Annotated in this window: 87 protein-coding genes, 4 tRNA genes, 3 rRNA genes and 1 pseudogene (2 of these 95 cut by a window edge); 67 read left to right on the top strand and 28 right to left on the bottom strand. The window is 60.7% G+C overall.

Features of this window, described 5'->3' with window-relative positions:
- From BANAN_RS06560 to BANAN_RS06525, 8 genes are all read left to right on the top strand, one after another.
- On the top strand, nucleotides 1–839 hold the 3' portion of the coding sequence (locus BANAN_RS06560; RefSeq protein WP_014698123.1) for an MFS transporter. It extends 580 nt beyond the left edge of the window; the window shows 839 of its 1,419 coding nt (coding positions 581–1,419); its start codon lies off the left edge, out of view; its stop codon occupies nucleotides 837–839.
- Between the two features lie 57 nt (nucleotides 840–896).
- The gene (gene dapB / locus BANAN_RS06555; RefSeq protein WP_014698122.1) at nucleotides 897–1,658 is read left to right on the top strand and encodes a 4-hydroxy-tetrahydrodipicolinate reductase; all 762 of its coding nucleotides are present in this window, start codon (nucleotides 897–899) and stop codon (nucleotides 1,656–1,658) included.
- 45 nt (nucleotides 1,659–1,703) lie between these two features.
- A complete protein-coding gene (gene dapA, locus BANAN_RS06550; RefSeq protein WP_041777045.1) occupies nucleotides 1,704–2,615 on the top strand; it encodes a 4-hydroxy-tetrahydrodipicolinate synthase in 912 nt (303 codons plus the stop codon).
- A gap of 114 nt (nucleotides 2,616–2,729) precedes the next feature.
- Nucleotides 2,730–4,637: a ribonuclease J gene (locus BANAN_RS06545; protein WP_041777044.1), complete on the top strand. Its 1,908-nt coding sequence runs from the start codon at nucleotides 2,730–2,732 to the stop codon at nucleotides 4,635–4,637.
- Nucleotides 4,638–4,792: 155 nt separating this feature from the next.
- Nucleotides 4,793–7,417 carry an aminopeptidase N gene (gene pepN / locus BANAN_RS06540; protein ID WP_014698119.1) on the top strand — a complete coding sequence of 875 codons (2,625 nt, stop codon included), beginning with the start codon at nucleotides 4,793–4,795 and terminating at the stop codon, nucleotides 7,415–7,417.
- A 464-nt stretch (nucleotides 7,418–7,881) separates the two neighbouring features.
- Nucleotides 7,882–9,246 carry a phosphoglucosamine mutase gene (gene glmM, locus BANAN_RS06535; RefSeq protein WP_014698118.1) on the top strand — a complete coding sequence of 455 codons (1,365 nt, stop codon included), beginning with the start codon at nucleotides 7,882–7,884 and terminating at the stop codon, nucleotides 9,244–9,246.
- A gap of 37 nt (nucleotides 9,247–9,283) precedes the next feature.
- On the top strand, nucleotides 9,284–9,937 hold the full coding sequence (locus BANAN_RS06530) for a peptide deformylase (RefSeq protein ID WP_014698117.1): 654 nt from the start codon (nucleotides 9,284–9,286) through the stop codon (nucleotides 9,935–9,937).
- Nucleotides 9,938–10,074: 137 nt separating this feature from the next.
- A complete protein-coding gene (locus BANAN_RS06525; protein WP_014698116.1) occupies nucleotides 10,075–11,460 on the top strand; it encodes a 3'-5' exonuclease in 1,386 nt (461 codons plus the stop codon).
- Between the two features lie 33 nt (nucleotides 11,461–11,493).
- On the opposite strand, the gene BANAN_RS06520 is transcribed toward BANAN_RS06525, so the two are convergent.
- Nucleotides 11,494–13,062, bottom strand: a complete 1,569-nt coding sequence (locus BANAN_RS06520; protein WP_014698115.1) for a hypothetical protein — start codon at nucleotides 13,060–13,062, stop codon at nucleotides 11,494–11,496.
- Between the two features lie 116 nt (nucleotides 13,063–13,178).
- Here BANAN_RS06520 and BANAN_RS06515 point away from each other — a divergent pair, with 116 nt between their 5' ends.
- Entirely contained in the window at nucleotides 13,179–13,712 is a 534-nt protein-coding gene (locus BANAN_RS06515; RefSeq protein WP_014698114.1) for a very short patch repair endonuclease, read from the top strand.
- Between the two features lie 25 nt (nucleotides 13,713–13,737).
- The gene (locus BANAN_RS06510) at nucleotides 13,738–14,967 is read left to right on the top strand and encodes a pyridoxal phosphate-dependent aminotransferase (RefSeq protein ID WP_014698113.1); all 1,230 of its coding nucleotides are present in this window, start codon (nucleotides 13,738–13,740) and stop codon (nucleotides 14,965–14,967) included.
- Nucleotides 14,968–14,982: 15 nt separating this feature from the next.
- Here the strand turns inward: BANAN_RS06510 and BANAN_RS06505 are convergent, their stop codons facing one another.
- Together BANAN_RS06505 and BANAN_RS06500 are read right to left on the bottom strand one after the other, a co-directional pair.
- On the bottom strand, nucleotides 14,983–15,711 hold the full coding sequence (locus BANAN_RS06505; RefSeq protein ID WP_014698112.1) for a DUF4391 domain-containing protein: 729 nt from the start codon (nucleotides 15,709–15,711) through the stop codon (nucleotides 14,983–14,985).
- A 104-nt stretch (nucleotides 15,712–15,815) separates the two neighbouring features.
- A tRNA-Arg gene (locus BANAN_RS06500) sits at nucleotides 15,816–15,888 on the bottom strand.
- Between the two features lie 176 nt (nucleotides 15,889–16,064).
- Here BANAN_RS06500 and BANAN_RS06495 point away from each other — a divergent pair.
- Nucleotides 16,065–17,090, top strand: a complete 1,026-nt coding sequence (locus tag BANAN_RS06495; protein ID WP_014698111.1) for an endonuclease/exonuclease/phosphatase family protein — start codon at nucleotides 16,065–16,067, stop codon at nucleotides 17,088–17,090.
- On the opposite strand, the gene BANAN_RS06490 is transcribed toward BANAN_RS06495, so the two are convergent.
- Together BANAN_RS06490 and xseA are read right to left on the bottom strand one after the other, a co-directional pair.
- Nucleotides 17,091–17,408 carry an exodeoxyribonuclease VII small subunit gene (locus BANAN_RS06490; RefSeq protein WP_014698110.1) on the bottom strand — a complete coding sequence of 106 codons (318 nt, stop codon included), beginning with the start codon at nucleotides 17,406–17,408 and terminating at the stop codon, nucleotides 17,091–17,093. It abuts the gene before it with no gap.
- A 43-nt stretch (nucleotides 17,409–17,451) separates the two neighbouring features.
- The gene (gene xseA / locus BANAN_RS06485; RefSeq protein WP_014698109.1) at nucleotides 17,452–18,750 is read right to left on the bottom strand and encodes an exodeoxyribonuclease VII large subunit; all 1,299 of its coding nucleotides are present in this window, start codon (nucleotides 18,748–18,750) and stop codon (nucleotides 17,452–17,454) included.
- 356 nt (nucleotides 18,751–19,106) lie between these two features.
- Between xseA and nrdD the strand changes: the two genes are divergently transcribed.
- Nucleotides 19,107–21,533: an anaerobic ribonucleoside-triphosphate reductase gene (nrdD, locus tag BANAN_RS06480; RefSeq protein WP_014698108.1), complete on the top strand. Its 2,427-nt coding sequence runs from the start codon at nucleotides 19,107–19,109 to the stop codon at nucleotides 21,531–21,533.
- A gap of 421 nt (nucleotides 21,534–21,954) precedes the next feature.
- Nucleotides 21,955–22,686 carry an anaerobic ribonucleoside-triphosphate reductase activating protein gene (gene nrdG, locus BANAN_RS06475; RefSeq protein WP_080571659.1) on the top strand — a complete coding sequence of 244 codons (732 nt, stop codon included), beginning with the start codon at nucleotides 21,955–21,957 and terminating at the stop codon, nucleotides 22,684–22,686.
- On the opposite strand, the gene BANAN_RS06470 is transcribed toward nrdG, so the two are convergent.
- Complete coding sequence (locus BANAN_RS06470) at nucleotides 22,683–23,372, bottom strand: hypothetical protein (protein ID WP_041777159.1); 690 nt, start codon at nucleotides 23,370–23,372, stop codon at nucleotides 22,683–22,685. The genes nrdG and BANAN_RS06470 overlap by 4 nt on opposite strands.
- A 276-nt stretch (nucleotides 23,373–23,648) precedes the next feature.
- On the opposite strand from BANAN_RS06470, the gene BANAN_RS06465 reads away from it, so the two are divergent.
- The 17 genes from BANAN_RS06465 (at nucleotide 23,649) to BANAN_RS06385 (ending at nucleotide 47,819) form a co-directional block, all read left to right on the top strand.
- The gene (locus BANAN_RS06465) at nucleotides 23,649–24,599 is read left to right on the top strand and encodes a hypothetical protein (protein ID WP_014698105.1); all 951 of its coding nucleotides are present in this window, start codon (nucleotides 23,649–23,651) and stop codon (nucleotides 24,597–24,599) included.
- A 409-nt stretch (nucleotides 24,600–25,008) separates the two neighbouring features.
- Nucleotides 25,009–29,628 (top strand): acyl-CoA dehydratase activase-related protein, encoded by a 4,620-nt coding sequence (locus BANAN_RS06460; protein ID WP_014698104.1) that lies wholly within the window; start codon nucleotides 25,009–25,011, stop codon nucleotides 29,626–29,628.
- Between the two features lie 172 nt (nucleotides 29,629–29,800).
- A complete protein-coding gene (locus BANAN_RS06455; RefSeq protein WP_041777043.1) occupies nucleotides 29,801–31,072 on the top strand; it encodes a glutamate-cysteine ligase family protein in 1,272 nt (423 codons plus the stop codon).
- A 218-nt stretch (nucleotides 31,073–31,290) separates the two neighbouring features.
- Nucleotides 31,291–31,821: a hypothetical protein gene (locus BANAN_RS06450; RefSeq protein ID WP_014698102.1), complete on the top strand. Its 531-nt coding sequence runs from the start codon at nucleotides 31,291–31,293 to the stop codon at nucleotides 31,819–31,821.
- The gene (locus tag BANAN_RS06445) at nucleotides 31,790–32,842 is read left to right on the top strand and encodes an alcohol dehydrogenase catalytic domain-containing protein (protein ID WP_202799034.1); all 1,053 of its coding nucleotides are present in this window, start codon (nucleotides 31,790–31,792) and stop codon (nucleotides 32,840–32,842) included. Before BANAN_RS06450 ends, BANAN_RS06445 begins: the two co-directional genes overlap by 32 nt.
- Nucleotides 32,843–33,007: 165 nt before the next feature.
- Entirely contained in the window at nucleotides 33,008–33,580 is a 573-nt protein-coding gene (locus BANAN_RS06440; RefSeq protein WP_014698100.1) for an NADPH-dependent FMN reductase, read from the top strand.
- 214 nt (nucleotides 33,581–33,794) lie between these two features.
- On the top strand, nucleotides 33,795–34,367 hold the full coding sequence (locus BANAN_RS06435) for a MarR family winged helix-turn-helix transcriptional regulator (protein WP_014698099.1): 573 nt from the start codon (nucleotides 33,795–33,797) through the stop codon (nucleotides 34,365–34,367).
- Nucleotides 34,364–36,304 carry an ABC transporter ATP-binding protein gene (locus BANAN_RS06430; protein ID WP_014698098.1) on the top strand — a complete coding sequence of 647 codons (1,941 nt, stop codon included), beginning with the start codon at nucleotides 34,364–34,366 and terminating at the stop codon, nucleotides 36,302–36,304. The genes BANAN_RS06435 and BANAN_RS06430 overlap by 4 nt, the downstream gene beginning before the upstream one ends.
- A complete protein-coding gene (locus BANAN_RS06425; protein WP_014698097.1) occupies nucleotides 36,301–38,394 on the top strand; it encodes an ABC transporter ATP-binding protein in 2,094 nt (697 codons plus the stop codon). Before BANAN_RS06430 ends, BANAN_RS06425 begins: the two co-directional genes overlap by 4 nt.
- A 128-nt stretch (nucleotides 38,395–38,522) precedes the next feature.
- The gene (locus BANAN_RS06420; protein ID WP_014698096.1) at nucleotides 38,523–38,735 is read left to right on the top strand and encodes a hypothetical protein; all 213 of its coding nucleotides are present in this window, start codon (nucleotides 38,523–38,525) and stop codon (nucleotides 38,733–38,735) included.
- Between the two features lie 366 nt (nucleotides 38,736–39,101).
- Nucleotides 39,102–40,223 carry a glycoside hydrolase family 5 protein gene (locus BANAN_RS06415; protein ID WP_014698095.1) on the top strand — a complete coding sequence of 374 codons (1,122 nt, stop codon included), beginning with the start codon at nucleotides 39,102–39,104 and terminating at the stop codon, nucleotides 40,221–40,223.
- Between the two features lie 81 nt (nucleotides 40,224–40,304).
- Complete coding sequence (locus BANAN_RS06410; RefSeq protein ID WP_014698094.1) at nucleotides 40,305–41,141, top strand: tyrosine-protein phosphatase; 837 nt, start codon at nucleotides 40,305–40,307, stop codon at nucleotides 41,139–41,141.
- A 96-nt stretch (nucleotides 41,142–41,237) separates the two neighbouring features.
- The gene (locus BANAN_RS06405; protein WP_014698093.1) at nucleotides 41,238–41,498 is read left to right on the top strand and encodes a hypothetical protein; all 261 of its coding nucleotides are present in this window, start codon (nucleotides 41,238–41,240) and stop codon (nucleotides 41,496–41,498) included.
- Between the two features lie 179 nt (nucleotides 41,499–41,677).
- Entirely contained in the window at nucleotides 41,678–41,968 is a 291-nt protein-coding gene (locus BANAN_RS06400; RefSeq protein ID WP_014698092.1) for a hypothetical protein, read from the top strand.
- 356 nt (nucleotides 41,969–42,324) lie between these two features.
- On the top strand, nucleotides 42,325–45,645 hold the full coding sequence (gene ileS / locus BANAN_RS06395; protein ID WP_014698091.1) for a mupirocin-resistant isoleucine--tRNA ligase: 3,321 nt from the start codon (nucleotides 42,325–42,327) through the stop codon (nucleotides 45,643–45,645).
- Nucleotides 45,646–46,062: 417 nt separating this feature from the next.
- Nucleotides 46,063–47,121, top strand: a complete 1,059-nt coding sequence (locus tag BANAN_RS06390; RefSeq protein WP_237705789.1) for a hypothetical protein — start codon at nucleotides 46,063–46,065, stop codon at nucleotides 47,119–47,121.
- 2 nt (nucleotides 47,122–47,123) lie between these two features.
- Nucleotides 47,124–47,819, top strand: coding sequence for a PspA/IM30 family protein (locus BANAN_RS06385; protein ID WP_014698089.1), 696 nt, complete (start codon nucleotides 47,124–47,126; stop codon nucleotides 47,817–47,819).
- A 113-nt stretch (nucleotides 47,820–47,932) separates the two neighbouring features.
- Here the strand turns inward: BANAN_RS06385 and BANAN_RS06380 are convergent, their stop codons facing one another.
- Nucleotides 47,933–49,393: an MFS transporter gene (locus BANAN_RS06380; protein ID WP_014698088.1), complete on the bottom strand. Its 1,461-nt coding sequence runs from the start codon at nucleotides 49,391–49,393 to the stop codon at nucleotides 47,933–47,935.
- A gap of 513 nt (nucleotides 49,394–49,906) precedes the next feature.
- Between BANAN_RS06380 and BANAN_RS06375 the strand changes: the two genes are divergently transcribed.
- From BANAN_RS06375 to BANAN_RS07970, 7 genes are all read left to right on the top strand, one after another.
- Nucleotides 49,907–51,742, top strand: coding sequence for an isopeptide-forming domain-containing fimbrial protein (locus tag BANAN_RS06375; protein WP_014698087.1), 1,836 nt, complete (start codon nucleotides 49,907–49,909; stop codon nucleotides 51,740–51,742).
- A 181-nt stretch (nucleotides 51,743–51,923) separates the two neighbouring features.
- Nucleotides 51,924–52,892 carry a class C sortase gene (locus tag BANAN_RS07980; protein WP_014698086.1) on the top strand — a complete coding sequence of 323 codons (969 nt, stop codon included), beginning with the start codon at nucleotides 51,924–51,926 and terminating at the stop codon, nucleotides 52,890–52,892.
- A gap of 278 nt (nucleotides 52,893–53,170) precedes the next feature.
- Nucleotides 53,171–55,042, top strand: coding sequence for an isopeptide-forming domain-containing protein (locus BANAN_RS06365; protein ID WP_014698085.1), 1,872 nt, complete (start codon nucleotides 53,171–53,173; stop codon nucleotides 55,040–55,042).
- 72 nt (nucleotides 55,043–55,114) lie between these two features.
- Complete coding sequence (locus BANAN_RS06360) at nucleotides 55,115–56,851, top strand: BspA family leucine-rich repeat surface protein (RefSeq protein ID WP_014698084.1); 1,737 nt, start codon at nucleotides 55,115–55,117, stop codon at nucleotides 56,849–56,851.
- On the top strand, nucleotides 56,832–57,713 hold the full coding sequence (locus BANAN_RS06355; RefSeq protein ID WP_014698083.1) for a Spy0128 family protein: 882 nt from the start codon (nucleotides 56,832–56,834) through the stop codon (nucleotides 57,711–57,713). The genes BANAN_RS06360 and BANAN_RS06355 overlap by 20 nt, the downstream gene beginning before the upstream one ends.
- 178 nt (nucleotides 57,714–57,891) lie before the next feature.
- Nucleotides 57,892–58,596: a sortase gene (locus BANAN_RS07975; protein ID WP_014698082.1), complete on the top strand. Its 705-nt coding sequence runs from the start codon at nucleotides 57,892–57,894 to the stop codon at nucleotides 58,594–58,596.
- Nucleotides 58,597–58,932 (top strand): sortase family protein, encoded by a 336-nt coding sequence (locus tag BANAN_RS07970; RefSeq protein WP_014698081.1) that lies wholly within the window; start codon nucleotides 58,597–58,599, stop codon nucleotides 58,930–58,932.
- Between the two features lie 87 nt (nucleotides 58,933–59,019).
- Here the strand turns inward: BANAN_RS07970 and BANAN_RS06345 are convergent, their stop codons facing one another.
- Complete coding sequence (locus BANAN_RS06345; RefSeq protein ID WP_014698080.1) at nucleotides 59,020–60,681, bottom strand: peptide ABC transporter substrate-binding protein; 1,662 nt, start codon at nucleotides 60,679–60,681, stop codon at nucleotides 59,020–59,022.
- 555 nt (nucleotides 60,682–61,236) lie between these two features.
- On the opposite strand from BANAN_RS06345, the gene BANAN_RS08445 reads away from it, so the two are divergent.
- The 3 genes from BANAN_RS08445 (at nucleotide 61,237) to BANAN_RS06330 (ending at nucleotide 63,824) form a co-directional block, all read left to right on the top strand.
- Nucleotides 61,237–61,410 carry a hypothetical protein gene (locus tag BANAN_RS08445; RefSeq protein WP_014698079.1) on the top strand — a complete coding sequence of 58 codons (174 nt, stop codon included), beginning with the start codon at nucleotides 61,237–61,239 and terminating at the stop codon, nucleotides 61,408–61,410.
- A 107-nt stretch (nucleotides 61,411–61,517) separates the two neighbouring features.
- Nucleotides 61,518–63,461: a GTP-binding protein gene (locus BANAN_RS06335; RefSeq protein WP_014698078.1), complete on the top strand. Its 1,944-nt coding sequence runs from the start codon at nucleotides 61,518–61,520 to the stop codon at nucleotides 63,459–63,461.
- A 144-nt stretch (nucleotides 63,462–63,605) separates the two neighbouring features.
- The gene (locus BANAN_RS06330; RefSeq protein WP_014698077.1) at nucleotides 63,606–63,824 is read left to right on the top strand and encodes a hypothetical protein; all 219 of its coding nucleotides are present in this window, start codon (nucleotides 63,606–63,608) and stop codon (nucleotides 63,822–63,824) included.
- An 83-nt stretch (nucleotides 63,825–63,907) separates the two neighbouring features.
- On the opposite strand, the gene BANAN_RS06325 is transcribed toward BANAN_RS06330, so the two are convergent.
- Together BANAN_RS06325 and BANAN_RS06320 are read right to left on the bottom strand one after the other, a co-directional pair.
- A tRNA-Gly gene (locus BANAN_RS06325) sits at nucleotides 63,908–63,983 on the bottom strand.
- Nucleotides 63,984–64,007: 24 nt separating this feature from the next.
- A tRNA-Val gene (locus BANAN_RS06320) sits at nucleotides 64,008–64,079 on the bottom strand.
- A gap of 745 nt (nucleotides 64,080–64,824) precedes the next feature.
- Here BANAN_RS06320 and BANAN_RS06310 point away from each other — a divergent pair.
- The 4 genes and pseudogenes from BANAN_RS06310 to rrf all read left to right on the top strand — a co-directional run.
- Nucleotides 64,825–66,091: pseudogene (locus BANAN_RS06310) on the top strand (IS3 family transposase); the annotation flags it as partial.
- A gap of 504 nt (nucleotides 66,092–66,595) precedes the next feature.
- Nucleotides 66,596–68,136: ribosomal RNA gene (locus BANAN_RS06305) — 16S ribosomal RNA — on the top strand.
- A gap of 465 nt (nucleotides 68,137–68,601) precedes the next feature.
- Nucleotides 68,602–71,690: ribosomal RNA gene (locus BANAN_RS06300) — 23S ribosomal RNA — on the top strand.
- A gap of 127 nt (nucleotides 71,691–71,817) precedes the next feature.
- Nucleotides 71,818–71,934: ribosomal RNA gene (gene rrf / locus BANAN_RS06295) — 5S ribosomal RNA — on the top strand.
- Together the 16S, 23S and 5S rRNA genes form the textbook arrangement of a ribosomal RNA operon.
- Before the next feature lie 395 nt (nucleotides 71,935–72,329).
- Here rrf and BANAN_RS06290 read toward each other — a convergent pair.
- The gene (locus BANAN_RS06290; protein ID WP_014698076.1) at nucleotides 72,330–72,896 is read right to left on the bottom strand and encodes a 3'-5' exonuclease; all 567 of its coding nucleotides are present in this window, start codon (nucleotides 72,894–72,896) and stop codon (nucleotides 72,330–72,332) included.
- A 253-nt stretch (nucleotides 72,897–73,149) separates the two neighbouring features.
- A complete protein-coding gene (locus tag BANAN_RS06285) occupies nucleotides 73,150–73,809 on the bottom strand; it encodes a GNAT family N-acetyltransferase (protein WP_014698075.1) in 660 nt (219 codons plus the stop codon).
- A 350-nt stretch (nucleotides 73,810–74,159) separates the two neighbouring features.
- Between BANAN_RS06285 and BANAN_RS06280 the strand changes: the two genes are divergently transcribed.
- From BANAN_RS06280 to BANAN_RS06230, 10 genes are all read left to right on the top strand, one after another.
- Nucleotides 74,160–75,170, top strand: a complete 1,011-nt coding sequence (locus BANAN_RS06280) for a ketopantoate reductase family protein (protein WP_014698074.1) — start codon at nucleotides 74,160–74,162, stop codon at nucleotides 75,168–75,170.
- A 121-nt stretch (nucleotides 75,171–75,291) separates the two neighbouring features.
- On the top strand, nucleotides 75,292–76,188 hold the full coding sequence (locus BANAN_RS06275) for a MetQ/NlpA family ABC transporter substrate-binding protein (RefSeq protein ID WP_014698073.1): 897 nt from the start codon (nucleotides 75,292–75,294) through the stop codon (nucleotides 76,186–76,188).
- A gap of 51 nt (nucleotides 76,189–76,239) precedes the next feature.
- Nucleotides 76,240–77,424, top strand: a complete 1,185-nt coding sequence (locus BANAN_RS06270; protein WP_014698072.1) for a methionine ABC transporter ATP-binding protein — start codon at nucleotides 76,240–76,242, stop codon at nucleotides 77,422–77,424.
- Entirely contained in the window at nucleotides 77,421–78,080 is a 660-nt protein-coding gene (locus BANAN_RS06265) for a methionine ABC transporter permease (RefSeq protein WP_014698071.1), read from the top strand. Before BANAN_RS06270 ends, BANAN_RS06265 begins: the two co-directional genes overlap by 4 nt.
- A 239-nt stretch (nucleotides 78,081–78,319) precedes the next feature.
- Entirely contained in the window at nucleotides 78,320–79,504 is a 1,185-nt protein-coding gene (locus tag BANAN_RS06255; RefSeq protein WP_014698070.1) for a pyridoxal phosphate-dependent aminotransferase, read from the top strand.
- 171 nt (nucleotides 79,505–79,675) lie between these two features.
- Nucleotides 79,676–80,332: an amino acid ABC transporter permease gene (locus BANAN_RS06250; RefSeq protein WP_014698069.1), complete on the top strand. Its 657-nt coding sequence runs from the start codon at nucleotides 79,676–79,678 to the stop codon at nucleotides 80,330–80,332.
- Nucleotides 80,319–80,993, top strand: coding sequence for an amino acid ABC transporter permease (locus tag BANAN_RS06245; protein ID WP_014698068.1), 675 nt, complete (start codon nucleotides 80,319–80,321; stop codon nucleotides 80,991–80,993). Before BANAN_RS06250 ends, BANAN_RS06245 begins: the two co-directional genes overlap by 14 nt.
- Nucleotides 80,986–81,879: an amino acid ABC transporter ATP-binding protein gene (locus tag BANAN_RS06240; RefSeq protein WP_014698067.1), complete on the top strand. Its 894-nt coding sequence runs from the start codon at nucleotides 80,986–80,988 to the stop codon at nucleotides 81,877–81,879. Before BANAN_RS06245 ends, BANAN_RS06240 begins: the two co-directional genes overlap by 8 nt.
- Nucleotides 81,880–81,927: 48 nt before the next feature.
- Nucleotides 81,928–82,836 (top strand): cysteine ABC transporter substrate-binding protein, encoded by a 909-nt coding sequence (locus BANAN_RS06235; protein WP_014698066.1) that lies wholly within the window; start codon nucleotides 81,928–81,930, stop codon nucleotides 82,834–82,836.
- Nucleotides 82,837–83,066: 230 nt separating this feature from the next.
- The gene (locus BANAN_RS06230) at nucleotides 83,067–83,975 is read left to right on the top strand and encodes an SPFH domain-containing protein (RefSeq protein ID WP_014698065.1); all 909 of its coding nucleotides are present in this window, start codon (nucleotides 83,067–83,069) and stop codon (nucleotides 83,973–83,975) included.
- Between the two features lie 84 nt (nucleotides 83,976–84,059).
- Here the strand turns inward: BANAN_RS06230 and BANAN_RS06225 are convergent, their stop codons facing one another.
- Nucleotides 84,060–84,917 (bottom strand): patatin-like phospholipase family protein, encoded by an 858-nt coding sequence (locus BANAN_RS06225; protein ID WP_014698064.1) that lies wholly within the window; start codon nucleotides 84,915–84,917, stop codon nucleotides 84,060–84,062.
- Nucleotides 84,918–84,966: 49 nt separating this feature from the next.
- Entirely contained in the window at nucleotides 84,967–85,743 is a 777-nt protein-coding gene (murI, locus tag BANAN_RS06220; RefSeq protein WP_014698063.1) for a glutamate racemase, read from the bottom strand.
- A gap of 122 nt (nucleotides 85,744–85,865) precedes the next feature.
- Between murI and dapF the strand changes: the two genes are divergently transcribed.
- Nucleotides 85,866–86,768, top strand: a complete 903-nt coding sequence (gene dapF / locus BANAN_RS06215; RefSeq protein WP_041777152.1) for a diaminopimelate epimerase — start codon at nucleotides 85,866–85,868, stop codon at nucleotides 86,766–86,768.
- Nucleotides 86,769–86,791: 23 nt separating this feature from the next.
- On the opposite strand, the gene BANAN_RS06210 is transcribed toward dapF, so the two are convergent.
- Entirely contained in the window at nucleotides 86,792–87,460 is a 669-nt protein-coding gene (locus BANAN_RS06210; RefSeq protein WP_014698061.1) for a vitamin K epoxide reductase family protein, read from the bottom strand.
- Between the two features lie 177 nt (nucleotides 87,461–87,637).
- On the opposite strand from BANAN_RS06210, the gene BANAN_RS06205 reads away from it, so the two are divergent.
- Nucleotides 87,638–88,522, top strand: a complete 885-nt coding sequence (locus BANAN_RS06205; protein ID WP_014698060.1) for a PHP domain-containing protein — start codon at nucleotides 87,638–87,640, stop codon at nucleotides 88,520–88,522.
- A gap of 128 nt (nucleotides 88,523–88,650) precedes the next feature.
- Here BANAN_RS06205 and BANAN_RS06200 read toward each other — a convergent pair whose 3' ends face one another.
- Together BANAN_RS06200 and BANAN_RS06195 are read right to left on the bottom strand one after the other, a co-directional pair.
- The gene (locus tag BANAN_RS06200; protein ID WP_014698059.1) at nucleotides 88,651–88,878 is read right to left on the bottom strand and encodes a DUF3107 domain-containing protein; all 228 of its coding nucleotides are present in this window, start codon (nucleotides 88,876–88,878) and stop codon (nucleotides 88,651–88,653) included.
- Nucleotides 88,879–88,995: 117 nt separating this feature from the next.
- Nucleotides 88,996–90,453: a phosphotransferase gene (locus BANAN_RS06195; protein WP_041777039.1), complete on the bottom strand. Its 1,458-nt coding sequence runs from the start codon at nucleotides 90,451–90,453 to the stop codon at nucleotides 88,996–88,998.
- 193 nt (nucleotides 90,454–90,646) lie between these two features.
- Here BANAN_RS06195 and BANAN_RS06190 point away from each other — a divergent pair, with 193 nt between their 5' ends.
- The gene (locus BANAN_RS06190) at nucleotides 90,647–92,236 is read left to right on the top strand and encodes an ATP-dependent helicase (RefSeq protein ID WP_014698057.1); all 1,590 of its coding nucleotides are present in this window, start codon (nucleotides 90,647–90,649) and stop codon (nucleotides 92,234–92,236) included.
- 79 nt (nucleotides 92,237–92,315) lie between these two features.
- Here BANAN_RS06190 and BANAN_RS06185 read toward each other — a convergent pair whose 3' ends face one another.
- The gene (locus BANAN_RS06185) at nucleotides 92,316–93,974 is read right to left on the bottom strand and encodes a zinc-dependent metalloprotease (RefSeq protein ID WP_014698056.1); all 1,659 of its coding nucleotides are present in this window, start codon (nucleotides 93,972–93,974) and stop codon (nucleotides 92,316–92,318) included.
- Between the two features lie 151 nt (nucleotides 93,975–94,125).
- Between BANAN_RS06185 and BANAN_RS06180 the strand changes: the two genes are divergently transcribed.
- Nucleotides 94,126–95,049 carry a YlbL family protein gene (locus BANAN_RS06180; RefSeq protein ID WP_014698055.1) on the top strand — a complete coding sequence of 308 codons (924 nt, stop codon included), beginning with the start codon at nucleotides 94,126–94,128 and terminating at the stop codon, nucleotides 95,047–95,049.
- A 105-nt stretch (nucleotides 95,050–95,154) separates the two neighbouring features.
- A complete protein-coding gene (locus BANAN_RS06175) occupies nucleotides 95,155–95,571 on the top strand; it encodes a DUF3052 domain-containing protein (RefSeq protein ID WP_014698054.1) in 417 nt (138 codons plus the stop codon).
- Nucleotides 95,572–95,695: 124 nt separating this feature from the next.
- On the opposite strand, the gene BANAN_RS06170 is transcribed toward BANAN_RS06175, so the two are convergent.
- Nucleotides 95,696–96,187, bottom strand: a complete 492-nt coding sequence (locus BANAN_RS06170; protein WP_014698053.1) for a hypothetical protein — start codon at nucleotides 96,185–96,187, stop codon at nucleotides 95,696–95,698.
- A gap of 61 nt (nucleotides 96,188–96,248) precedes the next feature.
- A tRNA-Val gene (locus BANAN_RS06165) sits at nucleotides 96,249–96,322 on the bottom strand.
- A 233-nt stretch (nucleotides 96,323–96,555) separates the two neighbouring features.
- On the opposite strand from BANAN_RS06165, the gene BANAN_RS06160 reads away from it, so the two are divergent.
- The 8 genes from BANAN_RS06160 to BANAN_RS06125 all read left to right on the top strand — a co-directional run bounded on the left by BANAN_RS06160 (nucleotide 96,556) and on the right by BANAN_RS06125 (nucleotide 105,510).
- Nucleotides 96,556–98,157: a DivIVA domain-containing protein gene (locus tag BANAN_RS06160; protein ID WP_014698052.1), complete on the top strand. Its 1,602-nt coding sequence runs from the start codon at nucleotides 96,556–96,558 to the stop codon at nucleotides 98,155–98,157.
- Nucleotides 98,158–98,209: 52 nt separating this feature from the next.
- Nucleotides 98,210–99,400, top strand: coding sequence for a 1-deoxy-D-xylulose-5-phosphate reductoisomerase (gene dxr / locus BANAN_RS06155; RefSeq protein ID WP_014698051.1), 1,191 nt, complete (start codon nucleotides 98,210–98,212; stop codon nucleotides 99,398–99,400).
- Nucleotides 99,401–99,521: 121 nt separating this feature from the next.
- Nucleotides 99,522–100,712 (top strand): flavodoxin-dependent (E)-4-hydroxy-3-methylbut-2-enyl-diphosphate synthase, encoded by a 1,191-nt coding sequence (ispG, locus tag BANAN_RS06150; protein WP_014698050.1) that lies wholly within the window; start codon nucleotides 99,522–99,524, stop codon nucleotides 100,710–100,712.
- A gap of 13 nt (nucleotides 100,713–100,725) precedes the next feature.
- Nucleotides 100,726–102,468, top strand: coding sequence for an alpha/beta hydrolase family protein (locus tag BANAN_RS06145; RefSeq protein WP_014698049.1), 1,743 nt, complete (start codon nucleotides 100,726–100,728; stop codon nucleotides 102,466–102,468).
- Between the two features lie 12 nt (nucleotides 102,469–102,480).
- Nucleotides 102,481–103,200, top strand: a complete 720-nt coding sequence (recO, locus tag BANAN_RS06140; protein WP_014698048.1) for a DNA repair protein RecO — start codon at nucleotides 102,481–102,483, stop codon at nucleotides 103,198–103,200.
- Nucleotides 103,201–103,204: 4 nt separating this feature from the next.
- A complete protein-coding gene (locus BANAN_RS06135) occupies nucleotides 103,205–103,996 on the top strand; it encodes an isoprenyl transferase (RefSeq protein WP_014698047.1) in 792 nt (263 codons plus the stop codon).
- A 565-nt stretch (nucleotides 103,997–104,561) separates the two neighbouring features.
- Nucleotides 104,562–105,224: a hypothetical protein gene (locus BANAN_RS06130; RefSeq protein WP_014698046.1), complete on the top strand. Its 663-nt coding sequence runs from the start codon at nucleotides 104,562–104,564 to the stop codon at nucleotides 105,222–105,224.
- 67 nt (nucleotides 105,225–105,291) lie between these two features.
- Complete coding sequence (locus tag BANAN_RS06125; RefSeq protein WP_014698045.1) at nucleotides 105,292–105,510, top strand: hypothetical protein; 219 nt, start codon at nucleotides 105,292–105,294, stop codon at nucleotides 105,508–105,510.
- A gap of 37 nt (nucleotides 105,511–105,547) precedes the next feature.
- Here BANAN_RS06125 and BANAN_RS06120 read toward each other — a convergent pair whose 3' ends face one another.
- The 8 genes from BANAN_RS06120 to thiD all read right to left on the bottom strand — a co-directional run.
- A complete protein-coding gene (locus tag BANAN_RS06120) occupies nucleotides 105,548–106,789 on the bottom strand; it encodes a nucleoside hydrolase (protein ID WP_014698044.1) in 1,242 nt (413 codons plus the stop codon).
- 51 nt (nucleotides 106,790–106,840) lie between these two features.
- Nucleotides 106,841–107,923 carry an ABC transporter substrate-binding protein gene (locus BANAN_RS06115; protein WP_014698043.1) on the bottom strand — a complete coding sequence of 361 codons (1,083 nt, stop codon included), beginning with the start codon at nucleotides 107,921–107,923 and terminating at the stop codon, nucleotides 106,841–106,843.
- A 44-nt stretch (nucleotides 107,924–107,967) separates the two neighbouring features.
- A complete protein-coding gene (locus tag BANAN_RS06110; RefSeq protein WP_041777038.1) occupies nucleotides 107,968–108,780 on the bottom strand; it encodes an ABC transporter permease in 813 nt (270 codons plus the stop codon).
- A gap of 218 nt (nucleotides 108,781–108,998) precedes the next feature.
- Nucleotides 108,999–110,597, bottom strand: coding sequence for a glycoside hydrolase family 32 protein (locus BANAN_RS06105; protein WP_014698040.1), 1,599 nt, complete (start codon nucleotides 110,595–110,597; stop codon nucleotides 108,999–109,001).
- 225 nt (nucleotides 110,598–110,822) lie between these two features.
- Nucleotides 110,823–112,148: an MFS transporter gene (locus tag BANAN_RS06100; RefSeq protein WP_014698039.1), complete on the bottom strand. Its 1,326-nt coding sequence runs from the start codon at nucleotides 112,146–112,148 to the stop codon at nucleotides 110,823–110,825.
- A 295-nt stretch (nucleotides 112,149–112,443) separates the two neighbouring features.
- A complete protein-coding gene (locus BANAN_RS06095; protein WP_014698038.1) occupies nucleotides 112,444–113,502 on the bottom strand; it encodes a LacI family DNA-binding transcriptional regulator in 1,059 nt (352 codons plus the stop codon).
- A 72-nt stretch (nucleotides 113,503–113,574) separates the two neighbouring features.
- On the bottom strand, nucleotides 113,575–113,943 hold the full coding sequence (locus BANAN_RS06090) for an MTH1187 family thiamine-binding protein (protein WP_014698037.1): 369 nt from the start codon (nucleotides 113,941–113,943) through the stop codon (nucleotides 113,575–113,577).
- An 81-nt stretch (nucleotides 113,944–114,024) separates the two neighbouring features.
- A protein-coding gene (gene thiD, locus BANAN_RS08790; protein ID WP_041777037.1) for a bifunctional hydroxymethylpyrimidine kinase/phosphomethylpyrimidine kinase crosses the window boundary here: on the bottom strand, nucleotides 114,025–115,343 show its 3' portion. It continues 232 nt past the right edge of the window; the window shows 1,319 of its 1,551 coding nt (coding positions 233–1,551); its start codon lies off the right edge, out of view — the gene reads right to left on this strand; it ends in the stop codon at nucleotides 114,025–114,027.

Genomic DNA, 115,343 nt, shown 5'->3' with positions numbered 1-115,343 from the left:
CCGTTTCGCAGCTGTTCGTGCCGACCGCCGCCTGCGCGATTGGCGGCGGCATCTTTTTCTCGCTCAGATCCACGCAACCGCCGGTGTTGCACGCCGTGGAGACAGTGCGGGTGAACGGTGACGACGACGATGTGCTCATGGCGCGTTCCGGTTTCGCCGCCGAGGCAGATGGCTCGCACGTCGCCGGGCAGCGTGCCGGTGTGGAGCGCAAGCACCGTGGCATGGTGAGCCAGTCGCGCAGGACCACGCGCAACGTGCTGCTGTACGCCGGGATTCTGCCGTTGATGCTCGCGTTCATCTGCTTCAACATGAGCTTCACCACTTTCGACGTGTCGATGACCGGCCAGATGGAGGCCGACCATCTCGACCGCTTCCTGGGGCTCCAGCTGGCAATGATCGCCGTCGGTTCGTGCATTGGCGCATTCTACTTCGGCTCCCGCCAGCATCGCGGTTCGCATTGGCGCCGGCTCATCGTGTGCCTGTGCATTCTCGCCGTGGGCTTCATGCTGATGCGCGTGACGATGGACACCTACTGGGTGCTTGGCATCGTCGAACTGCTTGCCGGCCTGGTCGTTTCGCCAATGTTTGCCACAGGCAATCTCATTGTGAAAGACACGGTGCCGGAGAGCCAGCTGACTGAGGGACTCTCATGGCTCACCACGGCTGGGCAGATCGGCGCCGCGATGGGTTCGCTGGTCGGCGGCATGGTGCTCGACCACATCGATGCACATGCCGGCGTGATGACGACGTGGATGTACACGCTCGCCGCGATCCCCTTCGCCGTGCTCGGCTGGTATGTCGCCTCCCGCAAGGCGCAGGCCGTCGACCCGAACGCGTGATGCACGCCACGAATTACTCTTAGGTGCAGATGCACACACAACCCCAAGGGAGGAAGTATGATTCGAGTTTCCGTGGTCGGAGCCAAGGGACGCATGGGTTCGCACGTGGTCGAGGCGGTGCGGGCCGCCGACGACACCGAGTTGGCGCTCGCTCTTGACGCCGGCGATGATCTGACGCAGATCACGCCGCAGAACACTGATGTGGTCGTCGAGTTCACGGTGCCCGCGGTGAGTCTGAACAATGTGCTCACGCTCGTGAGGCAGGGCGTCAACGTTGTCGTCGGCACCACCGGTTGGACCGACGAGAAGCTCGACCAGGTGCGCGCCGCACTCGCGGAGACCGAGACGATCGACGGTCGCAAGCAGAGCGTGTTCATTGCGCCGAATTTCGCGATCTCCGCCGTGCTTGCAGATGTGTTCGCGCGCATCGCCGCCCCCTATTTCGAATCCGCCGAGGTGATCGAACTGCATCACCCCGACAAGGTCGATGCACCGTCCGGCACCGCCATCCACACTGCCCACGCGATTGCCGACGCCCGCAAGGCGGCCGGTCTGGGTGAGATGCCCGACAACACGCAGACCGACGACGGTTCCCGCGGTGCGGTGATCGACGGTGTGCACGTGCATGCGGTGCGTCTGCGCGGACTGAACGCCCACGAGGAGGTGCTGCTCGGCAATGCCGGTGAACAGTTGGTGATTCGAGCGGATTCCTTCGACCGCATCTCGTTCATGCCCGGCGTGCTGCTCGCCGTGCGCAAGATCGATTCCGGCGAGTTTCTGGGACTCACCGTCGGACTCGATCACTTCCTCGACCTGTGAGTGAACGAGCGGCACGCGTCCGAACTAGCAAGTACCGTTGCAATTATGAGTGACGGTATTATGCATCTTCTCGATCCGGCCCCGTTCGGCCGCGTATTGCCCGCGATGATCACACCGATGAAGCCCAACGGCGATGTCGATTTCGACATGGCCCAGACGGTGGCCAAACAGCTGGTGGCCGACGGTGCCGACGGCCTCGTGGTCAACGGCACCACCGGTGAGTCGCCGACGACGCACATGGATGAGAAGGTCGAACTCGTCAAGGCCGTCAAGGAAGTCGTCGACGTGCCGGTCATCTCCGGCGCCGGTTCGAACGACACCGCGCATACCGTGCGCATGGTCGAACAGACGCAAGAAGCGGGCGCAGATGCCGTGCTCGTCGTCTGCCCGTACTATTCACGGCCGTCGCAGCAGGGAATCTTCTGCCATTACCAGGCGGTGAACGAGTCGGCCGACAAGCCGATCATCGTCTACGACGTGCCTGGGCGCACCGGTGTGAGAATCGCACTGGACACCTACGTGCATCTCGCGGAACTCGACCACGTCAAGGCCGTCAAGGACGCCACCGGAGACATTGCCGGAGCGGTACGCAAGCGCATGGAGACCGGTCTCACCTGGTATTCGGGGGACGACGCACTGTATTTGCCGTTCCTGTCGATCGGTGCGGTGGGCATCATCTCGGTGGTGGCCCATGCCGCTGCCAAACCGATGCGCGAGCTCGCCGAAGCGTTCGACCGCGGCGACATCGCCAAGGCACAGGGTCTGGCGAACCGCATCGCGCCCGCCATCGAAGCGATGAACGGCGCCGGGTTCCAGGCGGTCATGGCAAAGGCGGCGCTCAAGGTGCGCGGCATCATGGAATGCACAACAATGCGTCTGCCGAACATCGGGCCGAACGACGGACAGATCGAAGTCGTACGCGACGGCCTGCGGGCATCCGGTCTTATTCCGGAATGATCCGCACACAACGGTTGCCCAAGCGGTAGCCGTTGGTTTTTATACCTCGCCTTTTATACCTCGCCGATTGCAAAGGCAACGGCAATAATCAAGGAAATGCGAAGAGAAAGTAGCATGGCAACACAAGAAGCAAAGACAACGAGGAAACGCTCCACAGGAAAATCCGCAACCGGCATGAAGCGCCGCAGCACCAAGTCGGCGGCCAGCCAGGCGAAGAGCCCGCGCACGCGCAAGTCCACCCGCAACACGTCCACGCGGGTGAGGAAGCAGATCAACGTGAACAAGCCGCTCGCCACGAGCGACACGCAGGACGAGAACCGCGTCGCACCGCCGAAGTACCGCAAGGGCTCGATGCGCATTGTGCCGCTCGGCGGTCTGGGTGAGATCGGCCGCAACATGAATGTGATCGAATACAACGGCCACATTCTGCTCATCGACTGCGGCGTGCTGTTCCCGGAGGAGGAGCAGCCGGGCGTCGACCTCATTCTGCCCGACTTCAACTACATCAAGGACCGTCTCGACAAGGTGGATGCGCTGGTGCTCACGCACGGCCATGAAGACCACATCGGCGGCGTGCCGTATCTGCTCAAGATGCGTCCGGACATTCCGCTCATCGGTTCGAAGCTCACGCTCGGATTCGTGGAGGCGAAGTGCAAGGAACACCGCATCGAGCCGGTGATGACGCAGGTCGAAGGCCGTGACAAGCTCAAGGTGGGTCCGTTCAACCTCGAATTCGTCTCGGTGACGCATTCGATCCCGGACGCGCTCGCCGTGTGCGTGCGCACGCCGGCCGGCTCGCTCATCGACACCGGTGACATCAAGCTCGACCAGCTGCCGCTCGACCACCGCGTCACCGATCTCGTGGAGTTCGGCAAGCTCGGCGAGCAGGGCATCGACCTGCTGATGATGGATTCGACGAACGCCGAGGTTCCCGGGTTCGTGAAGCCGGAGACGTCGATCGGCCCGGCACTCGACCAGGTGTTTGCCACCGCGACGCGCAAGATCATCGTCGCCAGCTTCTCGAGCCACGTGCACCGCGTGCAGCAGGTGGTGGACGCCGCCCACAAGTATGGCCGCAAGGTCGTGTTCGTGGGCCGTTCGATGGTGCGCAACATGGCCATCGCCGCCGATCTGGGCTACCTGCACCTGCCTGAGGACACGGTGATCGACGTCAAGGAAGCCAAGGACTACCCCGACAACAAGCTCGTGTACATGTGCACGGGTTCGCAGGGCGAGCCGATGGCCGCCCTCGGCCGCATCGCCGACGGCAACCACCGCGACATCACGATCAACGAGTTCGACACGGTGATTCTCGCCAGCTCGCTCATTCCGGGCAACGAACATGGCGTGTACAAGGTGATCAACAAGCTCGTGCAGCTCGGTGCGCGCGTGGTCAACCGCGACAATGCCGCGGTGCATGTCTCCGGCCACTGCAACGAGGGCGAGCTGCTGTACATGTACAACATCGTCAAGCCGAAGAACGCCATGCCGATCCACGGCGAGAACCGCCATCTCGTGGCCAACGGCCTGATCGCCGTGAAGACCGGCATCGAGCCCGAGAACGTCGTGCTCGCCGAGGACGGCGACGTCGTCGACCTCTACCACGGCAAGGCCGCCATCGTCGGCTCCGTGCCATGTGGTTACATCTATGTGGACGGCGATTCGGTGGGCGAGCTCACTGATGAGGAGCTCGAGAAGCGCCGCATTCTCGGCACTGAGGGCTTCGTGTCATGCTTCGCCGTCGTCGACACGGATGCGGCCGAGGTGATCTCCGGACCGAAGGTGTACCTCAACGCCGTTGCCGAAGACGAAAGCGAGTTCGAGAAGGTGCGTCACCAGATTGTCGAGCAGTTGCGCGACGCGATGATGACGGGCACGAAAGACACGCACAAGCTCCAGCAGATCATGCGCCGCACGCTCGGCGGCTGGGTTTCGCGCGAGCTCAAGCGCAAGCCGATGATCGTGCCAGTCGTGGCGGATGTCGCCGCCGACATGAACAAGATGGAGTCGTACAACGACTGAGTGGCCGATGCGGCGCCCGATCCGCCCAAGGCGTGGACCGAAGTCTCACGTCCGGCGGACCGGGCGCCGTTTGCCGTGTGCGGCGAGCGGAATCCGACCAGATTCATATAGGGTAGTACTAAGCATAGGAAACACAGAGCAGTAAAGGAGAATCCATGCCGGGATCGAATCTCACCCGAGCGGAAGCACAGGAGCGCAAGGCGATTATCACCTATCCAATCGAATACACGGTGGATCTGGACTTGACGCAGGGCCCGAAGACCTTCGTCTCCACCTCCACGATCCGCTTCGGCGCCCATGCCGGGGAAAGCACGTTCCTCGATCTCATCGCCGACTCCGTGGAATCGGTGACGGTGAACGGCGAGGCACTCGACGTGAACGAGGTGTTCGACGACGACCGCATCGACCTGAACAACCTCAAGGAGCACAACGAGGTCGTGGTGAAGGCGGTCTGCCGTTACTCCACCACCGGCGAGGGCCTGCACCGCAGCGTCGACCCGTCCGACGGCAACGTGTACCTGTATTCGCAGTTCGAGGTGCCGGATGCGCGCCGCGTCTACGCCGTGTTCGACCAGCCCGACCTGAAGGCCACGTTCAAGTTCAGTGTGAAGGCCCCACAGTCGTGGACCGTGCTGTCGAACATGCCGGTGGAATCCACCGAGGACCTGGCAGACCTCACCGCCGACGGCACGCTGGCGGACAAGCCGGCCGAGAGCACGAAGCTGTGGCATTTCGCCACCACCCCCACGATGAGCTCGTATCTGACGGCCATCTGCGCCGGCCCCTACGCCGCCTGGCACACCACCTACGAGAACGAGGACGGCCGTACCGTGCCGATGAGCCAATACTGCCGCCAGGCGCTCAAAGACGCGTTCGCCAAGGACGTCGACTATCTGTTCGACATCACGAAGAAGGGCTTCGCCTTCTACGCCAAGACCTGGGGCGTGCCATACCCATATGCGAAGTACGACCAGATCTATGTGCCGGAATACAACGCCGGCGCAATGGAGAACATCGGCCTCGTCACGATCCGCGATTCGTACGTCTTCGAGTCGAAGGTGACCGACGCGCTCGCCGAGCGCCGTGTGGTCACCGTGCTGCACGAACTCGCCCACATGTGGTTCGGTGACTATGTGACGATGAAGTGGTGGAACGATCTGTGGCTCAACGAATCCTTCGCCGAGTTCACCTCCACGCTCGCCACCGCCGAGGCCACCGACTGGAAGGACGCCTGGGCCACGTTCTGCTCGGGTGAGAAGAGCTGGGCACTGGCACAGGACCAGCTGAGCACGACGCACCCGATCGTCGCGCCGATCAACGACCTCAACGACACGTACGTGAACTTCGACGGCATCACCTATGCGAAGGGCGCATCCGTGCTGAAGCAGCTCGTCGCATACGTGGGCCGCGAACGGTTCTTCGAGGGCATCAACCATTACCTCAACCGCCACGCATACTCGAACGCCACATTGAACGACCTGCTCGACGAACTCGAGGCCACCTCGGGTCGCGACCTGAAGACCTGGAGCGCCAAGTGGCTCGAACAGGCGGGCATCAACACGATCAGCACCGCTGTTCAGGCCGATGCCGACGGCAAGATCACGTCGCTCATGCTCACGCAGGCCGCGCCAACCCAGTTCCCGGTGCTGCGCCCGCATCGCCTGGCCATCGGCTTCTACAATGAAGACCCGCAGACCGGCAAGATCGTGCGCACCGACCGCATCGAACTCGATGTGGACGGCGAACACACCACGGTGGCACAGGCGGCCGGCAAGGCAAAGCCGTCACTGCTGCTCGCCAACGACGACGACCTCACCTACACGAAGCTTCGTTTCGACGACGACAGCCTCGCCTTCGCCATGGCGAACCTGTACCGTTTCGACGATGCGCTGGCCCGTGCCGTGATCTGGCTGTCGCTGTGGGACATGACGCGTGACGGTGAGCTGGCCGCCACCGACTTCATCGACACGACGCTCAAGATGCTCGGCACCGAAACCGAGTCGACGACGTTCCGGTATGCGCTCGCCATGCTTTCGACGACCGTCTGGCATTACACCGACGCCAAGCAGCGCGACCGAATCGCCAAGCATGTGGCCAGCGAGCTGTTCGCGCTCGCCAAGCAGGCCAAGGCAGGCTCCGACGAGCAGTTCCAGCTCGTGAGCGCCTACCTCACCTATGGCGTGGAAGGCGATAGCGAGTTCGCCGACACCGTGCGTGGCTTGCTCTCTGGTTCGCTCGTGTTCGAAGGACTCGAGCTCGACAACAACTTCCGTTGGTCGATCATGCACGCGCTCGCTTCGATCAATGCGATCAAGCAGGCAGACATCGACGCCGAGCTCAAGCGTCGCGACACCACGGAGAACCGCGAGTTCGCCGTGGGCACGCGCGCCTCGCTGCACAGCAAGGAATCGAAGGACTGGGCGTTCGACCAGGCGCTGCACAACGACGAGCTGACCAACAGCCAGCTCGAGGAGGTGGCTCGCGGCTTCTCCGGCACCCATGACGCCGATCTCGCCGACGGTTATGTGGATGCCTACTTCGAGGCAATCGACTGGATCTGGAAGAACAAGACCTTCCATATGAGCGAAGTGCTCATTGGCGACCTGTACCCGGCATACGCCGACCCGGCCAAGCTCGTCGAGGCCGGGGACCGCTGGCTCGCCGCGCACCAGGATGCCGACAACGCGCTGCTGCGCATGGTCAAGGCCAATGTCGAGGCATCGCATCGCACCCGTATGGTGAGCGATTTCAACGCATCGATTGGTGAATCCGCCCGGTGATGCGCTGGGCATGGGAGGGGATGGGCCGCGGGACTCATCCCCTCCGTATTGTTGATATTCGGTGGATACGGCAAGTCAGTGAATAGTCTCAGAATAGTCTCATGACTCATTTGGGCCTTCGAACGTGACAGACACATGCATCGACGCACGGATTAATCATAACTGGAAGCCCCCAATGCGACGAAGACGTGCGCGCATATACGGGAATGTAGCGCAAGGAGTCTGCAAATATGACAACTCTGTGTGCAAGCGCACGTGTTCGTCATATGGAGGGGCATGGAGATAAGACGAATAAGATCATATTCGCACGTATGTATCGCATCAGGGTGTGCCACAGACGGCAAACGCATACTTGCACACACGGGTACAGCGCATCCATGACGAATGATGCGCGGTGAAAGGGGCACTGGTGACGTAGACTGGAACGGAATATAGGAATGCGCGAAATGGAATAGAGGATGCATATGCCGCGTATGTTTGGAACCGACGGTGTTCGAGGGCTTGCCAATCGGGATCTCACCGCCCAGTTGGCCTTGGATTTGGGGGATGCGGCGGTCCGTGTGCTCGGCGACGACGGTGGTCGCGAGACGAACCGGCACCGTGCCCTGATCGGCCGTGACACACGTGTTTCCGGTGATTTTCTGTCGCATGCCCTGGCCGCCGGCATGAGCGCCGGCGGATTCGACGTGATCGACGCCGGGATCATTCCCACGCCGGGTGTCGCCTTCCTCACCAGCGTGCTCAATGTGGAGATGGGTGCCGTGATCTCCGCCTCGCACAATCCGATGCCCGACAACGGCATCAAGTTCTTCGCGCGCGGCGGGTTCAAACTGCCCGACACGAAGGAAGACGAGATCGAGTCGGTGCTCGGCCAGGACTGGGAGCGCCCCACGGGTGCCGGAGTGGGCCGTGTGAGCCACGATACGACGACCGCGACGAATCTGTATATAGACCATCTCGTGTCCGCCATCGCGCCGGAAGGCACCGAGCAGCCACTCAAGGGCCTCAAGGTGGTGGCCGACTGCGCCAACGGTGCCACCTCAGTGGTGGCCCCGGAGGCGTTGCGTCGCGCAGGCGCCGACGTCATTGTGATCAACGCCTCGCCGGACGGCTACAACATCAACAAGAACGCCGGCTCCACGCACCCGGAGTCGATGCAGGCGATGGTGAGGGCCTCGGGCGCCGACCTCGGCGTGGCCTTCGACGGTGACGCCGACCGCTGCCTTGCCGCCGATGCCGAAGGCAACATGGTCAACGGCGACCAGATCATGGGCATTCTCGCCCGTGCCAAGAAGCGCGAGGGCAAGCTCAACCACGATACGCTCGTCGTGACCGTCATGAGCAATCTGGGGCTCAAGCTCGCATTGAAGGAGATGGGCATCGACACCGTGCAGACGAACGTCGGCGATCGGTATGTGCTCGAGGAGATGCTGCGCGGCGACTACAGTCTGGGCGGCGAACAGTCCGGCCATGTGATTAACCGCGAGTTCGCGACCACGGGTGATGGTACGCTCACCGCGCTCACGCTGTGCAACGAGGTGGTGAAGTCGGGCAAGTCCCTCAAAGAGCTCGCCGCCGACTTCCCGCAGCTGCCGCAACAGCTCATCAACGTGCCGAATGTCGACAAGATGGCAGCCAAGACGAACAAGGCCGTGCTCGAAGCCGTCGCCCGCGAGGAGGAGCTGCTCGGCGACACGGGCCGTGTGCTGCTGCGGCCGTCCGGCACCGAACCGCTCGTGCGTGTGATGGCCGAGGCCGCCACGCAGGAACAGGCCGACGAGATCACTGCGCGTCTGGCGCAGATCGTCGCCGACGAGCTCGCATTGTGAGCGCACGTCAATCAGCGAATTCCAGGAAGGTCTGAACATGTTCGGAAAGAAGAACCATGTCGACATCGAGCTCAATGCGGATGTCGAACGTCTGCTCAAGTCCGCGAGGGACGGCGTGCTGCCCATAGTCGAAGCGGGCGAGCCCGTGCTGCGTGAGCAGTGCGTGCGCTACGACGGCCAGCTGAGCAAGCATACGCTGCACAAGCTCATCGAGACGATGCACAAGACCATGCTCGACGCACCGGGAGTGGGTCTGGCCGGTCCGCAGATCGGTCTCAATCTTGCCATTGCGGTGGTGGAGGACCACGCGAACGGCGATGATGACGGCGATCCGCGCGAGATAGCGGAGTTCCCGTTCCATGCGATCATCAATCCCGTGTATCGCCCCGCAGGTGAGAAGACGCGCTCCTTCTACGAAGGGTGCCTGAGCTTCGACGGCTACCAGGCGGTGCGCAAACGTTACCTCGACATCATCGCGCATTGGCATGATGAGGACGGCAAGGAGCACGAGGAACACCTGCATGGCTGGCCGGCGCGCATCTTCCAGCATGAGACCGACCATTTGAGCGGCGAGCTGTACATAGACCAGGCGGAGATCCGCTCGCTCACCACGGTCGAGAATCTCGAGGACTTCTGGGCGCAGGATCCGGTGCCCACGCAGGCTGCCAAGGAGCTTGGCTTCGAGCTGTGAGGAAGAGGTTATCCACGGGGCTGTCCACATACGGTGGGCGGCCCCGTTTCGTTATCCACAGGTGCACGAATGCGCCGAGATATCCACAACGCCTTCCCGTGCTACACAATCGGGCATGATTGGCCTACGATGAACACATGACCTACGAACAGAATACGCAGTGGCTCGAGGCGAGCAAACACGACGTGACGCAATGGGCGGCCGTGATGGAGCGCGACGCCGACGACCGCATCATCGATTGGGATTGGGTGCGCTCGCTCGACTTCGTTGCGGGCGTGGGCGCCGGAGCCCGACTCGACCTGGTGCATGACGAGTACGACGCGCATGCCCTGCTCATGCAGGACTATGCGATTCGCGAGCGGCTCGAGGCGATTCTCGAGAACGTGACGAGCGTGTTCATGGGCGACTTCGACCGCAATCTCGATTCGTTCCGGCTCGCCCGTGGGCTTGCGTACGCCAATCGCAGGCTCAACGACGAGATCACGCTGATCATAGAGCAGGGCAAGGCGCGCAGATTATGGAATGTGGAGCGCAGATTCGAGCATGGCACCGCCTTCGTTATGCTGCACGGCAATGAGGACGCCCATGCGAGCGAGATCGTGGACCGTTCCGCCCAACTTGCGCAGGAGCGTGCGCAACGGCGCAACCATGCGATGAACCAGCGCAAGGCGGGGTCGCAGATGGTGCAGCAGGCGAGTCTGTCGTCATTCACCGACGACAAGGTGCTGTCCGAGGAATCGGAGCAGACGAGCCGTCCGGCGGCTCCAAGACGTTCGGACAGCCAGTATGACTGGCGCATGGCATATCTGCCGGGACGCGATGTGGACGCGGTGCTCGGCATAGACATAGAGACCACGGGCACAAGCGCATGGCGCGACTACATCATCGACGTCGGCTTCGAGCGCATGAATCTGCAAACGCCGGCGCCGGAGGAAGCGAAAGCACGTGACGTCTACACCGAGACCGACTATGCCGCGGATGGTGCATACGACCAGTCGCGCCTGTCGTTCGGCGTGCCGCTGCGCTGTGCTGAGGTGGCGAACCCATTCATCGCGCAGCTGACGGGCATTGACGTGACGAAAATCGCGGGCGAGCCCATCTTCGACGAATGGCCGCGCATGCAGCAGGCGTTGCTGGAACGGCTCATACAACAACCGTATGTGGCGCACAACGCCACCTTCGAACACCGGTTCTTCATGGCGAACGTGGAAGGCTACGCCGAGGCATACCGCAACAGCGAGATCACCATTCTCGACACGATGCCGATGAGCCGCCATTGGGATGCCGGCTCCGTTCCCTCGCCCGGCCACCCGCACGGCGACAACACCCTAGAAGCGTATGCGAAACGCCAAGGAGCGCTTGACGGCAACAGCCATGAACGGCATTTGGGGCTGGAAGACGCCCATATCATGCTCGTGGCAATGCGCCACCACCTGGGCACGCTCAAGGCAGCTGGCGAAGGCCCATGGGGGCCGGCAGGCCGTGGAGGCGTGGGAGGCAAGCGCACCGGACGGCGCCGCTGAGCCCAGACGCCCTGAGGCACCCATGCCGATGCGTCACCACAGCAGCAGTGCGAGATCCTCCTTGGCCTCGGGGAAATGCTCGACGTATTCGACGGCCTCCTCGACCATGTCCTCGGCGATGAGCATCTGCTCGTAGATCACGTTGCGCGCGTAGCGTCCCTCGCCGTTCGCATATTCCTTGACGATCTGGCGCACCTGCTCGTCCCAGTCGCCCGCCTCGCTGCATAGGGCGTGCAGATTCGCCAATGCGCGCGTATCGCTCGGGTCGTAGGCCTCGACGATGCGTTCGCGGTAGATGCGCTTGAGCTCGTCGCGGTTGTCGATGCCCTGCAGTGCGATCTCGCGAATCGAATCCCACTGGTAGGGCACCAGCGTCTCCGGGAACAGCATGATCTGCTGGTTCGGCCGTTCGCGTTCGATGCGAATCGCCAGGCTCAGCAGTTCATGGAAGCGCTTCGTGCTGATGAGCCGAAGCGCCAGCATATCGGCCAACGGTTCCATGTCGGTGTGGTCGCGCAGCAAATCGTCGGCCGCCGCATCGTCGCCGCTGATGCGCAGCAGGTCGTGGCGCAGGAACTGCACTGCCTGTTCGAACTGCTCACGTGCGTAGATATGCAGACGGCGATTGAAGGCCTCCGGATCCAACGTCAGATTCAGCGCCATCTCATCGTCCGAATCAGCGTGCGGCACTACGATGCCGAGGTCGTCGTCGGCATTGAACTCGGCGGCCATCATCTGCTCGAACTGCTCGTTCACTTGGGCAATATCGTCGGTGGGAGCGGTCTGTGCATGCGGGTCGCTTCCGTTGGGCGATGCCCCGTCACCCGCGTTCCTGGCATGCGAGGAGCCGGACGGGGTGTCGAAATGATCCATCTCGTCGAGATTCGCGCGCATGTATTCCACTGCGCGTTCCAGCGACTCGTAGGCGAGCACGCGTGTGTCGTCGTAGCAGGCGAAGGAGAGCGTGCACGAGAGCAGCTCGATCATCTTCGTGGCGTTCAAATGGAAGTATTTACTGCAGGCGACGTCGGTGATGCGGCGCAGCGCGGTGGCCGCGACGTCCGGGCTTGCATTGCGGGCCACGGAATCCATGTACACCTGCACCTGCATGATCGTGTCTTTGAGGAAATCCAGGCCCTCGTTGTCGCGATCGGCGCAGTTGTTGAGGAACTCGGCGGTGATTTCGAGCGCGCGTGCCAGATTGTTCACGGCGTCGAGCCAATGGTTGCTCGCCACCGCGTTGCCCACCACGCAGCTCACCCCCTGCAGTGCCTGCGAATCAATGCGGAAGGTGGGCATATCGCGAAGCGGCATCTCGATGCCGTCACCCGTGCGTTGCGCACCCGGCACAATGGCGGCGAGCGAGTCGAAATACCATTGCATCGACAGCGTCATCACCGTCTCCGCTTCGTCCGCGGGCGCCACCGGCGTGCCCAGACGCTCGGCGTCGTCGTCACGCGACTCCTCGCAGATCGATGAATCCCAAAGGAACGTGGGTGCATGCAGATCGTCGTTGTTCAGGCAGCTCGTGCCAATGAAATCCTCAATATCGTACAGTTCGTTGTAATACACCGGCTGGGTGTGTCGATTACGTAATCCCACGGTGCCTCCTTATGTTTCCCTCCACCATATTGTCGTTCCATATTGTCACGGTTGCATGAATCGTCCGCGAAACGGTATGCGAACGGCGAAGTCTGCTCACTATGTGAAGAAATCGTGTGCGTTCGGCGATCCGCGGGGCCGGTGATAATGGTGGCGTGGGCACATCTGCAGATTCCGGCGATTCCAAATACGCGCGAGGCACGCGCAGCTACACGATGTCGCGCATCCGCGGCAAGGACACGTCGATAGAGCGGCTCGTGCGCAGCTATCTGTTCGCACGGGGATTCCGATTCCGCAAGAACGACAGGCGTTACCCGGGCCATCCCGACATCGTGTTGCCGAAATACCACACGATCGTCTTCGTGAACGGCTGCTTCTGGCATATGCATGAAGGCTGCCCGAAATTCAAGATGCCGGGGTCGAACGTGGAATTCTGGACGGCCAAGCTCACGCGCAACCGCGAGCGTGACCGAGCCCAGCACGAGCAGCTGCGGGCCATGGGCTGGCGGGTGATCGACGTATGGGAATGCGAACTGGGACGGCAGTCGCGTGACGCGCGCCTGCAATCGCTGGCATCGCAGATTCTGGATGCGCCCGTAGAGGGAGCGGTTGAAAACGGCGGCGAAACGGCAGATACTGGGCAACAGTGAGCAGCTCAGGGCGAAGGAGTGTCATATGACAGGTGCAAGCGAACAGGTGAAGGATTCGCAACGGCAGAACATGCGGCCGCCGTTTGCGAAACGCGCGGCATTGGCCAGACCGTTCATGGGCATGCGAATCAGCAATGAGGCGAAGCGTCTGCGTGCGCAAGGCGTCGCTGTGATCAACCTCAGTCTGGGGCAACCCGATTACGGTGCGCCGGAACCGGTGCGTGAGGCGATGCGCGACCTGTATGACGGCCGTCCACTGCCGTACTCGGATTCCATGGGATTGCCGGAACTCCGTGAGGCGATCGCGCGGTTCTATCGGACGGCGCATGGCATCGAAGTCGATTCGAAACGCATCGTGATCACCGAAGGAGGTTCGGCGGCACTGCTGCTGGCGACCGCCTTGAGCGTCGACGAGGGCGACGAGGTGATCATCGCCGACCCGTCGTACCCGTCGAACCGCGAGCTGGTGCGGTCCTTCGGCGGCAAGGTGGTCGACGTGCCCACGTCCGCGGCGACGCGATTCCACCTTGATCTGCCGCTCGTCCGGCAATACTGGAGCGAGCGTACACGCGCGGTGATGATCACGTCGCCCTCCAACCCCACCGGCACCACGATTGCGCCCGATGTGTTGCGTGACGTATGCGCGTACGCGGCACACCATGGCGCATGGCGCATTGTGGACGAGACCTATTTGGACCTGACCGACGTGGAGGCAGACGGCAGCCGTGTGGAGTCGACGCTCGCCGTCGACCCCGAAGCCATGGTGTGCGGCAGTTTCTCGAAGTTCTTCGGCATGACCGGCTGGCGTTTGGGGTGGATGGTGGTTCCCGAGTTCGCTTTGGAGGCGGTGGACAATCTGGCCACGAACTTCTTCCTTGGCGCCCATACGCCGTCGCAGTACGCCGCATTGGCCTGCTTCACACCGCAGTCGCTGCGCATATGCGAGGAGCGCCGGCAGGAACTGCTGGAGCGACGGGCATTCGTGGTGGACGCTCTCGCCCGCATCGGGCTGCCGTTGGAAGTGGTGCCGAACGGAGCGTTCTACGCGTATTTCAACATCGGCTCCACCGGCCTCGATGCGCAGACCTTCTGCGAACGCGCGTTGCATGAGGCCCATGTGGCGTTGACGCCGGGCGGTGATTTCGGACCGGCCACTGGCAGCACGCATGTACGGCTCTCCTATGCCGCATCGATGAGCGATCTGGAGGTCGGATTCGAGCGTCTGGGCGATTTCGTGGCCTCGTTGCGCCGTTGAATGGGCGCGACTCGGCTACAACTGTTCGAGGGACTCGAGCTGGGCGCGGGCCTTGCGCAGCTTGGCATGCGCCTCGTTGCGCCGCTCCTGCGTCTTCGCCCTAGCATGGTCGCCCTCCAGTTTGGCGATCTGCGTGCGCAATTGGGCGATTCTGCTCGCGCGCACGATACGCGCGTCAAGATCGGCGAAATCCGTGCTGCCGAAGATCACCTGCGAACACAGCGAATCCCACAGGTCGTCGGTGGTGGCCGCGGCATCCGCGATCTCCAGCATGGCTTCGCCGGAGGGGATCCATGCGCTCGCGAATTCATGGAATGTGGGTGCATGCCCACTGCGCTCGCTCAATGGGCGACGCACGACGAAACACGCTTCCTCGCGCATGGCGCCTTCGAATTCCGCGTCGCGCACGCAGACGAACACGATGCCCGATTTGCGTTGTGCCTGAATGAGCTCAACGATGTCGTGCGGCACCTCCTCGACGTCGTCGGCGAGTCGCAGGCCGATCACCAGCACTTCGGGAATGCGGCGCCCCTGTTCCACGCCTGTGTTTGCGGCGCGCAGAATGGCGAGCATCGTGATGCCGTCGATGGCATGGATGAGATGCTGTTTGGTTTTCGCCGAGACGGCCACTTTGGCCACGAACATGCCTTTCGGCAGCATTCCCCTGGACTCGGGAACCGCGCAGGAACGGGGGAGTGCGAGCGTCAGTGCGCTCAGCGTGCCGCAATGTGCCTCAATCGCCATGCCAGCCTCTTTCGTCGGCGTGTTTTCTAGCGACTCTACTGCATGACGGGCGCGCGGCACGCGTGTATCTCGAATTCACGGCATGCGACGTCGGAAAAACAAAGTGCCCCAGACGCGATTCGAACGCGCGACACCCGCTTTAGGAGAGCGGTGCTCTATCCACTGAGCTACCAGGGCAACGAATGACCATTATACAACACGACGCACGGTATTCGACACGGCGAACCGATTCCAAGCGAAATCATCTCATCGGACGATGCCGCTCGTGACACGCATCGGCTAGGCTTGGCACGCAGAAGCGGAACATAGCCGGGAGGGCGGTCGAGTCGGCGACAAGGGAATGGAGCATGGATATGGCGATTATGCGCAAACACAGAGTGTTGGGGGCTATTGCCGGCTTATTGGCGTTGGCGTCGCTCTGCAGCTGTGCGTTGCGGTTGCTGCCGGTCGATTTGCAGACGTTGCCATACGTGTCTGTCGTGCTCGCCGCCACGCCATGGTTCGCCATTGTGTCGGTGGTGTCATTGGTGTTGGCGTTGATCTCCACGCGCTGGGTCACCGCGATTGTGGCTGGTGTGTGCCTGGTAATCCAAGTGTGCTGGCAGCTGCCGTTCTACCATAACGGCACCCCGCTTTCGGGAAGCGCGCTGTCTTCGCAGTCGCTGCCACGTGCCGACACCGCCGACGCCGTGGCGCGCCTGATGACCTGCAATGTGTACAAGGGGCACGCCGATGCCACCGCAATCGTGAACGCCGTGCGAAACAATCATGTGGAGGTGCTGGCGCTGCAGGAGACCACGCCGGACTTCCTCAAGCACCTTGAGGCGGCCGGCATCTCGCAGCTGCTGCCGTATTCGCAGACCTCGAGCGCCGACGGCTATTTCGGCAACGCGCTGTTCTCTGCGCTGCCGTTCGAGAATCCGAGCCAGACCGACGTCGATTCCATCGCCTCCTACATGCCCGGCGGCACAGTGGGCTTCGACAACGGGGCGATTCCGGTGCGGTTCGTCTCCGTGCACACGCAGTCGCCCACGGATGGCAGATTCGAGAAATGGAGCAGGTCAATCGCCGAACTCAAGCAGCTCAACGAACACCCTGACACCGACTATATTCTGATGGGAGATTTCAACTCCACTTGGGACCACGCCGTGTTCCGCGATATGCTCGGCACCCGTTTCCAGGATGCCGCCGAGGTGAGCGGTCACGGACTGGTGTTCACTTGGCCGGCGGACAGGAAGTACCTGCCCGCGTTCGCCGGAATCGACCACATTGTGACGAGCAAGGGCATGACCATCGGGCAGGTCAACTCGCTGACGATCCCCGGTTCGGACCACCGCGCGTTGCTCGCCACGGTGGACGTCTCCGGCCTGCGTCGCTGATCAGGATTCCAGATTCGACTGGGTGCCTGCTGTGTTCGCCGTCTGCGCCTGCGCCTGCTGGGCGGCGTCGAGCTTGGCACGAATGGTGCCCAGCAACGACTGTGCGCGCTGCGCGAGTGCCTCACCGAGCTCCCATTGCTTCATCGAGTCCTCAAGGCTCAGGCCTCCGTTCTCAAGTGCACGCACCGCTTGGATGAGCTCATCGCGTGCCTGCTCGTACGGCAGCTGTGCGATGCGCTCACGCTCCTCCTGACTCAGACTCGATGCGGCCTGCGGTTCGGTTTCGCTCACTTCGGTGATCTCCATATCTTCCGCCATGTCATTCCTCCCGTTCGGTATTCGTTTCCTTGGTGTTCGTCTTTCACTCATCGTAGACGGCCTGCGCCTGCGAGACGACCTTGCCGCGACGCAGGGTGAGCGTGAGCTCGTCGCCCACCTGCACCTGCGAGGCGTCGTCGATGATTACGCCATCGGCATTCTGCAGCACCGCATAGCCGCGGTCGAGCGTGGACTGCGGGCTGAGCGCGCGCAGGGTCGCGGCGAGTCTCTCCACCTGCATCTGCTCCTCGTCCACAATACGGCGCAAACCGTTGCGCATGGTGCTCACCGCGTCCGCTATGTCGCGTTCGTGGGGAATGAGCATGGTGAGCGGCTGGGTCAGCGACGGCCGGTTCGCATAGCCTTCGACGAGGCGCTCCTCGTTGCCCACGCGATTCGCGATGAACGTGCGCATGCGATTGATGCCCTCGGTGATGAGCTGCTGCTGCTCGCGCACGTCCGGCACGACGCGCTTGGCGGCATCGGTCGGTGTGGAGGCGCGTACGTCGGCCGCCAGATCGATGAGTGTCCAGTCGTCCTCATGGCCGATCGCCGAGATGATCGGCGTCGCGCAGGCCGCCGTGGCACGCACCACGCGCTCGTCGGAGAACCCCATGAGGTCCTCGAAGCTGCCGCCGCCGCGCGCGACGATGATCACGTCCACATTCGGGTCGGCGTCGAGTTGCTGGATCGCCGAGACGATGTCCGGCGGGCATTGCTCGCCCTGCACATGGGCGTGCACAATCGTGAACCGCACACCCGGCCAGCGCAGGTTCACATTCATCACCACATCGCCTTCCGCGCGTGCCTGCGGGGCGCAGATCAACCCGATGTTCTTCGGAAACTCCGGCAATGCCACCTTGCGGCTCTCATCAAATAGGCCCTCGCCCTTGAGCCGCATGCGCAGCTGGTTGATCTGCTCCTGCAGATTGCCGGCGCCCACACGCTTGATCATGTCGGCGCGCAGGCTCAACCGTGTGCTCTTCACGTACAGATCGGCCTTGCCGTGCACCACCACGCGATCGCCCTGCTTGTAGTCGCGCGCCATCTGGGCGAAGGCGCCGAAGCCGAGCACGCTCATCGAGACGTCCTGGTCGTTGTCGCGCAACGTGAGATAGGCCGACCCTGGGCGTCGTGTGTTGATCTCGATGATCTGCCCCTCCATCCACACGGCGGGCCATCGTTCGACCGCGCTGTGGAACTTCTGGCTCACCATGCTCACCGGCCACGGGTTCTCCGCGGTCGTCTGCGCCGCCATGCGCGGCAGCTCATTCGACCCGGCCGCTGGCGCGGGTGCATAGCCCTGTCGATACCCGGTTTGGTATCCGTTGTTGAAAACCATGAGTCTAGATTCCTCCCGTTCGTGAATTTAGTAAAGCCCGCTCCCGCGGCGTGTTGCGAATCGCAATCTCAGGCCGATTGGAACACGCCGGAACACGCCGCAGTTTCGAACGGTTCACGCCATCCGGGCATCTCACGCGAGTGGCGTAATCCGAAAAACCGTGAGCTTTCTCACACATCGATTTTTGGTCGGATTTCCAAGGGAAACACAACATGTTGGTCTTTTATACGGTGTTTCGCACTACATCTAGTGTCGGCTATGTGTGTAAGCTCGTAGAGGCGAATGAGATGGCAGTCACGTCTGCGTGATTGCGACCTCAACCATAATACATAAGCGAAAGCGTTCTGGAGGTATCGATGGAGACTCAGATTCTGGGTGACACACTGAGCCGAACCGTTGTTGGTGATGGCGACGACGTGTTCGAGGGCATGTTCACTGACAGGGTGCTGGTTGAGAAGCGCGATGGCCGCGTGGTCGACTTCGACCCGGTCAATATCGTGGTTGCCGTGAAGTCTGCGTTCGCCGATCTCGACAAGGAGGTCGGCCCGCAGGAGGAGCGCATGATCCTCGACATCGCGAACCAGATCGAAGGCGAGATTCGCGAACGCTACAACGGCCCTGCGAAGATCGAAGACATCCAGAACCTAGTGGAGCACGCGCTCATCGAGGACCATCTGTACGAGGTGGCGCGCACCTACACGAACTACCGCCTGAACAAAGACATCCAGCGTGCCAAGGCCACCGATATCAACGAAGCGGTGAGCCGTTTGGTCAACCGCGACGAATCGCTGGTGCGCGAGAACGCGAACAAGGACTCCAACGTCTACGCCACACAGCGCGATCTGCTCGCCGGCGCCGTCTCGAAGGCCTCGGCCTTCTCGATGCTGCCCGATGCCGTTGCCAACGCGCATATGAAGGGCGACATTCACTTCCATGATGCGGATTACTCGCCGTTCACGTCGATGAACAACTGCTCGCTGCCTGATTTCGGCGACATGCTCAAGCACGGCTTCGCCCTCGGCAACGCGATGATGGACTCGCCGAAGTCGATAGGCACCGCCTCGACGCAGATCACGCAGATCATCAAAGACATCGCCGGTGCCCAGTACGGCGGCCAGACCGTCAACCGTGCCGACGAGATGCTCGAGGAGTACGCCAAGCGCGACTATGTGAAGAACCTCGACATGGCGCACGCGATGATCCCGGATTCCACGCCGATCGAGGTCGCCCGCGACATGGTGGCCGGCCTCAAGGTGCAGGAGCCGCGCTGGCTGCATTTCGAGAACCGTGACCCGCTGCCGGCCGACGAGGCCTTCGACACGAATGCCCCGGAACTCGAGCAGATTCGTGAGATCTATGCGAAGATCATGACGCGCAAGGCGATCTATGACGCTATGCAGACCATGGAATACCAGATCAACTCGAACCGTGTCTCGAACGGCCAGACCCCGTTCGTCACCGTCGGTTTCGGTCTCGGCACGAGCTGGTTCGCCCGTGAGATCCAGCGCGCCATTCTGCTCAACCGCATCCGTGGCCTGGGCAAGGAGCGCCACACCGCGATCTTCCCGAAGCTCGTGTTCACCGTCAAGCACGGTGTGAACGCCGACAAGGGTGACCCGAACTACGACCTGAAGCAGCTGGCCCTCGAATGCGCCACGAAGCGCATGTACCCCGACGTCGTGTTCTACGACAACATCGTGAAGATCACCGGATCGTTCAAGGCTCCGATGGGCTGCCGTTCGTTCCTGCAGGGTTGGATCGACCCGAAGACCGGCGAGGACGTTGAGGACGGCCGCATGAACCTTGGTGTCGTGACCGTGAACGTGCCGCGCATCGCGCTCGAATCCCATGGTGACGTCGAGCGTTTCTGGAAGATCTTCGACGAGCGCATGGAGGTGGCGCACCAGGCCCTGCAGTTCCGCATCATGCGTTGCAAGCAGGCCACGCCGGTGAACGCCCCGACGCTGTTCCGCTACGGCGCCTTCGGTCGCCTGGAGGCCAACGAGAATGTCGACCAGCTGTTCCGCAACGAGCGTGCCACCGTCTCGCTCGGCTACATCGGCCTGTATGAGGCCACGGCCGTGTTCTTCGGCAAGGATTGGATGCGCGACCACGCATGGGATCCGGAAGGCAAGGACTTCGCACTCTCCATCGTGCGCCGCATGAACGAGCTGTGCAAGCAGTGGAGCAAGGTCGAAGGCTACCATTATTCGGTGTATTCGACGCCGGCCGAGTCGCTCACCGACCGCTTCAACCGCATGGACCGCAAGAAGTTCGGCAAGGTCGAGGGCGTCACCGACCACGACTTCTACACGAACTCGTTCCATTACCCGGTGTGGCTGCAGCCGACGCCAATGGAGAAGCTCGACTACGAGAAGGACTTCCCGTACTACGCCTCCGGCGGCTTCATCAACTACTGCGAGTTCCCGTGCCTGCAGGCCAACCCGAAGGCGCTCGAGGCCGTGTGGGATTACGCCTACAACATCGGCATCGGTTACCTCGGCACGAACACGCCGATCGACCATTGCTTCGTCTGCGGTTTCGAAGGTGACTTCGCGCCGACGGAGGAGGGCTTCAAGTGCCCCGAATGCGGCAATTCCGACCCCGACAAGTGCAATGTGACCAAGCGCACCTGCGGATACCTAGGCAACCCTGTGCAGCGCCCGATGGTGCATGGCCGTCACGAGGAGATCGCCCACCGCGTCAAGCACATGGCCGGCGAGACCGGGCATGTCACGCTTGGTAACGGCGAGACGCGCGAATGGTTCGAGGAGACCGAGTAAGCATCACCGATCATGAGAAGGCGGGCCTGCGGGTCCGCCTTCTCGTTGTGTCCTACGTTTGTATGGTCCTTTGTTTGCGTAATTTGGGACAGCCGAAGGCGCCTATCTGTCCCTTCTTACGCAGGCGTTTTCATTTGCGTAATTGGGGACATCTGAGTGCCCCAATCTGTCCCTTTCTACGCAGAGGGAGGTGTTACGCAGGGGAGATGCAGGGTACGCAAGCGAGGGTCCTCCGGCGTAATTTGGGACATCTAGCCCCTTGATTTGTCCCTTTTTTACGCAAGGGGGAGTGCAAGCGTACGCAAACGAACGAACGCGAGTCGATGGGGCACATATCGCATCTACGGCACATATACGGGGCGCATCTACCACATATACTTGGATGGCAGGGAAGGAAGCTGGCATGGCAGAGGCTGCAAACATGAATGATTCCACGAACGGCACGTGGCGAAGCACGGGGACGCCGAGACTGCACGACTTTGCGGCCGGTGAGACGGGGCGCGGGCCGGCGATCCCGACGCCGATGTCGAACAATCCGAAGCCCGGGCAGTGGACGAATCGCATGAGCCACAACATGATTGCCGACTACAAGCGCTTCCTCATGACCGACGGCGAAGGCATCCGCTGCTCGCTATACGTCTCCGGCTGCCCGTTCCACTGCGTGGAGTGCTACAACTCGTCAATCTGGGATTTCCAAGCCGGTCATGAATACAACGACAAGCTCGAGGCGCAGATCATGGACGACCTGGCGCAGAGCTTCGTGCAGGGCATCACGTTCCTCGGCGGCGAACCACTGCTCAACACCGGCGTGCTGCTGCCGCTCGCGCGCAAGATCCGCGAGCGTTTCGGCCATACGAAAGACATCTGGTGCTGGACCGGCTATACATGGGAGGAGCTCATGCGCGACGGCGAGACGCAAGACAAGCTCGACCTGCTGCATGAGATCGACATTCTCGTCGACGGCCGCTATATCAAGACGTTGCACGATTCACTGCTGCAGTTCCGCGGTTCGCGCAACCAGCGCATTCTCGACGTGCAGGAGTCGTTCAGGCAGGGCAAGCCGGTGGTGTGGGCGAAGCTGCACGACCAGGAGCGTTTCATTCCCGAGATCTACGGCAAGGAGCGTGCCGCTGGCGAAGGCGACGCCAGCTAGTCCACTTTCTGCGTCTGCCGGTCAATCCATGCGTTCACCGCGTTCGTCGCTTCGTCGAGCGTGGCCTGCGCCGCCTTGTAATAACGCGAATCCTTGATGCCCGACTCGTCGAATTTCTGCTGGGCGAGGTCGAGCGCCGATTCGAATCCCGCGGTGAGCTGCCTGCCGACCGCGGAATCCGCATACCGCTGCTTGAGTGTGTCGAGCAGCGCGCGCCCCTGGTCTATGGCCTCCTGCAGATTCTTCTTGGCCTGCGCGACGTCCTCGGTATCGGAAGACGCCGCAGATTCCGACTCGTCGCCAGTGGTATCTGTGTCTGCAGAGGCACCGCGCACGATCTGCGCGGTCGATTTGCGCAATGATTCGGTTGCACTGTTCAGCGTGTTCGCCACGAGATTGAGCTGTATGATCGTCGCGTTCGCCGCACACCCCTGCTGTGCCACGGTGCCCTCCGCCGCGCTCGCCGCATCGGCTGCCGCGTCGAGAATCTTGTCGACGCCGAGCGCATTGCGCACCAGCTTCTGCAACGCCGGCGAATCGCTCGTCGTGTCGAGCAGCGCCTTGCGTGCCTCGCTGAATTCGCTGACCGCCGTCTGGCAGCGCGCATACGCCTCGTCATGCTTGTTCTTGTAGATGATGCCGCCGACCACGCCGCCCACGATCGCCACCACGGTGATGATTGCCACGACTATCGGCCACCTTTTCCTGCGCCGGTTCCCATTCTGCCCTCCGTTCGCCGGCATATATGAAGGTGCCGCATAGTCTGATTGCGCAGGAATCTGCGAGACCCCCACCGGAATCGGCTGTGTCTTATTGTCGTCGTTCTCGCTCATGCCATCTCCAATCCCACATCATATTCCAGTGTACGCAGATGAAATGTGCCAATCTGCACATTCAGCCCACGTTATCCACAATGCCCCGCACGGCTTTACGCGGGCGTTGCTGGCGCATAGTCTGCAGATATGCGCAGCAACATGGAGGTCGAGCATGCGCTCGACATGGCGGAACAGGAGCGAAGGTGCGTGGTGATGCCCGCACATTCGCTCCGCTGCGCTTTGCTGCGGCGTGTGGGCGCGGGTGATGTGATGAGTCCCGCCCGCGGATTGTTCGTGCGCCGCGAATACTGGGAACGTCTCGGCGCGTTCGAGCGGAACCGGCACATGACGCGCGCGTTGAATCTGCAATACCCGGCATGGGTTTTCGGCGGCCTTGAAGCAGCCTGCGCGCACAGAATAGACCACGACATCAGCTTGCATGGCAATGCTCTCAAGGTGATCGTGACCAAGCGGCGAACACAGTCGTCTTCCTGGATCGTCCGCGAATACCGCAAGGAATGCACTGCGGTCGTGGTGGACGGTGTGCGCGTGCCGTCGTTCGCCTGCACAGTGGCCGAGATCATGCGCGACTATGGTTTCGTCAATGCGGTCATTGCGGCGAGCTGTGCCTTGCGCAGGCAAGTGACGAAACAACAGATCGCGCATGAACTCCGGCAGCTCGGTGACTGCGAGCCCTATGTGTGGCGCGCGCTCGAGTATGCGTCGCCGTTGTGCGCGAATGGAGGCGAGGCGCGGGCGCTCGCGGTGATGATCGAGGAGGGGATTGAGCGACCCGTTCTCCAGCATGAGTTCGTCGATCCCGACACTGGGCGGCGCGCGTACAGCGACTATCTGTGGATTCTGCCCGACGGCCGCCTCATTGTGGGCGAGCTCGACGGTCGCGAGAAATACGTGAATCCCGAGATGACGGGCGGCAGAACGGTGGAGGAGTGCGTGGACGACGAGCGGCGGCGTGAGCATTTGCTCGAACGCTGTGGTGTGTCCAGTATTGTGCGGTTCCGTGTACGCGACACTTATAGTCCCGCGGTGTTCAAGCGCAAACTGCTGGCTGCGGGAGTGCCGCTCGCGCAACAGTGAGACAGTGAGACAAACCCGTGCAAATATGCGCGGATTAATCACGTTTGGCGGCGATATCTGTGACAAACCAGTGCAGATATGTGCAGATTTCTCACGGTGCTGCCCCGCCTCCGTGACATATGCATACGCTCGCGCACTGGTTTGTCATATTGAGGGGGATCTCAGGGTGATTACTCCGTGTATGCCTGCACTGGTTTGTCGCAACTGGGCGGTGGTAGTCCGATTGTTCTGGCAGACGGCCGCCTGTGATCGGAGCCTGAATATGTTGCCGCAAGCGCAGTGAAACGTACCTAGGCACCACTACACTGGAGAGATTGTAATACGCGGGGCGACGGAGGGGATCCAAACCCGATTGAAGTCGTAAAAATGGCGGAAAATAGCCGATATTGGCATGTGAGAGAGGTTATTGATGGTTCGTCCGAGCAACACGATGCCGAACACGTTCGATTCCGCTGATGTTTCCACACTCCGCATTGGCCTTGACATCGGCTCGACCACGGTCAAGGCCGTGGTGCTCGATGATTCGCTTGATGAGCCGCTGTTTGCGGACTACCGGCGTCATCATGCGAACGTGCGCGCCGCAATGGAGGAATTGCTTGAAAATGTGCGCGCCCGTTTGGCCGAGCTTGGTCGCGCGGATGAGCCCGTGCATCTGGCCATCACCGGTTCGGGCGGCTTGGCGCTCGCCGATGCCGTGCATGTGCCGTTCGTGCAGGAGGTGATCGCGGAGACGCGTGCGATCGACGAGGCGATCCCGCAGGCGGATGTGATTATCGAACTCGGTGGTGAGGATGCGAAGATCACGTACCTGAAACCAACCCCCGAACAGCGCATGAACGGCTCGTGTGCGGGTGGCACCGGCGCGTTCATCGACCAGATGTCGACGCTGCTCGACACCGATGCCGCCGGGCTTAACGAGATGGCGAAGGACTACCAGACGCTGTACCCGATCGCATCGCGCTGCGGTGTGTTCGCGAAGACGGACCTGCAGCCGCTCATCAACGACGGTGCCGCCAAGCCCGATCTTGCCGCGTCGATCTTCACCGCCGTGGCCACGCAGACGATCGCCGGCCTGGCTTCGGGTCGTCCCATTCACGGCACCGTCGTGTTCCTGGGAGGCCCGATGTTCTTCATGAGCGAGCTGCGGGAGGCGTTCCGCCGCGCACTCGACGGCAAGGTGGACGAGTTCATCACCCCAACCGACGCGCACCTGTATGTCGCCTACGGTGCGGCGCTCGCCGTTGGTGAGCCGGGCCAGCTCGAGCATGCCGACGAGTACCCGGCACGGTCGCTCGACGACATTATCAACGCGTTGGAGGATCTGAAGAACCTGCCGTCGAACACGGCCACGATGCCGCCGCTGTTCGACACCGCGGCCGACCGTGACGCGTTCAATGCGCGTCATCACCGCGAGCATGTGCATGTGGGCACGCTCGAGGGAGCCCGTGGCCCGCACTTCCTGGGCATCGACGCCGGTTCCACGACGATCAAGGCGACCTTGGTCAACGATGACCGCGAGATCGTGTGGTCGTCGTATGCGACGAACGATGGCAGCCCGTTGACTGCGGCGATCGAGATCGTCAAACGCATCCAGTCCGAATTGCCGGACGATGCCTGGATCGCACGTTCCTGCGCGACCGGCTATGGCGAGGGACTGATCACCACGGGCCTGCATTTGGACGAGGGCGTGGTCGAAACGATGGCGCATTACCGTGGCGCCGAAATGGTGAGCCCGGGCGTCACCGCCGTCATTGACATTGGCGGTCAGGATATGAAGTATCTGGCGGTCACCGACGGCGTGATCGACTCGATCGCCGTCAATGAGGCCTGCTCGTCGGGCTGTGGCTCCTTCCTGCAGACCTTCGCCCGCTCGATGGGGCTCACGATCGAGGAGTTCACGCAGGCCGCCCTGAATTCCGAGCATCCTGTGGATTTAGGCTCGCGATGCACGGTGTTCATGAATTCGAGTGTCAAGCAGGCGCAGAAGGAAGGCGCCAGCATCGAAGACATCGCAGCCGGCCTGTGCTATTCCGTCGTGCGCAACGCGCTCTACAAGGTGATCAAGTTGCGCGATTCGGGCGAGCTCGGGGACACGGTGGTGGTACAGGGCGGCACGTTCCTCAACGACGCCGTCTTGCGCGCATTCGAATTGCTCACCGAGCGCGAGGTGACGCGTCCGAACATCGCCGGACTCATGGGCGCGTACGGTGCGGCGCTCACCGCCCGCATGCACTACGACGACATCGCCGACGACACGGATGGCGACACCGATGAGGCCGGGGTGCATGTCGCGTCGGTCGACGGCGTGAATCACACGATCTCGGGCATTCTGAGCGGCACCGCCCTCGACGAGCTGTCCATGACGACTGAACGTGACGTGTGCAAGCTATGCCAGAACCACTGCAAGCTCACGATCACCACGTTCCATGACGGCTCGCGCTATGTGACCGGCAACCGCTGCGAACGCGGCGGCGATGCGAAACGCAAGAGGAGCGACCGCCCGAATCTCTACGACTACAAGTACAGGCGCGCCTTCGCCTACCGCAGGCTCACCGACAAAAAGGCGACCCGCGGTGAAATAGGTATTCCACGCGTGCTCAACATGTACGAGAACTACCCGTTCTGGTTCACGTTGCTCACCAATCTCGGGTTCAAGGTGGTCATCTCGGGCCGTTCGAGCCACGAACTGTTCGAGACGGGCATAGAATCGATCGCCTCCGAGAACATCTGCTACCCGGCCAAACTTGTGCACGGGCACATCAAATGGCTCCTCAACAAGGGCATCACGAACATCTTCTACCCCTGTGTGAGCTACGAAGACAATCTCGTGGAAGATGCCGACAATCACTTCAACTGCCCGGTGGTGGCGAACTACCCGGTCGTGATCGGCGCGAACATGCCCGAACTGCGCGACGAGGGCATCAACTACATGCGACCGTATTTCAACCTCGCCAAGCACGACCTCATGGTCGACCGCATCGTCACCGAGTTCGCTTGGGCGAACGTGACGCGCGAGGAAGCCGAGCAGGCCGTGGCAGCCGCATATGCCGAAGACAAGGTGTTCAAACACGACGTGCAGCAGGAGGGTCTGCGCGCGCTCGCCTACATGAAGGAACACGATTGCCGTGGCATCGTGCTTGCCGGACGCCCCTATCATGTCGACCCGGAGGTCAACCACGGCATTCCCGAGACGATCTGCGCACTCGGCATGGTCGTGCTCTCCGAGGACTCGATCAGCTGGCTCGACCCGGCCGACAAACCGCAGCTGACCGCCTACCTCGCCGAAGAAGAATCCGACCCGAAGGTCCACGACAATGCGGGCTTCCGCCACGTGGGCGATCGCAAGGTGACGAAGATGCCGTTGCGCGTGATGAACCAGTGGGCCTACCATGCGCGACTGTACCGCGCCGCGAACTTCGTCTCGGCATGGCCCGGACTCGAACTCGTGCAGCTCAACTCGTTCGGCTGCGGGCTCGACGCGATCACCACCGATCAGGTCTCTGAGATCCTCGCCGACAAGGCCGACGTGTACACGATGCTCAAAATCGACGAAGTGAGCAATCTGGGCGCCGCGAAGATTCGCCTGCGCTCGCTCAAGGCCGCGGTGGAGGAGCGCGAGCGTAACAACGCGCACGAGACCGCCACGTTCAGAAAGACAGGAAGCGAGGCGCCGACGCCGGGTCGTCAGGTCATGCTCGACGCCGTGCTCGGCACGCCCGGCGGCCAGCGCACGCAGTCGACGATGTCGAACTATGCGAACCGTGTGCCGTTCGGCAAGGACATGCGCCGCGATTACACGATAGTCGTGCCGCAGATGTCGCCGATCCACTTCCGGCTCGTCGAGGCGGCCGTGCGTGCGAGCGGCTACAAATTCGACATTCTCGAACACGCCAGCAAAACCGACGTCGAGACCGGTCTCAAATACGTGAACAACGACGCGTGCTACCCGGCGATTATGACCGTGGGCCAGCTCGTCGAGGCAATCAAATCCGGCCGGTACGACGCCGATTCCACCGCGCTCGCAATTTCGCAGACCGGCGGCATGTGCCGCGCCACGAACTACTTCGCGCTGATTCGCAAGGCGCTCGTCGACGCCGGCTATCCGCAGATTCCAGTGCTTGCGATCTCCACGCAGGGATTCGTAGACAATCCCGGATTCACACCGACGGTGCCGTTGTTGCACCGCGCGGCGAAGTCGCTCATCATTGGCGATCTGCTCATGAAATGCCTGTACCGTGTGCGCCCGTACGAGGCGACGGCTGGTTCCGCGAACCGCCTGTATGAACGTTGGAACACGATTGTGCGCGAAACGCTGCTGAACCACGGCAGCTCGGCCACGGCGAAGCGCTATTACGGGCGTGCCTATTGGCCGTACCCGAAACTCGTGGCGAAGATCGTACAGACCTTCGACGCGCTGCCGCTGCGCGACATCGAACGCAAGGTGCGCGTGGGCGTCGTCGGTGAAATCCTCGTCAAATACCAGCCCGATGCGAACAACCACGTGGTCGACGTGATCGAGTCGCAGGACTGCGAGGCCGTGGTGCCGGGCATCATCGACTTCATGACGATGCGCCCGTACATCAACGAATGGAACGAACGCAACATAGGCACCGGCCGCAACAAGGCGCTCATGGCTGCGTTCAAGGGCGTGATCCACGCGTATATGAAGGCGGTGAACGATGCGCTGGCGAAGAGCCGCGGCAAATTCGACAGGGATCTGCCCATGGGCGAACTCGTGAAGAAGGCGCAGACCGTCACATCGATCGGCGTGCAGGCCGGCGAGGGATGGCTGCTGACCGGCGAGATCGTGGAGCTCATCGAGTCGGGCTGCCCGAACATCATCTGCGCGCAGCCCTTCGCCTGCCTGCCGAACCATGTGACCGGCCGTGGCATGTTCGGCAAGATTCGCAGACTCTACCCGCAGGCGAACATCGTGTCGATCGACTACGACCCGGGCGCGAGCGAGGCGAACCAGCTCAACAGGATCAAGCTGATGATTGCTGCGGCGAAGAAGTCTGCGTGTCAATGATGCTTGCGTTCTTCGCCGCAGCCTTCGCGACCTGACGGCCGCTCACCGCACCGTTCGCGGGTGATTAGTCTGTGAACGGTGTAGTGTTTGTGCGCATTATCAGATTTTCTTGGAACCAGCCCGCCGTTTTCTATTCGCAATTTCTATTCGCAACAGGATAGACTGGGCAACTATGACATCTGAGCAATCTTCATATGCACACATGCTGGTCAAACCGAACCCCAAGCACGTGCGCAGTCTCGTCAATTTCTTCGAACAGGGGGCGAAACCGGATGCAAAGGACGGTTTCGGCGTGGAGATAGAGCATCTGCCGGTGCACAACAGCGACGACACGGCGGTGACGTACGGCGAGACCAATGGCATAGAGACGCTGATGCTGCGCCTGCGCAAGTACTACGACGAAGGGGAGGAATACTGGCAGGACGACCAGCTCGTCGGACTTGCGCGCAAGGGGATCGGCATCTCGCTCGAGCCGGGTGGCCAGCTGGAGACGTCGATCGGCATCGTGCGCGACGCGGAGCAGCTTGGCGAGATCTACGCGCAGTTCCGGCGTGAGGTGGATCCTATTCTCGACGAGCTCGGCTTCCGCCTCGTCAACTACGGGTACCAGCCGAAATCGCACGCGCTGGAGATACCGATCAATCCGAAGCGCCGCTATGCCGCGATGAACGAATATCTAGGCCACATCGGGCAGTACGGGCCGTGCATGATGCGCGCGTCCGCGTCCACGCAGGTGAGCATCGACTACCGCAGCGAACACGACGCGATTGAGAAGATTCGGCTGGCGACCGCGGTGGGCCCGATTCTCAACTGGTTCTTCCGCAACACCCCGTATTTCGAGGGGCGCCCGAATCGCATTCCGCTGCTGCGGCAGCGCATGTGGGATTATTTGGATTTCCAGCGCACGAACGTGATCCCGGGGCTCTATGAGGATTCGTTCAGCTGGGAGGATTACGCGGCGGACGTGCTGAGCACGCCGCTCATGTTCGCGGATCTCTCGCACACGCCCGAGGCGGCGCATCTGCCGGCCGAACAGCGCGAATTCGCGGCGTTCCGCGAAACGGCGGGCGACGTGTACCCGGACCGCGAGCTCAATGCGTACGAGGTGAACCACGTGCTCTCCACGCATTTCAACGATGTTCGACTCAAGAACTTCATTGAGATGCGGCATTGGGATTCCCTGCCGATTGAACGCGCCCAGCGGTTGACGCAGATCGTCGGCTCGTTGTTCTACGACGCAGATGGCTTCTCACGGCTCGCGGAGCATCTCGGCGGCGTGGGCGAGGCCGACGTGTTCGCGGCGAAGGCCGCGTTGCAGGCGCATGGTGCAGATGCGAAGCCATACGGTCGATCGCTGGATGACTGGGCGAATCTGCTGGGCGTCGGCGACACGCTCGCCGAGCTGCCGGGCGATGCGCGGCATCCTCAGGTGCGGCAGGCGTAGCAATGGCGCAGGAATCTGTTGCGTAATTGGGGAAAGATTTGGTCTGTATTTGTCTCCTTTTACGCAGCACAGTGGATGCAGTTGAGTGTGCGCCGAAATCTGCACTCCCCAAACACGCGCCTGCATCGACGTAGCACGCAAATCCGCTCGCCGTCACACCTCGTCGCGCTTACAATGAAGCCACTCAAGCCGCAAGTGCATCCAAGAGATGGGAGTGTATGACCAACCATCCCCATGATGACGACGAGCACCCTCATAGCACCGTCCGCGGCTATTTCCGCGCCATGATCCGTGCGAATTCAGCGAAGCCCGAGGGCGGTGGCATCAACAACCATTGGCTTTCGCTGGCGATGTCGGTTATGTTCTCTATCGGGCAATTCACCTTGGCATTCCGCTACAGAGATTGGCTCATGGCCGGCGTGAGCATGTTCCTTATGATGTGGTTCTTCGTGTTCTACGAGATTGCACTCTACGAAGTACGCAGTTCCTGGCCGAAGAGACCGAACCGCAGTCGCGGCAGAACGGCCATCGCCATGCTGTTCGTCGTCCTCGCGGTTGCATTGAAGTATGTGGCTCGCCTTCGTGTGACGCGGTGTCCGCTCGGTCGCGCCAATCGGCCGGTGGCGGAATGTCGAATGCGGGGCATTTGCAGACTGCCTACCATCGAAGTGTTGGGCGCATGCCCATTGTCTATGAATATCAATGGAAGGTGCTGGTATGGCAGAGACTATGAAAAGCGCTATCTTTGAATCCGCGGGGCATATGGCTATCGAGGACGTGCCGATGCCGCGCATCGAGAAGCCGGACGATGCGATCATTCGCATTGTGCGCACCTGCGTATGCGGTTCCGATTTGTGGCCGTTCCGCGGCATCAACCAGAGCGCGGAGCATTCGCAAAACTCTGGGCATGAGGCCATTGGCATCGTCGAACAGGTTGGCGACGACATCACGTCGGTCAAGCCAGGCGATTTCGTGATCGCCCCGTTCACGCACGGCTGCGGTCAGTGCCGTGCCTGCCGCGCGGGCTTCGACGGCTCCTGCATGGCGCATGACGACAATTTCTCCATGGGTGCGCAAGGCCAGTACATTCGGTTCCAGCATGCGCAGTGGGCATTGGTGAAGATTCCCGGGCGGCCGGAGGACTACAGCGAAGACATGCTCAAGAGCCTGCTGACGCTCTCTGACGTGATGGCCACCGGATACCATGCCGCCCGCACCGCACAGGTCAAGCCCGGCGACACGGTGATTGTGCTCGGCGATGGCGCCGTCGGCCAGTGCGCGATCATTGCAGCGAAGATGATGGGTGCCAAGCGCATCATCTCGACGAGCCGCCATGACGACCGCCGTGCGTTCGCCGCCGAGTTCGGTGCGACCGACAATGTTGCTGAGCGTGGTGATGAGGGTGTGGCGAAACTGCTGGAGATCAGCGCCGGCGGTGCCGATGCCGTGCTCGAATGCGTGGGCACCGATGCCTCGTTCCAGGAAGCTGTCGCCGTGGCACGTCCGGGCGCGCTGATCGGCCGCGTCGGTTTGCCACACGCTCAGCAGATTAGCGGTGAGGGCACGTTCTACCGCAATATCGGCGTATACGGCGGCCCTGCCTCGGTGACGACCTACGACAAGAACGTGTTGCTTGACGCCGTGCTCGATGCGCAGATCAATCCGGGCAAGGTGTTCACGAACACCTTCGAGCTCGATGAGATTCAGCCGGCGTATGAGGCGATGGATGAGCGCAAGACGATTAAATCCTATGTGATCGTCGAGCACTGATCGACCACATGGGCCGAGTGCGGCTCGGCAGTGGGGCGCTTTGTTCACTTGTGGCTATTTCGAATGCGCGTGCCGTGAAGAAGAACGATGATTAATACCAGTCAGAACAGCCCTGCCTGTCCACCGCGCACCAGCCGGTCTCGCAAGCGGGCATAAGGAGGAACAATGGCAAAGCCAAATATTGCGTTTATTGAGACGTCGCTCGATGATGGTTCGTTCGAAGCCAAGCTCGCCAAGACGGCCATGAAGGCGATCGGCGATCGCGCCGAGATCATTCCGATCGATTACGCCGACCTGCCGATGCTGAACGAGAGCACCGACGAGCCGGATCCGGCCGCCGCCCTCGCCATTCGCGACAAACTCGACGCAGCCGACGGTGTGTGGGTGTTCATTTCCGAATACCACAAGACCATTCCGGATGCGGTGCGCAACCTGTTCCAGTGGATGACCATGCCGGACACGAAGAACCCGGAGACCGGTGAGAACGTGCTGCACAACCTGCCGGCCTGCATCACCGGCGTCGGTGGCTTCAAGGGCATGCTGCCGCGCGTCATGCTCGGCGACCTGCTCGAGGCCAACGGTATGTACATCTTCCCGGTGGAAGTCGGCCTGTCGGTGCCTGAAGAGGCGCTCCAGACCAACGACTGGATCATGAACGAGGCCGATGAGGGTGCGATCACCATGCAGGCGAACGACTTCCTCAATTTCATCTCGGAGAACCCGATCGACCGCAAGTGAGATGGCTCCGGTGCCGTTGCGAATACGGGCCGGGCATAGTCGATAGCAGGAATCCGCACCTTCGTGGTGCGGATTCTTTGTATATGTACTCTGAGAACGAACTGTCGAATATTTATTGTTGCATGTGAAACAATGTCTTATGGCAGGAGTTCAATGCCTACACGCAGCCCATGGCATATGCGAGGCATGGCGGGTGCATGCAACGGGAGGTGAGATGGAAGACGAATCGGCGCATCAGACGCCCAACGCGTCGTCCGCAGAACCAAGCGAGCTCAAGCCGAGCATCATGATCCGCGTATTGCACAACATGATCGGCAGATTCTGGAATCTGACCCTGCAGGGAGACCCCAATGTGTCGAGCCAGAACAAGTCGATCATCGCCTATCTCGACACGCAGCGCGACCACGACGTGTTCCAGTACGACATCGAACGCAAGTTCTCGATCACGCGCTCCACTGCGTCGCGTGTGCTGAGTCTTATGGAGAAGAAGGGCCTGATCACGCGCGAGAGTGTGGAACGCGATGCTCGGGTGCGCAAGATCGTCCTCACGGCACAGGGCGAGCAGATCGCCCGCGACCTGCGCAGCGATGCCGCATTGCTTGAGAACACGCTCATGCAGGGGTTCAGCGAGCGCGAGCGCGTGGGATTGATGCACGATCTTGAGCGAATGAAAGTCAATCTGCTTAGGCTGAAGGCCGATGTCGCTGACGAAAGGCTACCGGACGCACACGGCATGGGCGATGGCAAGAAGACAACAATACGAATGAAAGGAGATGCGAACGCATGAGTACGGCAACCGCTTCAACCGGCGCCACCGGCAGTGGCCGGAAACCGGTGAAAATGCATACGATCAAGACGCTGGCCGGATCGATTCGCGAATACACGAAGGCGAGCCTGCTCTCGCCGCTGTTCGTCGTGGTCGAAGCGATCATTGAGATCCTCATCCCGACCGTCATCGCGACGCTCATCGACAAGGGCATCACGAACCGGTCGATGCAGGCCATTTGGCAATATGGCCTCATTCTGATCCTGTGTGCTGCGGTCTCGTTGGCCGCGGGCTTCCTCTCGGGCCGCTTCGCCGCAATCGCGAGCTCGGGATTCGGCAAGAATCTGCGTCACGATGAGTTCGAACGTGTGCAGCAGTTCAGTTTCACGAACATCGACCGGTTCTCCACGGGATCGATCATCACCAGGCTCACCACGGACGTCACGAACGTGCAGAATTCATACCAGATGATCATTCGCATCGGCATGCGTGCGCCGATCATGCTCGTCGCCGCGTGGATTTTCTCGTTCCGCATCTCACCGCAGATCTCCATGGTCTTCCTGGCATGCATACCGGTGCTGGCAGTGGGCCTGATCGGCCTGATCATCATCGTGCACCCGATCTTCGAGCGCGTGTTCCACACGTATGACGAGCTTAACAATGTGGTGGACGAGAATCTGCAGGGCATCCGCGTGGTCAAGTCGTTCAACCGCGAGGATCATGAAGACCGTAAGTTCGGCCACATCTCGCAGCTCATCTACAAGCAGTTCGTGAAGGCGGAGAAGCTGCTGAGCATCAACTCTCCGCTGTTCAACGTGTGCATGTACGCGTCGCTCATCACGATTGCATGGGTGGGTGCCCAGCAGATCGTCGCTTCGGGCAACAACGCCGCCAATGGCCTGACCACCGGCGATTTGACGGCACTGGTTACCTATGCGCTGCAGATCATGATGTCGATGATGATGGTCTCGATGATCTTCGTGATGGTGATCATCTCGCGCGCCTCCGCGGAGCGCATCACCCAGCTGCTCACCGAGGAGAGCACGATCAAGGAGTCCGCGCAGCCGATCACGCAGGTGAACGACGGCTCGATCGACTTCGACGACGTGACCTTCCGCTATTCCGAGCATTCCGAGAAGCCGGTGCTCGACCACATCGACCTGCATATCAAGTCGGGGCAGACCATAGGCATCGTGGGCGGCACGGGTTCGGCGAAGTCGTCGCTCGTGCAGCTCATTCCGCGCCTGTACGACGTGTCGAGCGGCACGCTCAAGGTGGGCGGGGTCGACGTACGCGATTACGAACTCGAGTCGCTGCGTGACGAGGTGGCGATGGTGCTGCAGAAGAACGTGCTGTTCTCAGGCACGATCGCCGAGAATCTGCGCTGGGGCAACCCGTATGCCACCGACGAGGAGATTCGGCACGCGTGCGAGCTCGCACAGGCGGACGGTTTCATCGAGGAGTTCCCCGACAAGTACGACACCTACATCGAGCAGGGCGGCACGAATGTGTCGGGCGGCCAGCGCCAACGTCTGTGCATCGCCCGCGCGCTGCTCAAGAAGCCGAAGATCCTGATCCTCGACGATTCCACGAGTGCGGTCGACACGAAGACCGACAAGCTGATCCGCGAGGCGTTCCACCACGAGATCCCGAACACGACGAAGATTATCATCGCGCAGCGCGTCGCCTCCGTGGAGGAGTCCGACAGCATCATCGTGATGCATGAGGGGCGCGTGCTCGACCAGGGCACCAGCGAGGAACTGCTCGAACGGTGCGAGGAGTACCGCAGCATCTACCTGTCGCAGACCCAGCAGCACAGCCAGCAGGATCTGGGCAAGGAATCCAACGACTGGCACGAGGAGGAGGCCGAGGCCACGAAGAGGGACGAGGTCCAGCGTCTGTTCAACATGGAACTCGAGAACAACACCGACAACGCGAATGGAGGTGACGCACAATGACGGCAGCTTCCCCAACCGTGGCGGCCACCGACGTCTCCGACAAGGAGGTGCTCGACAGCGAGTCGCGCATGCCGCAGAACGGCGGACCGGACGCGCAATCCGGCGCGAAGGGCATGGCCAAGGCGAGGCCGGGCACGCTGAAGCGACTGCTCAAGTACATTTTCCACTACAAGGTGCGCATGGTGTTCATCATCCTGAGCATCATCGTCTCCGCAGTGGCCCAGGCCGGTGCGGCGCTGTTCCTGCAGTCGCTGATCGACCGCTATATTCTGCCGCTTGTGGGCAAGCCGAACCCGGTATGGACGCCGCTCATCGAGGCATTGATTCTCATGGGCATTCTGTACGCGCTCGGCACGCTGTGCTCGTGGCTGTACAACTACCTGCTCGTGGGCGTCGAACAGGGCGTCATGAAGACGATTCGCGACGAGATGTTCGAGCATATGCAAACACTGTCGATCTCGTTCTTCGACACCCATGAGCATGGCGACCTGATGAGCCGCTACACGAACGACACCGATACATTGCGCCAGGCGATCTCGCAGTCGCTGCCGCAGATGTTCGCCTCGGGCATCACCGCATTGGCCGCGTTGATCTCCATGTTCTGGCTGTCGGTGCCATACACCGTGTTCGTACTCGTATTCACCGCGTTGCTGCTCCTGCTCATCCAGGTGCTGGTCAGTCGTTCCGGCCGCTACTTCGTCAAGCAGCAGCAGGAGCTCGGCGACGTGAACGCCTTCGTGGAGGAGGCCGTGAACGGTCAGAAGGTGGTCAAGGTGTTCAACCACGAAGACGCGATGCAGGCGGACTTCGACGCCCGCAACGAACGGCTGTACCACGCTTCGGCCAGCGCGAACACCTACGGCAACGTACTCATGCCCGTCGTGGGCAACATGGGCTACCTGCTCTATGTGCTCTCCGCCGTCTTCGGTGGCCTGGCCACCTATTACAGCTGGCGCAACTTCGGCATCTCGGGCGAGACCGCATACACGATTGGCATGATCATCTCGCTGCTCACGCTCTCACGTGGCTTCATCAACCCGATCGGCCAGGTCTCCCAGCAGTTCACGATGGTCATGATGGCGCTTGCCGGCGCCTCGCGCATCTTCGAACTCATGGACGCGCCGGGCGAGACCGACAACGGCACGGTGACGTTGGTGAACGTGGAGCTCGCCTCCGATGGCCGCACGATGACCGAGACCGACCACGTGACCGGCCATTGGGCCTGGAAGCGCGAGGCCTCCGATGACGGCACCCGTTCCCGTGAGGCCGCGAAGAAGCTCAGCCCGAAGGCGTGGAAGGTGGCCGAGGAAGCCCATGAAGAGGCCATCACCTCGCCCGATGGTCGCCTGACGCTGCTGCGAGGCGATGTGCGCTTCACCGACGTCACCTTCGGGTACAACCCGAGCAAGCCGGTGCTGCACGATATCACCTGGTTCGCCAAGCCGGGTCAGAAGATCGCGCTTGTCGGCGCCACTGGTGCAGGTAAGACGACGATCACGAATCTGATCAACCGCTTCTACGACATCCAGGAGGGCATGATTCTCTACGACGGCATCAATGTCAAGGGAATCCGCAAGCCCGACCTTCGCCGGTCCCTGGGCATCGTGCTGCAGGATGTGAATCTGTTCACCGGAACGGTCATGGACAACATTCGCTACGGCAAGCTCGACGCCTCCGACGAGGAGTGCATCGAAGCCGCCAAGCTCACGAATGCCGACAGCTTCATTCGCATGCTGCCCGACGGCTACCAGACCATGCTTTCGGGCGATGGCTCGGGGTTGTCGCAGGGGCAGCGCCAGCTCATCTCGATCGCGCGCGCGGCCGTGGCGAATCCGCCGGCGTTGATCCTCGACGAAGCCACGTCGTCGATCGACACGCGCACCGAGGCCGTGGTGCAGGCCGGCATGGACAATCTGATGAACGGGCGCACCGTGTTCGTGATCGCCCACAGACTGTCCACGGTACGCAATTCCGATGTAATCATGGTGCTCGATCACGGCCATATCATCGAACGCGGATCCCACGACGAGCTCATGGCCGAGAAGGGCGAGTACTACCAGCTTTACACGGGTTCGCTCGAACTCGAGTGAGGCATCGCATACGGCAGGGGAGTCGGGGCGGCCGGTACCGCGCCGATTCCCCTGTTCGCGCAATCCGATGAGCAGTAGTATACGAAGTGTTGTAATGGATACCAGTACACAAGACTTAGGAGGTAGCTATGCCAGAACTGACCGGTGACATGAAGAAGAACTTCGAGGAGCTCAAGGAGCGCATCGAAGAGCATCAGGACGATTTCGAGGGCATCAAGAAGTCGGCAACCGACCTCGCCAACAAGCTCAAGGACGCCAAGGAAGGCTGGGAGAGCGGTCGCGCCGAGAAGGGCGACAAGAACGAAATCGCCAAGGCCGAGGAAACGCACCAAACCCACTGATTCGGTCTGAACATAATGCAGGGCAGGCGGTCGCATACGCGGCCGCCTGCCTTTTATATGCGCGTGATATGCGCGCATCTGCACCTATCCGTATAAGTCCGTATAAGGCCGCGTGCTTTTGGTCGTTGAGTTGCGTATGCGTGAGGTGAATGACCATAATCTGCGCAAGTATGGTCGTTGGGGTGTGCGCGGTGACAGTAAGCGACCAAAGTTCGCTCAAATATGGTCGTTGAGGTGTGCGATGTGAAGGCAAACGACCAAAGTTGGCGACAATGCGCCGACATATCGCGATGCTAGGGGTGGGGCAGCGCTCAGACATGCGGGCAGAGACGCATGCGGACTGGAGAGTAGGGAAACGAGGAACACATGAGGCATACGGGACAAGCGGGTTTGGCGGCACGTGTCGCACGCATTGCGATGGCGCTTGCAATCGGCATGGCGGTGGGTATGACGGGAGCATGCGGAAGCGAGCCGGAGACGCCGTCGACGGCGACCAATCAACCCGCAGCAAGCGAGGAGAAGTCTGCAAATAGTGGCAAGCAGAGCGCGGAGCCGAGCGAACAGCCCACGAACTCGGCCACCGTGGTGCCGCTGCACGTCAAGGGTGCGAAGCTGCTCGACGAGCAGAATCATCCCCGGCAGCTGCGCGGCGTCTCCACCCATGGCATCGCATGGTTCCCGCAGTATGTGAACGCCGAACTGTTCGGCAATCTCAAACGGGAGTGGGGAATCAACACGGTGCGCCTCGCCATGTACACCGGCGAGGAGGGCGGCTATACCACCAACGGCAACAAGGAGGAGCTGCGCAAGCTCGTGCACCAAGGTGTGGATGCCGCGATCAAGCAGGACCTCTACGTGATTGTGGACTGGCACACCCTGTCCGACAACAATCCGCTCGCCAGCGTCGATGCAGCGAAGCGGTTCTTCGACGAGATGTCGCACGACTATGCCGGCAAGCCGAATGTGATCTACGAGATCTGCAATGAACCCAACGGCACCACGTGGGCGCAGGTGAAGCAGTACGCGGAGCAGATCATTCCGGTGATCCGAGCCAACGACAAGAACGCACTGATTCTCGTGGGCACGCCGAACTGGTGTCAGAACATTGGGGAGGCCGAGGCGGACCCGATCACGGGTGCCGGCAATCTCATGTACACGATGCATTTCTATGCGGCCGAGCATCATGAGGAACTGCGGAATGCAATGGTCTCCGCCGTGGAGAACGGTTTCCCGGTGTTCGTCTCCGAATTCGGCCTCACGCAGGCGAGCGGCGACGGGGCGATCGACACAGCCAGCGCGCAGGCGTGGCTGAACGCGATGGACGAGCATGACATCTCGTATGTGATCTGGAATCTGTCGAACAAGAACGAGGGATCTGCGCTGTTCGTCACCGGTGAGACCAGGAATCCGCAGACCTCCGATCTGTCGGCCGAAGCGAAATGGTACCGTGGCTACCTCAAGCAGCATGCAACCGAGGCGAATCGCTAGGCAAGCCGCTAGACATACTGCGCGTTCGCTGAATCCGTTGGCGAACGTGTGGGCCGGTTTCATTCGCGTACGATGGGGCGTATGACCGACGAACCGCATATCATCAAGCAACTGAACCGAATCGAACGGGAGAACGAACGTCAGGACGGCGATTGGAAGATCGTCTCGCAGCCGCTCCATCTCAAGGGCATTGACAATCTGCGCGACATGGGCGGCATTCCCACGCGGAACGGACGCGTGATCCGCACGCATATGCTGTTTCGGTCGGCGAATCTGCACAAGGCCTCCGATGCCGCGTTGCATGAGCTCGACACGCTCGGCCTGCGCAATGTGATCGATCTGCGCACCAAGCAGGAATGCCGTTTGGAAGAGGACCGTCTGCTGCCAGACTGGCAGTACGACTGGTTCCCCATGTTTCAGGAGATGGGGGAGTTCGGTAGCCAGGTCAAAGGCATTGTGGCGAATCCCGGCACGTTCATCGAGAGCCTGTACCCGCAGATGCTCAAGTCGGACACCGCCGTGCATTGCTGGCGCGAATGCTTCGTCAGACTGCTCGACGAGCCGGGTGCCTACCTGTGGCACTGCACGCAGGGCAAGGACCGCACCGGTGGGCTCGCCGCACTCATTCTCGCCGCGCTCGACGTTTCCGACGAGCTCATTGTCGAGGATTATCTGGAGACGAATCTGTTCATGCCGCATATCACGTCGACATTGGCGAAGAAGGTGGAATCGGTGCTTGGCGAGCGTGTGGACGGCGACATCAACCAGTTCCTGATCGCGGCGCCCGCGTATATTCGCGCGTTCATGCATGCGGCCGACGAATATGGCGGACTCGACGGCTTCCTGCGCGAGCGCGTGGGATTGTCGGACGCCGACTTCGCGAAATTGCGTGACACCTACACCGAACCCGCGAAATAGCACGCCGCTCGGCGCAACCGGACAATCATACGGCGTGTGTGCGGTTAGAGTGGGGAAAGCAGGCAAGGACCACGCTTCAACGAAGAGGGGGGCATTATGGCCGCCAAAGACCCAAATGAAGAGCTCACGAACACGCATGAGGGTCTCGAGACGGTGGACGCCGACGAGATCAAGCAGATGGCCGAGATCGTGAGCGAGACGGATCACCCGCATGCGGACCCTGTCACCGGCGAATCGGATGGCAATGCGGACAACGGTTTCGAAGCGCACCGCAAGAAGGTCACCGAAGATGCCAAGAAAGACCTGCTGTTCCATTCGGCGAACACCTGGGAAAATATGGACGAAGTACCTGAGTGATTTTTTCGGCGCATCTGGTCTGTGTGATCGGTCGGTCTGCATATGCGGGCCGACCGATCACCATATGCGGGCCGCATTATTCAGATGGGGAAAACGGCGGAATGACCCCATGCGCGGTATATAGTGAGGGTTGTAGGCGGACGCGCAGGTGTTCGCATGACGTTGAGATTGGAGACATCATGGCAGATGACAAGAGCATGCCGGATACCAACACGCATGAGGGGCTCGGCGCGATGAGCGAAGAGCAGATCAAGGAGATGGAAGGCATTGTGCGCGATACCGACCATCCGTACAAAGACCCGATCACCGGCAAGATGAACGTGGACGTGCCGGAAGACAAGCTCGGCGTAAGCAAGAAGTCCGAACACGACAAGAAGGCGCATGCCGACCGTGAGAAGATGGTGGTGGACAAGGAAGAGGAACTGATCAACGCCAACGAGTGGGAAGATCCGCTCAACGAAGATCACTGAGTCTACGCAGATTTCCGAATGGGGCCTGGTGCCGGAACGAATTCGTTCAGGCACCAGGCCCCGCGCATATCGTCATATTCGCGGAATAATTCCGCGCGCAATGCTATAGTCATGTGCAAATGGCGATGATCCGCTATCAACGGGGAGTCTTCGGAAGAACAGCCGCGGATGCGGCCCAGTAGAACCGACGGGTTCGGCCCGCACAGCCGAACAATACAAGCGGTCACGCGCACGGCTCTGCCGTGTGAGGTGGCAAGCGAGGTGGTACCGCGGTGGCGTCGCGGGCGCTATGCGTCTGCGGCTTCTGGCCATCGTCCTCGCAGGAAAGTCAAGTCCTGCAAGAACGAGGAGCAACGGTGAGCGAAACACCAAAGCATGTGTATCCCAAGGCATCGATGGGCTCGAGCAGCGCGAATGTGGCGCCGAACCCGGATTTCCCGCAGCTCGAGGAAGACGTGCTGCAGTATTGGGATGCCAATGACACATTCCAGCAATCCATTGACGAGAACCCCAGCGGCGAGAACAGCGACAACGAGTTCGTGTTCTTTGACGGGCCGCCCTTTGCGAACGGCCTGCCGCACTATGGCCACTTGCTCACGGGGTATGCGAAAGACGTGGTGCCGCGGTACCAGACGATGAAGGGGCATCGCGTCAACCGCGTGTTCGGCTGGGACACGCACGGTCTGCCGGCCGAACTCGAGGCGCAGAAGGAGCTCGGCATCGATTCGGTGGATCAGATTGAGCAGATGGGCATCGACAAGTTCAACGACGCCTGCCGCGCGAGCGTGCTCAAATACGTGAACGAATGGCGTGACTATGTGCATCGCCAGGCGCGCTGGGTCGATTTCGAGCATGGCTACAAGACGCTCGACATTCCGTACATGGAGTCGGTGATGTGGGCGTTCAAGACGCTGTACGACAAGGGTCTGGCCTACAAGGGCTACCGCGTGCTGCCGTACTGCCCGAAGGACCAGACCCCGCTGTCGGCGCACGAGCTGCGCATGGATGCCGACGTGTACCAGAACCGCCAGGACACCACCGTGTCGGTCGCGCTCAAACTGCGTGACGAGGACGATGCCTATGCGGTGATCTGGACGACCACGCCGTGGACGCTGCCGACCAACTTCGCGGTCGTGGTGGGCGACGACATCGACTACGTCGAGGTCAAGCCGGTCAACGGCAAGTTTGCCGGCAAGAAGTTCTACTTCGCCAAGGCGCTGCTGAGCTCCTACGACAAGGAGCTGGGCGACGACTACGAGGTGGTGCGCGAGCTCAAGGGCCGCGACATGGTCGGTTGGCGCTATTACCCGATCTTCCCGTATTTCGCATCCGAGGCGGCCTCGTCGGCTGACGGCACGCCCGGCCCGAACGCCTACCAGATTCTCACCGCCGACTATGTCGACACCACCGAGGGCACCGGCCTCGTGCATCAGGCACCCTATGGCGAGGACGATATGAACACGCTCAACGCGCACGATATTCGCAGTGTCGACGTGCTCGACTCCGCCTGCCGGTTCACGAGCCTGTGCCCGGATTACGAGGGCATGTTCGTGTTCGATGCGAATCTGCCGATCCTGCGCAATCTGCGCGCCGGCGATGGTCCGCTCGCCGAGCGTCCGGAGTCCGAGCGCGCGTTGCTGTTCCAGGAGAAGAGCTACGTGCACTCCTACCCGCACTGCTGGCGTTGCGGCACCCCGCTCATCTACAAGCCGGTCTCCAGCTGGTTCGTGAGCGTGACCAAGATCAAGCCGCGCCTGCTCGAACTCAATCAGCAGATCAACTGGATCCCGGAGAACGTGAAGGACGGCCAGTTCGGCAAATGGCTCGCCAATGCGCGCGACTGGTCGATCTCGCGCAACCGCTTCTGGGGTTCGCCGATCCCGGTGTGGGTGAGTGATGACCCGAAGTACCCGCGTGTCGACGTGTACGGTTCGCTCGACGAGCTCAAGCGCGACTTCGGAGACTACCCGCGTGACAAGGACGGCAACATCAACATGCACCGCCCGTGGATTGACAATCTCACACGCCCGAACCCGGACGACCCGACCGGTAAGTCCACGATGCACCGCATCACCGATGTGCTCGACTGCTGGTTCGAATCCGGTTCCATGCCGTTCGCGCAGTACCACTACCCGTTCGAGAACAAGGAGTACTTCGAGCACCACTTTCCGAGCGACTTCATTGTCGAATACATTGGCCAGACCCGCGGTTGGTTCTACCTGCTGCATGTCATGGCGACCGCGCTGTTCGACAAGCCGGCGTTCAAGAACGTGATCTGCCATGGCATTGTGCTCGGAGACGACGGCCAGAAGATGAGCAAGCATCTGCGCAACTACCCGGATGTGAACGGTGTGTTCGATAAGTATGGTTCCGACGCGATGCGCTGGTTCCTCATGAGCTCGCCGATTCTGCGTGGCGGCAACCTCATCGTGACGGAGGACGGCATTCGCGACACGGTGCGCCAGATCATGCTGCCGGTGTGGAGCTCGTACTACTTCTTCACGCTCTACGCCAACGCCGCCAACAACGGCGCCGGCTATGACGCGCGCACGCTGCGCGCCGACGAGGTGCCCGGTCTGCCGCAGATGGACCGCTATCTGCTCGCCCGCACGCGCAGACTCATTGCGTCCGTGACCGAGCATATGGACAACTTCGAGATCTCCGACGCCTGCGATGAGGTTGCGGACTTCATCGACATGCTCACGAACTGGTACATTCGCAACACGCGAGACCGCTTCTGGAACGAGGACGAGAACGCGTTCAACACGCTGTACACGGTGCTTGAGGCGTTCATGCGCATGCTCGCACCGCTCGCCCCGATGGAGGCGGAGGCCGTGTGGCGTGGTCTCACCGGCGAGGATTCGGTGCATCTGGGCGACTGGCCGTACTTGGTGGACTCGCAGACCGGCGCCGACACCGAGCTCGGCAAGGTACTCGTTGCAGATGGTGCGCTGGTCGAGGCGATGGACAAGGTGCGTGAGATCGTTTCGTCCACGCTTTCGCTGCGTAAGGCCCACAAGATGCGCGTGCGCCAGCCGCTTGCCAAGCTCACCGTGGTCGTGGACGAGCCCTCGCAGGTCGACGTCTACGACGCGCTGCTTAAGAGCGAACTCAACATCAAGGCGATCGACTACTCGACGCTCGACGCGGCCGCCGAGCATGGTCTGAAGATCATCGACGAGCTCAAGGTGAATGCACGCGCTGCCGGCCCACGCTTGGGCAAGCAGGTGCAGTTCGCCATCAAGGCGTCAAAGAGCGGGAACTGGCATGCCGACCCGGTAACCGGTGCCCCGGTGATTGAGACGCCGAACGGCGAGATTACGCTGCAGGGCGACGAATACGACATTACGCGTCGCGTGGAGGAAGTGGATGCCGAGGAACGCCGTAATTCCGCGTCATGCATTCTGCCGACCGGCGGCTTCGTGATTCTCGACCTCGAGCTCGACGACGATCTGGTTGCCGAAGGCTACGCGCGCGATGTGGTCCGTGCCGTGCAGGACGCTCGCAAGGCGGCCGGCCTCGACATCGCCGACCGTATTGCGCTTACGCTGACCGTTCCGGCGGACGATGTGGCGAAGGTGGAGCAGTTCAAAGACCTGATCTCCACGGAGACCCTGGCCACGTCGATGCAGGTCAACGCCGGCGATGCGTTGCATGTAGAGGTCGCCAAGGTCTGACGGATTGCTGGGCAGGTATGCGTGAGGGGGCACGGGCGAACCCGTGCCCCCTCACGCATACCTGCCCAGTTCCAATGTCGACGCGGAAACCGATGCGTTTGCTTGTAGACAATCTGGGGTGAACTGCATCATGAGCTGCTACAGTTGGGAACCACACCCGCACAACGACGATGCGGAGGACCTACCGGGGAGGGAAATATGCCTCGTGCTGGAAGCGGCGGTTCAGGCCGCTCGTCAAGCGGTCATGACAGTTCACGAATGTCGAGCGGCCATCGGCCACAGGCACCCGGTTCCGGTCGTAGGGCACAGGGGGACTCGCGTGGAAGTCTGGGCGGTGGATTCCCCAATGACGACTTTTTCACAGGATCGGGGCCTTCTCTGCCTGGCATCGATCTGGGAGATCTGTTCTGGTATGGCATGGGCAAGGCAAGCGAGCGCAGGAGCCGGCAACGAGCCGAACAACGCAGGTATGGACGCCAGTATGGAGATCCCTGGAACCAATACGGCAATCAGCCCGCGCAAGGGCCGTTCGGTCCATCCGGCCCGAGCATGGGTGGCAATCAACCCATCACCGTGCCGGGAGGAGGCTCGCCGATGACCGGGTCATCGGGGTCCATGCCACCGTTCGGCAATGCTCCGCAGTCTTCAGGACCGGGCATGCCAAGCAAGGGGCCCCGCAAATCGACGGGGTTGATGCCCATCCTCGGCATTCTGGCGGCATTCGTGGTGTTCATGGTCATTCTGATGATGCCCAGCTGTTCGAATTCCGAACCAAACCGCAACGACTACAACGTCACAGTGCCCGAAAGCACCTACAACCGCACGAAACTCGATTCCGGACGTGCCTACGACTCCAATTGCATCGATGACGAGCTTGGATGGTTCTCCAATGTGGGCACCGCCGAACAACGCCTGAAGGTGTTCTACGACAAAACGGGCATTCAACCCTATATTCTCTTTGCCAAATACAATCCGAAACTCACCAGCGACGAAGCGAAGCAGGAATGGGCGAAACAGTGGTACGACCAGCATATCGACAATGAGGACACGCTGCTGTTCGTCTATTTCGCCGAACGTGACACCGACAACGACGTTGGTTACATGACGTTGGTGAACGGCAAGCACGTCTCGAGCATCATGGACGCGCAGGCCACTGAGATCTTCTGGACGTATCTCGACGAGTACTGGTACAGCGACCGCAGTACCGACGATGCCATAGTGGCCACGTTCGACGCGACGGCGGGCCGCATCATGACGAAAACCACCACACGCAACGACGTGCGCAAATGGGTGACGGTGGCAGTGATGGTCATTGCCGTATGCGTGGTCGCCGCGATTGTCGTGTGGCTGCTCATCAAACGCAAGCGCGAGCATGAACGCTATGTGGAACGCATGGTCACCACACCGCTGGAAACCGCGGAAGACCCGATTTTGAACAAATACGATCACACAGATCAGGAACAGAAAGGACAATAGCCATGGCTATTCTCAAACGATTCGGCGACATCATGCGCGCCAACATCAACGCGTTGCTCGACAAGGCCGAGGATCCGGGGAAGATGGTGGATCAGATGCTGCTCGACCTCAACGAGGATCTCGCCGCAGTGAAGAAGGAGACGGCAAGCGTGATGGCCGCGGCGACGAGCGCCCGCCAGCAGGTGGATGAGTGCAAGGCGAACATCGCCAAGTACGAGGCCGCCGCCAAGTCCGCGGTGAAGGCCGGCAACGACGACGACGCGCGTAAGCTGCTGTCGACGAAGCAGCAGTATGAAAGCACGCTCACCTCGCTGGAGGAGGCCGCGAAGGTCGCTGAAGACAACGCGGCGAAGATGCGTCAGATGCACGACAAGCTCGTCAGCGACATCAATGGTCTGCAGGCACGCCGTGCCGCCATCCACGCCAAGGTCTCCGTGGCCAATGCGCAGCAGCATGTGAATGCGGCCACCGAGAAGACCTCGCGCACATCGCGGAGCACCGCCGCCTTCGACCGTATGGAGGAGAAGGCGGACCGCATGCTCAACGAGGCGAACGCGACCGCGGAACTCAATACGCAGGCCACGAACGAAGACATCGCCAACAAGTACCTGTCCGGTGGCTCCGCCTCGGTGGAAGACGAGTTGGCACGCCTCAAGGCCGAAGTCGGCGTGGAGGAGCAGCAGCAGGCCGAGCAGTGAACCTGGCTATGGTCCGAACCATGCCTGAAATACGAGTGGAGGGGTGCATTTGGAATGCACCCCTCCACTCGTATAGATGGCACAAGTGAGATGCCGCCCGAGATTGAATCGGATCAGCTCTGCGGCACTGCAATCTTTGCACGGCCGTGCCTGACCATCTCGCGGGAGTACCACAGCGAGATGATGAGCATGACCACCTCGAACGCCGCGGCGATGAGGATCGAATGCTGGAAGCCGTTGGCGTAGGCGAGATGGCGGTTCATGCCGTGTGCCGTCTGGCGCAGCACGTCGACTGAAAGCACGCCCACGAACAGGGCCGAGCCGAGCGAGCTGGCAATCTGCGCGCCAGTGGAGAAGATCGCGCTCGTATCGGGCATCAGATTGTCGGGCAACGCCTCGAACACCACATCTTTGTCGGGAACATTGATGAACGCGTCGCCAATGACCACCAGGCAGCCGATGAGCACGACCAGCCACACGATGCGGGTGGGAGCGGCGACGAAGGTGGCGAAGAGGCCGACCACAATGAAGGCGAAGCCAATGGACACAATGGGCCACATGCCTTGCGCGTCAACGCGCTTACCGGCGAACAGAATGCTGCCCGAGTAGAACAGCGTCATGATGAGCAGGAAGCAGCCGGAGATGAACGGTGTGCGGTCGCACGCACGTTCCATATACAACGGCAGCAGCAGCAACACGGCCTGCTGTCCCATCGAGCCGGCCATGTAGAGCAGCACGCCTACGGAGACGAATAGGTGCCGCATCGGCTTGAGATCGAGCAGTGGCACCGCCAAATGGAATTGCCGCACACCGAACCAAACGAGCACGGCTATGCCGCCGACGAGCATGGGGATTGCGAATCCGGGGCGATGGGTGAGCTCGGAGAACCCCAGCATCACCAAGGCAAGCCCCACGAATGCGAGCACAACCGACAGCACGTCGATCGGCTGCCTCTTGCGGCTTTCGACGTCGAACACGAACTTGGCGCCCATGATGAGCGAGATGATGCCAATCGCCAACGGCACTATGTACATCGAGGTGAGGCTCACATAGGTGAGGAACATGCCGCTGAGCAATGGGGCCACCGCGATGCCGAGCCCGATGATCGCACTGTTGAGCGAGACGATGCGGCCGGAGATCTTCGGGGGCACAATGCGAATGATCACCGTGTTGATGGTGGGGTACATGAGTCCCGAACCGATCGCCTGGATGAGCCTGCTGCCGAGCATCATCGGGAAGTTCAGCGAGAGCAGGCCGATGAGCGAACTCGCAATGAGCAAGATGCGGCTCCAGAAGAACATGCGTTTCAGACCCATGCGTGCAAGCACGGCCGCCGCCGTCATCACCGCGGTGGCGCAGACGATGGAATAGCCCACCGTCACCCAGTTCGCCGTGGTGATGCTGATGTGGTAGGTGTCGGAGATGTTCGGCAGGGCCACCACCATCATCACCCCGCAGAAGCCGTCGCCCAACGTGCTCGCAATGAGCGTGGCGATGAGCAGTTTGATTGACTTCCAACTGTGCTGTTGGCCGTTTTTCGCGGTGATCATTGTGGTATTCGCAATCGCTGCCATGCCTCTCCTTCCGGTTCGGACACCTTCCATTACAGGGTTGGACGTACCTAGATCAATGCCGATTATAGGAATGGTGCGCATGGGCGACCCGTTGTTCCACGGAATCGTATAGGCATGGATGAAGGCGGTGGCATGCCGGTGTCACAGGGAAAAGGAATCTTCAGAAGCTTGGCCCCACAACCGTGAATTGTGCTTCTAGCGTAGTGTCTGTGCATTTGACGCACGGAGAAATCGCTGGTAAATGAGACAAAACTCACCTACATGCGGCAATGTGTGCCCAAAAACATTCTTCAGGCAGAAAAGCGTGTCGCCGAAAACATTTCGGTTGAAGTTGTATGGATTATTTGATGTGCGGTGTACCGTACAGACGATTTCTGAACTCTCTACCATGGCAGGTGACAGCGTGAAGGCCCACCATGACGACGATGCACGACGAAGGTTCTGAAGCGAATTACGCACGGCATTCCGTGGGGTCTTCGATACAGGCTTATGCCAGGAAGGACAGGGAGAGTCATGAAGACTCGTGTGATGGCAACAGTCGCGGCGATGTTGGGCGCCGTGGCGATGATTGGCGCCGGAGGCCTCGTCACCTCTTCGGCGTTGGCTGACGATGCCACGCCAGCCGCTGGCGGCGGTTCGATCACGATCACCGCGCCGAGCAGTGTCGATGGCGATAACATGCTCGCACCGACAGTGAATGGGCAGACATTCACCGCCTATGAGCTTGGCGCGTATTCCAATGTGCAGACCGCAAACGGCCAGATCACCGGTTTCAATCTGACGCCGGCCAACGGCATCTCAGATGCCGAGGTGCGCAATTGGATCACCGCCGCGGCGGTGACCAATGGCACCGTCGATTCGGATTACGACAAAGTATTGACCTACAACACCACGACCAAGACCGTCGAGTTCACGGGTGCGGCCGAGAACCTGACTCCATTGCAGTTCGTGGCCAAGTATTTCTACGGTACGGCCGCCGACCGCTATGGTAATCAAAATGCCAGCAATACCGAGATGCGCCTGTTTGCGCAGGCCGCCGCGAAGTCGAAGCTGCTGAGCAACGGTGTGCCGGCAACGGGTGCAGATGATAAGGTCCAGTTCACGAACCTTCCCGAAGGCCTGTATCTGATCGTCCAAGACAGCCCCGCTTCGACATCGCAGACGCTGGCGCGTGCCATGGTCACCGGCACCACCTACACCTCGGGCGGCACCACGTACACCGACGTGCATAGTGCCACAAATGGCGATTTCACCATCGGCTCGTTGTTCCTCAAGGCCGAGAAGGTCATTGTCACGAAGACCACACCGACGGATCAACTGGTCACGGTCGGCTCGCAACGCGAATTCACGATCACGACCCATGTGCCCATGTACAGCGATTATGCCAACTGGACGAATCAGACGTTCTCCATCTCCGATGCCCCGTCCGCCGCCTTGACCGTGGATACCCTCACGATCACGGTCAAGGCTGGGGCCGACCCTTTGGCAAGTGACAACTACACGCTGACAACTGGCACGCCCGCGAACGGCTTCACCGTCACGCTGAAGAATCCGCTCGCGCTGAGCGGCAAGACGATTACCGTAACCTACACGGCAACGGTGAACAGCGTGATAACGAATGCCATCACGAACACCGCCACCGTCGACTTCTCGAACGATCCGTCGAGCATTTCCAGCCATGGCGAGGCCACCACCGAGACGCCAACGGAGTTGTATGTGGCGTCGTCTCCGTTGCAGAAGGTCAAGTTCGGGACGGAACAGCCGCTGCAGGGTGCCGTATTCGCGGTGACCAGTAATGACAATCCGGTGAAGTTCGACTATGATGCCAACTCCCAGACCTATAGCGTTGACACGAACGGCACTGTGACCGAACTGACCGTCTCGAGCGACAGCGGCATCAATATCGCCGGTTTGGCCGCCGATTCCGGGAAGGCGGTGACCTACACGTTCACCGAGACGAAGGCGCCTGCCGGCTACGTGCTCGGGCAGAACCCCGTGTCGTTCACGTTGAACGTGACCCCTACATTCACGGATGGAAAACTCACCTCGGTGAGCTTCGACATCAATTCCACGACGTTCGCGAACTTTATCGACGAATCCGATGCGGCCGTGCGTAACTCCACGCCAATCACAACTACATCACTGGATCAGACCGTCGACGGCAAGACCGTCACCGTCACGAAGTTCACCAGTGGTTTGATTCGCGTCGAGAACACGACGAATCCAAGCGACTTCGCGAAGACCGGCGGCGAAATCACCCGCGTGCTCGTCATTGTCGCCGTGCTCGCCGTGATCGGCGGCGCATTCCTGATCGCGGCACATGTGCGCCGGAACCGCATGAAGGTCTGATGTCTTCACTGACTGGCTGAAGTGCCAGTCGCAATTGGCAGGCGGCCGACTCGCTCAGAGGTGAGTCGGCCGCCTGCCATATTCGAATAGTGCAGCATGGCTCGGAGCGAACAGACGACCGATGGGCTACGGTATGGTCACTACGGTATGAAAGGCATATATGAGGCGACAGGAGGAGACAATGCCACGTAGGCATCGCACCGGCCGACACGGCGAGGCCGCCGGTTCGCGTCGCCGGTTCGCGCCGCGGATTCGTCAGGACATCGCGCGCAAAGACGGTGTTGCCGCATCGTTCGCCATCATTGGCTGGATTTGCTATATCGCCGCCGCGCTCCTGCTGTCGTGGGTGGTCGGGGCACTCATTCACAACGACATGATTGCGCGCACCGTGGCCGATGTCGTCGCGTCCGCCCCCTCAACCTGGCCTGCAGGCGACCGCAAGGCAATCTACAATCGTGCACGTGAATACAACGGCCGGCTCGATGTGCAGTTCGGCGGACGCATTCCCGCCGACGCCGCCAGTGAGACCGGCCCGGCCCGCGAAACGCTTGACACTGCGTACATGACCACGTTGTCACTCGACGACAAGGGTGCAATGGCACGTCTGAGCATTCCGCAGATCTCGGTGAACATACCGATCTACCATACGACGCTCGATTCGTCACTCGACGACGGCGCCGGGCATATCTACGGCACCGCATTGCCAATCGGCGACCCGCACACCTATTCCGCACTGGCCGCGCATTCCGGCGGCGTGCAAGGCATGCTGTTCACGCGTCTCGGTGAACTGCACAAGGGAGCCGTGTTCTACATCGACGTGCTCGGCGGCGAACACGGTTACCGCGTCGAAGACATTCGCACCATCAAACCCGAGCAGATGGAGCGTACGCTGCAGGATCTGCGCAAGCAGTATGGCGATGGTGAGGCAACCGTCACGTTGGTCACCTGCACGCCGATCGGCGTGAACACCGAGCGGCTGCTCGTCACCGGCGTACGTGAGAACATACCGCAGAGCATTCCGCCGGGGTCCACGCAGAAAGACACCAGATTGATCGCCGTGTGCATTGGCATCGCATTGTTCGTGCTACTGATCGCGCTCGCCATACTTGTCACTTGGTTGCGGAAACGGCGCGCAGTGCAACGAAATTAGCTCACAGCGAGAACTGTAGCCATTGACTTACCGAATCTCTATAATACAGATTTTTGTATCGGAGGCCGATTTCTCGGTGAATCCATGGGGAGAGCGTCTACCCGATGTGCAATGTGCATGCGCACATTTCGCCGGCCCCGCTTAGCCGATAGGCAATTGTGCTGTGCGTGCATATCAGACGCGGTAGTACTGGAGATATAGATATGAGGAGTCATGCATACGGATCGGATGCATGGCACATACAAGCGGAAAGCGATGGGAAAATGAAACGGAATTGATTGAAGAAGGCGACGGCGGCACTCGTCTGCGTCGCCACTGCCGCCGCGGTGGGTATTGGTTTGACCGCGCCTGCCTATACGGATGCGGCAGATACTCAGATTACGATCAGCGCACCGCAGGGCAATCGCCCGGGGACGAGCGATCTGAACGTCAATATGTTTGACGGGCGTTCGTTCACCGCCTACAAGTTGGCGGATTACACCAACGTTCAGGTGAGCGACGGCAATGTGACCTCTATGGATTACAAGCTTGACACGCCTCTGACCAATGCGATGGTGGATGGCTGGATAGCCAAGGCACTCGATCAGTTCCCCATGACCGATGTGGCCACGGTGAGCAATGGCACCGTGACATTCAAGGGCGACGCTGCCGCGATGAGCCCCATGACCTTCGTGGCCAATTACTTCTACGGAACTGGCGCCGACATCTACGGCAACACCGGTGTGAACAGCAATGCGATGCGCATATTCGCCGAAGCCGCCCAGAAGTCGCTCACCGCCCCCGGCGTGACGGCAACCACTGCTCCGGTCACGGTCAACAATGATTCCGCTGTCGTCGACGCCTCCCAGTCCGGCCAGAGGCTGTATCTGATCGTCGACACCACCAAGGGCCTCAACAATCAGATTCCAGCCCGCGCCATGATCACCGGCACTCCGGTGACCGTCAATGGTCAAACCTATATGCAATTCAAGGGCAGCAACGCCACGTACACGCTCGGCTCCATCAAGTTGAAGGCCGAACAGGTCGTGAACACCATTGCCGATACAAGTGCACAGAAGGAAACGTTGGTAACCAACCAGTCGCAGCGTACCTTCCAGGTTACGGCGAACATTCCGAATTATGCGGCCTACGACAATTGGTCGTCGCCCACGTATTCGGTCACCATCACACCAAGCGGCAACGTGAAGCTCGACAGCAAGTACACCGTCGAGGTGCAGCCTGCCGGATTCCCCACCTGGTCCACGCTGCCCGATTCCAACTATTCGCTGGTGAGCCCCGCAGGTGCGGCCACCGGTTCGCTCACCGTGCAGTTCTCCAGTGCCGCGATGAAAACCTCGACGCTGAGTGGCGTCACCGTGCGCATCACCGTCAATGGCACCGTGCAGAACGTGACGACGACCCCCACCTTCGTGGCGGCGCAGGCCACGTTCTCGAACGACCAGGGCGATGCAAATAGCACCGGCACCGCCGAAGAGGCCAGCCTCGGCCTGTTCAATACGGTGATTCCAGTGAAGAAGATCGCCTACAACGCTGGTGCCACCTCCGCTGCACTCACCGGCGCGCAGTTCTCCGTCACCTCGGGCACCACCACAGTGAAATTCACAGAGAGCACGCTCAACGGCAAGCCCTACTATCAGGTGGACCCGAATGGAACTTTGAGCACATTCACCGTCGGTGACGGCTACATCGCTAGCCTTGGCGCCAACACCAACAACAGCACGACCTACACAATCACGGAGAAGGTCGCCCCTACTGGGTATGTGCTCGATGGCCGCCACGACATCACCTTCAACGTCACGGTGACCCCGAACTATACGAACGACGTGCTCACCAGCGTGACCTACAAGCGTGACAATGGCATCTACGGTAACTTCCTCGACACCACTCCGAGCAAGATGACAACAGATGACGGCCAAACCGTGAATCTGGAGTCCCGTACCACGGTGAACAACCGCTACATGAACACCCAACTGGAATCCGAGATGATCCACGTCAAGAACACGAAGAACCCGTCCGATTTCGCTCAGACCGGCGGCCATATCGTCCAGGTGCTCATCGCGATGCTCATCGTGGCGATCGTCGGCGCGATCCTGCTGATCGTCGCGCGTATGCGCCGCAGGAACAACACCGACCGTACACAGATTGCGTGATCGATATCCCGACAATCTGCCCGCAGGGTATATCTGAACAGTCAAACAAGGTTGCAGTAGGGTGAGTGCGAGATGAAGAAATTCCAGAATTTCCTTGCACTGCTCCTTGCTGCAACCTTTGTGCTTTCAGCCGGCATGTTCACCGATGCCGCCTATGCCAAGCAGGTTGCCAAGCAAGCCCCGAGCATTTCGGAAAACCACGAACTCGAGGAGGAACCAGCGCCAACTTCAAGTCCGAGCGACGAGGCGTCACCATCCCCGAACGCATCACCTGCGGATGCGAGTCCAAGCGCGGAAGCCAACTCGAGCGAGGCGCAGACAGGCGACGGCAATGCCAGTGAGTCAGACGGCGCGAATGCGCGTAGCGGGCAAGTGCATCAGTGGAGCGCGAGCGAACTCAATGCATTGCGCTCCAGCGCTGAACACAGCGGCAAGTACGGCGATGTGGGCTGGTGGATCAAGAACGGCGTGTTGCATCTGGGGACGGCGGACTGGCAGACGCTCGGTGACTATGACAGCCGCAGGAACGGGCTTTCCTATTGGAATGACTACCGAGATATAATCTCTGCCGTATCTATCGACTACCGCATCAAGGGATCGAAGAACATGTCGTACCTGTTCTTCGGGCTGGGCAAATTGGAGTCGATCACCGTGAATCAGACGACCGCACCATATGGCTGGTGGTGGGATGGCGTGGAGAGTTTGGAGAACATCTGCAACAATGACGTCTCGCTCACCGACATTTCGGCGTTCTCGCACATCGAGTATGATTCGCACAATCCACAGCGGCCGAAATCGTTCAAGTACGCATTCAAGCATTGCGAGAAACTGCAGGATCTCACCCCGCTGAAGGACTGGATGTTTGAGAACATGTGGGGCACCGGTGTGGAAGGCATGTTTTCGGATTGCTATTCGCTGAAGGACCTCACGCCGATTTCCTACCGTGAAGTGAACGGACGCCGCTACTGGAACATGGACTTTGCCCAAACGTTCCTCGACATGTTTAAGAACTGCCGTTCCCTCGAGAAACTCGATGGATTGGGGGATTGGAACGTCGGGAATGTGACGAATATGCAGAACATGTTCCAAGGGTGCTCCAACCTCACCGATCTGTCCGCGATCTCGAATTGGCAGGTCGGCAATGTGCAGCAGATGGTCAGTATGTTCGAAGCATGCACATCGCTCATCGATCTTGCCCCGCTCAATGGGTGGAAGCCTGATGCGGCGCTTACGATGGCATCGCTGTTCTCCGGCGACGGACGCATCCACGATGTCTCCGCACTCAAGGATTGGTCGGTGGGACGTGTGACCGATACGTCGAACATGTTCGCCAACGTGAACACCATCAGCCCGGTGGCACAGATGTCGTTTGCGCCGCTTGCCAACTGGCATTTCGGCTACAACGCACTCACGCAGTACACGGGCATGTTCTCCGGTGTGAAGAACATATGTGAAGAACATATACGAACTGGGTGTGCCTCCGGTGAACAATGGCGGCAAGGAACTGGCGGCCGCGTATGCGGCGGCGTTCGACACTCCCGAATGGCGCAACGACATCCAGTGGATCAAACAGGGAGGTCCGGAAGGCGAGTTCACCGGGCCCTTCTCGGTGTCGAAGCTGGCGTCGCTGATGCAGTCGAACCAAGACAAGTTCGGGGGCGCCGCCGTGTATGTGCGGTATGGGGCGAAAACAGGGTCGTTGGCGGTGACGATCACCCTGGAAAACAAGAATTTCCCCGGAGACAAAGTGCCGCGCGGAGGCAAAACCGAGTTCCAGGTTCGAATCCGCTTGTTCGACGACAATGGTAAGCCCATCACCGGCTCATTCACCGGTGGAGTGGTGAGCAACAACACGAAACGCCCTGACGGCACACTCGATACGTTCACTGCAACGTTCGATGGGAACGGGTATGCCACGGTACGGGCTTGGGATTGGCACACGACCATCATCGCCGACCTGCCAGCGACGGCGACCTATGAGGTCGCTCCGGCTCAGCCTCTTCCCAACGGCTACACCTACGTGAACGGAACGGATTGTCAGAGCACGATTCCTGCCGATGACTACGCCGTGGCCACGTTGCTGTATTCGTACAAGCCGTCTGCAGTCACGGCACAGAGCGCACTGAGAAAAGTGCTCACCGGGCATGTGAATGGGCGCAAACTCGAAGACGGCGAATTCGTTTTTGAGTACACAGTCTGTCTGCTGCAAGGCAATCAATGTGTGACTCCGCCACAAGGTGCTGCGAATGTCACGTCTGGCACCGTGACCAATACAGCGGGTGGCGCCATTCCGATTTCGGTAGTGTTCAACCAAGGTGGCATGTCCAGCGAGAATTGGACACGCACGTACCGAGTCACTGTCACCGAGCGTAAAGGCGAGGAACTGGGCATCAACTACAATCCGTCGGGGAAAACCGTATCCATCGACTTCGCCATTACCGACAACCAGAAAGGGGCCCTGCAATACAAGGTCTCGCAGGTGGAGAGCAGTTCCAAGGAAGACACGAGCCAAGACCAGAAGATCACGTTCAGCAACTACGTGTATGCGTCGAATCTGCCATCCACAGGTCTCAACACCTATGCAGGTCTGGTGATCGCCGTAATCGTTGCTGGCGCGCTGTTCACGGCGGTGGCGTTGTGGCCGAATGGGCGTCGGCATGAGCGCGAGTGAATTCGCAGACCACGCGCTGTGCCAGCCATCATTTGCGTAAAAAGGGACAAGTAATCTGCGTAAATGTCTCCATTTACGCAGAAAACGGAGCATGCGAATATGCCGAGCGGATTGCCGGCAGTCGTGAATGCCCCGTCCACATTAGAATGGCAATAACCTATCGAGAGGAGCGTGGGAGGTGAGCGAGCAGGAAACCAAACTGGAGCAAGTCGAAGACCGCGTCGAGAAGAGGTGGCCCAAGTGGCTGGCTCCGCAGATTCGTGGGGATGTGTCCAGACATGATCTTCCTACCGCAATCATTGCGGCATTCGGCTGGCTCTGTTATCTGGCGTTTCTGCTCATGCTCATCTGGGTGGTCGGAACGCTCGTGCATAACGACATGCTGGGAAAAGAGGCGGCGCGAAACATCACCGAGGCAAGCCGCTCGTGGAGTGTGCAACGGAAGAATGCGGAGCTGGAGAAGGCATACGCGTATAACCATGATCTGCGCAAGTATTTCAATGGCAGAATTCTCGCCGACACCACGAACGAGAACGGTGCAACCATAGAACGTGAGGATGCGCGGTACAACAGCACCCTGAATGTGGACGGCAATGGTGGCATGGCGAGACTGGTGATTCCGAAGATCTCTGTGGACATTCCGGTGGGTCACACGACGCTCGCGCATGTGCTCAATCGCGGCGCCGGGCATGTGTACGGAACGGATATGCCAGTGGGGGAGTCTGGTACCTTGTCGGCGATTGCGGCGCATTCAGGCGGTTTTCAAGGCCTGCTGTTCACGCGTTTGAACGAACTCGATGACGGTGATACGTTCGAGATTCAGGTTGCAGGTGAAACGCAAGTGTATCGCGTGTTCAACAAGCGTACGATTCTGCCCGACTAGTTGGAAGACAATCTGGCGCAGATTCGTGATATGGAGGGGCGTAACGACAACGCGATCGTGACACTGATCACCTGCACACCCCTCGGCGTGAACACGCATCGTCTGCTTGTCAGCGGCATTCGTGTACCTGACAGCCAGGCCAAGTTCGCCTACAACCAAGGTGATGGAAGACTGCGGTGGTTCCTGATCGGCGTCACATCGTCATTGATCGCGCTGCTGCTCGGCCTGGCATTCCTGGCATTGTGGAAGAAAGGCCACGGATTGCCGCGTCTCAAGCATTGCGCGGGCTGGCAGGGGGTGTCACCGCTGCCGGGGCTCGGCGATGACGCGCAGTGAGCTGCCGAGCGGCAAACGGGAGCGGTTCCGGCATGTATTCGTCGTCTGCCGCAGCTGCCCTGAGCAGACGACGAATACCGGAATCGCCTACTTGGTGAGTTCGTTGTATTTCGGCACGCCCATGTAGTTGAACGAGACGTGCTGCACGTTCTTGCCGGCGGCCGCGGTGACGTTCGCATACCACAGCGGAATCACCGGGAGGTCGTTGAACAGCAGTTCCTCGGCCTGATGGTAGTAGCCGATCGCCTTCGACTCGTCGGTCTGGCGTGCGGCGTCGTCGATCAGCGCGTCGAAATCACGGCTCTTGTAGTCGCCGTTGTTGAGCCCCTTGCCGTCTGCAGACGCGGAGTCATAGGCCTGCATGAGGTAGCCCTCCGGGTACGGGTAGTCGGATTGCATGCCCTGCAGGAACGCCGCGTTGATCGTGCGGTCGTGGATCGCCGAGCTCAGTTCCTTCTGCGTGGGCAGCACATACGGCTCGGCGTCGATGCCCAGCGTGTTCTTGATCGAGTTCGTGATGCCCTCGATGAGCTCGCGGTTGCCGCTGTCCGTGCTGTAGGCGATGCGGAAGGTGCCGTTCCACTTCGAGATCGCGTCGGCCTTCGCCCAGAGATCCTGTGCGGTCTTCGTCTCGTAGTCGAGCACGTCGGAACCCTTGAGATCCTTGGAATAGCCGGCAATGGTGGGTGCGAGGAAGTCGGTGGCCGGGGTGGCGGTGCCGTACATCACCTTGTCGATGATGCTCTTTCGGTTGATGGCATGGCTGATCGCGGCGCGGCGCAGGCGGCCCTCCTCGCCCTGGAAATGCGCGAGCTGCTGCGGAATGGTGAACGATTTGAAGCCAGGGCCCGGTTTGTTGAAGGTCTGCAGATTCGAATCCTGCTGGTAGCTGGCCAACGCGGATGCCGGAATCGTGTCGATCACATCGAGATTGCCTGATTCCACGTCGGCATACGCGGTCTGCGTGTCGGTGTACAGCACGAAGTTGATGCCGCCGTTGCGTGCCTTACGTGGCCCGGTGTACTTCGGGTTCGGCTTAAGTTCGATGTTTTGGTCATGGTTCCATGCCTCGAGCATGTATGGACCGTTGCCCACCGGGCGCTCGCCGTACGCGTTGACGTCACGGTACGCGCTTTCGGCGATCGGCAGGAACGCGACATCGCCCACCTTGTAGGGGAACGAGGAGTCCGGGGCGTTGAGTGTGACCTGGAGCGTGTGGTCGTCGATCACGTTGATGCCCGAAAGCTGGGCGTTCTTGTCCACGCCGTCTTTTTGCAGATCGTCGTAGCCCTTGATCGTGGCGAAAATCGAGGCGCCGAGCTGTCCGTTGGCGGCATTCGCGGCGAAAGACCACGATTTCGCATACGTGCTCGCAGTGATCTTCTCACCATCGGAGAACTGCAGATTGTCGCGCAACGTGACCGTGTACTGCGAGGCGTCGGCGTTCGGTGTGATCGACTTGGCGTCCGCATAGATGAGCTCGCCTTTGTCGGAGAACGTGACCAAGCCCTCGTACAGCTGGGTCACCACTTTCCAACCGGCCATGTCGTCGGTGTTGCCCGGCAGCAGATTGGCGGCCGGCTCCACATTGTTCACCGAGATGGTCTGCGAGGATGGGGAGGAGTTCGAGCTGCCGGACGCGCCGGTACCTGCGCCGCAGCCGGCGAGAAGCGCGCCGAGCGCCGTGATGCCGGCGATGGCGGCGCCGATGCGGTGGTGATTGGTGGTGTGATGTCTGAGTGAGTTCATGATGTTCCTTTGCGTGAATGGCGTGTTGTTTCGGATTGCCTGTGCTGAGTCGTCGAAAGGGCCATATTCGTGGGACGGCATACGCGAATGCATGCGAATGTGGTCTGCGAATAGCGAATGAGTATGCGGGAATCGTCCGAATGGGCCGGATGCCTGATGAGAATGCGTCTGGGAATCTGTATGAAATTCAGCGACACATGGCTGGGCATGACGAATCAATCGCATGGCGACAACATGCCTTCACCATTCCTTCGCGATTGATCATGCGCCCCACCATAGCATGGCGGGGCGGAACGCGGTTTGCGGGCAGCGTGAGCCAGATGAGAATACTAGGCAGACGAAGAATATGTGTGCAGTCATATTGGATTGGTATCACGGTATGGTCTGCGACACTGTTGAAATTCGGACGGCGAGGGAGGGTCTGGCGGAAGCCTTGTTATTCTGTGGACTTAAGCGCTTGAGGTGGTCTTGAGTGCGGAAGGAGATGAACATGAACGGCAAGGTTGCAGGGAAGTCTGTGAATGGGAAATCCTCGCGCATGGGAGCAGTGGCGGCATGGTGCGCGCTGTTGATGCTTGTGGCGGCAGTGCTCGGCAGTTGCACGGCGAACACGATGGCAACCGGTTTGTCTTCTGGGAGTACACGCAGGACGATGCAAGCGAATACGCCTATGTGATCGAAGTGAAGAACTCGTCGACGGGCGTGCTGCTCTCCGCCAACTCGCAGTAGGATGCCGAGGATGTGTTCGGTCGTCTGACAATCTCGCTTGCCGGCAAGTGATTTCACGTGCGCGCGTATGCTGGTGTCGGCAGTGACCGAGCGAAGTGAGGAGCGATATGAAGCGGATTGTGGCAGGCATTGTGGCACATGTGGACGCCGGCAAAACCACGCTGTCCGAAGCGCTCCTCTACAACGCCGGCGTCACGCGTAAGCTCGGCCGCGTCGATCACGGCGACTCGTTCCTCGACACGAATCAGATCGAACGTGAGCGCGGCATCACAATCTTCACCGAACCGGCGGTGATCGAATCCCCGAACATGGAGCTCACGCTGCTCGACACCCCGGGCCACGTTGATTTCTCCGCGGAGACGGAACGCACGCTACGGATGCTCGACTATGCGGTGCTCGTGGTGAGCGCGTCGGATGGCATCCAGGGTCACACGGAGACGTTGTGGCGCCTGCTCAGGCAGTATGACGTGCCCACGTTCATATTCGTCAACAAGATGGATATGCCGGAGACGAGTCGGCAGGCCATGCTCGCACAGCTGCAGCGCAGGTTCTCGGATTCCTGTGCCGACTTCACCGCCAATGCCGCCGGTGAGCTCGACGCGGCGACGTTGGAGACGATTGCGTTGCAAGATGATTCTGCGATGGACCAGTATGTGGCTTCGGGAAACGTCGACATTCCCACGATAGCCGGTCTCATCGCACGCCGCCGCGTGTTCCCGGTGTATTTCGGAGCGGCCCTGCGTATGGAGGGCGTGACCGAGTTCATGTGCGGATTCGAGACCTACACACAGCAGCCTGCGTACGGTGAGGATTTCAGCGCGCAGGTGTTCAAGATCTCCCACGATGCATCGGACAACAGACTCACGTGGCTCAAGGTGACCGGCGGCGAGCTGTGTGCGAAGATGGTGCTCGAATCCGGTGAGAAAATCGATCAGGTTCGCGTGTACTCCGGTGCGAAATCGACGACGGTGGAACGCGTGGCCGCCGGCGAGGTGTGCGCGGTCACCGGACTTGGGCGCACGGTGCCCGGCGAGGGGCTCGGTGCGGCGGAATCTGCGGGCGCACTGGTATTGCAGCCAGTGCTCACCTATACGCTGCTCCCCGGGGATTGCGACCCGCACGCCTGCCTGGTCGCGTTGCGCGAGCTGGAAGACGAGGAGCCCCTGCTGCATGTCGTATGGCAGCCGCGCCTGCAGGAGGTGCACGTGCAGTTGATGGGCGCCGTGCAGCTGGAGATTGTGGAGGAGTTGATGCGCTCGCGGTTCGGTCTTGAAGTGGCGTTCGGGCAGGGGTCGATCCTGTACAAGGAGACGATAAGCGCGCCGGTGGAGGGCGCGGGGCATTTCGAACCGTTGCGTCACTATGCCGAGGTGCATGTGCTGATCGAGCCTTTGGCACGCGGCGCGGGCGTTGAATTCGCGACCGCCGTGAGTGAAGATGTGCTCGACCGTAACTGGCAGCGCGCCATTGTGCAGCATCTGCGCGAAAAGGAGCATCTCGGCGTGCTGGTGGGCGCGCCGCTCACCGATGTGCGATACACGCTGATCGGCGGGCGAGGGCACTTGAAGCATACCGAAGGCGGCGATTTCCGCGAGGCCACGTATCGCGCGGTGCGCATGGGGCTCATGGTCGCCCGCGACGCCGGTGAATGCGTGTTGCTGGAGCCGTGGTACAGATTCCGTCTCGAAGTGCCGCAAGACATGCTCGGACGCGCGATGAGCGACGTGCAGCGAATGAGCGGTGTGTGCGAGGCACCGTCTGCAGACGGCGAATTCGCGGTACTCGAAGGCGAGGCGCCGGTGAGTGAGATGCGCGACTATGCGATGGACGTAAGCGCCTACACGCACGGTCGTGGGTGTATCTCACTGGTGTTCGGCGGCTACCGGGATTGCCATGATGCGGACGTGGTGGTTGAGCACGCGGAATACGACGCCGAATCGGATCTGGAGAACACGCCCGACTCGATGTTCTGCGCGCACGGTGCCGGTTACCCGGTCAAGTGGTACAAAGTGCCCGAATTCTGCCATGTTCCAATGCAGACAATTCAGTGAGATGACGTTTTTCGGTTTGTGTGAGAATCTATGTCAAATATATGACCTCGAAATATATGCCTACAGCGGTTTTAGCCGATTGGGTGCGGCAGTTGAGGTGTAATGAAAGCACCTTAGTTGCTATTTCAAGGAAAGGTGGTCACTATGGCAGATGACAAGAAGGCGCACGAGACGCTTAAGGAGAAGGTCGATGATTTCAAGGCCGATGTCGATGAGCGCAAAGCCGAGCATCAGGAGAAGGACGTGGTGAAGGATATCAATCGTGCCTTCAAGCATGATCTGAAGTCCGATGTCGATCTCGACAAGGCCGCAGACAATGTGGACAAGGCGGTGGAACGCGAAGCCGAGGCACAGGAGGGCTGAAACGCTCTGTTGTAGGTGGATACCTGCTGGCGCTCGCTGGTGCCAAATATGCAAAAGACTCCCATTGGGGAGTCTTTTGCATTTGGAGCGGACAACGGGACTCGAACCCGCGGTCTCGACCTTGGCAAGGTCGCGCTTTACCAACTAAGCTATGTCCGCAACATAACCGGAGAACCGGTTTCGTGGGCGATACAAGATTCGAACTTGTGACCCCTTCCGTGTCAGGGAAGTGCGCTACCTCTGCGCCAACCGCCCGAAGCGAGTAACAACATACGTCATCTGGCGGACAAGTGCAAGTGTAATGTTCCTCCCGACGCACGTGCGGCAGGTGGCGAGCCTTTGGAATCATTGGCTCGAACGGCGATGTGGCGGTTTCGTGTGCATGGCTGGAATGTTGCCGACCTCAGATCGTGCCCTTGGTGTTGCCCCCCAAGTGTTGCGCCCCGGATGCGCGGGGCAGAGTTTCGTCACTGTCGCAAGCTCCCTTACGTTCCTCAACCCTGCCCCGCACATCCGGGGCGCAACTTGCACTTCTCCTCCACGAATCCGGGTGTGAGCAACTCTGCCCCGCGCATTCGGGCCGCAACAGCTGCGGTGACCTTTCTGTGGTGTACGGATGCGGGTGATGGCTGCTGTCGGAACCCGCCTCCCTGGTGTGAGATGCTGAAATGCTGCCGCGAGGGGGTGCCGTGCTTCTCGGCGGTGAGTCTGCGGCTCTGTCGCCACCCCGTCCGACGGTGGTCTGTTCTGCAGTGGTCGCCTGTTCGCGGGGGTCGCCTGTTGGAGGGGTTTTCTTGGGTTGTGCGTCCTGTTCTTGTCTGTGTCAGCCTGCGTAATTGGGGTCGTGTGTGGCGTGGGTTTCGTCTCCTTTTACGTCTGGGGAAAAGGTGGGGTGGAGATTGTTTCCTGTGGTGGTTTCTTTCTTGTGTGTTTGCGGATTGGTGATATGGCCTGGTTTTTGTTCCGCATTTCACCTAACTCGATGGGAGATGATGGAATCATGTCCAAGGGCACGAGATACACGGATGAGTTCAAGGCGAAGGCCGTCAGGCTGTTGACGGAGTCCCGTCCCTCGTATTCGTCGGAGACGAAGGCGATCGCCGAGGTGGCCAGGGATCTGGGCGTCTCGTCCGAGACGCTGCGGCGTTGGCGGAACCAGTCGGATGCGTCGGCCGCGGAACAGTCGGAACAGTCCGCGCAGGAGGCGATGGCCGAGCTCAAGCGTCTGCGGGCGGAGAACGCGGAGCTGCGGCGGGCGAACGAGATTTTGACGACGGCGTCGGCTTTTTTCGCGGCGCGGCTCGACCCGACACGGCCCTGATGTCCGCGTACATCGACGCGCATCGGGATCGTTTCGGGGTCGGGCCGATCTGCAGGGTGCTGGGCGCGGCGTCGGATTGCGGGTTTCTCACGCCGCGCGGCTACCGCATGTTCAAGACCAGGCCGCCCAGCCGCATGAAGGCGCGCCACGAGGCGCTGGCCCGGGACATCCTCCGGATCCATTCGGATTTCTTCATGGCCGTGTACGGATACAGGAAGGTCCATGCCCAGCTGCTCGCCGAGGGGTGGGATCCGTCCGAGGTCGGCCGCGACCAGGTGATGAACATCATGCGCGAGCTCGGCATACAAGGCGTCAGGCGCGGCAGGACGCCGGCGACCACCAGGCCGGCGAAGGGCGCGGGCGGCAGGCCCGACCTCGTGGAGCGCAGGTTCCGGGCCATGGCGCCGAACCGGCTGCACGTGGCCGACATCACCTACGTGCGCATGACGGACGGGCGGTTCGGCTACGCTGCGTTCGTCACCGACGTATTCGCCCGCCGCATCGTGGGATGGGCGTGCGCCACCAGCATGAACACCGAGGAGCTGCCCCTGCAGGCGCTGGAGCAGGCGATCTCCTGGGCCGCGGGGCACGGCGGCACCCGGGGGCTCATCCACCACTCCGACCACGGCTCCCAGTACATCAGCACGGTGTACACCACGCGCGTGCGCGAGTACGGGATGCTGCCCTCGACCGGCACGGTCGGCGACTCCTACGACAACGCCATGGCCGAGTCCGTCAACGGCGCGTACAAGACCGAGCTGGTCTGGCGGCGCAAGCCGTTCCGGGACGTGGGCGACCTGGAGCTGGCGACGTTCCAATGGGTCTCATGGTGGAACTCGAAACGCCTCCACGCCAGCCTGGACTACAGGACACCCGAGCAGGTCGAAACCGAGTACTATACGAACCAGGCGACACAAGCCGCCTCACTATAAAGGCGGAACAAAAACCAGACCAGTTCATGGTTTGTGTCTTTTTGTGTGTTGGTTGGTTGTGTGTTGGTTGTTTGGTTGGTTTGGGGGTGTTTTGGCTGGTTTTCGACACGCCGGTGGTGGTGAGTGTTTTCTAGGGGTTTTGTGGTGTGTGGTTGGGGGTGGGTTTGTGTTTTCGGGGTGGGGCGTGTAAGTTATTCATCTTGCTGCCGGTTGGTGAGCTTCTGGACTGGGTCCGGGTGTGTTCGCCGGCTGTGTGGTGGTGGTTTGAGAACTCAATAGCGTGTACTGTACTACTTGACCAAGGTTGATGTCGTTGCGGCTGTCGTGGCCGTGATGGTGCTTGGTCGTCTTTTATGATGCCAGTTCCGTTGTCCGCCTGCATGGTTTCGTGTGGGTAATCCTGTCGGGTTTTGATGGATGGCGGAGGTTTTTTGTGTGACCGTCCTTCCTTATTGGATGGTCCGTCTGATTTCTTTTGAAATGGATTTGAGAGTCGTTTTTGGCTTTCTGCAATGTTTGTTGTGGAGGGTTCGATTCTGGCTCAGGATGAACGCTGGCGGCGTGCTTAACACATGCAAGTCGAACGGGATCCCTGGCGGCCTGGCTGCCGGGGTGAGAGTGGCGAACGGGTGAGTAATGCGTGACCAACCTGCCCTGTGCACCGGAATAGCTCCTGGAAACGGGTGGTAATACCGGATGCTCCGCCCCACCGCATGGTGGGGTGGGAAATGCTTTTTGCGGCATGGGATGGGGTCGCGTCCTATCAGCTTGTTGGCGGGGTGATGGCCCACCAAGGCGTTGACGGGTAGCCGGCCTGAGAGGGTGACCGGCCACATTGGGACTGAGATACGGCCCAGACTCCTACGGGAGGCAGCAGTGGGGAATATTGCACAATGGGCGCAAGCCTGATGCAGCGACGCCGCGTGCGGGATGGAGGCCTTCGGGTTGTAAACCGCTTTTGTTCAAGGGCAAGGCACGGCTTCGGGCCGTGTTGAGTGGATTGTTCGAATAAGCACCGGCTAACTACGTGCCAGCAGCCGCGGTAATACGTAGGGTGCGAGCGTTATCCGGATTTATTGGGCGTAAAGGGCTCGTAGGCGGTTCGTCGCGTCCGGTGTGAAAGTCCATCGCCTAACGGTGGATCTGCGCCGGGTACGGGCGGGCTGGAGTGCGGTAGGGGAGACTGGAATTCCCGGTGTAACGGTGGAATGTGTAGATATCGGGAAGAACACCAATGGCGAAGGCAGGTCTCTGGGCCGTTACTGACGCTGAGGAGCGAAAGCGTGGGGAGCGAACAGGATTAGATACCCTGGTAGTCCACGCCGTAAACGGTGGATGCTGGATGTGGGGCCCTTTCCACGGGTCCTGTGTCGGAGCCAACGCGTTAAGCATCCCGCCTGGGGAGTACGGCCGCAAGGCTAAAACTCAAAGAAATTGACGGGGGCCCGCACAAGCGGCGGAGCATGCGGATTAATTCGATGCAACGCGAAGAACCTTACCTGGGCTTGACATGTGCCGGATCGCCCCGGAAACGGGGTTTCCCTTCGGGGCCGGTTCACAGGTGGTGCATGGTCGTCGTCAGCTCGTGTCGTGAGATGTTGGGTTAAGTCCCGCAACGAGCGCAACCCTCGCCGCATGTTGCCAGCGGGTTATGCCGGGAACTCATGTGGGACCGCCGGGGTCAACTCGGAGGAAGGTGGGGATGACGTCAGATCATCATGCCCCTTACGTCCAGGGCTTCACGCATGCTACAATGGCCGGTACAACGCGATGCGACACGGTGACGTGGGGCGGATCGCTGAAAACCGGTCTCAGTTCGGATCGCAGTCTGCAACTCGACTGCGTGAAGGCGGAGTCGCTAGTAATCGCGGATCAGCAACGCCGCGGTGAATGCGTTCCCGGGCCTTGTACACACCGCCCGTCAAGTCATGAAAGTGGGTAGCACCCGAAGCCGGTGGCCCGACCCTCGTGGGGGGAGCCGTCTAAGGTGAGACTCGTGATTGGGACTAAGTCGTAACAAGGTAGCCGTACCGGAAGGTGCGGCTGGATCACCTCCTTTCTACGGAGAATTGAGCGTGCATGGTTGTGTGCACGGTTGTGTGGCTGGGGTTTGCCGAGTGCGATGGTTTCGTCGCCGCCCTGGCTTGCTGGTGTGGAAGAGTCATATTGGATCACGGTCGTGTTGGTCGTGGTGGTGTGGTGCGTGCTGTTGGGTTCCCTGGCCGCCACCGGCCCCCCGTGCGGGGGTGTGGTTGCCTGTGGGTCCCCCAGGTCGGCTGCCCGGTGCCTGTTGGTGCGGGGTGGGTGTCCTGGTGGGGTGGTGGTTTGAGAACTGGATAGTGGACGCGAGCATCGGCCCGCCCGTTGTGGGTGGGGTTGGTGTTCGTACTGTGATTCGAATCCGAGGAATCGTTTTTCTTGGGTTCGTTCGTATCGTGTGGGGGCGCGCCGTGTGCGGTGCGTCTCCGTGATCTGATGTCGTTCTAGGGTTTTTCAGTAGTGCTTTGGTCATGGCGGCCGTGTTGTGGTTGTCGTGATGGGCGTATGGTGGATGCCTTGGCAGACAGTACCGATGAAGGACGTGTGGGGCCGCGATAGTCCTGGGGGAGCCGCCGACATGGCTTTGATCCCAGGGTGTCCGAATGGGGCAACCCGCCAGCCGTCATGGGCTGGCACCGCACTTGTGCGGGGGGTACGCAGGGAAGTGAAACATCTCAGTACCTGCAGGAGAGGATACTCCGTGAGTAGTGGCGAGCGAAAGCGGATGATGGCTAAACCGTGCGTGTGTGATACCCGTCGGGGGTTGCGCGCATGGTGTCGTGGGAACGCCTGTCCAGCGGCCGACGCCGTTGGCTGTGGTGATAAATGCATGCGTGAGGCGAACCGGGTTGGATACCGGGCCGGAGAGGGTGATGGCCCCGTAGCCGTATGCGCGTGCACCATGGATGGTGTCTCCCGAGTAGCGCGGGACTCGTGGAATCCCGTGTGAATCCGCCCGGACCGTCGGGTAAGCCTGAGTATACCTGTCTGACCGATAGCGTACGAGTACCGTGAGGGAAAGGTGAAAAGCACCCCGGGAGGGGAGTGAAAGAGTTCCTGAAACCGTGCGCCCGCGAACCGTCGGAGCCCCCTGGTGGGGTGACGGCGTGCCTATCGAAAAATGAGTCTGCGAGTCAGTGGCATGTGGCGAGCATAAGCCGTGTGGTGTATGCGTAGCGAAAGCGAGTCTTAAAAGGCGTTTTGAGTCGCGTGTCCTGGACCCGAAGCGGGATGATCTAGCCCTGGTCAGGTTGAAGCGTGGGTAAGACCGCGTGGAGGACCGCACCCACTTAGGTTGAAAACTGAGGGGATGAACTGGGGTTAGGGGTGAAAGGCCAATCAAATTCCGTGATAGCTGGTTCTCTTCGAAATGCATTTAGGTGCAGCGTCGGTTGATTGCGTGTGGGGGGTAGAGCTACTGGATGCTTGCGGGCCCGTACCGGGTACCAACAGCAACCAAACTCCGAATACCCATCGCGTCTATTCCGGCAGTGAGTCGGCGGGGGATAAGCTCCGTCGTCGAGGGGGAGACAGCCCTGACCGTCGTCTAAGGTCCCCAAGCGCGTGCTAAGTGGGAAAGGATGTGGAGTCGCATAGACAGCCAGGAGGTTGGCTCAGAAGCAGCCATCCTTGAAAGAGTGCGTAACAGCTCACTGGTCTAGTGGTTCCGCGCCGACAATGTAGCGGGGCTCAAGCACGCCACCGAAGACGCGGATGCAACGTTGTGTTGCGTGGTAGGAGAGCGTCCCACACCGGGGCGAAGCGGCGGGGGAACCCGGCCGTGGACTGTGTGGGAGTGAGAATGCAGACATGAGTAGCGAGAGCAGGGTGAGGATCCCTGCCGCTGGAAGACCAAGGGTTCCAGGGCCACGTTCGTCGTCCCTGGGTGAGTCGGGTCCTAAGGCGAGGCCGACAGGCGTAGTCGAATGGATGAACGGGTCGATATTCCCGTACCGGCTTTCGGACCGACCAGCAGCCCGTGTGAACAAGGGCCATCCGATACGGTTGATGGGGGCTTCGGCCTTCTGATTCCGTTGCTGTTTGGCCTGGACGCGCATGGGTTGAGCGTTTCAGGAGTGACGCGGACGGGTAGCCGGCCGGGGAGGTGGTTTTCCCTGGTCAAGCGTGTGGCCCCGCCCCCAGGCAAATCCGGGGGCATGATGGGGTGAGGCGTGATGATGGGCGCTGTTCAGGCGTGATATCCGGTGATCCCGTCGGCCGAGAAAAGCTTCGGCGCGAGGTCCGTTGCCGCCCGTACCCCAAACCGACACAGGTGGTCTGGTAGAGTATACCGAAGCGATCGAGCGAATCCTGGTCAAGGAACTCGGCAAATTGCTCCCGTGCCTTCGGCATAAGGGAGACCCCCGGCGGTTCCGGCCCCGTTCGCGGGCCGCGGGCGGCTGGGGGTGGCACAGGCCAGGGGGTAGCGACTGTTTACCAAAAACACAGGTGCATGCCAAGACGCAAGTCGCCGTATATGCACTGACGCCTGCCCGGTGCCGGAAGGTTAAGAGGATCCATCAGCGTCCCCTCGCGGGATGCGAAGTGGTGAATTCAAGCCCCGGTAAACGGCGGTGGTAACTATAACCATCCTAAGGTAGCGAAATTCCTTGTCGGGTAAGTTCCGACCTGCACGAATGGCGTAACGACTTCCCCGCTGTCTCGACCAGGAGCTCGGCGAAATTGCAGTACGAGTAAAGATGCTCGTTAAGCGCAGAAGGACGAAAAGACCCCGGGACCTTTACTATACCTTGGTATTGGCATCAGGTGCGGATTGTGTAGCATAGGCGGGAGGCTTCGAAGCCACGGCGCCAGCCGTGGTGGAGCCGGCCAGTGAAATACCGCTCTGTCCCCATCTGATGCCTAACCCGGACAAGTGAGCCTTGTCGGGGAGAGTGCCTGGCGGGTAGTTTAACTGGGGCGGTTGCCTCCCAAAGAGTAACGGAGGCGCTCAAAGGTCCGCTCGGCCCGGTTGGCAATCGGGTGTCGAGTGTAATCGCACAAGCGGGCTTGACTGCGAGATCGACGGATCGAGCAGGGACGAAAGTCGGAGATAGTGATCCGGTGCCGGCGTACGGACGCGGCATCGCTCAACGGATAAAAGGTACCCCGGGGATAACAGGCTGATCATTCCCAAGAGTCCATATCGACGGGATGGTTTGGCACCTCGATGTCGGCTCGTCGCATCCTGGGGCTGGAGCAGGTCCCAAGGGTTCGGCTGTTCGCCGATTAAAGCGGCACGCGAGCTGGGTTCAGAACGTCGTGAGACAGTTTGGTCTCTATCCTCTGCGCTCGTTGGAATCCTGAGGAGGCCTGCCCATAGTACGAGAGGACCTGGGTGGACGAACCTCTGGTATGCCAGTTGTCCCGCCAGGGGCACGGCTGGTTGGCCACGTTCGGGAGGGATAACCGCTGAAAGCATCTAAGCGGGAAGCCCGCTCCAAGATAAGGATTCCTGACACCCCCCCTGGGGGGTGTGTGAGACCCCATAGAGAACATGTGGTTGATAGACCGGACGTGGAAGCCCCGCGAGGGGTGGAGCCGACCGGCACTAACGGTCGAAGACAACCAACACCACCATGACACAAGCCAGGACAACCCCGGCGGCATCATCATGGCGGCACGAACACCAACATCCCTCAACACCCGCGTCCACGATCCGGTTCCCAATCCGCCACCCGAACGGAGAATAACAGAATTTTGCGGCGGCCATGGCCCAGGGGAGACGCCCGGTCCCATTCCGAACCCGGAAGCTAAGCCCTGGCACGGCGATGGTACTATGCCCGAGAGGACATGGGAGAGTAGCACACCGCCGCAACCACACTTCACCGAAGGCCCGGGGAACACACGTTCCCCGGGCCTTCGCATATCCCAAGCAACCCCCCACACGGGCAAGCTGGCGCCGTTCCCCGGCCCGGGCGGACAATCCCCACCGCCCGCACCGCCACACGGGAGGAACATATCACACCGCGCGATTTCCATCCCATGAACACCACACCAAACCAGAAGAACAACATCTCCTGACTATTTTCTTCCCACTTACGCGCCTTCAGCGCGGGAGCAGCACCCATTGCACGGGTCTGAAGTCGCACCTGTGCAGCAATCTGAAATTGCCCCCTGCCAGCATATCGGCAATGGCATGCCTATTCGATAAAGCAAAAGCCCACCGCGTGAGCGATGGGCGAATTGCATATGAAATCTTGTGCACACAGGTCACACGCACGTACGCATGGAGATATCTGCCGAGCGGGCGCCAATGTAACGCCGCTGCCATTCCAGGCATTGGTACGTCTGCGTGGCGTCGGACAGCGCGCGGTGCTCCTCAACATCGCCAATGCCGTAGCGCTGGATCAGATCGACAAGACGATGCCGTTCAGAGGGGAACAGCAGTCTGTCTATGTGCATGGTGTCAATGGGACGCACGGCAAAGCGTGTGGAGTCGCTGAACACGCGTTCCGCATTGGCAATGAGGAATGAGAGATCGAATTTGATGTTATGCCCCACCAAACGGTCATTCTCGGTCCAGTGTATGAAATCCCCGAGTATGTCGTCTATGACGGGCTGGTCTTCGAGCATCTCGTTGGAAATGCCGGTGAGCTCCGTAATGCGTGCGGAGACGCGTCTGCCGGGATTGACGAGCTGCGTGAACCGATCCACTATCTTGCCGTCGCGCACTTTGACGGCGCCGATCTCGGTGATGCGGTCATGCTGTGCGCTGAAGCCGGTCGTCTCCAGATCAAGTGAGATGTAATTCATGGGGATTCGCGATGCTGGCTTCATGGCCACCTCGTTTCTACCGTCCGCTTGCAGTTCCCTGCACCCTTCTTCTTGCCGAATAAATTACCACTTCCATTGTAGTACGCAATAAAATATTCGCTTTTCTTGTCTACCAGTCTATCGGAACACACCATGAAAATACGCGGCAAAATATTATCGTCGCAATTCATACGCAACCATTCACGATTCCACTATAAACGTGGGGCAAATGTGCGCGTGCAGTAAAAAATATGTGTATAGATTATAAAGATGGCGCTTAAACCAGCTGCGGGAACTGTGATGTGATCGTGCGCTCGTGATCCATATATGCGGTCGTCTCATGCATGGCCATGGTGATCGTTGCCTGACGAATATCCGCGCCGGGAGCGTCGTCACGGGCGTCTGCGGAGACGGTGAATGGCAAACGCATCTGGTGCCACACCGCATTGCCGTGCACGGACTGGCTGCGGCCCTCGTCAATGAACCCGAACGAGCTGTAGAATGGCAGCATTTTCTCCTTGCAGGCGAGCACGATGCCGTGCCTGTGCGAAAGCGCGCTGTCGAGAATCACGTGACGCATAAGGAACGAGGCGCAGCCACGATGCTGGTACATGGGTGCGGTATTGACGCCGAGAATCATCTGCCAGGGGGCATCGTCCGCATGCAGGGCCGTGGAGCCGTACATATCGTCGGTGAGGTCGGGTGAGCCCACGCATGGCCCGTCGATGAAGCTGACGAGCATGCCGTCGTCGACCTGGGCTGGGAAGCAGTCGTTGTCCGGCTCGGCGGGATTCACCAGAAGCCAGAAGTGGTTTGGATAGCTCTCCACTCTGTTGGCCAGTTGGTCGATGTCGGCCGCCTCCTGCGGAGGGAAGCACGCGGCCTCCACTGCCGCCAGCGCGTCGAGGTCGTCAAGCGTCGCATGTCGAACAAGCATAAGGAACATACTCTCTCAGGGCATACCCAATTGCGGGCGAAGCGGTGTTTCTGCGCCCGCGAGCTGAAATGGCGGCGTCCGAGGCGTGAATGGTGTGGCAGCGATGCCGCGGTTTGCCGTGAGTGCCCCAACTGGACTGCATAGATATAACACGTATTCGAATTTGCTTATACCTAGGCAGATGCCTGTGATTTCACCAGTATTGAGCCGCATATCAGTTTTGGCTATAGCCACGCCGGTGAATCGCCCGGCGCCGCTTCGTACAGTGTCAACTGTCGGTTCGAGCAAAGCTCCTCAAGAACAGGATGCAAGGCCGAACGGGCGGAGAGCAATGAAAGGAAGGGATCTCAGTGAAATACGCGATTCTCGGAGCAGGCGGCATGGGCATTCAGTACGGCGTGCTGTTGCAGGAATTCGCACATCAGCAGGTGGATTTCGTGGACACCTGGACCGAGAACGTCGAGAAGATTCGCGAGCAGGGTGGTGCCTATGTGTCGCAGGACGGCGAAGGACGTCACTTGGTGCCGATCAACGTGTACTACCCGGAGGAGTATGCCGGAGACCCGGACGTATGGATCGTGTTCGTCAAGCAGCATCAGCTTCCCGAATTCCTTGAGCGCACCGCGCCGCATTTCCGCAAGCATCAGGTGGGGTTCTCGGCGATGAATGGGTACGGGCATTTCGAAAAGCTCGCCGAGTACTTCCCGAAGCATCGCATTTATGGCGGCACGGCGTTGATCGGCGCGTATGTGTACGGTCCCGGTGATTTCAACTTCACCGGCGGCGCGCATGCGAAGGCGATGAACCTGTGCGCGTACGACGAGCATGATGTGGAGGAGGATCCAATCGAGCGGCAGCTGTTCGCCGAATTCCAGGCGGCCACGCTGAATCCGACCATCGTGCAGTATTTCCTCGGCATGTGTTTGGCGAAGATCGTGTTCAACTCGGTGCTCAACACGTTGTGCACGATGTATCAGATTCGCTTTGGCGAGTTCGCCTCACACCCCGCGGCTCCGATTCTCACCGAACGGCTGGTCGACGAGGCGTATGGCGCTGCCGAGGCCGCCGGCGTGCAATTGCTCGGCACACGGGAAAGCGAGGTGGAGACGATAATGCACACGGCGTCGATCGCGCATCCGTTGCATTATCCCTCGATGTATCAGGATCTAACGAAATGCCGCCCGACCGAAGTGGATTACATCAACGGCTACATCGCACGCTTGGGACGCGAACACGGGTACATCTGCCCGCTGCATGAGTTCGTGACGCAGGAGGTGCATCTCGCCGAGCATGCGTTCGCGATCCACCATCCCGACATCGCCGCCAAGGTGGTCTCGCAGTCTGTTGAACTCGCAGACTGACACGGCCTCCCCATCGCCATATTCAATATTCACAGATTTCAGATTTCATATTCACAGATTGCCTGACGCTGCGTTGCCGACGCTGCTTGGAATCCGCAGTCACGAGAGAAAGAGAAGACCCATGACCATCGCAACCGCATTCACCACCCTGAAATCGAAGCGTAGGACGCTCACGCGAGCCTTCGCCGCTGTGCTCGCCGCGGCGACACTGTTTGGCAATGCCGCCTGCGGCACTGCGCAGAACGCCAGCGCCGAGGGCATTGCCGAACCTGTGGATGGCAAGACGACGAAGGTGACGATCGGCGTATGCGCGGGACCGTATGGCGACATGGTCGAGGAGGTGTTCGCGCCGCTGCTCAAAGAGAAGGGGTACGAGGTGAGCACGAAGGTGTTCAACGACTACGTGCAGCCCGACAAGGCGTTGACCTCCGGCAAAATCGATGCGAATCTGATGCAGCACGGCAACTACCTGAAGAAGTTCAGCGCCGACAACAGTCTGGATCTCATTTCGCTGGGCCAGACGCCGACGCTCGGTCTAGGCATCTATTCGAACAAGTATCACTCGATCGATGAGATTGCGGACGGCGCCACCGTGGCCATTGCGAACGACGGTTCGAATCTCGCCCGCAGCCTCGGAGTGCTCCAGCAGAACAAGCTCGTGACGATCAAAGACGGCGTGGATGCCACGAAGGCCTCGGTGAACGACATCACCAGCAATCCGAAGCACCTGAACATCAAGCCAATCGACGCTGCCCAGCTGGCCCGATCGCTCGACACCGTGGACGTCTCGCTTGTCCCCGGCAACTACTCCTGGGCCGCCGGTCTCGACCCGAAGAACGCACTTGCCCTGGAGCAGCAGGACGACGGGGTGATCGAGGTGTTCGCCATTGCCGGCCAGAACAAAGACACGCATTTCGCCAAGACTGTGCGCGATTTGCTCGGCAGTGACGAATTCAGGCAAGCTATCGCCGCCAGCAAGTTCAAGGACTTCGGCAAGCCGGCATCGTGGGCCGAGTGAGCGGCTCAAGTGACCGAGACAATGCATCGCAGGCATGAACAACGAGGGAACATGGGTGTACAGAACACAGATTCCAGCACGATCATCGAACTGAACCACATCTCCGTCACCTTCCGTGAGGGCGGGCGCACGGTCGAAGCCGTCAAGGACGTCACCGTGCATGTGCGCGAAGGCGAGATCTTCGGCATCGTGGGCTTCTCCGGCGCGGGCAAGTCGACGTTGGTGCGCACGATCAACCTGCTCGAGCGGCCTACCGAGGGCCAGGTGATCATAGACGGCCACGACGTGACCGATCTCAAGGGCGGAGCGCTGCGTGAGCTTCGTAAGAAGATCGGATTCATATTCCAGGGATTCAATCTCATCGACAATGTGACGGTGGGCAGGAACGTCGAATTCGCGCTCCAAGCGGGCGGCTGGCCGAAGAAGGGGCGTCGCGCCCGTGTGGAGGAGCTGCTGGGCATCGTGGGATTGGCCGAAAAGGTGGACAGCTACCCATCCAGTCTGTCGGGTGGCCAGAAACAGCGTGTCTCCATAGCGCGCGCCCTTGCCAACTCGCCGCGCATACTGTTGTGCGACGAGGCCACGAGCGCACTGGATCTGGAAACCACCGAGGAGATTCTCACACTGCTCAAGCGCATCAACACCGAACTGGGCATCACGATCGTGTTCATCACCCACCAGTTCGATGTGGCGAAGGCCATCTTCGACGACGTTGCGGTAATGGAACAAGGCGTGATTGTGGAGCAGGGCACCACCTTCGACGTGTTCTCGTCACCGCATCACCCGACCACGCAGGTGCTGGTGGAGCGTTACCTGGGCATTGCGATTCCCGAACAGCTGGTGCCGCAATTGCCGCCCGGGCGATTGATCGAGCTGCGCTACAGGGACGATGGTGCGTTCCGTCCGCTCATCAGCGAGGTCGCTCAACACCACGATGTGTCAATCAACGTGCTGCACGGCAATGTAGGCTATTTCGGCACGCAAGCCGTGGGCACGCTCATCGTGCTGGTCAGTGCGCGACAGGGCGGCCAGCAGGGGGCGCAGATCGTGCAGGACGCCATCGACGAGCTCGCCGAGCACGTCCATTCGTGGCGTGAACTGAGCGAAGACCTGAACGACGATCTGGGGCATTCGGTGGATGAGGCATTCGCTGGCGAAGCGGCGGCCAATCGGTTGATTGGCACATACGGCGACGTAAACGATGTTCGGACAGACAACGAGGAGGTGCTCGCATGAGCGAGACGTTGGAGATTCTGCAAGACAATCTCGGCAAAGCGCTATGGGACACGTTCTTCATGGTGGGTGTGGCCACGTTGATCGGCGTGGTGCTCGGCACCGCCCTCGCCGTGTTGCTCTACCTCACGCAGCACAGACTGTTCACGCCGAACCATGCGGTCAATGAGATTGTCGGGTTCGTGGTGAACGCGATCCGCTCGATGCCGTTCCTCATTCTGCTCGTCGTGTTGATTCCGCTCATCCAGTTGCTCATCGGCGACCCATACACGCCCACCGGTGGCGCGATTGCATTGTCGATTGCCGCGGTGTCGTTCTTCGCTCGCGTGGCGGAGAACGCATTCCAGGAGGTGGATGAAGGATTGCTCGAGGCGGCCATCTCCACCGGCGCTCCGTTGCGGCAGATCATCTTCGGCGCGATTTTCCCGCAGGCGTTGCCGAGTTACATTCGCGGCATTGTGCTCACGATCATCTCGCTGCTCGGCTATTCGGCCATGGTGGGCACCATCGGTGCCGGTGGCATCGGCGATCTGGCCATTCAATACGGCTACAACCGTTATGAAACCGGCGTGCTCGTCGCCATCGTGCTGCTGCTCATCGTGCTCGTACAGGTGATCCAGTGGGTCGGCGATCGCATCGCCGTCAGGGTCACCCACTGAGTTCGTACGTCCATGGCGCGCATCCGCGAAAGTCGGGTGCGCGCTTAATGCGCTTATGGAATAGTCGGTTCCCCTGCAACGCATTCACAATCCGCACGCAACACTGCGGGGTTACGCCCGCACTGTCCGTCGCCTTCCGTCCATGCCATGCGCGGCATGGGCAGATGGGCCTGAGGGCTTTGTACGCAAGGGAAAACGCAAGGAACAAGGAACCAGGAACGAGAAAGAGGAGAGCAGGCATGGCCATTCATTTCGCCAAGGTGGCATTGCAGATTCCGCCGAACGTGTTCGAGCGCATGGATCGGAAGGTGCTCGCCGCACGGGGTCGGGGCGTCGATGTGATCGATCTGTCGAAAGGCAATCCCGACGGTTTCCCCGAGGAGTTCATTCGCGAGGTGACCCGTGCCGCCGTGGACGATCCGCTCAATGCATGCTACACACCGTTCGACGGCAAGCCGTCGTTCCTCGAGGCGGCGGCGAACTGGTATCACAATGTGCATGGCGTCGAACTCGATGCAAACCGCGAACTGTTCGCGGTGGAGGGCGCCGTGGACGGCCTGGCCGACCTGTTCAGCATACTGCTCGACGAGGGTGACGCGGTGGCGTTCGCCGACCCGTACTACCCCTCCTACCATTGCATGGCCAATATGCGGGGCGCGCATGAGGTGCTGCTTCCCGCGAAGGCCGAGTTGGGCTGGCTGCCGGACCTCGATGCGGTGCCTGCTTCGGTGTGGGATGGCGTGAGGCTGCTCGTGCTCAACTACCCGAACAATCCCACCGGCGCGCAGGCGCCGTTGGTGTTTTTCGAACAGGCCGTGAAACTCGCCGTGGAATATGACTTCGTGGTCGTGCACGATTTCGCCTACGCCGGCTTGGGAGTGGAGGAGCAGCAGCACAGTCTGCTCGAGGTCGTGGCCCATACGCCGGCCGGGTCGCCGGAGCGGGAGTGCACGGTGGAGATCTGCTCGCTCTCGAAGATGTATGCGATGGCGGGATGGCGTGCCGGATTCATCGCCGGTAGCGAACGCATTCTTGACGTGGCGAAGAATTTCCACTATCAAATGGGTTCTATGATTACTTCGTTCGTGCAGGATGCCGGTGTGGCCGCGTTGAACAGCGACCAGACCTGCGTCGAAAGGCAGGCCGCGCATTATGCGGGCCGCCGCGCCATCGTGGCCGATGGCCTGCGCGAACTCGGGTACGATCTGTTCGATTCACAGGGCGGACTGTATGTGTGGATGCATGCCCCTGCCGGCAGGAGCGGCGAGGAGTTCGCCGACGACCTGCTCGACAAGGCGGGCGTGGCGGTGCTACCCGGCACCTGTTTCGGCAACGTGGGCGCACAGTACGTGCGCCTGAGCCTGCTGCAGCCCGACGAGCGCCTGGCCGAGGCGGTCGAGCGCATCGGTACCTGTTGTTGTTGATTGTCGCATTCCAATTCGAATGCCATATGGCATTCGTCAATCTCATCATGCAATCTCAGTATGTGAGTGGCGTGGCGCGCGCGTAACGTGACTCATACACGCTTGGCGTGGCGCAAGACGCAGCCACAGCCAAAGAATACAGCACAGACAGCAGCAAAGGGAGGCCCATACATGTTCGATTGGGCATTCGTGGCCAAATATGCCCCGTTCTTCGTGAACGGTGCGTGGATGACCCTGTTCATCTCCGTGTTCGGCATTGCGCTCGCGCTACTCACCGGCATCATCTGCGCGGCCATAGAGACCGCGCGAATCCCGGTGCTCAGGCAGATCACCACCGTCTACATCGAGGTCAGCCGCAACACGCCATTGCTGGTGCAGCTGTACTTCCTCTACTTCGGTTTGCCGAAGATGGGCTTCGTCTGGTCCGCGGAACTCTGCGCGATTGTGGGACTCGGGTTCCTCGGCGGCTCCTACATGGCGGAATCGATGCGCGCCGGACTGCAATCCGTGCCGCAGATCCAGCGCGAGAATGCGTACATGCTCGGCTTCAACACCTGGCAGACGCTCACGCGGGTGATCGTACCGCAGGCGGTGAGCATATCCACACCGGGCATTGTGGCGAATGTGATCTTCCTCATCAAGGAATCGTCGGTGGTCTCGGCCATCGCACTCGCCGACGTCATGTACATGGCGAAGGACCTCATGGGCATGTATTACAACACTTACGAGGCGCTGTTCATGCTCATCGTGACCTATCTGATCATTCTGCTGCCGATTTCCATTCTCGGCACTTGGCTTGAGAGGAGGTTCGACTATGCAAGGCGCTAACATTCTGCTCGAACCGGGCGTGTTCCCCCGCCTGCTGCAGGGCCTGTGGGTGACGATCTGGATTGCCGCGGTCTCCGTCGGGTTGAGCATTCCGGTGGGATTGCTGTGCGGCTGGCTGATGACGCTGCGCAACCCGGTCATCCGCTTCGTCATGCGTGTGTATCTCGACTTCATTCGCATCATGCCGCAGCTGGCGTTGCTGTTCATCGCATTCTACGGCATTGCGAGAATGTCGAACTGGAATATGGATGCCACGGCGTCATGCGTGTTCGTGTTCGTGCTGTGGGGCGGTGCCGAGCTTGGCGATCTCGTGCGCGGGGCGCTCCAATCGATCCCGCAGATCCAATACGAGACCTCCTACATGCTGGGACTGAGCAACTGGCAGGCATTCGTCCATGTGATTCTGCCGCAGGCGGTTCGTCGCCTCCTGCCGGGTGCGGTGAACCTGTCGACCCGCATTGTGAAGACGACCTCGCTTGCCGTGCTGCTCGGCGTGGTCGAGGTGATCAAGGTGGGGCAGCAGATCATTGACGCGAACCGATTCCAGTACCCGACCGGAACACTGTGGGTGTACGGCGTGATCTTCCTGATGTACTTCATCGTGTGCTGGCCGTTGTCGTTGGTGGCGCACGCACTCGAAAAGAGGTGGGCAAATGACTGAGCGTACAGATTCCGTTGCCGCGGCACCGGCCGACGTGCCGGCACTGCAGGTAACCGACCTGCTCAAGCACTATGCGGACGCCGATCGGAACGTGTTCGACGGCATCTCGTTCTCGGTGCCGAAGGGCAAGGTGCTGGTGATTGTGGGACCGTCGGGCTCCGGCAAATCCACGCTGCTGCGTACCATCGCCGGTCTGGAGCCGATTCAGGGCGGCACGATCGCATTGGACGGCCAGGTGATCGAAACGGGCAAGCCCGGGAACGAGAAATCCAGCCGTGCGAAGCGGCCCGAGTCGCTGCGCACGAAGTTCGGCATGGTGTTCCAAAGCTATGAGCTGTTCCCGAACAAGGACGTGCTCGGCAACATCACCATGGCGCCGATGCTCGTGCAGAAGCGAAAGAAGGCCGAAGTGGAGCGGGAGGCGATGGAACTGCTCGATCGCGTGCATCTCGCCGACCGCGCGCATGCCAAGCCGCATGAGCTTTCCGGCGGCCAGCGCCAGCGTGTGGCGATCTGCCGCGCGTTGATTCTGCACCCCGAGATTCTGCTGCTCGACGAGATCACCGCCGCACTCGACCCTGAGATGGTGCATGAAGTGCTTGAAGTGGTCGTCGAACTGGCCGATGCCGGGCAGACGATGCTCATCGTCACGCATGAGATGCAGTTCGCGCGTGCCATCGCCGACCGGGTGATTCTGCTCGCCGACGGGCAGATTGCAGACCGCTCCACGAATGCCGAGCGGTTCTTCACCGATCCGCAGACCGAGCGCGCCAAGGAATTCCTGCATTCCTTCGACTTCGAACGCCATCGCAGCGCACAGGCCCATGAGCGCCTTGAAGCGTTCGACGAGGATGGCACGGGAGACGGCCAGCCTGCACACAATTAGATTTCCACAAGGAAAGAGACAAGGAAAAACCGGGCACGAAAGGGAAATATGAGCTCACTTTTCAAACAGTTGGGTAAGGCAGTCGCGGCGGCGGGAGCCGCAGTGATGATGATCACCGCTGTGGCGGCCTGCGGTCCGTCCGCTTCAACGCCGAGCGAGGCGGGATCTGCCTCCGGCAATACGCAGAACAGCACGAACGCCAAGGCGCGCACGCTCGACGAGATCAAGAAGTCGGGCGAGCTGCGTGTGGCGGTGTTCTCCGACAAGGCACCGTTCGGCTATGTGGACAAAGACGGCAAGTACGCCGGCTACGACATCGAGTTCGCCCAGGCGCTCGCCGACGGCCTCGGGGTGAAGCCCGTGTACACGTCGGTCGATCCGGCGGCGCGTGTGGACGTGCTCGCGTCGAACAAGGTGGACGTCACGCTTGCAAACTTCACCGAGACCCCGGAACGCGCCGAGAAGGTCGACTTCTCGAAGCCGTACATGAAGGTCGCGCTCGGCATCGTGGCACCGGATACGGCGCCGATCAAGGACGTGAAGGACCTCAACGGCAAGACGCTGATCGTGGCCAAGGGCACGACCGCCGAGACCTACTTCGAGAAGAACCACCCCGAGATCAAGCTGCAGAAGTACGACCAGTACGCCGACGCCTACAACGCGCTGCTCGACGGCCGTGGCGACGCGATGAGCACCGACAACACCGAGGTGCTCGCATGGGCCAAGGCGAACAAAGGCTACCGTGTGGACGTGACCGAGATCGGCGACGTCGACGTGATCGCCGCCGCGGTGCAGAAGGGCAACAAGGAGCTGCTCGACTACATCAACGACGAGATCGTGAAGCTTGGCAAGGAGAATTTCTTCCACAAGGACTTCGAGAAGACGCTCAAGCCGGTGTACGGCGATGAGGTCAATCCGGACGACATCGTGGTGGAATCCGGAGTGATCGAGAAATGAGTCGAATTCGACTCGGCGATGACATCGTGTGATCGCGGGGAACAGGGCGGGCGCCTCCCCTACGGGAGACGCCCGTTTTGTATGCGGACCGTTCATCTCAGCTCGTGGACCAAACATGCCGTAAAAATTCCATCTCCCGAAAACGCGATGGGAGTGGAATCCGCGGTTCGATACGGTTGGAGGAGGTGCCCGAATGAATACCGGGTACGGGATACAGAAAGAGGGAGAACATGAGCCCATCGCTTATCGGAATCGGCGTCGTTGCATTGGTGGTGATTGTGCTGCTGTGCATGGCGATCTATGTGGTGCCGCAACAGCAGGCGTACATTATCGAACGATTCGGCAAATTCCGCTCCGTGAGGTTCGCAGGCATCCATCTGCTGATTCCGTTCGTCGACCGCATTGCGATGAAGACGAATATGCGCGTCTCGCAGCTCAATGTGAAGTTGGAAACGAAGACGCTCGACAACGTGTTCGTCACGATTGTGGCGAGCACGCAGTACCGCGTGAATCCGGACAACGTGGCGAAGGCCTACTATGAGCTCCGTGATCCGCAGGGTCAGCTGTGTTCCTATATGGAAGACGCACTGCGTTCGGCCATTCCGATGCTCACACTCGACGACGCCTTCGCCAGGAAGGATTCCGTGGCGGCCGACGTGCAGCAGACGGTAGGTTCCGAAATGGCGCGCTTCGGCTTCACCGTGGTGAAGACGCTGATCACGGCCATCGACCCGAGCCCCGCGGTGAAATCAGCCATGGACTCGATCAACGCGGCCCAGCGCGAAAAGGAGGCGACTCGCCAGCATGCCGAGGCCATGCGCATCCAGATCGAGACCCAGGCGGCCGCTGAAGCGGAGAAGGTGCGTCTGCAGGGCGAGGGCCAGGCGAATTACCGCCGCGAGATCGCCGATGGCATTGTGGACCAGATCAAGAGCCTGCAGGAAGTTGGCATGGACATTGGCGCGGTGAACAACGTGGTGCTGTTCAACCAGTATCTCGATGTGCTGCGCTCGCTCTCGGAATCGAAGAACGCGAAGACGTTGGTGATGCCGGCGGCCACGCCGGGCGGCTATTCGGAGCTGTTCAACCAGATGACGCAGGCGATGCTCACCACGCAGGAATCCAGTCCCCAGAACTGATCTCATACGCACATATGCACAAATGCCGGGGCCGTGGAGATCTCCACGGCCCCGGCATTTGTGCATATGTGGTCCGGACGATATTCAGGAGTCGAGAAACTCGCGAATCCGCGCTGCCTGGGCGTAGCCTGCGCGGTACATGCGCTCAAGGCCTTCGAAGGTCTTCGACATGGTCGAGAGCCCGTACAGGCTTTCGGGGGAGAGGATGAGCACCTTGCCCTCCTGCTCGTACCGCCTGGCGAGCGCGACCTCGTCGTTGTACGTGCAGTAGCGGTTGAGCAGACGTTCGGCTGCGGCGGGATGGTGCCGTTTGAGAATGCGTGCCGGCGCGACGTCCTTCTGCTGTTCGCGGGCCACGTCCACCGGGCGTGTGAGCACGACGACGATGCGGTCGCAGCCGTCGTCAATGGCCTGTTGCACCGGAATCGGGTCCGCGATGCCACCGTCGAAGTACGGGACGTTGTCGATCACCACCGGCTGGCATGCCAGCGGCACTGCGGAACTCGCCTTGAGTATCGTGTAGTCGTCCTGTCGCATGTCCGATTTGTCGAAATAGCGCGACGAGCCGTCCTCGCCGTTTGCCGCCACGACGGTGAAGGTCGCCGGATTGTCGCTGAACGCGGCGTAATCCAACGGATTCTCGCCGTCGCTGTTGCTCAGCGTGCCGTACACGTAGTCGAGATCGCAGAAGTTGCGCTTCGTGATGTAGTTCTCCATGCTCGCATATTCCTTCCGGAACGCATACTGCGTGTAGAACGTGTGCGCGCGGCCCTGCTGCCGCGCCAAATATGATGCCAGATTCGCAGACCCCGCCGAGATGCCGTAGCAGTGGTCGAAACCGACGCCATCCTCGAGGCAGCGGTCTTCGACACCGGCCCCGAAGATGGCGCGGAAGCCGCCGCCGACGTCAATGATTCCGGTAGTGTGTGCGGTGTGGGTCATACGGGTCTCCTCATCTGATCTGCTTGGGTCTTACGGGAATGGCTGCAGACTACCTCTCCAGCAGTTGCTGCGCGAGTTCGGCTATGCGCTCGCCTGGGTCGGAATTGCGCAGGATAACGCTACCGTCCTGTTCCTCGGGGGCGAGTTTGCCGAGGGATTCGAGCACGACCTCCAGATGGCGTGCAGTGCCCTCGTTGCCATCGATGATCGCGACATTGTTCGGCAGCAACTCGCGGAAATAGTCCCGGTAGAACACGAAATGCGTGCAGCCGAGCACCACCGAGTCGGTGTGGGCGAGGTCGTACTGGTCAAAATAATCGTGCAGCGTGCGCATGACGAGGTCGTGGTCGTCGAGCTCTCCGCGCTCCACGATTTCGACGAGACGTGGGCACGGCTGCTTATGAATGGTGTGTGCATCCTCGAAACGATGCATGAGCGCGGCGAACTTCCGCTCGCGCAATGTGAGCGGGGTGGCGGCGACGATGACGCTCTGGCGTTCGCCATGCCCGCGGTCGCAGGCCACCTTGAGCGCCGGTTCCATGCCGATAATCGGAATGTCATAGTGCTCCCGCAGTTTCTGCACGGCACTCGACGTGGCCGTGTTGCAGGCGATGACGACCGCCTTGACACCCTGTTCGACGAAATCCTCGACAATGCGGAACGAGAGGTCGCGCACCTGCTCGGGAGTCTTTGTGCCGTATGGAGCGTTCGCCGAGTCGCCGAAATAGAGGATTCGCTCATGAGGCAGATCCGTTCGAATCTGCCTGACCACGGAGATGCCGCCGAGCCCGGAATCGAACACGCCTACCGGTGCGCTGGAGGTCATGGGAGTCTCTTTTCCTGCATGCGGGTGATATTGCAAGTCTCCAGTCTACAGACCTGCGCGTATTCCCCGCTTCGCTACGCGTATATGTACATCTCAGCGCCGGTTGCGGTAGAGTGGGCGATATGAGTTTGCCAGAACATATGATCAAGGCGCAGGGCACCGGCAACGATTTCGTGATGTATGCCGACCGCAGTGGGGAACACGCGCCACAGAAGCAGGACATCATCCAATTGTGCGACCGTCATTTCGGCATCGGTGCCGACGGCCTGATCCGCATCACGCACCCGGGGCATGTGGCCGATCTGGACGGCCACGATGCCCAGGAGATGCGCAAGGAGGGCGTGGAGTGGTTCATGGACTACCGCAACGCCGACGGCACGCTTGCCGAGATGTGCGGCAACGGCACGCGTGCCACCGCGCAGTTCCTCGTGCAGCAGGGAATGCTGAAGCTTGAGGAGGGTGATGCGTTCAAGCTCGGCACGCGCGCCGGAGTCAAGCGCATCACGCGCATGCCGGACAACCCCGAATTGGGCCGCCAATTGTGGCGTGTGGACATGGGCTCGTGGTCGATGGGGGTGAAGGACGAATACACCGTCACGATTCCGGGTGACACCGGTTCAGGCAAAGGAACGTTCGTCGACATGGGCAACCCGCATGTGGTGACCGTGGTGGAGGACGCCTATTCGACGCTGCCGGTATTGGGCGAACTCGATCTGACCCGTGCCCCCCAGGTGAGTCCAGAACTGCCGAACGGGCAGAACGTGGAGTTCGCGCGCATCGACAACCTCGACACCGAGCGTGATCTGGGCGACGCCTCAATGCGCGTATACGAACGCGGCTGCGGTGAGACGATGGCATGCGGAACCGGCCTGTGTGCAACGGCGATCGTGCTGCGTGCGAAGACGCAGATCGACCACTGGCGCATCCGCATCCCCGGCGGTATCGTGCGCGTCGATGTGACCGATGACTCGGTGATGCTCACCGGCGCCGCCGCGCTCACCGCCGAGTTCAGGCTCCTGCAGTAGGCCGGCGCACGACACCCACCATCTCAGCGGAACAGCATCGCGCCGTCTTTGACGAGGATCAGCGTGATGAGCGCCACGATCCACACTGCATCGACCATGAGATCGATGTTGAGGCGGTAGTAGGTGCACAGCGAGGGCGCATGCGGCGGCAGATGCTGCACGGTCACGGTGGCGTGCGAGACCGCCATGAACTGGATGGTCGTGGCGAACATGAGCACCAGGCACCATGGGCACAGTGCGTTGATGACGAACAACGACTGCGACGTGAGCCAGTACGAGTATGCCAGTGCGGCCAACGAGCCGAACCATGTACAGGTTGCGAACCATTTCGGCATGGTCATACGGGCCATGCCGATCACGGCGATGGTGACGAACACCGATTCCGCGGCGATGCCGAAGAACGCGTTCGGGAAGCTCAACTCGCCGAATTTGACGATTTCCGATTGCCAAGCCTGTGCCACGGTGGAACAGGAGAGCACGGCGTTCACATCGCATCCAAGCGACTGACCCGGGTGCCTGGCCATCTGCAGCGTCTCCGCCGACAGCACGAAGGAGACCAGCAATGCCACGCCCGAGGCGAGCAGCATGACCAGATAGGTCCATGTGGCCCCATTGCGCCAACCATGCGGTTGAAGGTCGGTGGAAATCGACGATGACTGTGGTTGGGACAGCTGTTCCGTGTGGTGTGCCATATGATCCTCCAGTCTGCGCGGGGCATTCGTTCATGCCGCCGGGCGAATACGTTTCTGGCGTTCACGATACCGTATGCAACCTGAACGTCGGGGCACAAGTGCGCATTCTGGGAGAAAATACCGGTCAGAATCTCAAAATCTGCACATGTGGCGGTTACATTCGTTTACGATGGAATCATGAGTGAATATGTCATGCCAACGAGACCGCCGCAGGAGGGCTGGGATCTGCATTGCCATACCGTGTTCTCGGATGGCACGCGCACGCCGCGTGAAATGGTTCAGGAGGCGAAGTCGCTCGGCTTGCATGGTGTGGCAATCGCCGACCACGATACGACCGCCGGATGGGAGGAGGCCGGGCAGGCGTCGCACGACCTCCATCTGCCGCTGATGCGCGGTACGGAAATCACCGCGCAGGATGGCAATGTCTCCGTGCACATGCTCGCCTATCTCTACGATCCACGCAACAGGCATATCTGCGACCTGTTCGAGAAGACACGGCGCTCGCGTGTGGAGCGCACGAAGAAGATGGTCGCACTGCTTGCCAAGGATTACCCGATCTCCTGGCAGAGCGTGCTCGAACAGACCAAGGAGGGCTCGCGCACGACGATCGGACGCCCGCACATCGCCGACGCGCTCGTGGCCGCAGGCGTGTACGCGAACCGCAACGAGGCGTTCACCGATGCGGTGAGCACGCACAGCAAATACTACATTCCCACGCCGTCGCCATCCACAAGAGAGGTGGTGCGTGCGGTGGAGGGCGCCGGCGGTGTCTCGGTGATCGCGCATGCGGCCGATCCGAGCCGCAATCGCGTGCTGCTTTCCGACGAACAGATTGCACGCCTCGCCGATGAGGGGCTTGACGGTCTTGAGGTGTGGCACCGTGGCAATCCCGAGGGTCAGCGTGCGCGCCTGCTTGCATTGGCACAGCGGTACCACCTGCTCGTCACCGGAGGCTCGGACTGGCATGGGGCGGGCAAGCCGAACGCGCTCGGTGAGAATCTCACCGATGACGCCACCGTGGCCGAGATCGTGCGGCGCGCTGCGATTCCGCTGTGTCGTTGAGCTATCGCTGTGTCACTGAGCTACCGTTATGCCGTTGAGCACTGCCTCCTCTTGGCTTGAAATGCGTGGGCCGGACGGTTCGGGAGGAACCGTCCGGCCCACGCATTGCGAATGCCGAAGCCCACGAATCAGCCGAGATTGCCGAAACCGACGGTGTGACGCTGTTCGGAGCCGACGATCACGTACCCGAGCGAATCCGCCGGCACGACGATGCGGCGATCCTTGTTGTCGGTGAGTACGACCGGCTTGTGTTCCTCCAACGCACGGTCGATGGTGGCGGTGACGGTCTCCGCGGCCTCGTCGGTGGTGAAGGTGACGGTGCGGGCGACGTTCTGGATGCCGATTTCAATGTCCATTTCGAGTCCTTTCGATATGCGGCGGTTGCCTTCCGCTGCAAACAGCTACGTTATATACAATCGCATTGCTCGCCAGTTATTTCAGATTCCCGGCAGCCGAACGCGAATGGCCTGCCCTCAGCCTTTCGTACGGTCGAGGGCGTCGGACGACCCGTCGGCCGAGACGGCCTGCGTGCCCGTCTGCGAATCCGGACCCTGCGTGCCTTCCAGACCGGCGCGGGCGTCGCGCATCGCGCGCTCCTCACGCTCGAGCAGCGGAATCACCGTCGTCTCGGCATCGGAGCGGCTCGCGGCCACGGAGGAGGCGGTGGAATCGGTGCGGTCGCCGATCGTATCGTCGTCGGCATAGTGGAAGTCCTCTTCGCGTACGATCTGCGTGCCACGCGAGGAGCTGTCGTTGATGCCTATGATCACGGTTTCGCTAGAAAGCACGGGCGAATCGTTCGTCGAATCGTCCACGGCAGCCACCGGATGCGAGTTCGTGCGGTCATCCACGACCTGCGAATAGGAGCGCGAACCGGTGACATCGGTCTCGTTGGTAGAATCATCCGGGAAGCCCGAGGCGTTCGTCGGTGCCGCAGTACGAGGATTCTCACGCAGCAGCGTGTTCACGGTGACGGTGCTCGGTGCGTTGCCCGGAGCCGCCGCGGCACCGGAGGTCGGGCGAGCGGTGTGCGCGGCGCGGGCGGAGACGCCGAGTTTGTGGGCGAGCCTGTCCACCTGTGCCTTGAACTCCATGATGCGGTCGTTGTCGCCGGCATTGAGCGCCTTGATGAAATCGCCCACCTGCTCCATCTGCACCCACAGATTCGCACGCAGCATGATCAGATCGTCGAGTCGATTGCCCAACACCCGGCCGTACGCGGTGATCACGGCGTTGCGATGCGTCTCGTCGAGCTTGGCGAACACCCATGCCAGATCGCGGGCCGGATCGTTGATCTGCATGTCCTGCCAGTTCGTGATCGCCGTGATCGAGGAACCCGAATAGATCAGATCGCCGTCGGAGAAACCGCCGTGCACCGGACGTGTGGAGAACGACCACAGTCCCTCGGTCTCCATGATGGCACCCCAGCGGCTCGTAATCTCCTGAGGAACATGGCCTGCCTGCCGCAGCCGTTTGATCCACGCGGTGAGCTGCGCATGGATCTGGCCGGTGGTGAACACCGGGTAATGTGCATCGGTGATGAAATTCGGGCGCAGACGATGGATCGCGCCGAGCGCGGTACCGAAACTCGAACAGTCGTCTATGGTCAGCAGCTCAAGGGAGCGTGCGACGCCGTCCGGATGCGTCGTGATGAGCACGGCCGCGTCTTCAGGACCGTCCTTGCCCGCATGGAATGCGAGCACATGCTCGGTGCCGAACCCAAGGCCTGCGAATTCACGTGAGCGGTCGACCACGGCCGCGGCACGCCCACGGGCATGGAGCCGCTTCTTGCCGCGCGGATCGTATGCCGCGTACACATTGAACAGACGCCCGCGCATATCCTGCACCACGGCCTGCTCAATGCCGACCGCACGGTCGGTGTCGTTATCCTGCTCGCTATCGCGAACCCCCGCCACGGACACGTTCGGCATCGTGGCAGATGCCAATGCCGCCAACTTCAGATTGCTTCGCTCACTCACAGTGCAATCATGGCATGCGCACGGTACAAAATCCAATGATTGCAACGCTTTACGTTCGTTGTGAACGGAGCGGCACACCGCGTATGCGCTCCTCTGGGCCACACGCCTGCTACAACTTTCGGCGCTCCCGTGGCACAATGGCGGCATGAGCGAAACAGCACAGCCGGAAGAGGGCGCAGGCAGTGAGGCACACACCGTCGCACATGACGCAGCCGAGACGGACATGGCTGACCCCGAACGCATTCTCGCCACGCTCGATGACACCCAGCGATCGGCCGCGTTGGCCGTGGACGGCCCCGTGCGCATCATCGCGGTCGCCGGCGCCGGCAAGACCCGCACGATCACCCGGCGCATCGCATACGCGTGTGCGAGCGGGGCATGGGATCCCACCCGGGTGCTCGCAGTGACGTTCTCGGTGAAGGCAGCCAACGAGATGCGCGGACGCCTGGATGCACTGCAAGTGCCTCGTGGAGTGCGCGCATCCACGTTCCATTCGGCCGCATTGCGTCAGATGCGCGAGGTGTGGCCCGATATATGCGAAGGGCCTTTCCCCGACGTCGCCGAAGACAAGGGCTCCCTCGTGGCCCAGGCGCTGTATCGCTTCAACGGAATCAAGCCGAAGGAGCAACCGAAACAGACCGTGTACGAGGTGGGCGCCGAAATCGATTGGTGCAAGGTCTCGCTGATCACCGCGAAGAACTATGCACGCGTGTGCGCGGCGACGCACCGCACACCGCCGGCCGGTCTTGAGCCCGGGCAGTTCGCCACCGTCTATGAGCAGTACGAGGCGGAGAAGAACGGCCGGTTCGAGATTGATTTCAACGACATCCTGCTGCTGGCGTGCCATGTGCTCGACGCCTTCCCCGACGTGGCCAAGCGCATCCGCAAGCAGATCGGTTGGCTCACCGTCGACGAATACCAAGACGTCTCGCCATTGCAGCATCTGCTCATGAGGCGCTGGCTGGAAAGCAACCGCAACATCTGCGTTGTGGGCGACCCCGCGCAGACCATCTATTCGTTCGCCGGAGCCACCAGCTACTATCTCGAGCATTTCGGCAAGGAGTTCGCTCCGCTCACCGCCGATATCGCGTTGAACCGCGACTACCGATCCGTTTCACCCATTGTCGGCTACGCGAACCGGGTACTTGGCGGCTCCGCGCAACGTCAGGATTACATCAGGCTCGAATCTGGGCGCGGAACGGGCCCGCGCGTGATGAGCCGCATTTACGAGACCGACGAAGCGGAGGCCCAGGCGGTCGCACGGCAGATCTCGCGCATTCTCGCACAGGGAGCCAAGGCGAGCGACTGCGCGGTGCTCACGCGCGTGGGCGGCCAACAGACCATTGTCGCCCAGGCGTTGAAACAGGCGAACATACCCTACCGGCTGCGCAGGAACATGAACTGGCAGTCATCTGCGCTCGCCGGCACGGCACGGCAGGAGACCGCGGAGACATCGAATGCCGGGGTGGAGCAGCTTGGCGTGGAGAAGGGACGCGTGACAATCTCGACGATCCATGCGGCCAAAGGCCTCGAATACAAGCATGTGTTCGTGATAGGCCTGTCGGAGGGATTGTTGCCCTACAAGCCGCAAAGCGATGACGGCAATGTGGAGGAGGAACGGCGTGTGCTGTACGTGGCACTGACCCGTGCGGAGGACACTCTCCACCTGTCGTTCGCCAAACGATCGGATTCGCAGACCACCTATGTGCGGCGTCTGAGCCGATTCCTGCAGTAAGTGCGTGAATTCGGCAACACTAATGCGAACGGGGCCTTCCACCTTACAGTGGAAGGCCCCGTTCATGTATGAGGTTGGATTATTGCTCGGGAGTGCCGCTATCCGTGTCTTCACTGGTATTGTCACCGGAATCGCCGGATTCGTGCTTGCTCTCGGTGCTGCTATCACCGGCATCCTCTGCGGATTCGCCCTCATCGGTACCGTTTTCGGATTCGTCGAGCAGCTTGCTCAGCTCGGCGTCCCAATCGATGTCGTCTCCGTGTTCGGTTGCCGTCTGCACTGTTTCGGAATCTGCGTCCATGTCCGTTGCATCGGCCTCCGGCTCAAGTGCCGGCAACAGGTCGGGATGCGACCACATTGCGTCACGTGCCTCGATGCCCTGCTCGGCGGTGACGCGCTCCCACAGCTGGGCCGCCTCGCGCATGCGCTTGGGGCGTAGCTGCAGGCCGATGAGATTTTCGAACGTCCGTTCAGCCGGTCCGCCGACGGCGCGCTCGCGGCGCATCATCTCGCGTAGCTGCTCGATATGGGGCAGATGCGCCATGCCGGCACGCCACATCACGCAGTCGACCCATCCCTCCACGAGGGCGAGCAGCGTCTCAAGCGACCGCATCGCGTCCTTCTGCTCCGGAGTGTCTTCGCCCATGCCCACATTCGTGAGATTGAGTGCACTCGACAGTGAATCGGGGTCGAGCCCCTCGACGTCGCGCAGCTCGTCCTCCATTGCATCCAGATCGATGGCGATGCCGCGGGCATACTTGCCCAACAACGCTTCGAACCTTGGCATGAGCCACGGCACGGTGGCGAAGAGGCGTGCATAGGCCTCCTCGTGGAGCGCCAGGAACGTGGTCACCTCGTCGGCGTCGATCTCCAACGACTTCGCGTAGTCCTCCACATTCTGCATGATAAGGCCGCCAGCCTGGTTCTTCAGCAGGGCAAGGCCTTGGTCGAAGGAACCGCGCACTTCGTGGGAGAGCGCGCCGGCCGCATTGCCCAGCTGCATGCTGAACGTCGCCTTCGCCAATTGCTTCATCAGCTTTTTCGGGTCGCGCATGCTTTCCGGGATCGGAATCGGGATGGGCCCAGCGAACATGCCGGTGATCTCGCCTCCGAACTGGTCACCAAGACGCTCGTTGATCACGGCGTTCATGGCATCGGCCATTGATGAGGCGACCGGAGAGGCGAACTTGGCCCACTGCTCGATGGTGCCGTTGAGCCAGCTGGAACGGGTGAGCGCACTCGCTTCGCCGTCCACCGGGTTGAATTCGGTGGCGGTGTCGAGCCATAGATTCGCCTCGCTCATTGCCCGGCGCATCGTCTCGCCTTCGCTCGCCGTGACCACTTGCTCGCTGTCTTCGCCGTTGACATATTGGCCGGCGATCGTTTTCGCGATGTTCACGTCGATGGCCGCGTTTTCGTCGGCCATAGGAGGCTGCGCTGTGCTCTGGGTGTCGTCCGCGGAGGCTCCTGCCTTGGCGCTATGGAAGCCGACCGGATTGGTTGGCGCCCCATTGCCCGGTTCACCCATGCCGAACATGGAGCCCATCGAGGCGTTGCCGCCCATGAACATCTGCATCATCTGCTTCATCTGTTCCGGGCTCGGAAGAGATGAGGGATCCTGGCTCATCAGCTGCTCGCGCAGCGCATCGGGCAACATCGACAGCTGTTGGAACGCCTGTTCGCCCTGCACTGGTCCGAAGCATTCGATAAGCCATTGACGGATCGCGTCTTCACTCATGGCAGATCCTTCCCTGTATGTCGTATGTCATATAAGTCTTAAGTCTGTATCTAGCATTTCTACTCACAATACGGGTTAAATATTCCGGATGCGTCATGGTGGTGGATTGCCGTGGAATGCGGAGGCCAAGGCCTGCCCATACTATGGAGACATGTCTTCGTTGAACCCACATGAGTCGATCGTGCACCCCGATTCCAATGGCTCGCAGACGAACGAGCCCCATCATGGCATGTTCCGGCGTCTTCGCGTGCGCTGGCATAACCGACCCAAACGCTATTTCATAGGCCTGTTCACTGTTGTGCTCGCGTTGTGCCTCATGCTCGCGCCGAGCCCGTACGTGGTGGAGAGTCCGGGCCCCACCGAGAACGTGCTCGGCAAGGCAGACGGCAAGGAAGTGATCTCCGTGGGAAATGCAACCACCTACCCCGATAGGGGCAAACTGTTGCTCACCACGGTGAATGCAAGCGGTGTGCCCGGTTACCCGATCTCGAACATCTGGGCATTGATCGGCTGGCTTGAGCCCCATATGAACGTGCTGCCGAGTGAGGCGGTGTTCCCGGTGGGGCAGAGCAGTGAAGAATACGACCAGGAAGCCAAGGCGGACATGGATTCCTCAATGGAGGCCGCCACCGCCGCGGGCTTGGCCTATGCGAGGCAGCTGGGGGCCAATGTGTCCGATGCCGACGTCTCGATGCACATCGAAGACATCGGAGGGCCTTCCGCCGGCATGATGTACGCGCTTGGTCTGGTGGACAAGCTCACGCCGGAGAACGAGGCGAATGGCGTCACCGTGGCCGGCACCGGCACCATCGACAAGAGCGGCAAGGTGGGGGCGATAGGCGGCATCGACCTGAAAATGATCGGTGCCCAGCAGGACGGCGCCACATGGTTCCTCGCCCCTGCGGAGAATTGCGATGAGGTGGTGGGGCATGTGCCGAACAGATTGCGCGATGTGAAGGTCTCGACGCTCGAGGAGGCCTACACTGCACTCGTCAAAATAGGCAAGGGCGAGGCGGCTTCGCTGCCCCGCTGCACGGTGACGCAATCCGCGGAGCACAGTGGCATCGAGGAATGATCGGCATAGTTGGCGGAGGGTGGCCGTCGATGTCCAAACAGTCCCGACCCATTCGCGCATGGCTTGCAAACAGGCCTGTTCCATGGCTTTGGTATATTTACGAGCGTGAATCAAACAGCATCAGACAACGCTGAGGAGTTCGGCTTCCGCCAAGGGGACCTGGTCCAGGAATGGCTCTGGGACGATGACGTGGATGACTCGATCCGAGAAAAAATCGAAAAACTCACCGATGAGGAGCTGGTCGACGAGGAATATGATTCCGCGGTCGACGGCGCGATCATTTGGTGGCGCGATGGCGACGACGAAGATGAACTGTCGGACACAATCGTAGATGCCTACGCAGTGCTGGGCGACGATGGCCCATTGTGGGTGCTCACCCCCAAGCCCGGCCGTGAAGGGGCTCCGTCGCCGAGCACGGTGCAGAACGCCGCGAAGACCGCGGGTATGAATGCGGCGACCCCGCTCACCGTGAGCGATGATTGGAACGGTATTTTGCTGCGCGCATTCGGCAAAGGCAGATGAACGGCTGACTCCTTGGAATGAATCCGAATTTCATGGAGTATTCATGCATAGTCATCAAAGACCCGGCATGTGCCGGGCCTTTTCGTATGCGACGACGGGATTCGCAATCACACGGTGGACGACGCTAGAGCAGGCAGGCAACCAGCAGCAGCAATGCCGCACAGATGAACACGATGAGCGAGTCGCGTGTGCGCGGCAGCTTGCCATGTGCAATGGTGATCGCCACGCCCATGCCGCCCGCGACGGCGAAGAGTGCGAAGACCACCCAACGGATCGTCTCACCGGCCGGATTGATCACATGGAACAGGGTGAGGAACATCGGCACGAGGATCAACGCGGCAAGCGACATGAACACGATTGCGAGCACACGGTCCGCCGTGCGCAGCGAATGGTCATGATGCCGCGTGCGCTTCAATGCATCGACCTCGGCAGTGAGCTCCTTGATACGGCGGTCGAGCTCGACGTCGCACCATTTGGACTCGCGGTCAAGACGGGCGATCTGGTTCTCCAGATCGTCAATGCGTTCGTCGTTCGGGTCCGGTTTGCGCACGAAGGAGGGGAGCAGCTGTGGCAGTGCGGAAAGTTGGTTGGAAACGCTTTCGAAAATATTGGTCATATTGCCGAGTATAGGAATCAAAAGAGGCGCCGGAGACGATATGGCTTACGGAGAAGAAACGTGGGCGATGAGGGACTCGAACCCCCGACATCCACCGTGTAAAGGTGGCGCTCTAACCAACTGAGCTAATCGCCCGCAACAGACCACTATACAGGAGGGGTGGAAGAGCCGCGGCGGACGCGGCGGCCCGGATGCGGCATGTACGCCAACTGACTAGAATCGTGAGCGTGGGCAGCCGCGATGGCGGTGTACGCGACCACGAGCGTAATGGGTCTGTGAGCGAACGTATTCTTGAGCTAGGCTTGTAGCTCGTTGAGCTGCGTGGCATGCCCGGACAGCCCACGGAACACAGTATGGAAGGAACGTCGATGGCGCAGGAACAGGAATCGAGCAGCACATCCACCAGCATTCCCCGCGTTGGAAAGCATTCCAGGGGGTATGATCCACGTCAGGTGGATGCCTTCGTGGCCCAGGCCCATCGACTCTATGACGAAGGCGATCCCTCGCTCACCTTGGCCAGCATACAGAATGCCTCGTTCGCCATGGTGAAGGGCGGGTATGTGCCGGCGAATGTGGATGCCATGCTCGACCGTCTGAAAAGCGCGTTGTGTGACAAGCAGACGCTTGCCGAGATCAGCGAGCTCGGGCGGGTGGCCTGGAAAGCGCAGATGGAGGAGTCGCTGCGCGAATTGCAGCGCCATGCAGACCGCGACCACGGTGCCCGATTCGCCTCGGGACAGCATAAGGCGCTCTCATACAAGCGCAAGCAGGTCGATCGGCTCATTGACGACATCATGGACAAGGCTGCCTACGAGCTGTCCGAGGTGACGACCGACGGAACGCATCCGGCCGTGGGTGACGACCCATACCCGAATCTCAATGCGAAGGCCATAGAGAACGCGGCGTTCACCGTGGTGAAAGGGCCGCGCGGTTACGACCAGCGACAGGTCGACTATTACCTGGCCACTTGCGCCGATCTGCTTAACCGGTTGGAATCCTACCAGCGTCTCAATGAGAATGGCAGCATTCCAGCCGCTGGCACGGTGGAAAGCGCGGCTCCGTCGACACCGGTGAATGGCGTCAAGCCATTGTTCGCCAATGTGCCGCAGGCACCCGTGGCAGGTACGCAGGAGAATTCGGCCTCATCAACCAACAGCATGGCGAGCGTCTCTGGGACGCCGGCGCAGGCAGCCGCGGAGCAGCCGGATTCCACGCACGGCAGTTTTGACGAACTGCATGCCCAGGAGGAGGCCATCTTCAACACGGGCACCGTCAGCCCATCACCGGTGATTGTGCCGCCTACCGTCAGCCAGACGCCTGCCGCGCCAGTCGCGGCCGCTGCGTTGCCGTTCTCCGAGGACTCCGCGCCAACCGAGACGATTGCCCCGGTGGTGGAGAATCACGACACGCCATCTGCGAGCACACTGGGGCCGGGAACGCATAGTGCCGCGCATGCCTCCCTTTCGTCCATTCAACCGATCACGCCCGCGCCGCGAACCATTCCGTCGTACGAAAGGGCGGCCAGCCAAACGCCATCCACATCCGTTGCCCAGGCTCCGAGTGCCCCGAACACAGCGGATGACAAAACCGACGATGCCGAGACGGTTGCACCGGCACAGACGAAACCTTTTGTCGCTGAACAGCCACAGGCCTCTGAAACGTTGTCGTCGCTGGCGTTGATGGCGCATGAGACCTCGAGCATTCCGCAGAGCTCAAGCTCCTTGGACGAGGCCAAGTCAATCTTCGACACGCTGTCGGTGCCGAAGCTCACGAGTGTCTCGATCCCCGACCTGCCGATGCCATCGTCGACCCACGCCCCAACGGATTCCTCCGATCAGTCGCAAAATTCGGGGGAAAGGAACGACGACGTCGTGCGGCGCTATATTCGTGAGAGCCAGATGAACATTGACATTCCCGATCTTGCGTTCCCCGATGCGCCGTCAGGACGTGACTTGGCCCCGAGACAGTAAGTCAGCGGGCACGTATTCGCATAACGATTGAAATCCGGGGGTGGAACGCTCAATGGAAGCAGAGCATCAACGAGTCATCATTCTGGGATCCACCGGTTCGATAGGCACCCAGGCACTTGACGTGATCGATCGCCATAGGGATCGGTTCGAGGTGGCCGGTCTGGCTGCTGGGGGCTCCCATGTGGGGCTGCTGGCAGAACAGGCCGCCTCGTTCCATGTACCGCTTGTGGTGGTGTCGAACCCGCAGGCCGAGGAGCCGCTTCGGCAGGCATTGGACGCCAAGGGCGCCCACGCCACACAGATTCGCAGTGGACAGGACGAGGTGGTGGCACTGGCGGGTGCCGGAGCTCCCGTGGTGCTCAATGGCATCACCGGATCCATAGGACTCGAACCGTCGATTGCCGCGTTGCAGGCCGATTCCCAGCTCGCTCTGGCCAACAAGGAGTCGGTGGTGGCCGGAGGCCACCTCCTGTTCGATGCGCAGACACGTGAACACCAGATCAATCCGGTGGATTCCGAGCATTCGGCCATTTGGCAGAGCCTACGCGCAGGTACGCATGCCGAGATTGCCAAACTCATCGTCACTGCCTCGGGCGGCCCGTTCCGTGGTTGGACACGAGAGCAGATGAAATCCGTCACTCCGCAGCAGGCGCTGAACCACCCGACGTGGAACATGGGGCCAGTGGTCACCATCAACTCCTCGACGCTCATGAACAAAGGTCTTGAAGTGATCGAGGCGAGCAGACTGTTCAACGTGGCCGCCAACAACATCGAAGTCACCGTGCACCCGCAATCCATCGTCCACTCGATGGTCGAATTCTGCGATGGCGCCACAATCAGCCAGGCATCGCCGCCCGACATGCGACTGCCGATCGCTCTGGGACTCTCCGCCCCGGTGCGTCTCGATGACGTGGCACGTGGATGCGATTGGACGAAAGCCGCGGAATGGACGTTCGAGCCTCTCGACAACGATGCGTTCCCGGCGGTGAATCTTGCGCGCCAATGCTTGAAAGCCTCCGAGAAACACACTACGGTGTTGAATGCGGCCAACGAGCAGGCGGTGCACGCCTTCCTCGACGGTAGACTGGCCTATCTTGACATTGTGCCGAGTGTGGCTGAGACGATTGAACAGATGGATGCGCAGATGAGCGCGAATCCACTGTTCGAATCGGTGGCCGAGGTCGAGGAGCTCGAGCGGGAGGCGCGCGTGCGCGCCAACGAGATCATCGCCGCCAAGGGATAGTCTTTCGACATCCGCGCAGACAACAGTCTGCATACATAAGACACAGCACACCAGACACAGAACACGCGGGACCTGGCGCGGGCATGCCGTGCAGTACCGCAGAAAGAGTTCCAGAACAGGTATGAGTGAGCCAACGTTCCGTAAGACAGGTGAGGCAGCGGTAAGCGAGAGCCCGCTGCATGCGCGCCGCAAGTCACGCCGCATCATGGTGGGGCCGGTGCCGGTCGGCGGGGGAGCGCCGATCTCCGTGCAGTCCATGACCAACACGAAGACATCCGATGTCGGTGCCACGCTCCAGCAGATCGCCGAACTCACGGCAGCGGGCTGCGACATTGTGCGCGTGGCGGTGCCGAACCAGGAGGATGCCGATGCATTGCCGAAGATTGTGGCGAAATCGCCGATTCCGGTGATCGCCGACATCCACTTCCAGAGCAAGTACGTGTTCGAGGCGATCGACGCCGGCTGCGCGGCAGTGCGCGTGAACCCGGGCAACATTCGCAAATTCGACGAGGTGGGTCCGCAGATCTGCAAGGCGGCCACAGACGCCGGCATCTCGCTGCGCATCGGAGTCAACGCCGGCTCGCTCGACAAGGAGCTCTACGCCAAGTACGGCGGCCCCACGCCCGAGGCACTCGTGGCGTCCGCGCTCAAGGAAGCGCGCATGTTCGAAGATGTGGGTTTCCACGATTTCAAGATCTCGGTCAAGCACCACGACCCGGTCACCATGGTGGAGACCTACCGGCTGCTCGCCTCCAAAGGAGACTGGCCGCTGCACCTGGGAGTCACCGAGGCAGGTCCGGCCTGGCAGGGCACCATCAAGTCTTGCGTGGCCTTCGGTGCGCTGCTCGCCGAAGGCATCGGCGACACGATTCGCGTCTCGCTCTCCGCGCCCCCTGTCGAAGAGGTGAAAGTGGGCTGCAAGATCCTGGAATACCTCGGTCTGCGACCGCGCAAATTCGACATCATCAGCTGCCCGAGCTGCGGCCGTGCGCAGGTGGATGTGATCCAGCTCGCGAACGCCGTCACCGAGGGGCTCAAAGGCATCGCCGCACCGATTCGCGTGGCCGTGATGGGCTGCATAGTCAACGGTCCGGGCGAGGCACGGGAAGCAGATCTCGGCGTGGCGTCAGGCAATGGCAAAGGGCGCATCTTCATCAAGGGAGAGGTGGTCGAGACCGTGCCGGAAGACAGAATCGTGGAGACACTGCTCAAATACGCCCATGAGATCGCGCAGACCATGGGCGAGAGTGAGGACGGCATGGGCACCGGCCCCGTCGTCATGCCGCTGACCGGCGAGAATCTGCACCGGTAGACGACTGCGCCGCATGCGGAATGCGAACGCGAATGTGCCGGAACGGGAACAGGAAACAGACAAGTCGATAGGATTCAGCGTGTCCAAAGCTCACGAAGTACCGGAGAGGCAGGGCTTCAGCCGCACACGTCGGCTCATGATCACACTGCCGATCTTCATCATTCTGCTCGGCGTGCTCGTCATGGCGTCAAACTACACGCGCCTGCCGGCAGACAACACGCCCACCGGGCAGACATTCGCCACGCTGTCGCCGAACACGGCGGTCACCTTCGATACACGTGAGCAACTGCCCAAACAGGGCGCCTACAAGGTGCATGAATGGCATCAGGCCATCGATGCGAAGCAGCCGAGCACCGGTGATGTGCAGCGCATCAACATCAACTTCCGGGAGCCCCAAGGGGCCGGAGACAATCTGCCGGCGGTGATTTTCTTCCACGGCGCGGGCTACGGCACATGTGACAATTCATTCGGCGACATCGCCACGGCCATGTCATCCGCCGGCTTCGTCACAGCGGTCATAGACAAGCCGGTGTGGAACACGAACGACATGACCCGTGACTATGAGGGCTCCGCGGTGATCTACGAGCAGGTCATCAACATGATGCGCGGATTCAAGAACGTGAATCCGAAGGGCGTGGGACTCTATGCGACGTCCGAAGGCGCATGGATCGCGTCGTATGTGGTGCAGCGCGACGACAATCTCGCCTTCCAGGTGTTGCTTTCGCCCATGGTGTTCTCTGCCCGGCACGCACTCGCATTCCTCGCCGTGCAGGACTTCGCCCTTGTTGGCGCGAACGAGGGGTACCAGTCGATAGTGCGCCGCGTCTTCTCGCTAGACCTGCCGGCCCTGGGATTGACGAACGCCGACCTCAACACGTCGGTGTCGGCCGCCTACCGCATTCCCACCCTCGTGGCCTATGGGGCGAAGGATGTGATGACCGCACAGGTGCAGGGCTTCAAAGACATTCTCGAACAGGCCCACAAAGCCGGCAACTACAATGTGACGCTGCGCAGCTACCCGATTGCGAACCATGTGCTGCGTCTGGGAGATGAGGCGATGGAGAACACGCCGTTCGCCGACGATTACGTGCGCGACACGGTGTCGTGGGTGGCCGGCACTTCGCGGGGCCTCACACAGACAAGCGAGCCCGTTGCGGGAACGCCGCTCTACCAGTCGATCGCAGTGCCGTTGGAACTGCATTCACGCCCTGCGATGACGTGGTATGGCATTGTGGTGATGGGGCTGAACCTCATCATGATGCTCATATCGGCCGTTCTGCTCGTGGTCACCCTCATACGCGCGATCATGCGTCGGGTGCGCCACCAGTCACATGGCATGGGCATGCGCAAGCCGTTCGCACGCGCTCTGAGATTCACCGCGATAATGACGGCGGCGGCCGGTCTGCTCTTCCTGGGCGGTTTCGCGGAAGTGGTGATCGCCGTCGTGCAATTGGCGTGGGGCAAGGCTCCCAATCCGAGTGCCGGCATGATGTACTGGAGCTGGCCCGTCACCCAGTTCGCATGCGTGCTCGTGCTGTGGGCATGGGCGTCGATGATCGAGCACATCATTGAGATCTGGTCGCAGCGGGGACTGCTGCAATGGCCCATGAATCGCGACGCGTGGCGTGCGCTCGCGCACAACGACGATCAGATCATCGCGACCAGCAGATTCGGCCGCGTGTTCTTCTGGATCCTCACGATCACGCTGATCTCGATGCTGCTGTGCTTCTCCTTCTGGGGATTGTTCAGGTTCTAGGGAGCCCGTCGCATGGCGCTATACAGGGACGAGGCCGTGGTGCTGCGCACCGCCAAACTCGGCGAGGCCGACCGCATCATCACATTGCTTACCCGCGACCACGGCAAGGTGCGTGCGGTGGCGAAAGGCGTGCGCCGCACGAAATCGAGATTCGGGGCGCGCTTGGAGCCGTTCATGCGCATCGATCTCCTGCTGGGTGAGGGTCGCACTTTCGACAGCGTGCGGCAGGCGGAATCCGTAAGTGCGTATGCCGGCGGCATCACGGGAGATTATGCCACATACACTGCGGCCAGCGCGATGTGCGAGACCGCGACCGATCTGCTCCCCGCCGAGCACGAGCCCGCAGCAGCGCAGTACCGCCTGCTCATCGCCGCATTGGGCGCATTGAGCAGGCATCTGCATGACCCTCAGGCCATTGCACTGTCGTATATTCTGCGCGCGATGTCATTGGCCGGCTGGACTATTCGCCTCGACTCATGCGTGGTGTGCGGCAGTCAGGACGTGGAGTTCTTCTCGGCTTCGGCAGGCGGCGCAATGTGCCCGAATGACCACACGCCAGACGCCGTGCGCGTGCCGGCGCATGTGTTCGACCAGTTGCGGGCGCTCGAACAGGGGGACTGGCCGCAGCTCGACATGCTGCAGACGCTCGACCCGCGGTGCGAGAACATCGTTCGCGAATGGGCGCAATACTACCTTGAGCGACCGATTCGTTCTCTGCGCTTGCTAGATTAGAACCATGGCTTTTGATGCAGTGGACTACAAATCCTTGAGCGTGCCGGCCGCGCCGTTCTCCGACCCCACGATTATCCCGGACTTCCCGAAGAACAAGGTTCCCCGTCATGTCGGCGTGATCATGGATGGCAACGGACGCTGGGCGCAGCAGCGCGGTCTCATTCGCACGGACGGTCATCAGGCCGCCGAACCGGTGGTGTTCGACACGATTGCCGGCGCAATCGAAGCCGGCGTGCGCTACTTGAGTCTGTACACGTTCTCCACCGAGAATTGGAAGCGCTCGCCGCAGGAGGTGCGCTTCCTCATGGGGTTCTCGCGTGACATCATCCACCGCCGTGTGGCGCAGATGGACGAATGGGGCGTTCGCGTACGCTGGTCGGGGCGCAGGCCGAAGCTGTGGAAATCCGTCATCGACGAGCTCGAGGTGGCCATGGAGCGCACCAAGCGCAACAAGGTGATCGATGTCGTGTTCTGCATCAACTATGGCGGCCGTGCCGAAATCGCTGACGCCGCCGCGGCAATCGCACGCGAGGTGCGCGATGGCAGGATCAAAGGCGACCGCGTCACCGAGAAGATGATTTCCGAACATCTGTACAATCCCGATATTCCGGACTGTGATTTGGTAATCCGCACTTCCGGCGAGCAGCGCACGAGCAACTTCCTGCCGTGGGAGGCCGCCTATGCCGAGCTCGACTTTGTGCCCGAGCTGTTCCCGGATTGCGGCCGCGAAGTGCTGTGGGGTTCCATCGACCGCTATATTCATCGTGACCGTCGTTTCGGGGGCGTCAAGAAGTAAGGGTGCGGCTTTCGCATGCCTCCACTCGGGGATTAATATTTCTCTGCGAGACAGACTCAGGTCGGCCACTTGTTTTGTCTCAATTTGGATCTTCCAGTGAAATAAAACAAGTAGCCGTTCCTTGATTTGTCTCACTGGGAAGAGATACCTGAGACGGAGCAAGCAGATGTTACTTGATTTGTCTCGCTGGGAGTGTCTGTCTGAGATGAAACAAGTGGCGTGTGCCGGGTTTGTCTCACGGAGATGGATTGTCTGAGACCAAGCAAGCGGCCGTTACTTGGTTTATCTCATGAAGGGGTCTGCAAGCGAAATCTATTAAGTGCAGATTACTTACTTCGTTTCGCTGGGAGGGGATGTTTGAGATCAGGTAAGTAATTCGCACTTGGTTTGTCTCGCGGGGAGCGTGTGCCCAAGACGAAGTAAGTGGCTGTTATTTGGTTTATTCGCTCACACGGCGGCAATAAAGCGGAAAACGAAGCTCAGATGAGATGAATTAACGCAGTTAACAGTGCACATATCGCGATTCGGCTTGTGTTGCAGCGTGCGAGGAACCTAGTCTGCACATATGAGAGTGAATATTGCGATGAACCAGTTCCTCGACGAGGCGCAGCAGCAGCGCCGGTGTGCCGTCATGCCGACACGTGCGGTGCATCAGGCGTTGCTGCGGCGCGTGCGTACAGGTGAAATCGTGTCGCCCATGCGGGGATTGTATGCGCGTGCATCGTATTGGAAATCTTTGGACACCGTGGAACGGAATCGGCATGTGGTCCGTGCGAAGAGCAGGCAGCATCCGGAATGGGTGTTTGGCGGTCTGGAAGCAGTGTGCATGCATGGGTTGGATCATGATTACGCATTGCATTCCTCCAATTTGACGGTGCTTTCCCCGACACACGCACAGGCAAAACCTGTGCACGGGATCACTCACATATGCATGCCGAATTGCAACTATGCAGTGATAGATGGCGTGAAGGTGCTTCCCCTTGCACAGACTGTGGCCATGGGGTTACGCAGTTTTGATTTTGTGAATGGCATGCAGATTGCCAACTGCGCGCTTCGGCACGGACTCACCAAGCAGGAGATTGGAGACTGCATGAGCCGGCTCGGCAACTGTGGCGCGTCAGCTTGGCGGGTGCTTGAATATGGCAGTGACCGGTGTGAGAATGGCGGTGAGTCGCGCGCGTACGGCGTCATGCTCGACGAGGGAGTGGCACCGCCTTTGCTGCAATAACATTGCAGATGGCCAGACCGGACGGCATGCTCGTCCAGATTTCTACTGGGTACGTGATGACAGGTTCGTGATTGTGGGCGAGCTCGACGGCAACGAGAAATATGTGAATGCTCAGATGACTGGCGGTGCCTCGGTGGAACAGGTCGTCGATGCCGAGCGTGAGCGCGAACGTCTGCTGTTGCGCAACGGTGTCGACCGGATCGTCCGCTTCCGTGTTCGCGAGACCTACGACCGCGCGCAGTTCATTCGCAAGCTGCTCGAAGCCGGAGTGCCGCTATGCAAATGAGCCATGTACATGATAGACGCGTGGGCTGTGCCGGGTGTCAGCAACGCGATGCCAGCAGATTCGCGATGTCGCCCGTGAACCGCGCGAGGAATCGTTCGCGGGCGACGCCCACGGCCACATGCGTGGGGCGTAAGGAAGCATCGATGAATCCCTGCGGATTACCGATGGTGCGGCCGCGCACGCCGGTGCCGTCGTCGGTTCTCGTCTCCACACACATGGGCAGGTCGAGCGTGCCGACGAACGTCGAATCGAGCACCACCGCAGCGGCCAACGGATCGTGCAACGGCATGCCGGCGGCGAAGATCGGGTCGCTGGCCGCGTTCGCGCGAATGGAGAACTCTGCGATCGCCGTGAGGAACCGTGAGGCCTCGGTATGCGCCGCGTTCCAAGGGGTGACATCGGTGGAACCCAGAAGGCAGCGGTGGGTGACGTCGAGCCCGACCATCGTCACGTCCGCGCTACTGCGCAGCACGCGATCTGCGGCTTCCGGATCCTGGATCATGTTCGTTTCACAAACGAGGTCGTAGCAATTCCCCTCTTGCGTGAGGGTGCCGCCCATGAACACGATGCGCGCCTGCCTCACCGCTTCCGGGTCGAGTGTGAGCGCGGTGTCGATGTCGGTGAGCGGCCCGGTGGCGAGAATCGTGAGGTCGGGGCCGAATCTGCGGGCGGCGTCGACGATCATGCGCGCACCGGCGGTGGCCTGCGAGCAGCTCTCCTGCGGGAATTCGAGTTTCTCGGGAGTGGGGATGTGCGCAGACCCGCTGGGAATCGTGAGTTCTGGCATGGTGGGCAGATCGGCGTGCGCCTCGCCCACTTGGTAACCTCCTACCGAGATCGCAGTGCCGCACTCGGTGAGGTTGCGAATCTGTGGCGCGGTGAGTGTGACGAGTCCATTCGCATCACTGGCGAGCGCCTCGCCGGGCGTAGTCGGCGTGAAGTCGGCATTGTCGCCGTTGCCGGTCTCGATGCCGACACCTCCCAGACCATCGCTGCCGTGGAATCGCGCGCAGCCGGCGTCGGCGATGAAATACGGTGCCCATGAGGGATGCCTTGCGCCGTCAAACACCGGTATATCGGAACGCCTGAGCAGACCCAGCACAGCACGGGTGTTACGCGCCGCCTGTTGCTCGAGCACGTTGCCGTAGCTGGCACTCACGCCATGCAACCGGACGTCCGGCTGTGCGAGAAGCAACGCCAATGCGAGCGCATCGTCGATGCCGGTGTCCATGCTCGCCACGATGTGGTGTATGTCGGTCTGCGGATTCGTCATGCCCATGTCTGCGTTCCTTGTTGCTGTGTGCGGTTGCTGCGCGCTGCCGTCGTGCCGCTAGTGCGTCTGTTTCAGGAATTCGTCGGTGGCGAGGTCCTTCGACTGCGGCGCTGTATGCACCACGCGTCCGTCCGCGTCCGTGTACGCGTCGGATTGTGCGAGGAAGTCGAAATACTCCTGTGTGCCTTGGTAATCCGCCAATCCGAACGTCTGCTTGCCGGAGATGATCTGTTCGCGATCGCCCCAGTACTGCCCGTCAATGATCGTCGTCATTGACTCGCGCACGAATTCGGGGTTGAGATTCGCTTCGGGTGCCTCCTTGACGAGAATGTCGGCGGCTTCGTCACCATGTTCATATGCATACTCGTAGCCGCGTTGTGTCGCCTGCACGAAGCGTTTCACGAGGTCGGGATTCTGCGCGATGAGTCTGTTGCTGGTGATGATGCCGATCGAATCCGCGTTGCCGGGCACGCCGTATTCCGGTTCGGTGAAGCAGTTGAGTTTCGGTCCGTTGAGCTTGGCCTGCACGCCTTCCCAGGTGGAGTAGAAGCCGCCGAAGTCGGCGCGGCCGGATTCGAGTGTCTGGAACGTGGAGGTGCCCACCGTCACCTTGTCGAAGTTGCCTTTGCCGCCGTCGTGCTGGATCATGCGGCGCACCACGGCGTCGGACTCGCTTGAGCCGAAGGTGGCGAACGTCTTGCCGTCGAGGTCGCGTGGTCGTGTGATGGATGTATTCGAGGCCAGCGCGCACCAGATCGCGCTCGTCTTCTGCTGGATCTGCATCACCTGCCGGAGTTCGGCCCCTTTGGTGGAGTAGGTGCTCACGTTGGTGAGATTGGAGAGCGCGAAATCCGCGACGCCGTTGTTCACCGCCTGCTCGGCGCCGGATTGTGCGACGGCGACGATGTTCACGTCGAGCCCTGCCTGCCGGTAGTACCCTTTGTTCTTCGCCACGTAGACGCCAATGTGGTTGGTGTCGGGCGCCCAGGACAGCATGAATGTGACCTTCGTGAGGCCGTCGTTGCTGCTGTTCGCGCTGCCTGCGGAACCGCACGCCGTGACTGCGCATATGGTGAGCAGGGTGGCGAGCATGGCGATGATGCGAGTGAGATGTCGGTGAATATGGCGGAGGGCTTTCATATGGTCACTTTCGAATTGGTACTCAGATTTGCGGATTTGTGGATTCACTGGGCGTCCGGGTCGGCGTCGTCGGCCGGCGTGCCGATGGTGAGTCGCTCGACGGCGTGCACGGCGAGTAGCAGCAAGCCGGTCATGATGATGATCACGAAGGTCGCGGCGAAGATGCGCGGGGTCTGGAAGGAATTGTAGGCGGCCTGCAGCCAGATTCCCAGACCGCTGCGTGCGCCGAGGTACTCGGCGGTGGCGGCGGTGGCGAACACATAGGCGGCACTCACGCGTACGCCGCCGAAGATCTGGCGCGCGGCCACCCGCAGATCCACATGGAACAGTGTCCATGCGCGCGAGGCGCCACAGGTCATCGCCACGTCGTCATAGAAGGCGGGGACGGCCGCCAGTCCTCGCATGGTCTGCACGACAATGGGGAAGATGGCGAACACGGCGACGATGACGATCTTGCCCACCGGTTCGAATCCGAACCAGATGAGGAACAGCGGGGCGATTGAGATGAGCGGCAGCGTCTGGGCGGCGGTGAGCAGCGGGAACAGTGCTGCATATGCGGTGCGCGAGCAGTGTATGCCTATGCCGAGGAGCACGCCGAGCACGCAGGCTATGGTGAATCCGCACACGCCCTCGATGAACGTCATGCAGGTGGCTGGCCAGAGGGTGGGCCACGAGATGATGGCTGAGCGGACGATCTGTGTGGGGGAGGAGATCATCGTGACGGGCGGATGGGCTGCATCAACCCAGACCTGCCAGATGAGCAGCAGTGCCACGATGGTGGCGACGGTGGGCCAATACCTCCACGCAGGTCGGCGTGGGCGGTCCGTGTGATTGCGCAATGAGCTGTGAAAAGCCATGGCACCTTACTTTCTGCGCGTGTGGCGCTGTGAGGTCGCCGGCTTCAGGCAGCAAGGTGAGGAGTCTACCGCCGAACGACCAGAAAAGTTAACTCTGCCATGCTTGTGCATGGCGACTGCAACAGTATAGGCCACCCTGTGGGCATGCGCCCACGAAGAACAGCGGCGGGGCACAAGCCGATGCCTGTGCCCCGCCGCTGGTACGGTGCTGCGTTCGTTCACTCGAGTCCGATGGACTTGAGCGAGTGCATGGTGAGGGTGCCGATGTGCGTGGTACCGGATTCGCTCACGAGTTCGACGGCGCGTGCGCCATCGCCAGGGAACGAGTACGAGCTCATCGCATGCTTGCCGCCGTTGACGTAGACCTCGACGCATCCGCGGTCGATGAACACGCGCAAGTCAAGCGTACCGGCTGCGAGCTCGGCGTCGCTGAGCTTGGCCACCCGGTAGCCTTTGTCGCCGTTCGCCACGTTCTGCCGGTCGATGACGACGCCGCCGATCTGCGCGTCGAACACGATTGCCGTGTAGTGGCCGTCGCTTGTGGCATGCACATGCAGTCCGGCGCGTTCGGCGGTGGTTTTATGCAGATCGAGGCTCATCTCAATCTCCAGTGCACCCCCGTCATCGTCGAGGATCCTGGAGGTCTGGTTCGTGCCGAGGTCGAGCGAGTCGAAGCCTATGGTGTTCTCGCGCAGCCCCTCCATTTCGATGGTGGGGGCGGTGACCAGGTTACCGTCATCGCCCAGCGTGATCTCGCGGGGGAGGGTGAGGTTGCCGCACCAGCCGTCCTCCTCCATCGGGATGGGGGCGACGAACGGGCTCATCCAGCCGTACATGATCTGGCGCCCTTCGGTATTGAACGACTGTGGCGCATAGAAGTTATGGCCTTCGTCCCACAGGCGGAACTCGGTCTCCGGCTTGAAGCTCTCGCCGGGCTTCCATGTGCCCACCATGTAGCCAGCATTGTTCACGTTGCGGTTCATGAAGCCATTTGGCTTGGCCCCCATTGCGGAGAAGCCGATGACCCACTTCTCGTTGCCCTGTGCATCGCGGATCGGGAAGAAATCGGGGCATTCAAGCATGAACACGTTCGGGTCCGGATGCTCGAACAGCACCCGATCGAAGCTCCAGTGCACCATGTCGCTCGACGTGTACAGCCACATCTGGCCACGATGCTCCTTCGACGAGACACCGAAGGTCATATACCAGGTGTCGCCGGTCTTCCACACCTTCGGGTCGCGGAAGTGGTGGTCCACCTCGTCGGTGGGGCAGTCGATGATCATGCCCTCCTTCGTGAAGGTCTTCAGCTCGTCGTCGTTCGGCTTGGCGAGCATCTGCACCTGCCAGTCGCCCCCGGTGTTGTCCTTGCCGTTGGCCCAGCGGTGACCGGTGTAGAAAATCCACGGCTTGCCGTCGTCGCCAATCACGGTGGAACCGGAGAACACACCGTGGCGTTCCTGTTCGAGGCTTGGCGCGAAGGCGATGGGTCCGCGGTGCCAGTCGACCATATTGTCGGAGGAGACGTGGCCCCAATGCATCGGGCCCCACTGTGTGCCGTAGGGATGCAGCTGGTAGAACACGTGCCAGCGTCCGTTGTAGCGGCACAGGCCGTTCGGGTCATTGATCCACCCGCCGTTGGAGGCAATGTGGAACTTTGGGTACCAGCGGTTGTTGCGGGTGGCTTCCAGTGCCGACGCGCCTGCTTCAGCGAGTGACAGCTGCTCGGCATGGTCTGAGATCGGCGTGAGCACAGGGTCGAGCGCCGGGTCGGGGGTCAGAATGCCGTTGGCGGGAATATTGGTGGGAAGGGCTGCCATCGTCGTTGTCCTTTCGGATTCGGCTGTCTGATTTCGTTTGCGTAATCGGAGACGTTTTCAGTCGACATCTGTCTCCTTTTGCGCAGGATTGCAAGATATACGGGTTTCATTTGCGTAAATGGGGACAGCTGGAGGCTGCCATCTGTCCCCATTTACGCAAATGAGGGGAGGGAGAGGAGGGGCAGAGATATGAGAGAGTGACGGGGGAGAGGTGCGGATGGGGCTTTACATATCCTCGGAATCCGCGGAGAGGATCGCCTCGTCGGTGGCGAGCGACGGCACTTTCTTCGAATCGCGGATGAACGGATCGCCGTCCACTTGCTCGTCGTCGCGCTTAATCACGAAGAATCCGTAGATGGTGGCAGCAAGCACGATGGCGGAGATCGTCAGGAACGTCGTGCGGTCGCCCATGCGGTCATGCAGCATGCCGAGCGGGGTGGAGAAGACGACCTGGCCGATCTGCGAGGCAATCTGGAAGCCGACCATGTAGAGCGTCGCGGAGAGCTTCGGATTGAAGTGGAGTGTGAAATAGCGGAACGCCGGCAGGCAGAACAGCGGCACTTCAATGGCGTGGAACATCTTGACGATCGAGATGGCCACCGGATCGTGGAAGATGCCGCACAGCCCGATGCGAAGGAACATCACCGTGGATCCGAGCAGCAACGCGTTGCGCACACCCACCTTGCGCATGATGATCGGCACGACGCCCATCATCGCGGATTCGCAGAACACCTGCACCGAGTTGAGCGTGCCGTAGACGGCGTTGCCGGTGGCCTCATTCGGGAAGAGCGAGGCGTAGTAGGTGGGGAACATCTGCTGGTCGAATACGGTGTAGAACGTGTTGGTGAGCAGCATGAACACGATGAGCACCCACAGTGCGGGCATCTTGAGCACGCCGAGCATGTCTTTGATGGTCGGGTTGGTGGGCGCGGCATTCGGATCGGCGGCTTCCTTGAGCGCTTCGCGCTGCTCGGCCGGATACCAGGTGAGGTACACGATGAGCATGCCCACGCCGAATGCGGAGCCGAGCCAGAAGTTGATCATCGGGTTGATGTTGAACACGAAGCCGGCGACAAGCGCCACAATGGCATAGCCGAAGGAGCCCCATGCGCGGGATTGGCCGTACTCGAAGTTGAAGCGGCGGCTGTACCGTTCGGTCACGGCTTCGATGAGCGAGCAGCCTGCCATGAAGCCTGCGGAGAGCACGACGGAGCCCACGAGTGCGGCGGCCATCATGTTCGTCTTCATCAGCGGCGCGTACACGAACTGCACGAAGGGGCCGACGAGTGCGGCGATCGCCGAGATGACGAGCACGAGACGGCGCTTGAGTCCGAGATTGTCCTGGATGAGGCCGTACCCGAACATGAGGATGAGCGTGGCCAGCGAGTTGATCGAATAGATCGTGCCCACTTCCGCGCCGTTGAGTCCCATCGAGTTGAGCCAGCGCTGGAAGAACGACCACCAGATGCCCCAGGAGCAGAAGAACAGGAAGATGCCGGTTGAGCTTTGCAGGTAGGAGGGGTTCCTCCACACCTTCGCGGTTGTTGCCATGATGTGAACCTCGTTGTCTGAGCCTAAGCTGCGTTGTACATGACGGCTCCCGCGCATTGCCTCGGTTTGTGCACCGTGTGCCCGTGTTGTGCGCAGGAGGGGACAGGCCTCGCTGGGTCTGCTAGGGGAGCACCATTCGCGTCGTCTGTGTCGGTTGTGGTGTTCCGCATACTCTCAGAATAGAGCGTAAATCGATTTACGTCAAACGATTGACTTTTTCATAAAACCAACACATTTCCTGAAGCGCTTAATGTCAATCGTTTGACGCATTCTTTAGTGCCGCAGTGACCATGTGTCACGTGGTCGTCGGCGTGTCGCGCACCGATCCCTTCTCGATCAGCGTGCAGTGCACCTTCACCGGCGATGGTGTGTCGAGCAACGGCATCACCGCAGTCGTATGCGGCCAATCACCTTCATTGAGCGGGCGGTTCTCGATCATCGACACGAGCTTGTTCGCGGCCCAGTAGCCCATCTCGTAGTGGGGAAGCTCAATGGTGGTGAGTTGCGGCTCAAGTGTCTCGGCAAATACGCGATGATTGTCCACGCCAATCACTGAGATATCGCGTCCCACGGCCAGTCCATGTCGTGCAGCCGTCTCGTATACATACCAGGCGCGTGCGTCGTTGAAGCAGAAGAATCCGTCGGGCTGCTCGGTGTCGAATAGCGCTTCCACGGCACGTAGTGCCGGCCCGTTGTTGAGCACATCGCATTGCAGTCGTTCGTCGAAGCACATGCCGTGGTCCGTGAGGGCCTGTCGGTAACCGGCGAGCCTGCCAGTCTGCGCCACCATGGGTTCGGCGCATCCCACGTACGCTATGTGGGAGCATCCGGCTTCGATGAGTCTGGTGGTGGCGTCATAGCCAATGCGGAACTCGTCCGGTTCGATGGACGGGAAGCGCCTGGTTTCCTCTGCAGCGTCGACGAGCACCAGAGGGAATTTGGCGAGTGATTTGGGCGCCGTCATCACGCGGTTCGACATCGCGGAGTACAGGAAGCCGTCCACGCCGTATCGTTTCAGCGCACGGATCTCGCTTTCCAGAGCCTGTTCGGTGTCTCCGTTCACGGTGAGCAGCATGTATCCAAGCGAGCTCAGGGCGTCTTGTGCACCCTGGATCATGCCGCCTGCATACGGCGTGGTGGCCACCTCGACGCTGATGAACCCGATCATATGCGTCCGGTTGGTGCGCAGGGAGCGGGCCAGCACATTGGGCTGGTACCCCATTCGCTCTGCGGTTTCGCGTATGCGATTCGCAAGCCGCGGGTTGATGCGCCCTGAATCACGCCCATTGAGCACGAGTGAGACCGAGGAGACAGAGACTCCGGCCGCTTGTGCGATTTCCTTCATCGTCGTCATGATTCCACCTTATACGCCCCGTGCCGCAGATGCGTATGACACACCGATGTGGGCTCGGATCCTCACGTCTGCTTACCGTTTGGTGAGGATCTCGTTCACGAGCTGCTGCTTTTCGCTGATCTGCCCTGAGAAGCCCGGGCGAATGTCGAGCTTGAGCGTCACGCCGGTGCGGTATCCCTGTTCGGCGAGTTTCATCGTGGCATCACGTACCACTTTGAGCACATCGTCAAGGTTTCCCTCGATGTTCGTGAACATGGCGTTCGTCTCGTTCGGCAATCCGGATTCGCGGATTACCTCCACCGCTTCCGCCACGTATTCGCTCAGCTCGGCGCCGACACCGCTGGGGGCGATCGCCACTGCCGCCACCGTGTTGATGATCGGTTTGCCGTGCTCGTCCACGGGCACTTCCTGCCGCACCGCATTGCGATCGGGGCTGTTCATGTGTCTTCTCCTTCGTCGCAGGCGTGCGACCGTGCATGTTTCTGCGTCGCTCGGCCGCACGGACATTTCAGATTCTTTTGCTCAGTGCATCGCCCAGGCATGGTTCATCGGACCGTGACCTTTGCCGAGGTCCAGATTCGCGCGCAGGGCTCCGCTCAGGTATGCCTTGGCATCGCGTACGGCATCTTCGAGGTCCTCGCCTTGGGCAAGGTACGAGGCGATGGCGGACGACAGTGTGCATCCCGTGCCGTGTGTGTTGTCGTTGGCGATGCGTTCCCCTTCGAACCACGTGACGGCACCAGTCGGGAATGCAAGCACGTCGTCGGCGTCTTTCACACCATGACCGCCCTTGACCAGCACGCAGATGCCGTAGTCCTTGGCGAGCTGCACGGCCGCGGTCTCCATGTCAGCCTGGTTGCCGATCGGCATCCGGGCCAGCACCTGTGCCTCAGGAATATTCGGGGTGATCACCGTGGCAATCGGGAAGAGACTGCTGATCTCCTCGGCGATTGTGTCATCCGCGGCAAGGCTCGACCCGCTTGTGGCCACCATGACCGGGTCGACCACGATGTTCGTGGCCTGGTGGTCCCTGAGTTTGTGGGCGACGGTCTTCACGGATTCAACGCCCACGATGACGCCGATCTTCACTGCGGTGGGTCGAATATCGTCGAATACCGAATCGATCTGGGCGCCCACGATGTCGTGGTCCACGGCGGCAATGGCCTGCACGCCGGTCGTGTTCTGCGCCGTGATGCCCGCCACCACGCATTCGCCGAATACACCGTTGGCGAGCATCGTCTTGAGGTCGGCGGGAATGCCCGCACCGCCGGAGGAATCGGTTGTGGCGATTGTGAGCACGGCCGGCAGCTTGGTCGCAGCAGGCTTGCGTTCCGCGTACCGGGGCTTCTCGTCGCCGCGAATGGCGGTCCAGTCATCGACCAGCCGGCGGGTGGCCTGCTCCGGGTCGGGGGCGCCGGCAATGGCGGAGACGACGAACCAGCCGTCGGCCTTCGTCTTGGCGAGCATAGGAATGTCGTCGGCTTTCACGCCACCGCCCACGATGAGCGGGTATTTGCTCATCGTGCGCATTTCGTCGATGGAGGAGGCGTCCAGCGTGGTGATATCGCCGTTTTCGTCGACGATCATGCTGTCGGGCTTCGTGGCCGTCATGTGCAATGGGCCGGCTCCTATGTAGTCGATGGTGCCTTTGGGCAGATGGTTGGCCTCGCGCACTTCGTCGACGGTTTTCGCCGACAGTCCAATGATCGCGTCAGGGCCGAGCAGCTTGCGTGCGACCACTGGATCGAGGTCATCCTGACCTATGTGCACCCCGTCGACCTTGATGCCCTTGGCACGGGCCTCGAGCGCGGCGTCGACCCGGTCGTCGATCACGAAGGCCA

The organism is Bifidobacterium animalis subsp. animalis ATCC 25527 (genome assembly GCF_000260715.1).
Classification (GTDB): Bacteria; Actinomycetota; Actinomycetes; order Actinomycetales; family Bifidobacteriaceae; genus Bifidobacterium; species Bifidobacterium animalis.
The sequence above is the reverse complement of the archived record's forward strand: the minus strand, read 5'-3'. Positions and strand labels throughout refer to the sequence as shown.

What these genes read in the sequence shown, in the direction of transcription:
- dapB (WP_014698122.1), top strand. Translation starts at nt 897, where the DNA reads ATGATTCGAGTTTCCGTGGTCGGAGCCAAGGGACGCATGGGTTCGCAC.
- dapA (WP_041777045.1), top strand. Translation starts at nt 1,704, where the DNA reads ATGAGTGACGGTATTATGCATCTTCTCGATCCGGCCCCGTTCGGCCGC.
- BANAN_RS06545 (WP_041777044.1), top strand. Translation starts at nt 2,730, where the DNA reads ATGGCAACACAAGAAGCAAAGACAACGAGGAAACGCTCCACAGGAAAA.
- pepN (WP_014698119.1), top strand. Translation starts at nt 4,793, where the DNA reads ATGCCGGGATCGAATCTCACCCGAGCGGAAGCACAGGAGCGCAAGGCG.
- glmM (WP_014698118.1), top strand. Translation starts at nt 7,882, where the DNA reads ATGCCGCGTATGTTTGGAACCGACGGTGTTCGAGGGCTTGCCAATCGG.
- BANAN_RS06530 (WP_014698117.1), top strand. Translation starts at nt 9,284, where the DNA reads ATGTTCGGAAAGAAGAACCATGTCGACATCGAGCTCAATGCGGATGTC.
- BANAN_RS06525 (WP_014698116.1), top strand. Translation starts at nt 10,075, where the DNA reads ATGACCTACGAACAGAATACGCAGTGGCTCGAGGCGAGCAAACACGAC.
- BANAN_RS06510 (WP_014698113.1), top strand. Translation starts at nt 13,738, where the DNA reads ATGACAGGTGCAAGCGAACAGGTGAAGGATTCGCAACGGCAGAACATG.
- BANAN_RS06505 (WP_014698112.1), bottom strand. Translation starts at nt 15,711, where the DNA reads ATGGCGATTGAGGCACATTGCGGCACGCTGAGCGCACTGACGCTCGCA.
- BANAN_RS06495 (WP_014698111.1), top strand. Translation starts at nt 16,065, where the DNA reads ATGGCGATTATGCGCAAACACAGAGTGTTGGGGGCTATTGCCGGCTTA.
- BANAN_RS06490 (WP_014698110.1), bottom strand. Translation starts at nt 17,408, where the DNA reads ATGGCGGAAGATATGGAGATCACCGAAGTGAGCGAAACCGAACCGCAG.
- xseA (WP_014698109.1), bottom strand. Translation starts at nt 18,750, where the DNA reads ATGGTTTTCAACAACGGATACCAAACCGGGTATCGACAGGGCTATGCA.
- nrdD (WP_014698108.1), top strand. Translation starts at nt 19,107, where the DNA reads ATGGAGACTCAGATTCTGGGTGACACACTGAGCCGAACCGTTGTTGGT.
- nrdG (WP_080571659.1), top strand. Translation starts at nt 21,955, where the DNA reads ATGAATGATTCCACGAACGGCACGTGGCGAAGCACGGGGACGCCGAGA.
- BANAN_RS06465 (WP_014698105.1), top strand. Translation starts at nt 23,649, where the DNA reads ATGCGCAGCAACATGGAGGTCGAGCATGCGCTCGACATGGCGGAACAG.
- BANAN_RS06460 (WP_014698104.1), top strand. Translation starts at nt 25,009, where the DNA reads ATGGTTCGTCCGAGCAACACGATGCCGAACACGTTCGATTCCGCTGAT.
- BANAN_RS06455 (WP_041777043.1), top strand. Translation starts at nt 29,801, where the DNA reads ATGACATCTGAGCAATCTTCATATGCACACATGCTGGTCAAACCGAAC.
- BANAN_RS06450 (WP_014698102.1), top strand. Translation starts at nt 31,291, where the DNA reads ATGACCAACCATCCCCATGATGACGACGAGCACCCTCATAGCACCGTC.
- BANAN_RS06445 (WP_202799034.1), top strand. Translation starts at nt 31,790, where the DNA reads ATGGCAGAGACTATGAAAAGCGCTATCTTTGAATCCGCGGGGCATATG.
- BANAN_RS06440 (WP_014698100.1), top strand. Translation starts at nt 33,008, where the DNA reads ATGGCAAAGCCAAATATTGCGTTTATTGAGACGTCGCTCGATGATGGT.
- BANAN_RS06435 (WP_014698099.1), top strand. Translation starts at nt 33,795, where the DNA reads ATGGAAGACGAATCGGCGCATCAGACGCCCAACGCGTCGTCCGCAGAA.
- BANAN_RS06430 (WP_014698098.1), top strand. Translation starts at nt 34,364, where the DNA reads ATGAGTACGGCAACCGCTTCAACCGGCGCCACCGGCAGTGGCCGGAAA.
- BANAN_RS06425 (WP_014698097.1), top strand. Translation starts at nt 36,301, where the DNA reads ATGACGGCAGCTTCCCCAACCGTGGCGGCCACCGACGTCTCCGACAAG.
- BANAN_RS06420 (WP_014698096.1), top strand. Translation starts at nt 38,523, where the DNA reads ATGCCAGAACTGACCGGTGACATGAAGAAGAACTTCGAGGAGCTCAAG.
- BANAN_RS06415 (WP_014698095.1), top strand. Translation starts at nt 39,102, where the DNA reads ATGAGGCATACGGGACAAGCGGGTTTGGCGGCACGTGTCGCACGCATT.
- BANAN_RS06410 (WP_014698094.1), top strand. Translation starts at nt 40,305, where the DNA reads ATGACCGACGAACCGCATATCATCAAGCAACTGAACCGAATCGAACGG.
- BANAN_RS06405 (WP_014698093.1), top strand. Translation starts at nt 41,238, where the DNA reads ATGGCCGCCAAAGACCCAAATGAAGAGCTCACGAACACGCATGAGGGT.
- BANAN_RS06400 (WP_014698092.1), top strand. Translation starts at nt 41,678, where the DNA reads ATGGCAGATGACAAGAGCATGCCGGATACCAACACGCATGAGGGGCTC.
- BANAN_RS06390 (WP_237705789.1), top strand. Translation starts at nt 46,063, where the DNA reads ATGGGCAAGGCAAGCGAGCGCAGGAGCCGGCAACGAGCCGAACAACGC.
- BANAN_RS06385 (WP_014698089.1), top strand. Translation starts at nt 47,124, where the DNA reads ATGGCTATTCTCAAACGATTCGGCGACATCATGCGCGCCAACATCAAC.
- BANAN_RS06380 (WP_014698088.1), bottom strand. Translation starts at nt 49,393, where the DNA reads ATGGCAGCGATTGCGAATACCACAATGATCACCGCGAAAAACGGCCAA.
- BANAN_RS06375 (WP_014698087.1), top strand. Translation starts at nt 49,907, where the DNA reads ATGAAGACTCGTGTGATGGCAACAGTCGCGGCGATGTTGGGCGCCGTG.
- BANAN_RS07980 (WP_014698086.1), top strand. Translation starts at nt 51,924, where the DNA reads ATGCCACGTAGGCATCGCACCGGCCGACACGGCGAGGCCGCCGGTTCG.
- BANAN_RS06360 (WP_014698084.1), top strand. Translation starts at nt 55,115, where the DNA reads ATGAAGAAATTCCAGAATTTCCTTGCACTGCTCCTTGCTGCAACCTTT.
- BANAN_RS06345 (WP_014698080.1), bottom strand. Translation starts at nt 60,681, where the DNA reads ATGAACTCACTCAGACATCACACCACCAATCACCACCGCATCGGCGCC.
- BANAN_RS08445 (WP_014698079.1), top strand. Translation starts at nt 61,237, where the DNA reads ATGGTGCGCGCTGTTGATGCTTGTGGCGGCAGTGCTCGGCAGTTGCAC.
- BANAN_RS06335 (WP_014698078.1), top strand. Translation starts at nt 61,518, where the DNA reads ATGAAGCGGATTGTGGCAGGCATTGTGGCACATGTGGACGCCGGCAAA.
- BANAN_RS06330 (WP_014698077.1), top strand. Translation starts at nt 63,606, where the DNA reads ATGGCAGATGACAAGAAGGCGCACGAGACGCTTAAGGAGAAGGTCGAT.
- BANAN_RS06290 (WP_014698076.1), bottom strand. Translation starts at nt 72,896, where the DNA reads ATGAAGCCAGCATCGCGAATCCCCATGAATTACATCTCACTTGATCTG.
- BANAN_RS06285 (WP_014698075.1), bottom strand. Translation starts at nt 73,809, where the DNA reads ATGCTTGTTCGACATGCGACGCTTGACGACCTCGACGCGCTGGCGGCA.
- BANAN_RS06275 (WP_014698073.1), top strand. Translation starts at nt 75,292, where the DNA reads ATGACCATCGCAACCGCATTCACCACCCTGAAATCGAAGCGTAGGACG.
- BANAN_RS06270 (WP_014698072.1), top strand. Translation starts at nt 76,240, where the DNA reads ATGGGTGTACAGAACACAGATTCCAGCACGATCATCGAACTGAACCAC.
- BANAN_RS06265 (WP_014698071.1), top strand. Translation starts at nt 77,421, where the DNA reads ATGAGCGAGACGTTGGAGATTCTGCAAGACAATCTCGGCAAAGCGCTA.
- BANAN_RS06255 (WP_014698070.1), top strand. Translation starts at nt 78,320, where the DNA reads ATGGCCATTCATTTCGCCAAGGTGGCATTGCAGATTCCGCCGAACGTG.
- BANAN_RS06250 (WP_014698069.1), top strand. Translation starts at nt 79,676, where the DNA reads ATGTTCGATTGGGCATTCGTGGCCAAATATGCCCCGTTCTTCGTGAAC.
- BANAN_RS06245 (WP_014698068.1), top strand. Translation starts at nt 80,319, where the DNA reads ATGCAAGGCGCTAACATTCTGCTCGAACCGGGCGTGTTCCCCCGCCTG.
- BANAN_RS06240 (WP_014698067.1), top strand. Translation starts at nt 80,986, where the DNA reads ATGACTGAGCGTACAGATTCCGTTGCCGCGGCACCGGCCGACGTGCCG.
- BANAN_RS06235 (WP_014698066.1), top strand. Translation starts at nt 81,928, where the DNA reads ATGAGCTCACTTTTCAAACAGTTGGGTAAGGCAGTCGCGGCGGCGGGA.
- BANAN_RS06230 (WP_014698065.1), top strand. Translation starts at nt 83,067, where the DNA reads ATGAGCCCATCGCTTATCGGAATCGGCGTCGTTGCATTGGTGGTGATT.
- BANAN_RS06225 (WP_014698064.1), bottom strand. Translation starts at nt 84,917, where the DNA reads ATGACCCACACCGCACACACTACCGGAATCATTGACGTCGGCGGCGGC.
- murI (WP_014698063.1), bottom strand. Translation starts at nt 85,743, where the DNA reads ATGACCTCCAGCGCACCGGTAGGCGTGTTCGATTCCGGGCTCGGCGGC.
- dapF (WP_041777152.1), top strand. Translation starts at nt 85,866, where the DNA reads ATGAGTTTGCCAGAACATATGATCAAGGCGCAGGGCACCGGCAACGAT.
- BANAN_RS06210 (WP_014698061.1), bottom strand. Translation starts at nt 87,460, where the DNA reads ATGGCACACCACACGGAACAGCTGTCCCAACCACAGTCATCGTCGATT.
- BANAN_RS06205 (WP_014698060.1), top strand. Translation starts at nt 87,638, where the DNA reads ATGAGTGAATATGTCATGCCAACGAGACCGCCGCAGGAGGGCTGGGAT.
- BANAN_RS06200 (WP_014698059.1), bottom strand. Translation starts at nt 88,878, where the DNA reads ATGGACATTGAAATCGGCATCCAGAACGTCGCCCGCACCGTCACCTTC.
- BANAN_RS06195 (WP_041777039.1), bottom strand. Translation starts at nt 90,453, where the DNA reads ATGCCGAACGTGTCCGTGGCGGGGGTTCGCGATAGCGAGCAGGATAAC.
- BANAN_RS06190 (WP_014698057.1), top strand. Translation starts at nt 90,647, where the DNA reads ATGAGCGAAACAGCACAGCCGGAAGAGGGCGCAGGCAGTGAGGCACAC.
- BANAN_RS06185 (WP_014698056.1), bottom strand. Translation starts at nt 93,974, where the DNA reads ATGAGTGAAGACGCGATCCGTCAATGGCTTATCGAATGCTTCGGACCA.
- BANAN_RS06180 (WP_014698055.1), top strand. Translation starts at nt 94,126, where the DNA reads ATGTCTTCGTTGAACCCACATGAGTCGATCGTGCACCCCGATTCCAAT.
- BANAN_RS06170 (WP_014698053.1), bottom strand. Translation starts at nt 96,187, where the DNA reads ATGACCAATATTTTCGAAAGCGTTTCCAACCAACTTTCCGCACTGCCA.
- BANAN_RS06160 (WP_014698052.1), top strand. Translation starts at nt 96,556, where the DNA reads ATGGCGCAGGAACAGGAATCGAGCAGCACATCCACCAGCATTCCCCGC.
- dxr (WP_014698051.1), top strand. Translation starts at nt 98,210, where the DNA reads ATGGAAGCAGAGCATCAACGAGTCATCATTCTGGGATCCACCGGTTCG.
- ispG (WP_014698050.1), top strand. Translation starts at nt 99,522, where the DNA reads ATGAGTGAGCCAACGTTCCGTAAGACAGGTGAGGCAGCGGTAAGCGAG.
- BANAN_RS06145 (WP_014698049.1), top strand. Translation starts at nt 100,726, where the DNA reads ATGCGGAATGCGAACGCGAATGTGCCGGAACGGGAACAGGAAACAGAC.
- recO (WP_014698048.1), top strand. Translation starts at nt 102,481, where the DNA reads ATGGCGCTATACAGGGACGAGGCCGTGGTGCTGCGCACCGCCAAACTC.
- BANAN_RS06135 (WP_014698047.1), top strand. Translation starts at nt 103,205, where the DNA reads ATGGCTTTTGATGCAGTGGACTACAAATCCTTGAGCGTGCCGGCCGCG.
- BANAN_RS06130 (WP_014698046.1), top strand. Translation starts at nt 104,562, where the DNA reads ATGAGAGTGAATATTGCGATGAACCAGTTCCTCGACGAGGCGCAGCAG.
- BANAN_RS06120 (WP_014698044.1), bottom strand. Translation starts at nt 106,789, where the DNA reads ATGGGCATGACGAATCCGCAGACCGACATACACCACATCGTGGCGAGC.
- BANAN_RS06115 (WP_014698043.1), bottom strand. Translation starts at nt 107,923, where the DNA reads ATGAAAGCCCTCCGCCATATTCACCGACATCTCACTCGCATCATCGCC.
- BANAN_RS06110 (WP_041777038.1), bottom strand. Translation starts at nt 108,780, where the DNA reads ATGGCTTTTCACAGCTCATTGCGCAATCACACGGACCGCCCACGCCGA.
- BANAN_RS06105 (WP_014698040.1), bottom strand. Translation starts at nt 110,597, where the DNA reads ATGGCAGCCCTTCCCACCAATATTCCCGCCAACGGCATTCTGACCCCC.
- BANAN_RS06100 (WP_014698039.1), bottom strand. Translation starts at nt 112,148, where the DNA reads ATGGCAACAACCGCGAAGGTGTGGAGGAACCCCTCCTACCTGCAAAGC.
- BANAN_RS06095 (WP_014698038.1), bottom strand. Translation starts at nt 113,502, where the DNA reads ATGACGACGATGAAGGAAATCGCACAAGCGGCCGGAGTCTCTGTCTCC.
- BANAN_RS06090 (WP_014698037.1), bottom strand. Translation starts at nt 113,943, where the DNA reads ATGAACAGCCCCGATCGCAATGCGGTGCGGCAGGAAGTGCCCGTGGAC.